78 protein-coding genes and 1 pseudogene are annotated in these 110,561 nt (G+C 51.1%); 32 read left to right on the top strand and 47 right to left on the bottom strand.

From position 1 onward, the window contains the following. Nucleotides 1-188: 188 nt before the first annotated feature. The 6 genes from IPN95_24620 to IPN95_24595 all read right to left on the bottom strand — a co-directional run bounded on the left by IPN95_24620 (nucleotide 189) and on the right by IPN95_24595 (nucleotide 3,602). The gene (locus tag IPN95_24620) at nucleotides 189-494 is read right to left on the bottom strand and encodes a hypothetical protein (protein ID MBK9452552.1); all 306 of its coding nucleotides are present in this window, start codon (nucleotides 492-494) and stop codon (nucleotides 189-191) included. A 112-nt stretch (nucleotides 495-606) separates the two neighbouring features. Next, on the bottom strand, nucleotides 607-912 hold the full coding sequence (locus IPN95_24615; GenBank protein ID MBK9452551.1) for a hypothetical protein: 306 nt from the start codon (nucleotides 910-912) through the stop codon (nucleotides 607-609). Continuing rightward, entirely contained in the window at nucleotides 866-1,159 is a 294-nt protein-coding gene (locus IPN95_24610; GenBank protein ID MBK9452550.1) for a hypothetical protein, read from the bottom strand. The genes IPN95_24615 and IPN95_24610 overlap by 47 nt, the downstream gene beginning before the upstream one ends. Nucleotides 1,160-1,396: 237 nt before the next feature. Beyond that, nucleotides 1,397-2,104 carry a hypothetical protein gene (locus tag IPN95_24605; GenBank protein ID MBK9452549.1) on the bottom strand — a complete coding sequence of 236 codons (708 nt, stop codon included), beginning with the start codon at nucleotides 2,102-2,104 and terminating at the stop codon, nucleotides 1,397-1,399. Nucleotides 2,105-2,123: 19 nt separating this feature from the next. After that, nucleotides 2,124-2,486, bottom strand: coding sequence for a hypothetical protein (locus IPN95_24600; protein ID MBK9452548.1), 363 nt, complete (start codon nucleotides 2,484-2,486; stop codon nucleotides 2,124-2,126). A gap of 621 nt (nucleotides 2,487-3,107) precedes the next feature. Further along, entirely contained in the window at nucleotides 3,108-3,602 is a 495-nt protein-coding gene (locus IPN95_24595; GenBank protein ID MBK9452547.1) for a hypothetical protein, read from the bottom strand. 239 nt (nucleotides 3,603-3,841) lie between these two features. On the opposite strand from IPN95_24595, the gene IPN95_24590 reads away from it, so the two are divergent. From IPN95_24590 to narI, 9 genes are all read left to right on the top strand, one after another. Further along, nucleotides 3,842-7,333: a hypothetical protein gene (locus IPN95_24590; protein MBK9452546.1), complete on the top strand. Its 3,492-nt coding sequence runs from the start codon at nucleotides 3,842-3,844 to the stop codon at nucleotides 7,331-7,333. A 25-nt stretch (nucleotides 7,334-7,358) separates the two neighbouring features. After that, a complete protein-coding gene (locus IPN95_24585) occupies nucleotides 7,359-8,009 on the top strand; it encodes a hypothetical protein (GenBank protein MBK9452545.1) in 651 nt (216 codons plus the stop codon). A 434-nt stretch (nucleotides 8,010-8,443) separates the two neighbouring features. Next, nucleotides 8,444-9,352, top strand: a complete 909-nt coding sequence (locus IPN95_24580) for a hypothetical protein (protein ID MBK9452544.1) — start codon at nucleotides 8,444-8,446, stop codon at nucleotides 9,350-9,352. A 912-nt stretch (nucleotides 9,353-10,264) separates the two neighbouring features. Further along, complete coding sequence (locus IPN95_24575; GenBank protein ID MBK9452543.1) at nucleotides 10,265-10,717, top strand: hypothetical protein; 453 nt, start codon at nucleotides 10,265-10,267, stop codon at nucleotides 10,715-10,717. A gap of 512 nt (nucleotides 10,718-11,229) precedes the next feature. Beyond that, entirely contained in the window at nucleotides 11,230-11,877 is a 648-nt protein-coding gene (locus tag IPN95_24570) for a hypothetical protein (protein MBK9452542.1), read from the top strand. A gap of 31 nt (nucleotides 11,878-11,908) precedes the next feature. After that, complete coding sequence (locus IPN95_24565; protein ID MBK9452541.1) at nucleotides 11,909-15,532, top strand: nitrate reductase subunit alpha; 3,624 nt, start codon at nucleotides 11,909-11,911, stop codon at nucleotides 15,530-15,532. Between the two features lie 113 nt (nucleotides 15,533-15,645). Next, nucleotides 15,646-17,139 (top strand): nitrate reductase subunit beta, encoded by a 1,494-nt coding sequence (gene narH / locus IPN95_24560; GenBank protein ID MBK9452540.1) that lies wholly within the window; start codon nucleotides 15,646-15,648, stop codon nucleotides 17,137-17,139. Between the two features lie 28 nt (nucleotides 17,140-17,167). Next, nucleotides 17,168-17,857 carry a hypothetical protein gene (locus IPN95_24555; GenBank protein ID MBK9452539.1) on the top strand — a complete coding sequence of 230 codons (690 nt, stop codon included), beginning with the start codon at nucleotides 17,168-17,170 and terminating at the stop codon, nucleotides 17,855-17,857. Then, nucleotides 17,854-19,260, top strand: a complete 1,407-nt coding sequence (narI, locus tag IPN95_24550; protein MBK9452538.1) for a respiratory nitrate reductase subunit gamma — start codon at nucleotides 17,854-17,856, stop codon at nucleotides 19,258-19,260. Before IPN95_24555 ends, narI begins: the two co-directional genes overlap by 4 nt. Before the next feature lie 448 nt (nucleotides 19,261-19,708). Here the strand turns inward: narI and IPN95_24545 are convergent, their stop codons facing one another. Next, complete coding sequence (locus tag IPN95_24545; GenBank protein MBK9452537.1) at nucleotides 19,709-20,296, bottom strand: TerD family protein; 588 nt, start codon at nucleotides 20,294-20,296, stop codon at nucleotides 19,709-19,711. A gap of 13 nt (nucleotides 20,297-20,309) precedes the next feature. Further along, the gene (locus IPN95_24540; GenBank protein MBK9452536.1) at nucleotides 20,310-20,879 is read right to left on the bottom strand and encodes a TerD family protein; all 570 of its coding nucleotides are present in this window, start codon (nucleotides 20,877-20,879) and stop codon (nucleotides 20,310-20,312) included. A 213-nt stretch (nucleotides 20,880-21,092) separates the two neighbouring features. Here IPN95_24540 and IPN95_24535 point away from each other — a divergent pair, with 213 nt between their 5' ends. Beyond that, a complete protein-coding gene (locus IPN95_24535) occupies nucleotides 21,093-22,151 on the top strand; it encodes a c-type cytochrome (GenBank protein ID MBK9452535.1) in 1,059 nt (352 codons plus the stop codon). A 217-nt stretch (nucleotides 22,152-22,368) separates the two neighbouring features. Here IPN95_24535 and IPN95_24530 read toward each other — a convergent pair whose 3' ends face one another. The 4 genes from IPN95_24530 to IPN95_24515 form a co-directional block, all read right to left on the bottom strand. After that, complete coding sequence (locus tag IPN95_24530; protein MBK9452534.1) at nucleotides 22,369-23,082, bottom strand: hypothetical protein; 714 nt, start codon at nucleotides 23,080-23,082, stop codon at nucleotides 22,369-22,371. A 115-nt stretch (nucleotides 23,083-23,197) separates the two neighbouring features. Next, nucleotides 23,198-26,134 (bottom strand): vitamin B12-dependent ribonucleotide reductase, encoded by a 2,937-nt coding sequence (locus IPN95_24525; GenBank protein MBK9452533.1) that lies wholly within the window; start codon nucleotides 26,132-26,134, stop codon nucleotides 23,198-23,200. Between the two features lie 165 nt (nucleotides 26,135-26,299). Then, nucleotides 26,300-27,622 carry a cbb3-type cytochrome c oxidase subunit I gene (locus tag IPN95_24520; GenBank protein ID MBK9452532.1) on the bottom strand — a complete coding sequence of 441 codons (1,323 nt, stop codon included), beginning with the start codon at nucleotides 27,620-27,622 and terminating at the stop codon, nucleotides 26,300-26,302. Nucleotides 27,623-27,657: 35 nt separating this feature from the next. Beyond that, on the bottom strand, nucleotides 27,658-28,110 hold the full coding sequence (locus IPN95_24515) for a cytochrome c (GenBank protein MBK9452531.1): 453 nt from the start codon (nucleotides 28,108-28,110) through the stop codon (nucleotides 27,658-27,660). A 152-nt stretch (nucleotides 28,111-28,262) separates the two neighbouring features. On the opposite strand from IPN95_24515, the gene IPN95_24510 reads away from it, so the two are divergent. Next, the gene (locus tag IPN95_24510; protein MBK9452530.1) at nucleotides 28,263-30,083 is read left to right on the top strand and encodes a hypothetical protein; all 1,821 of its coding nucleotides are present in this window, start codon (nucleotides 28,263-28,265) and stop codon (nucleotides 30,081-30,083) included. Between the two features lie 48 nt (nucleotides 30,084-30,131). Here the strand turns inward: IPN95_24510 and thiO are convergent, their stop codons facing one another. Together thiO and IPN95_24500 are read right to left on the bottom strand one after the other, a co-directional pair. Further along, a complete protein-coding gene (gene thiO / locus IPN95_24505) occupies nucleotides 30,132-31,235 on the bottom strand; it encodes a glycine oxidase ThiO (protein ID MBK9452529.1) in 1,104 nt (367 codons plus the stop codon). Next, nucleotides 31,232-32,554 (bottom strand): B12-binding domain-containing radical SAM protein, encoded by a 1,323-nt coding sequence (locus IPN95_24500; GenBank protein MBK9452528.1) that lies wholly within the window; start codon nucleotides 32,552-32,554, stop codon nucleotides 31,232-31,234. Before IPN95_24500 ends, thiO begins: the two co-directional genes overlap by 4 nt. A 182-nt stretch (nucleotides 32,555-32,736) precedes the next feature. On the opposite strand from IPN95_24500, the gene IPN95_24495 reads away from it, so the two are divergent. Next, nucleotides 32,737-34,116: a tyrosine phenol-lyase gene (locus tag IPN95_24495; protein MBK9452527.1), complete on the top strand. Its 1,380-nt coding sequence runs from the start codon at nucleotides 32,737-32,739 to the stop codon at nucleotides 34,114-34,116. 342 nt (nucleotides 34,117-34,458) lie between these two features. On the opposite strand, the gene IPN95_24490 is transcribed toward IPN95_24495, so the two are convergent. The 15 genes from IPN95_24490 to IPN95_24420 form a co-directional block, all read right to left on the bottom strand. Then, a complete protein-coding gene (locus IPN95_24490) occupies nucleotides 34,459-36,993 on the bottom strand; it encodes a TonB-dependent receptor (GenBank protein MBK9452526.1) in 2,535 nt (844 codons plus the stop codon). A gap of 146 nt (nucleotides 36,994-37,139) precedes the next feature. After that, nucleotides 37,140-37,487 carry a LysR family transcriptional regulator gene (locus tag IPN95_24485; GenBank protein MBK9452525.1) on the bottom strand — a complete coding sequence of 116 codons (348 nt, stop codon included), beginning with the start codon at nucleotides 37,485-37,487 and terminating at the stop codon, nucleotides 37,140-37,142. A gap of 55 nt (nucleotides 37,488-37,542) precedes the next feature. After that, nucleotides 37,543-38,526 carry a GTP 3',8-cyclase MoaA gene (gene moaA / locus IPN95_24480; protein ID MBK9452524.1) on the bottom strand — a complete coding sequence of 328 codons (984 nt, stop codon included), beginning with the start codon at nucleotides 38,524-38,526 and terminating at the stop codon, nucleotides 37,543-37,545. Between the two features lie 10 nt (nucleotides 38,527-38,536). Continuing rightward, nucleotides 38,537-39,247, bottom strand: a complete 711-nt coding sequence (locus tag IPN95_24475) for a hemerythrin domain-containing protein (GenBank protein ID MBK9452523.1) — start codon at nucleotides 39,245-39,247, stop codon at nucleotides 38,537-38,539. Between the two features lie 142 nt (nucleotides 39,248-39,389). Beyond that, nucleotides 39,390-39,857 (bottom strand): hypothetical protein, encoded by a 468-nt coding sequence (locus IPN95_24470; protein MBK9452522.1) that lies wholly within the window; start codon nucleotides 39,855-39,857, stop codon nucleotides 39,390-39,392. Then, nucleotides 39,854-40,606 carry an iron-sulfur cluster repair di-iron protein gene (gene ric / locus IPN95_24465; GenBank protein ID MBK9452521.1) on the bottom strand — a complete coding sequence of 251 codons (753 nt, stop codon included), beginning with the start codon at nucleotides 40,604-40,606 and terminating at the stop codon, nucleotides 39,854-39,856. Before ric ends, IPN95_24470 begins: the two co-directional genes overlap by 4 nt. Nucleotides 40,607-41,298: 692 nt before the next feature. Beyond that, complete coding sequence (locus tag IPN95_24460; protein MBK9452520.1) at nucleotides 41,299-41,910, bottom strand: methyltransferase domain-containing protein; 612 nt, start codon at nucleotides 41,908-41,910, stop codon at nucleotides 41,299-41,301. A gap of 127 nt (nucleotides 41,911-42,037) precedes the next feature. After that, nucleotides 42,038-45,148: an efflux RND transporter permease subunit gene (locus IPN95_24455; GenBank protein ID MBK9452519.1), complete on the bottom strand. Its 3,111-nt coding sequence runs from the start codon at nucleotides 45,146-45,148 to the stop codon at nucleotides 42,038-42,040. A 12-nt stretch (nucleotides 45,149-45,160) separates the two neighbouring features. After that, a complete protein-coding gene (locus tag IPN95_24450) occupies nucleotides 45,161-46,231 on the bottom strand; it encodes an efflux RND transporter periplasmic adaptor subunit (GenBank protein MBK9452518.1) in 1,071 nt (356 codons plus the stop codon). Between the two features lie 2 nt (nucleotides 46,232-46,233). Next, the gene (locus tag IPN95_24445) at nucleotides 46,234-47,565 is read right to left on the bottom strand and encodes a TolC family protein (GenBank protein MBK9452517.1); all 1,332 of its coding nucleotides are present in this window, start codon (nucleotides 47,563-47,565) and stop codon (nucleotides 46,234-46,236) included. Nucleotides 47,566-47,578: 13 nt separating this feature from the next. Continuing rightward, complete coding sequence (locus IPN95_24440; protein ID MBK9452516.1) at nucleotides 47,579-47,866, bottom strand: hypothetical protein; 288 nt, start codon at nucleotides 47,864-47,866, stop codon at nucleotides 47,579-47,581. A gap of 264 nt (nucleotides 47,867-48,130) precedes the next feature. Next, nucleotides 48,131-48,616, bottom strand: coding sequence for a hypothetical protein (locus IPN95_24435; protein ID MBK9452515.1), 486 nt, complete (start codon nucleotides 48,614-48,616; stop codon nucleotides 48,131-48,133). Nucleotides 48,617-48,621: 5 nt separating this feature from the next. Beyond that, nucleotides 48,622-49,017, bottom strand: coding sequence for a hypothetical protein (locus IPN95_24430; protein ID MBK9452514.1), 396 nt, complete (start codon nucleotides 49,015-49,017; stop codon nucleotides 48,622-48,624). Next, nucleotides 49,014-49,598, bottom strand: coding sequence for a TetR/AcrR family transcriptional regulator (locus IPN95_24425; GenBank protein MBK9452513.1), 585 nt, complete (start codon nucleotides 49,596-49,598; stop codon nucleotides 49,014-49,016). The genes IPN95_24430 and IPN95_24425 overlap by 4 nt, the downstream gene beginning before the upstream one ends. Nucleotides 49,599-49,653: 55 nt before the next feature. Further along, entirely contained in the window at nucleotides 49,654-50,064 is a 411-nt protein-coding gene (locus tag IPN95_24420; GenBank protein MBK9452512.1) for a hypothetical protein, read from the bottom strand. 437 nt (nucleotides 50,065-50,501) lie between these two features. Between IPN95_24420 and IPN95_24415 the strand changes: the two genes are divergently transcribed. The 3 genes from IPN95_24415 to IPN95_24405 all read left to right on the top strand — a co-directional run bounded on the left by IPN95_24415 (nucleotide 50,502) and on the right by IPN95_24405 (nucleotide 55,255). Beyond that, nucleotides 50,502-52,229, top strand: a complete 1,728-nt coding sequence (locus IPN95_24415; protein ID MBK9452511.1) for an MFS transporter — start codon at nucleotides 50,502-50,504, stop codon at nucleotides 52,227-52,229. 28 nt (nucleotides 52,230-52,257) lie between these two features. Next, complete coding sequence (locus tag IPN95_24410) at nucleotides 52,258-53,874, top strand: MFS transporter (protein MBK9452510.1); 1,617 nt, start codon at nucleotides 52,258-52,260, stop codon at nucleotides 53,872-53,874. A gap of 70 nt (nucleotides 53,875-53,944) precedes the next feature. Continuing rightward, complete coding sequence (locus IPN95_24405) at nucleotides 53,945-55,255, top strand: hypothetical protein (GenBank protein MBK9452509.1); 1,311 nt, start codon at nucleotides 53,945-53,947, stop codon at nucleotides 55,253-55,255. 136 nt (nucleotides 55,256-55,391) lie between these two features. Here the strand turns inward: IPN95_24405 and IPN95_24400 are convergent, their stop codons facing one another. The 9 genes from IPN95_24400 to IPN95_24360 form a co-directional block, all read right to left on the bottom strand. Next, nucleotides 55,392-57,632 (bottom strand): T9SS type A sorting domain-containing protein, encoded by a 2,241-nt coding sequence (locus IPN95_24400; GenBank protein ID MBK9452508.1) that lies wholly within the window; start codon nucleotides 57,630-57,632, stop codon nucleotides 55,392-55,394. Next, on the bottom strand, nucleotides 57,607-58,149 hold the full coding sequence (locus IPN95_24395; GenBank protein MBK9452507.1) for a hypothetical protein: 543 nt from the start codon (nucleotides 58,147-58,149) through the stop codon (nucleotides 57,607-57,609). Before IPN95_24395 ends, IPN95_24400 begins: the two co-directional genes overlap by 26 nt. 550 nt (nucleotides 58,150-58,699) lie before the next feature. Next, on the bottom strand, nucleotides 58,700-59,617 hold the full coding sequence (locus IPN95_24390) for a ribose-phosphate pyrophosphokinase (GenBank protein MBK9452506.1): 918 nt from the start codon (nucleotides 59,615-59,617) through the stop codon (nucleotides 58,700-58,702). Then, complete coding sequence (locus IPN95_24385) at nucleotides 59,614-61,122, bottom strand: thymidine phosphorylase family protein (protein ID MBK9452505.1); 1,509 nt, start codon at nucleotides 61,120-61,122, stop codon at nucleotides 59,614-59,616. Before IPN95_24385 ends, IPN95_24390 begins: the two co-directional genes overlap by 4 nt. A 33-nt stretch (nucleotides 61,123-61,155) precedes the next feature. After that, on the bottom strand, nucleotides 61,156-62,067 hold the full coding sequence (locus IPN95_24380; protein ID MBK9452504.1) for a bifunctional molybdenum cofactor biosynthesis protein MoaC/MoaB: 912 nt from the start codon (nucleotides 62,065-62,067) through the stop codon (nucleotides 61,156-61,158). Nucleotides 62,068-62,254: 187 nt separating this feature from the next. Beyond that, nucleotides 62,255-62,704: a molybdenum cofactor biosynthesis protein MoaE gene (locus tag IPN95_24375; GenBank protein MBK9452503.1), complete on the bottom strand. Its 450-nt coding sequence runs from the start codon at nucleotides 62,702-62,704 to the stop codon at nucleotides 62,255-62,257. Between the two features lie 241 nt (nucleotides 62,705-62,945). After that, on the bottom strand, nucleotides 62,946-63,185 hold the full coding sequence (locus tag IPN95_24370) for a MoaD/ThiS family protein (protein MBK9452502.1): 240 nt from the start codon (nucleotides 63,183-63,185) through the stop codon (nucleotides 62,946-62,948). Beyond that, nucleotides 63,182-63,796 (bottom strand): molybdenum cofactor guanylyltransferase, encoded by a 615-nt coding sequence (locus tag IPN95_24365; GenBank protein MBK9452501.1) that lies wholly within the window; start codon nucleotides 63,794-63,796, stop codon nucleotides 63,182-63,184. The genes IPN95_24370 and IPN95_24365 overlap by 4 nt, the downstream gene beginning before the upstream one ends. 65 nt (nucleotides 63,797-63,861) lie before the next feature. Further along, nucleotides 63,862-64,419: a hypothetical protein gene (locus tag IPN95_24360; protein MBK9452500.1), complete on the bottom strand. Its 558-nt coding sequence runs from the start codon at nucleotides 64,417-64,419 to the stop codon at nucleotides 63,862-63,864. Nucleotides 64,420-64,793: 374 nt separating this feature from the next. On the opposite strand from IPN95_24360, the gene IPN95_24355 reads away from it, so the two are divergent. The 5 genes from IPN95_24355 (at nucleotide 64,794) to IPN95_24335 (ending at nucleotide 71,521) form a co-directional block, all read left to right on the top strand. Further along, nucleotides 64,794-65,771, top strand: a complete 978-nt coding sequence (locus IPN95_24355) for a class I SAM-dependent methyltransferase (GenBank protein ID MBK9452499.1) — start codon at nucleotides 64,794-64,796, stop codon at nucleotides 65,769-65,771. Nucleotides 65,772-65,952: 181 nt separating this feature from the next. Further along, on the top strand, nucleotides 65,953-67,209 hold the full coding sequence (locus IPN95_24350) for a T9SS type A sorting domain-containing protein (GenBank protein MBK9452498.1): 1,257 nt from the start codon (nucleotides 65,953-65,955) through the stop codon (nucleotides 67,207-67,209). A gap of 221 nt (nucleotides 67,210-67,430) precedes the next feature. Next, nucleotides 67,431-69,320 (top strand): O-antigen ligase family protein, encoded by a 1,890-nt coding sequence (locus IPN95_24345; protein ID MBK9452497.1) that lies wholly within the window; start codon nucleotides 67,431-67,433, stop codon nucleotides 69,318-69,320. A gap of 183 nt (nucleotides 69,321-69,503) precedes the next feature. Continuing rightward, on the top strand, nucleotides 69,504-70,313 hold the full coding sequence (locus IPN95_24340) for a hypothetical protein (GenBank protein ID MBK9452496.1): 810 nt from the start codon (nucleotides 69,504-69,506) through the stop codon (nucleotides 70,311-70,313). 5 nt (nucleotides 70,314-70,318) lie between these two features. Continuing rightward, nucleotides 70,319-71,521, top strand: coding sequence for a PKD domain-containing protein (locus tag IPN95_24335; GenBank protein ID MBK9452495.1), 1,203 nt, complete (start codon nucleotides 70,319-70,321; stop codon nucleotides 71,519-71,521). Between the two features lie 135 nt (nucleotides 71,522-71,656). On the opposite strand, the gene IPN95_24330 is transcribed toward IPN95_24335, so the two are convergent. Next, nucleotides 71,657-73,123 carry a hypothetical protein gene (locus IPN95_24330; protein MBK9452494.1) on the bottom strand — a complete coding sequence of 489 codons (1,467 nt, stop codon included), beginning with the start codon at nucleotides 73,121-73,123 and terminating at the stop codon, nucleotides 71,657-71,659. A gap of 533 nt (nucleotides 73,124-73,656) precedes the next feature. On the opposite strand from IPN95_24330, the gene IPN95_24325 reads away from it, so the two are divergent. Then, the gene (locus IPN95_24325; protein MBK9452493.1) at nucleotides 73,657-74,427 is read left to right on the top strand and encodes a serine hydrolase; all 771 of its coding nucleotides are present in this window, start codon (nucleotides 73,657-73,659) and stop codon (nucleotides 74,425-74,427) included. Nucleotides 74,428-74,479: 52 nt separating this feature from the next. Then, a complete protein-coding gene (locus tag IPN95_24320) occupies nucleotides 74,480-77,317 on the top strand; it encodes a HEAT repeat domain-containing protein (GenBank protein ID MBK9452492.1) in 2,838 nt (945 codons plus the stop codon). 596 nt (nucleotides 77,318-77,913) lie between these two features. On the opposite strand, the gene IPN95_24315 is transcribed toward IPN95_24320, so the two are convergent. Together IPN95_24315 and IPN95_24310 are read right to left on the bottom strand one after the other, a co-directional pair. Further along, nucleotides 77,914-78,717, bottom strand: a complete 804-nt coding sequence (locus IPN95_24315) for a transposase (GenBank protein ID MBK9452491.1) — start codon at nucleotides 78,715-78,717, stop codon at nucleotides 77,914-77,916. Further along, nucleotides 78,701-78,856 carry a hypothetical protein gene (locus IPN95_24310; protein ID MBK9452490.1) on the bottom strand — a complete coding sequence of 52 codons (156 nt, stop codon included), beginning with the start codon at nucleotides 78,854-78,856 and terminating at the stop codon, nucleotides 78,701-78,703. The genes IPN95_24315 and IPN95_24310 overlap by 17 nt, the downstream gene beginning before the upstream one ends. Before the next feature lie 812 nt (nucleotides 78,857-79,668). Here IPN95_24310 and IPN95_24305 point away from each other — a divergent pair. After that, the gene (locus IPN95_24305; protein ID MBK9452489.1) at nucleotides 79,669-80,463 is read left to right on the top strand and encodes a hypothetical protein; all 795 of its coding nucleotides are present in this window, start codon (nucleotides 79,669-79,671) and stop codon (nucleotides 80,461-80,463) included. A gap of 537 nt (nucleotides 80,464-81,000) precedes the next feature. On the opposite strand, the gene IPN95_24300 is transcribed toward IPN95_24305, so the two are convergent. Together IPN95_24300 and IPN95_24295 are read right to left on the bottom strand one after the other, a co-directional pair. Then, entirely contained in the window at nucleotides 81,001-82,272 is a 1,272-nt protein-coding gene (locus IPN95_24300) for a serine hydrolase (protein MBK9452488.1), read from the bottom strand. Between the two features lies 1 nt (nucleotide 82,273). Continuing rightward, nucleotides 82,274-85,192 carry a phosphoenolpyruvate synthase gene (locus tag IPN95_24295; protein ID MBK9452487.1) on the bottom strand — a complete coding sequence of 973 codons (2,919 nt, stop codon included), beginning with the start codon at nucleotides 85,190-85,192 and terminating at the stop codon, nucleotides 82,274-82,276. A gap of 808 nt (nucleotides 85,193-86,000) precedes the next feature. Between IPN95_24295 and IPN95_24290 the strand changes: the two genes are divergently transcribed. From IPN95_24290 to IPN95_24280, 3 genes and pseudogenes are all read left to right on the top strand, one after another. Further along, entirely contained in the window at nucleotides 86,001-87,959 is a 1,959-nt protein-coding gene (locus IPN95_24290) for a tetratricopeptide repeat-containing sensor histidine kinase (GenBank protein MBK9452486.1), read from the top strand. Nucleotides 87,960-88,008: 49 nt separating this feature from the next. After that, nucleotides 88,009-88,821 (top strand): crotonase/enoyl-CoA hydratase family protein, encoded by an 813-nt coding sequence (locus tag IPN95_24285; protein MBK9452485.1) that lies wholly within the window; start codon nucleotides 88,009-88,011, stop codon nucleotides 88,819-88,821. A gap of 156 nt (nucleotides 88,822-88,977) precedes the next feature. Next, nucleotides 88,978-90,570, top strand: a pseudogene (locus tag IPN95_24280) (transferase). A 563-nt stretch (nucleotides 90,571-91,133) separates the two neighbouring features. Here the strand turns inward: IPN95_24280 and IPN95_24275 are convergent. Beyond that, the gene (locus IPN95_24275) at nucleotides 91,134-92,426 is read right to left on the bottom strand and encodes a hypothetical protein (protein ID MBK9452484.1); all 1,293 of its coding nucleotides are present in this window, start codon (nucleotides 92,424-92,426) and stop codon (nucleotides 91,134-91,136) included. Between the two features lie 368 nt (nucleotides 92,427-92,794). Here IPN95_24275 and IPN95_24270 point away from each other — a divergent pair, with 368 nt between their 5' ends. From IPN95_24270 to IPN95_24255, 4 genes are all read left to right on the top strand, one after another. Then, the gene (locus IPN95_24270) at nucleotides 92,795-93,241 is read left to right on the top strand and encodes a gliding motility-associated C-terminal domain-containing protein (GenBank protein MBK9452483.1); all 447 of its coding nucleotides are present in this window, start codon (nucleotides 92,795-92,797) and stop codon (nucleotides 93,239-93,241) included. Between the two features lie 217 nt (nucleotides 93,242-93,458). Then, on the top strand, nucleotides 93,459-100,370 hold the full coding sequence (locus IPN95_24265) for a T9SS type A sorting domain-containing protein (GenBank protein MBK9452482.1): 6,912 nt from the start codon (nucleotides 93,459-93,461) through the stop codon (nucleotides 100,368-100,370). A 616-nt stretch (nucleotides 100,371-100,986) separates the two neighbouring features. Then, complete coding sequence (locus IPN95_24260; protein MBK9452481.1) at nucleotides 100,987-101,907, top strand: dienelactone hydrolase family protein; 921 nt, start codon at nucleotides 100,987-100,989, stop codon at nucleotides 101,905-101,907. A 269-nt stretch (nucleotides 101,908-102,176) separates the two neighbouring features. Further along, nucleotides 102,177-102,833: a methyltransferase domain-containing protein gene (locus tag IPN95_24255; GenBank protein MBK9452480.1), complete on the top strand. Its 657-nt coding sequence runs from the start codon at nucleotides 102,177-102,179 to the stop codon at nucleotides 102,831-102,833. Here IPN95_24255 and IPN95_24250 read toward each other — a convergent pair. The 3 genes from IPN95_24250 to IPN95_24240 form a co-directional block, all read right to left on the bottom strand. Then, a complete protein-coding gene (locus tag IPN95_24250) occupies nucleotides 102,794-103,687 on the bottom strand; it encodes a restriction endonuclease (GenBank protein MBK9452479.1) in 894 nt (297 codons plus the stop codon). The two genes, IPN95_24255 and IPN95_24250, sit on opposite strands and share 40 nt — an antisense overlap. A 133-nt stretch (nucleotides 103,688-103,820) precedes the next feature. Then, nucleotides 103,821-105,419, bottom strand: a complete 1,599-nt coding sequence (locus tag IPN95_24245) for an NAD(P)/FAD-dependent oxidoreductase (protein MBK9452478.1) — start codon at nucleotides 105,417-105,419, stop codon at nucleotides 103,821-103,823. Nucleotides 105,420-105,622: 203 nt separating this feature from the next. After that, nucleotides 105,623-108,724 carry a choice-of-anchor L domain-containing protein gene (locus IPN95_24240; GenBank protein ID MBK9452477.1) on the bottom strand — a complete coding sequence of 1,034 codons (3,102 nt, stop codon included), beginning with the start codon at nucleotides 108,722-108,724 and terminating at the stop codon, nucleotides 105,623-105,625. Nucleotides 108,725-109,060: 336 nt separating this feature from the next. On the opposite strand from IPN95_24240, the gene IPN95_24235 reads away from it, so the two are divergent. Continuing rightward, nucleotides 109,061-109,972, top strand: a complete 912-nt coding sequence (locus tag IPN95_24235; GenBank protein ID MBK9452476.1) for a sterol desaturase family protein — start codon at nucleotides 109,061-109,063, stop codon at nucleotides 109,970-109,972. Between the two features lie 251 nt (nucleotides 109,973-110,223). After that, the coding region (locus IPN95_24230; protein MBK9452475.1) for an SDR family NAD(P)-dependent oxidoreductase at nucleotides 110,224-110,561 on the top strand (338 nt) is incomplete at its 3' end.

The following is a 110,561-nucleotide window of genomic DNA, read 5'->3' as shown; positions in this document are numbered from 1 at the left end:
CCACGGAAGAAGAATTACAATAAGTGCAAGGAAGGCCAACCCGATAACCACAAATGGCTTTCGCTTCAATATAGTTTTCGGTTCGGCAAAGTGATAGAAGACGATTATGGCAGCGAAGATCAAATAGGCGACAAGCCCGCCATATACCAATTTATTAAGATGGAAAGCCTCGCTATTCCCAAAAACATTCATCCCAAAAATCCGGTCAAGAATGAAGGAATAAGAAATCCCGCTGCGACGTAAGCCATCGTTTGTTGCAAGCGACTTTGTTTCTTATCCTCTCTACTACTTGCAAATTGGTGCAGTACATCAATCTCATGCGCAAGCTCGGCGATTTGTACATCCAGGCGCATGTGATGATACAACATTTGGTACATTTCTTGCCCTTGGATTTGAGCGGTTACTTCCTTGAAATGGTATTTGCTCAAGAACCTTAAATACTTGCGGTTGAGATCTTCAATATTTCCCAATATTTCCTCGACGTTTTCCTTCATGTCGTTGGCAATCGTAGCGATGTCATGCTGGTATTTAAGCACCGTAGCCCTTTGCACCAAAACATGCTCCACCATGCGATTATACATATGGTTGGTATTGTGTCGTGTAAACTTAAATGGATTCTCCGCCGAATTTATGCATACCAGGGAATAGGCCGTAATTCCATGGCAAGGAGCCATAACCGCTCCACCGCGATAGGCATGTCTCTCCATCTCCAGCTGAAAAGCGTCTTGTCACGGCAGGTCGCTTTTCCGCGTCCACAAATATTGCCCGGTAAATGTTTTCCTTGTCACTACAGAGATAATCTCCATTTCGGATATCGGTCGCCAACTCTTCATCCTCCATCCATGAGACGACAAACATCTTCCCATCAATTAAAGGCGCGATATTCAACGTCGCCGCAAGTTTCTTTTTCATCGAAATCAAAACCCGTAAGAAACTGAATATGCTCCCCACCGAGCAATATTTTAACGAACTCCGGAAGCCGAGCAAGGCCATACGTGCGTATCAAAGGAATCCTACTATTCACCTCTGCCATCTTCGTGGAGACATGCTTACTTTTTTGTTCATCTGAAACAATTGACGTGTTTGATTGCCCTGCATCGCCATTGCTGTCTGACTGCTTGACTGCCAAACTTGATATCTGGAAGGAGCTCCATTCCATAGTGTGTCAGACTTTTTGTTTGCCACTCCGCGAGACATTGTTCCAGAATACAGCCACCTTCCATATTCATTGATTCTCAAAACATCATCAACCGTTTTATGATCAATATTGAGCAAGTGAAACGACAAAAGGCCAACACCAGTATCATACATCCGAAGGTAAACTCCCCTGACAGGGAGCGAATATTTGCCATGATGCCATGTGAATTCATATTTTAAGGCAATTGCATCGGCACAACTATCCGGGCACCAATTGATAAACAGCTACACAACCGTCAGTTGCCATTGATCCATCGACCATGGACATGTCAAAAACTACGTCCCGAGCAAAACTGTGATAATAAACAAACTCGTTAAATTCCTGATCTTCCTGAAAAGTGACCGGATGGCGCTGCCAACGCCACCCCTCCCCAATCTTCATAAGGTCCGTGATGTTGGCCATCAATTCGTGCAAACGATCCAAGCTACAATTGGGTTCGAGATTTGCTTCCCATCGGAAGGCAAAATGAAAGATATGTGTGCTATATGCCCGCTCAAATTGTGATTTTTCGATGTCCATAACCTCGCTAATTTTCTCGATAATCAACACTAATTTCTCACGATTGGATTCGGAAAACCCCATAAAACCAGAATCTCCACCACCATGGTATGCCGTGCCATTCGCGATGCAACCGGCAAATTCCCTTGATAAGTTGTTTACTCCCCTCCCGTAAAAGGTCAGCCCTCTATCCCCAATCACGATCAAGCGATCAAATGGAAAAAGTAAATCCACGACCGCTGAAAAAGGAATAGATCCAGCTTCTACAATCTTGATTCCCGATTTTGCGACAGCACTTGTTATCTTCTCCTTGGCTTTTTCATCATCCTCCTCCGTAACCCCCTGCGCTCGCCGGTCCTCCTTACGCAAGGAAGCTATCTCCTCAATTCCCGCTCCCAGATCCTGCATCCCAGGAATCCATCGCGCATCATTCGCAGCCACGAGCAGCTGCCGTGGTGTCAACCACGCCAAGCAATTCGGCCACCTGCACAATGGCAGCGGGCAAATGGGACAATTCGTTGTGATGGTCGATGCGCAGGTAACCGTCGGGCGGGGTGATGTCCTCGCCCAATTCGATCCCCGCAAAGACACGATTGCTGAACTGCGGATCCTCCAAAACGGCAGCGTAGGCGCTGAGTTTAGCCCCCCAACCCAGGCGAAGGTCGGCAAAGTCCCTGCCCTCCTGCAAGTTGCAGGATTCGAGGAGTCGGCGAATTTCGACCATTTCGAGGTCATAGCCGCCCAATAGGAAAAAGATGTCGGAGCGCGTCATTTCAAAGGGTGATTCCATAGTAAAATCACAATTTATAACGTGATTGTCGCGCAGAAGACTTAGTTTCCCACATATACACCATTCTGCCATAGAAGGGGTGTAGCGGATGAGATATTTTGACATTCGACGCGCAAAAATCTGCGTAAATTTTGATGAATGAGGGTTTTAGGTTGCTGGCTCGGAGGAGTTGATTTTTGTCAGTCGAGGTGGAAAAGTCTAGCATTAATCACCGAAGAAAACGCACTGCGACACGATAGGCAACGCGGGCCATCCAAACCGCTGCACAGAAGCTGCTATTTATCGTGATCGTCTCATCCCCGACCGAGGACAGTGTGAGTGCGAAGCGTGAGTGGGGGCAAAAAGGGAAAAAACAGGGATCGGAGTCCTCCGACCACCCCCTTCTCCATTGTTTGGCCGCATGCGGTCAGGCAATGGAGAAGGGCCGGGGATGAGGCGACTATAAAATGGCCGCCAGCGGCCGAGTAAAAACCGGAAAACGTGGTTAGCGTTGCCAACACAAACACCGCGTGCTGAGAGGGCCGGCGTTAACAATGCGAGATTAGAGTGTGTGTGCGCGTGACAGGGCAAAGTAGCGTTGTCGACGCGGATTCGTCCAACGCAGCCGCCATCTCATCATTCTCACGCATACGACACCGCAAGGTCATACCCATCCCCTGATCGGGATTTGCTGACTTCGAAATCCACGATGATTTTGTTGTATTCTGGAAACATCTCGTCCTTTCGCTCTAGGAAGTTGACCATCAAGTCCAACATGCCGGGTATGCGTGCAAAATCTGATTCGAATTTCACCCAATCCTTTTTGAACTGATCAGGACGTACATGGCGTAAGGAAGCCATGTTCCAGGCGATCACTGCAAGCTTATAGCCATCGCGAATCTCCTTGATCGGACGCGTCAAATCCACAATCGGCTCTGCAAATTCCTCGAGGAGATCAGAGTACTTAACATCTGGGTCACCAGGACCGATTTCAAAATCATTTTCGGCAGCTCTGGAATACAACTCTTTAGTTGCCAATGATTTCATGGATTTATCTCCGGAGCTTTGTGGATTGTTCTGCGCCCGCTTGGCCACCCGCTGCCGACGCATACGCTTGATGTTTTCTGCTTTTCCCATGGGTATTCCTGGTGGACAAATTACAATTGGTGGGGCGAAAATGAGCATTGTCTTGGGAGGTGCCAATTTGGCTTTTCCACATACGTGCATTGGCCGTTGGCAATTTCGATAGTTCTCTGCAAATTCGCGTACTCGTCCCGATTCAAAACACAGGCTGGTCTTTCACTGCCAGCTGCGGAGATTCACACGGGATGCCAATTTGCCGTTCACTCATCACTAAAACTATTCACTGAATTCACATGGAGAAGGACAAAGCCCCGGAGCTGCAGAAAAAAGAGGTTCAAGGCGAGCAGGAGAACATCTGGAGCTCGGGATTTGACGGGAAAGGCAGTATGACCCTGCCGCCACCTGCCTTGGGGGGGAATGTCGGCGGACCTGTGACCACGAATTCGAACGAGACGGCGCAGCTCAAGGAGGAGGGCGAGGGCGAAACCTCCACGGAGCTCGGGCGCAAGGACGAAGACCGCGCCCGGGTGGATTTGACAAGCAATTCAGACAGTCGTGTTTACAACCGATGGACGCAAAAAGGGGCAGATTCGCATTATGCGGACACATTTCATGAGAAGTTCAAAGCGCAGTCGATTGCTTTCTTTGGAGAGGAACTGACGCAGGATCAGGTACTTGCCAAGATCGAGGCAGCCAAGGCGGAAGGCAAGACAGAGGAAGCAGAGAGCCTTCGGAAGAAGCTTTTTGCAGCCAATCAATATGCCCTGGTCGAGACGTTGGATTCTCCAGACAATGACCTTTATGCTGCTGGAGATGGGAAGACCTATTGCAATATCTACGCTTATGATATGGTCACCGCCATGGGGGCCTACCTTCCAAGGCTTTGGTGGACAGAGACTACGGAGACCCAGATCAAAAACGGCGAACTCAAAGACACGGAGATTACCCAGAAATATGGGGCCGGTGTGACACGGGAGATGAATGCCAACAGCCTCAACACTTGGATGCGCAGCAATGGGAAGGAATTTGGCTGGGTACAGGCGGCTTCGATGCAGACGGCTCAGGAATCGGCCAATTCGGGACATGTTGTGATTATTTTGGCTTCCAATGCCAATGCGAGCAAGTCGGGTCACGTCAATGTCATCCTGCCGGAGACGGAACAAATCAAGTCCAAGGAGCATACGGATGGCACGACGCTGCCGGTGCAGTCTCAAGCGGGAAGTGTCAACTTCAAGCATGACACGTATTCGCAGGCCACGACGGGTGCTTCGAATCCCAAGTGGTGGGCCAATTCGAACCACAAAGACGGTGCGGCATGGATTTGCATGGGCAACCCCAAAAGCCCCATTATGACGCCCGATCAGCTCGGCTTGGCACCAACCATCTCCAAAGACGCCCTCGCGGCCGACCAAGACGACGTGAAGTTGCCGACGGTCAATGCTCCCGCAACCACGACCACCAACACGGCAACGAACACACCCGTGACGACGGAAAACAATCAACCGGTTGTCACGAACGCAAATACGAACGCGAATACCGGGAATACGACGACCCCGACAGTGGCGCCGGTGACCACGGAGGAAAAGAAAACCGTCACACCAGTGGTCGATCCGAAGAAACCGACCACGGCTGGCACGACGGTCAACACTGGCGAGAAGCAGCAGACGAATGTCACTTCGCCCTCCGAAACCAAACCCGGTGATACCCTGCACCTGACGCATGGCATCATGATGTTGGCCACGGAAGGCGATTTCGGCGGTGGTGAAGGTGATTCGCGCAAGCCGACCCTTCCGGAGAATCTCGGGTTCTTCCGCAAGGCGACCGCAGAGGAGCTTGCGCTTTGGAAGAAGCCCAAGACCAAGGAAGAGCCGGCGCGACCCAAACGGTACGGCTTGAGTACCGAGACGCCCAATCGTGTGTTTAAGGACAAGGATGGCGCCTATGTCGAGGCCAAACGGCTTCGGCGATTCACCGCATCTGATTACGACCTGACGCCACCCTCCGGCCAAGTCATCGCAACGGGACCCAACAATTCCGGATTGACCATTGGTATGGGATTTGACATCGGGGCTAGATTTGGTACCGGGGACAAGGAGAAAGCCAAGAAGGAACTGCTGGCAGCTGGGATCAAGGCCGAGACGGCCGACAAACTGTCGAATGCCGTGGGCCTTCGTTCCATCAAGGCCGGGAAAATGGCGGCCGAACTTCGCGCTTCCGGGCTGACGATCACCGCAGATCAAGTGGTGAACCTGCTCAACAAAACGCGGGAGAAGTACATTGCCAATTACACGCCCGGCGTGGTGCATGAGGCCATCGAGGAGGTCATGGTCAAGATCAATTATTGGAAGGGTTCCGGGCAGACGAAATCGGGCGGTGGTGGCAAGCCGATCGTGACCGCCATCTTCGCGGCTGCCAAGGAAAAGCAAGGCGTGGCCCAGTTTGATGCTGCGCTCTCCGTGTTGAAAAACTATACCGAGGACTCCTTCAGATTGTTTGAGCGTTTCCTCACCGTCGTCAAGAACCAGATTGCAAGTGGCGGCAAGGTCGAATTTGACAATGGCGTCAAGTCGATCGACGAGCTTACGAATGGTAAAAATGACACCTTCAAAGTGATCAAGGAGGTGACAGGTGGCAAAAAAGGAAAGGACTTCCAGAAACAATTGACCGGCACCTCGCTTCCGGAAAGTTCGGGTCTGAACAGCAAGACGACGACCACGACTTCGCCGACGAAGACTTCGGAAACCCCTAAGACGACTACCACCACCAAGGCTTCGACAGAAACGCCCGCAGCATTCGCGATGAAGCAATACAAGGCCTATGTCGCGGAGCAAATCACGATGGTGCAACTGGCGAAATCGATGAAACCCCTTTCGGCAGGCGCCAATGGGGAGATTGTCTCGGTGCTGATGGACAACCTGGGCTGGACGGAAAAGGACAATTTTGCCTACGCGCTCGTGAGCAACAGTTCGGAAGGAGAATTGAAAGGCTTCAATGTCGCCTTGTTGGGCAAGCTCAGCGAGGCCTTGGACACCTGGGCCACATTCAGCTTCGATGCCAATGCCACGCAGAAGGCGCGTGTGGATGCCGTTCGTTCGGGGATTGCATTCGAAGCGATGAAAGCCAAGCTCCAGAAAATGGCAGAGGCCGGGCAGGATCCGAAGAAAGTAAAGAAAGACGAGAAAAAGACGCAGGCGGCGGCAGGTTATATCTATGGTCCGCTGTTGTCCACGGGCGACTGGGTCTCGCAAGCCAATCCGGCGGATTACCCGAATATCAACACACTCAAGCCCGGCGAACTGAACGCAAGTTCGTATGGCGTGGCTTGCTACGACTGCTGCGTGGCGATGTTGAAGCGCAAGGGATTCCCCACAGGCACCAACAATACGACCTTGTTGCAAGACCTCAAGGCGGATGGCAAGGCAACCGTGCCTCCTGGCGCGATGCAACTCGGGCTTTCCAAGATCGACGCAAAACTTGCTGCTGGTCAGCCGGTGATCGTCGGGGTGGACAAAGGCGAGGCCACGGCAAAGTACCATGGGCATACGCAGAGCGACACCAAAGCCAACAAGGGGCGCGCCACCGATCACTGGGTGGTCATCCATGGCAAAGGGACGGATGCGAACGGGAATACCTTTTATGTCTATTATGATCCGGCACGCTACAACACCGAGGGTGGTACGAGCCTCGCCAACAATCGCTTCATCGTAAATACCGGTACGGAGCGCATCCATGACAACAATGCCTACAGCAGTTACCAATATTCCATTTCTGATGTACGCGATTAATCAGCGCATTTTGAATTTTACAACAATGAGACATTTGATGCTTTGTCTGTTGGTGGGCCTGCTCTTCTGCGGCTGCGCACCCTCGACTTCTACTGACGCTGCGGGGTCGGTTGATTCGTCAAGTACGGCTACGCTGCCCGATGGTGCCACCGAGACACCCGCAGGTGCCACAACGGCGGCAGTTCCGGCAGACTTCGCTGCGCTGAGCAGCCTCTACCCTACCGAGAAATCGCCGTATGGCCGCTGGAAAGAAGACCTCAACGGCACATGGGAGGCTTTTCCCGAGCAACGGTTCGCCCCGGCAACGATGCAAAAGTTCTTCTACGGCACGCCCGGCTTCCCCAAATCGGGTGACGACGTGCGCTTTTGCCCCTATATCAAGCTGGACATTGGCAGTGGTCGATGGCTGCTGCTCACCTACGAATCCACGTATGGTCATACCTTGATCGGTTCGATCTTTGATCCAAACGGCAAGGTTTTGGACGGCATGGCCGTTTACCGTGAAGGCGAAGATCCCTACGAGATCAGAAAATACTTCCTGCTGGACGATCAAGGGAGCCTGAATCTCTATTTTGAGCGCCCCAAAGACGATGGATCCGGAAACGAAGACCCGGACTTCACGCGCGATACGACCACGTATGTGATCTCCGGTGCCGGGAAGTTTCAGAAGAATTGATCGGCGGTGATTCTGGACGTCCTATTTCTTAGTGTTTGTAGGTGAATTTGCAGGTGCGGGCCGCTGCGGAGCAGCTGCCCTCTAATATTATCGCCTCATCCCCTGCCCTTCTCCATTGATTTTGCTGAGGGCAAAATCATTGGAGAAGGGAGCAAAGACAGTATGAGTGCGACGTGTGAGTGCGCGCAAAAAGGGAAAAACCAGGGAACGGAACCTTCCGTCCACCCTCTTCTCCATAGCATTCGCCTCGAGCGAATGCTATGGAGAAGGGCCGGGGATGAGGCGAATACAAAATGGCCGCTTGCGGCCGAGGGAAAACCAGAAAACGTAATTTGCACAAAAACCAAATCCCGTGTGCTGATCGAGTCGCTGGTTTGATCCGGACCTGCTACAATTGCGTAGTCACCAGGCTAAGGCATAAAATCCTACATTACATGATGTCTGAACAAAGACATCTTTACGACCGGGAATTCGGGTTTGCATTGCCGGTTGGGAATCGCGAAATTGGAGCTATGGGAAGAATGAATGGGCGTTTCTTTTATTCGGCAATCGTGCGCAATGCAACCCACCAAGTATCAAAAATTGCAGTTCTATTGCTGCTTGTAGTGGTTTCCAACTTGCTTTTCGCGCAAACGATGGATGACCTCCATGAAGGTTTGGAAGGGAAAGACTTTTCAAAACTGAAATTCCTCATTGAGAATATTCAACCCAGTGACAATTGTGCTTCTCCGGATGAAATGAGATCCAGAGTTGTCCTAAAGGGCTATGATGAGGTCATCGCCAATATTGTGGAATTTGTACCAACCCCACAAGGGAAGTACGAAGGAAACTGCAACTTCTATCAGCTTAATCTGCTCGTGAAAGGCCATGAGGTGATTGGATATGCCCTTTATTCCAAATCATATAATGACCGTCCCGAAAATTATCACCTCCTTCGGCACTATTCAAATGATGATGAAATCATGAACTTTCGAAGCTTATATGAAAGGACATTTTATCGAAAACCCAGTTTGAATGAGTTTTTTGATGACACAATTGTCTATGGTTCTCGTTGTGGGATCATAGGGCAGAACCCGGAAGCCAGGGATAGTTTGGATGACTACATTCAGTCCAGAAACCGTAAAAAATTGTTTGAATGGCTGACTTCACCAAGTTATGAAAAGAAACTTTATGCCTATGAAGGGTATATGGCGATGATGAAGAAGGGCTACGTGCCAAGCAGTATTGAAAAATCGATCATCAACCGACTCGGCGAATTCAGCGGTGCAGTATTGACTTGTAGCGGATGCACTTTTTGGACGCAGGAGTATTCAGCGCTTGTGAATCAAATCAAGGACAGATGATCCGAATCCAATCTTGGACATGACATGAAGACCTCACGGCCGCCTACAGCCCCGGACAGTTTGAGTTTTGAGTTTGAGGAAGCAGTTCGTTCGTGAGGCGATGGTTTGAAGACACGGAAGTGAGTGTGCCTTTTTTTTGTCGTGGTTTGGGAATTATTTGGAATAGCGGCCCGCGAGGCGGGCCGCTCATTGTGTGTGGGGGGGGAACCTTGATCTATAAAGGTTGGACCCCGCTGCTGCGTGCCGCGAAGCGGTGGGGTCGGATTCGCCGGAGGCGGATCGAACGTCAGTCGAATCGTTGGGCCTTCGCTCTGGACATGGTTTGAAGACGAGGAAGTGGATGTGCCTTTTATTATTGTGTCGTGGTTTGGGAATCATTTGGATTAGCGGTCCGCGAGGCGGGCCGCTCATTGTGTGGGGGGGAACCTTGATCTATAAAGGGTTGGACCTGCTGGCGTGCCGCAGTGGGGTCGGATTCGCCGGAGGCGGATCGAACGTCAGTCGAATCGTTGGGCCTTCGCTCTGGACATGGTTTGAAGACGAGGAAGTGGATGTGCCTTTTATTATTGTGTCGTGGTTTGGGAATCATTTGGATTAGCGGTCCGCGAGGCGGGCCGCTAATTGTGTGTGGGGGGAACCTTGATCTATAAAGGTTGAACCCCGCTGGGGTTGTTATGCGTTGGCCAGCAATGGTTTTGATCCATTGGGACCCGCTACGGCAGGAACAAACGTTGATAGCTAAAAAAAATCCCAATGATTCAATCGCCCCCTGCGGGCCCAAATAGTCTACAGAGATGGCATGGGTATTTTAAAATCGTTGCAATAGTCTGCACAAGTACAAAAACTCAATTGTTTCATGTTAAAATATTCGTTCGGCTGCCTATTTTTGGCATTCAATAAGGCGTTGTCAGCATGAAACCCATTGTCATTCGGGTAAAAAGTCAGAGTCCAAAGTCGCCCAAAGCAATCGGGGAAACGATGATGGATGTATCACGTTGGCCAGAATTTGAAGGTTATTCTTTCCTGCCCGGGATCGAAAGTGCGGCCTTTGAAACGCGGACGACGAATTGGGTAGGCACGAGGATTCGCGTTTGCAACAAGGATGGCTCCAAGCATATCGAGGAAATTGTCGAATGGATTCCCGATCAGCGGATTGTATTACGTTTCCAAGAATTTCAATCCCCCTTGCGCCGGTTCGCCAGCCACTTTTTGGAAACGTGGGAGTTTTCGCGTGAAGGCGCTGAAACTACGATTCTGCGAAGTATGGCGATGTACCCGAAGGGGATTTTGGGTTGGCTGCTTTTGAAGCCGATATCTGGCTTGATGCGGAAGGCTTTTCAGCGACAGGCTGAGCGGGGGTTTTGAAGGGAAATTAGGTCAATTGGAGGGGCGGCTGCTGCGGCGGTGCAGCTGCCTTCCATTTTTCGCCTCATCCCCGACCCTTCTCCATTGATTTTGCTGAGGGCAAAATCAATGGAGAAGGGAGCCGAAACGTTGATTTTTCTGAGAAAAATGATTGTCTAGGCCCCCTTCTCCATCGCATTCGCTTCGAGCGAATGCGATGGAGAAGGGCCGGGGATGAGGCGACGATCAGTGGCCGCTTGCGGCCGACAGAAAACCCAACCGGCACAAAAGCATCTCCACCCAAACACTCCCGATTCCCCGCATCCGTAGCCTTCGCGTTGCGGTCAACCCTGCCCCTTTCGAAAAAGAGACCAGACGCCCAACTAAAAGATATGTATCATTATTAAAAGAACAACACCAACCAAAAACTAACCAATAACAACCATTTTTATGATATGTATCATTTTAATAACTATTGACGGGAATCAATTTTACAACCGTTAAGGGACGTGTCTATTCACGTCAACGGTAAAATGAAACTGAAAAACATACTCCTTTCCCTTGCCACAGTGGCTGCATTGGCAGGGATGAATTCTCAGGCTTGGTCGCAGGTAAAACCCGCACCCGATTCAGGTAAAGCCGCAGCCGACTCCGCTGCGATAACGGCAGCGGTGCAAGCACCCACCCCGCCTACGGATTCCGCAACGCCGCAGCTTTCCGATTCGGCCAAGGCTGATTTGCTGGCGAATTCCCCGCTTGGCAGGGCCCTGTTTACAGGTGCTACCGCGCTGATCAATGGTGGTCCAACTTGTATTTCCTGCCACAATGTCACCGCCGCCGGCCTGCCTGAAGGTGGTTTGCTGGCAAAGGACCTCACGCACGTTTATGGGAGATTGGGCGAAGCCGGACTGCCTGCCATCTTGACCTCTACCCCATTTCCGGCAATGGCTTCGGCATACAAAAGCAAGCCGCTGACCCCCGAAGAAGTCGTGCAATTGACTGCATTCTTTCAAGATGTCGAAATGACCGCACCAAAGGCCGAACCAACGCCCAAATACACCATGTTGCTCATTGGCGGTGGACTCGGATTGACTGTTTGGATGGGCCTCATTTTTGGCATCTATTTCAACCGTAAGAAGGAATCTGTCAAGAAAGCCATCTACGACCGACAAAAACATTGATCACGGTACTGAAAAACTTAATCCTCAGATTATGAGCTGGATTCAAGACCTTATCTCCCCCAAATCCCGGAAATGGGAGGAATTTTACCGCAACCGCTGGCAATACGACAAAGTGGTGCGAAGCACACACGGCGTCAACTGCACCGGGGGCTGTTCCTGGGCGATTCACGTGAAAAACGGAATCGTGGTTTGGGAAATGCAACAACTCGACTATCCCTTGTTGGAAGAGGGTTTGCCGCCCTACGAACCACGTGGCTGCCAACGGGGTATCTCGTATTCCTGGTATCTCTACAGTCCGATCCGGGTGAAATACCCCATCATGCGTGGCGCTTTGCTGGATGCCTTCCGTGAGGAAAAAAAGGCGGCCGGCGGAGATGCCATGAAGGCTTGGGAAAACCTGCAAAACAATCCGACCAAGCGCAAAGCCTACCAAACGGCCCGCGGTAAAGGTGGGTTCCGTCGCGTGCAATGGGATGAAGCCCTCGAACTGATCGCCGCCGCCAACCTTTATACGGTCAAAAAATACGGTCCAGACCGTTTGGTTGGCTTCTCCCCGATTCCAGCCATGTCCATGATGAGTTACGCTGCTGGTTCGCGTTACCTTCAATTGATGGGTGGTGTCAACCTCAGCTTCTATGACTGGTACTGCGACTTGCCCAACGCATTCCCTGAAATCTGGGGTGAACAAACCGACGTCTGCGAAAGCGCTGACTGGTTCAACAGCAAGTTTATCGTGTCTATGGGTGCCAACCTGGGCATGACACGTACCCCTGACATCCACTTTTTCTCCGAAGCTAGGCACAATGGTAGCAAAACGGTGGTGATGTCGCCTGACTTCAGCATGGTCGCCAAACATGCCGACCAATGGATTCCTGCCCACGCAGGTTCCGACGGGGCTTTCTGGATGGCTGTGACCCACGTGATTCTTCAGGAATACCACGTCAACCGACAAGTGCCTTACTTCATGGACTACGTGAAGCGCTACACCGACTGCCCCTTCCTTGTTGAATTGCATTTGGAAAATGGACATTATGTTCCAGGGAGAATGTTGCGCGCCAACCGTTTGGCCAAATTCAAGGATGTCACCAACGGCGACTGGAAATTCCTGAATGCCGACTCCACCACGGGTAAATTGGTGAGTCCAAAAGGCACGATGGGTTACCGCTGGGACGACAAAAAGGGCAATTGGAATATGCTGTACGAAGACGGCGAATCCAATGAAGCTTATGATCCAACCCTGAGCTTCCTTGAGAAAAATGATCAAGTCGTGCAGGTCGAATTCGTAGAATACGGCCTTGACAAAAAAGCCAACCGTGGGGTGCCTGTACGTTTTGTCGAATTGGCCGATGGCAGCAAAGTGCCTGTGGCAACCGTCTATGACTTGACGATGGGGCAATACGGCGTGCGTCGTGGCTTGGCTGGGGAATACCCAACGAGTTACGACGACAAAGATGCAGCCTACACCCCTGCTTGGCAGGAATTGTTTACCGGAATTGGTGACAAAACGGTTCTGCAATTCGCCAGGGAATGGGCCTCGACTGCCGAAGTCACCCAAGGTAAATGTATGGTGATCGTCGGTGCTGCCATCAACCACTGGTTCCATGGCAACCTGATGTACCGTGCAGCCATCATGGCGCAAATGTTGACAGGTTGCAACGGCCGCAATGGTGGTGGCATGAACCACTACGTCGGGCAAGAAAAGCTTGCACCGGTCGAAAGCTGGGGAGCCGTCATGTCGGGCAAGGACTGGCAGGGTCCAGTGCGCCTCCAACAAGGTCCGATTTGGCACTATATCCACAGCGATCAGTGGCGCTACGACGGCAACCAGAAGTACTACAATTCAGCACCTGACAATCACCTCGCCAATATGCACAGCGCAGACTGGACGGTGATGTCGGTCAAAAACGGATGGATGCCTTTCTACCCGCAATTCAGCAAGAGCAACCTTGACATCGTCAAAGAGGCGCAGGCTGCGGGATTCAACGACGAAGCCGGAATGAAAGGCTATATCGTGAATCAGCTGAAAAACAAGGAGCTGAAATACTGCGTAGAGCAGCCCGATCAGGAGTCGAGCTTCCCGAGGGTTTGGTTCATCTGGCGCGGCAATGCGCTCATGTCTTCGGCCAAAGGCCACGAATACATGTTGGACCACTATCTCGGCACGCACAACAACAAAATTGCCGATGAGGTTGCCGGTCCCTTGGTCAATGACATCGAATTCACCAAGGAGGCCCCCAAAGGCAAAATGGACTTGGTGATCGACATCAACTTCCGCATGGATACCTCGGCTTTGTACAGCGATATTGTGCTGCCAACCGCGTCTTGGTACGAGAAGGCAGACATCAATTCGACGGACATGCACAGCTTTATCCACCCGTTGAGCGAAGCAGTGCCTCCGGTATGGGAAAGCAAAAGCGACTGGCAGATTTTCCAATTACTTGCCAAACGCGTCAGCGAAATGGCAGGCATCCACATGCCAACCACCGTCATCGATGTCGTCGCAAGTCCGCTGAGCCACGATGCCGTGGACGAAGTGCAGCAACCACGTCTGCTCGACTGGAGCAAAGGCGAATGCGAGCCGATTCCCGGCAAGACGATGCACAAATTGGCCTTCGTGGAGCGCAATTACACCGAGATTTACAGGAAGTTCATCAGTCTTGGCCCGAATGTACCCAAGCAAGGACTTGGTGCCCACGGCAATCACTACCTCTGCGAAGACGTGTACAACGAAATGCTTGCCGACAAGCGCCACGTGCAGAAGTGGGACAACGGTGCTGAATATCCATCCCTCAAGGAAGATGTCGAAGCCATCAACGCGGTCATGTCGCTGAGTACGCTTACCAATGGCAAGCTCAATTACAGGGCTTACCAAAACATGGAAAAGAAGACGGGCTTGGTCTTGGCCGACTTGGGCGAAGGACTTCAGGATGTGCGCATCAATTACAAGGATATCCAGGCACAGCCACACCGCTACAATACGTCACCGGTCTGGTCAGGCTTGATGAACAATGGCCGCGCCTATGCCGCCTACACCTACAACGTGGACCGGCTTGTGCCTTGGCGCACGCTCACAGGAAGGCAACACTTTTACCTGGACCACGATGCCTATATTGCATTCGGCGAACACTTGGCGACCTATAAGCCATCACCAACGCCGGAAGCCTATGGCGACTTGCGCAAGACGGTCAACGACGGCAAGGCAAGAATGTTGAATGTCTTGACCCCGCACGGAAAATGGCACATTCACTCCACCTACGGTGATACATTGCGCATGCTCACTCTGAGCCGCGGAACGGAGCCTTGCTGGATGAGTGAGAAGGACGCAGCTGAATTGGGAATTCATGACAACGATTACGTCGAAGTTTACAACGACCACGGCGTATATGTGACCCGTGCCTGCGTGAGCGCACGTATTCCAAAGGGGGTATGTATCGTGTACCACTCACCTGAACGTACGTACAACGTGCCGTTGAGCCAGGAACGTGGACGCCGCCGTGGCGGTGGTCACAACAGCTTCACCCGCGTGCACTTGAAACCCAACCTGATGTGTGGCGGCTATGGCCAATTCAGCTACCACTTCAACTATTGGGGACCCGTCGGCGTGAACCGCGATACACACGTACTCGTGCGGAAAATGGAAATCGTGGAATTTTAAATCAAGGAAAAATGGAGAGCGAAGTTCTGGCAGCTAAATGCTGAAATAAAAATAGCCGATGCTATGAATTTCTCTCTCCATTCCCAATTCTCAATTCTCAATTGAACAAAGCAATGAATATCAGATCGCAAATATCAATGGTCTTTCACTTGGACAAGTGTATAGGCTGTCATACCTGCTCCGTCGCATGTAAAAATATCTGGACCGACCGCAGAGGCGCAGAATACATGTGGTGGAACAACGTGGAGACCAAACCCGGCACGGGTTATCCCACGAAATGGGAAGATCAGGACATCTACAAAGGTGGCTGGGTCAAGAATGGCAATTCGGTGTCGCTCAAGGGCGCCGGAAAGCTCAAGGGCCTTAAAAATATCTTCCACAATCCGCATATGCCGGTTTTGGAGGACTATTATATCCCTTGGGCCTATAAGTATGAAGATCTTTTTGAGGCACCAGCTGGGAATGATCAGCCGACTGCACGCGCCGTATCGCTGATCACTGGCAAGCCCATCGAGATTCAGTCGGGTCCGAACTGGGACGACGACTTGGGTGGTTCGCCTGACTATGCCCGTCACGACGTCAACTTCAATGCATTGACCGACGCAGAGCAGGAAAGCATGTTCCAACTGGAGCAAATGACGATGCACTACCTGCCACGTATTTGCAACCACTGCTTGAATCCGGCTTGTGTAGGTTCCTGCCCTTCTGGTGCGCTCTACAAGCGTGGCGAAGACGGCGTCGTCTTGATCAATCAGGAGCGCTGCCGCGCCTGGAGAATGTGTGTGACGGCTTGCCCTTACAAAAAGAGCTACTACAACTGGCATACCGGCAAAAGCGAAAAATGCATTCTCTGCTATCCTCGCCTCGAATCTGGTCAGGCACCTGCATGTATGCACAGCTGCGTGGGCCGTATCCGCTACCTGGGTGTGTTGTTGTATGATGCCGACCGCATTGAGCAAGTCGCAAGTTGCGACGAGAAGGACTTGGTGGATACCCAATTGGGAATCTATTTGGATCCGTTCGATCCTGAAGTGATCCGCGAGGCACGCAAAAACGGCATTGCAGACAGCACCATCATCGCTGCACAAAAGTCGCCGGTGTACAAATTCGTCAAAGTCTGGAAAATTGCCCTGCCTTTGCACCCTGAGTTCCGCACGCTGCCGAACCTCTTTTACGTGCCACCGATGTTGCCTGCCATGGCTAGCGTCGATGCGGACGGTGTTTATGAGACCGTTTCGGATTCGCTCTTCGCAGGGATTGACAAAAGCCGCCTTCCGATGAATTATCTGGCCTCGCTGTTTACCGCAGGCGATGCCGAAAAGGTGCGTGGCGTGATGCGCAAGCTGCTCGCAGTGAAGATTCACCGCCGCGACGTGACGGTCGGCGACCTGCCCAAGCAGGAGGTCGAAGTTGCGCTCAAGCAGGTCCACATGGAAGGTGCCGAAGCGGACGAAATCTTCCGTCTCACCTCCTTGGCTACCTTCGAAGAGCGTTTTGTGATTCCGCCTGCACACCGCGAAGAAGCAATCGAAATGATTGAAAGCACTGCGGATGCCAAGGGCGAACAAGGATTCGGCTTCACCGAACGCGGACAAAGAGGGGCATAATATGGATGTCAGAACACAATATCGGGCAATGGCGAAGGTATTTGCCTACCCGGCTGAAGGTTACCATTACGATGTCGAATTTTGCCAAAATCTATTGGAGGCACAATATCCCGATGCTGCAGCCGATTTCCGCCGCTTCTCCGAATTCGTTCACAACCATTCGGAGTCGGAATGCGAGCTGATCTTCACCAAAACATTTCATATTCAGGCGATTTGCTACTTGGACTTGGGCTATGTCATCTTCGGTGAAGACTACAAGCGCGGCGAATTCCTGGTCAATATGAAGGAAGAGCAGGCCAAGGTGGACAACGATTGCGGTTCGGAGCTGCCCGACAACCTCGCCAATGTCCTCGAACTGATGGCCCGCACACAAGACCAGGAATTTCTCGAGGAACTTGCAGTCGGCGTAATGCAACCTGCCTTGACGAGTATGATTGCCGAATTTGACGATGCCAGGGTGCAGCTCAAGGAGAAAGTGCTGAAGAAAATGCACAAAGCCCTGCTGCAACAAGACCTCGAAGGTGGCAATATCTACCGCGATGCATTGGCAGCCCTTCAAAAAGTACTCGCCAAGGACTTTGCAGGCATTCATTATGACAATGCAAGCTTGCAACCCATGATTGGCGGGGCCTTTCTTCAAAATTGCGGTACCGGCGGATGCAATACCAATCCGTTACAAGCACCTGTGAAACAAGACTTATCAGTAGGAATGCTATGAAAAAGCTTCGAATATTATTCCCCAAATATCTGCGTCTTGGCCTCGTTTTGGCATTCGCAGCAATGTTCCTCCCATCGATGCAGGTTACTGCACAATCGGGCGAGGAGAATTTCAAAACACTTTGTGCAAGCTGCCACCGCACCGACTATACCAAGGCCGTCGGGCCGGGGTTGGCTGGCGTGAAGGAAAAACGCGGAGAAGAATGGCTGCGCAAATGGATCGTGAATTCGAAGGCTTTGATCGCCACAGGAGATGCAGCTGCCAACGAAGTTTATGCACAATTCAACAAAATCGACATGCCGGGATTCCCCCAATTGGACGATGCACAATTGACGGACTTGATTGCCTATATCGACGCCGAGGGCGCAAAGGCCGGTCCACCTCCCGTAGCGGCGGCCGCACCTGCGGGCGGAGGTGGTGCTGCCCCGGCCGGGCCCAATGTCGCGGATCCGTTGCGCGCCATGCTCGGCGATATTACAACGTGGGCGATCTTTGCCTTGATCTTGCTCAGCTTTATTGCCTACAAATTGAGCAAATACGGCAAGGAACAGCGTGAAGGGCGCGGACAGCACGACTTGCCTCATGGGCCAAAATATCTCGGCTTGCATTTCACATTCCTGTTGGTTGTCGCAAGTTGCATCGTATGGTTGCTGGTGAATGCCTTCTCCACGGGTTCGCCGATGCTCAACAATATTATGTTCAGCGCATTCCCCTATCTTGCCTTGGTGACCTTCCTCATTGGAACCATTCGCCGGTACAACAAGCGCGGATTTACGGTGAGTTCGTTGTCTTCCCAATTCCTGGAGGGAAAACAATTGTTCTGGGGTAGTCAACCGTTTCACTGGGGCCTCATGTTCCTGTTTTTCGGCCACTTGATTGCGTTTCTGTTCCCACGTGCCTTGATGGCGTGGAATGGCATGCCGATCAGGTTGCTGATCTTGGAAGTATCGAGTTTCGTCTTCGGATTGAGTGCCTTGGTCGGAATTTGCACACTGGTTTACCGTCGATTTGCCTCCGGAAAACTGATCGTGGTGGGCAGCAAAGCTGATATGCTGGTGTATGTGACGCTCTTGACGCAGATCATTTCCGGCTTGGGAGTCGCTTTCTTCGTGCGCTGGGGATCCACCTGGTTTGCGGCAGTCTTGACGCCTTATCTGCGGTCATTGTTCATGCTCAATCCAGATATTGAGGCCGTGAGTGCGATGCCTTGGGTGGTCAAAATTCACATCATCAGTGCATTTTTCATCATCGCGATCATCCCCTACACCCGTTTTATGCACTTCCTGGTCGCCCCCGTTGCTTACCTCTGGCGCAGCTACCAAGTTGTCGTCTGGAACTATAGCCACAAGGATATTCGCAATTCCTCCCGCCACACATTTGGGAAGAAGTCGCGGAATCATTGAAAGAGATTATGTTTGCGTGAATTCAATATTGTGCAACCGCCTCAGCAATTGGGCGGTTGCTTTTTTTGATTGGGTGGCGAAGGGCGATGGAAGTTTGAGTTTGAGTTCGGGAAAAGGCAGGTGAAACAGTGCGCGTCTGAGCAGGGGCAAGAGCGGAATCGGTGTGACAATGGAACAAAGGAGCCTTGCCAACCCTTCCAATCCCAATTCTCGGGACTGATAGGGATGGGTTTACAGTGCGAGTGCGCGTGACAGAACAAATAAGCGTTGCCAACCCTTAAAATCCCGATTCTCGGGACTGATAGGGTTGGGTTTACAGTGCGAGATGCGAGTGCGAGTGCGCGTGACAGAACAAATAGGCGTTGCCAACCCTTAAAATCCCGATTCTCGGGACTCATGGGGTTGGCAACGTGGAAAACCAATAGTGGGGTTGGCAACGCGGAATATCCTACAACATCGTCGTGCGAATCGTCGCTATCGCAGCAGTGTAGGAACTATCCTTGGTCGGCATTCCCAATGCGTTAAATTTCCATTCGCCGTTGTGTTTGTAAAACATGCCCATCACCATGACAATGCTGCCGGCGAAGCTCGGTTCGGTACTGACACGATAGGAAGCCACCACGTTATGCACGACGCCAGGCATGCCTTCGTAGATGCGCACATCCGCATGGGGAACCGCCGCGAAATCGTCCTTGGAAAAGCTGCAGAGGAAGACGGCGACCTTGGCACAATTCGCCGGCAGCCGGTCGAGGTGGAAGGTCAAGGTTTCATTGTCTTGCCCGTCGTCGCCGCCGACATCGCCCTTGGTGTCGTCCCCACTGAGGTACACAGCATTGGTGGCCGAGGCCAAACGGGCAAAATAGACGTGCTCGATGAGCTGCTTGTCTTCGGAGAACAAAGCTGCATGTAGATCGAGGTCGATCGAGCGTCCGCTTGCGTGGGCGCCCCAGTTGGCACCTGCGCAAAACTGCGTGATTGCCGCTCCAGATTCTTTTTTCAGGCTGATTTTTTGGCCTTTAACGAGACTGATTGCCATTCGAATGGGGATTTTAACCGACGCTGACGCCGTAAAGTGTACAAAATTTCAAGAGTCCGCCGGCATAGCCAGAGCCCACTGCGCGGAATTTCCAAGCGTCGTTGCGTTTGTAGAGGTTGCCGAATTCGATAGCGGTCTCGACCGAGAAGTCCTCGGCGAGGTCGTATTTGACGATTTCCTCGTTGTTGGCGGCGTCAAAAATGCGCACATAGGCATTGCGAACCTGTCCGAAGTTCTGCCGGCGCGCTTCAGCATCATGAATGGTCACGACAAAGGAAATGGTTTCACAGTTCGCCGGAACATTGGTCAGATCGACCTTGATGGTTTCGTCGTCTCCGTCGCCTGCACCTGTAAGGTTGTCGCCCGCGGCTTCGAGCACGCCTTCGGGCGAACGCTTGTTGTTGAAGAAAACAAAATGCGCATTCGAAAGGACTTTGCCACTTGCATCCAACATAAATGCTGAAGCATCAAGGTCATAGCCCTGTCCAGAATCGCTGTTGTTGGTATCCCAACCGAGGCCCACGACAAATTTCTGAATGTTTCCGATGGCGGTATTGCCGCCTTTGGTCAAGTTTACTCCCATTTTGAGTTTTAAAATTAGACCAGCAAGTTAGCCAAAAGGTAGGTGATTGGGGTGTGGTTGTGGATAATTTCAAAAATCTTGACCGAATAATGATTCAAATCATTTTCGATACTGAAGGATATCCCCACATTGGTGGAGAACCCGAATTCCGGATTGAACCGCACGGGCCAGGCATTTTATCCAAAATTGGCGTTCTCCTTAATCGGTAAAAATATGAAAAACGTCCACATTCTTTTCTTGATATCCGTCCTTTTGCTTTCCTTTTCAGCTTGTCGAAAGGAAACGGTTGAGGTTGACTATATCCCCACACCTTACACTTTGAAGATTCCGTCCGATTTTCCTGCGATGGCCATTCCTGCTGACAATCCGATGACGGTGGAGGGTGTGCAATTGGGGCGGAGGCTGTATTATGACGATCTTCTTTCGACGAATGGGCGCTCCTGTTCGTCTTGTCACTTACAGGAGCTTGGATTCAGTCATCCGATGGCTGGACCGGGGGGATTTGGTATCATGGCGCACATCAACATTGGGTGGAATACCGCATTTGGTTGGCATGGCGGCGAAAGTTTGCTGGACCACGTTCCCTTGGCGGATTTGGCAGAAGGCAATGCCTTTTTGGAGGCCAACAATGACTCGATTCGGGTAAGATTTGCACGGAATGCGGATTACAAAACTCGCTTCAAGCAGGCGTTTGGGGTTGATATCGTGGCACTTGATGTTGCACAACGGCAAGAATACATCGCCAAGGCATTGGGACAATTCATTCGGACGCAAATCTCGGGAAATTCGAGGTTTGATCAATTTATGCGGAGCGATCCGAATAGCAATTTTTCGGCTGCGGAATTCCGTGGGTACCAATTGTTTTTCACGGAAAAAGGCGACTGTTTTCATTGCCATCCCTATCCTATGATGACGGATGGCAATTTGTACAACAATGGCCTTGATGGGAGCCACAATGGGATCAATATCGGGCAATTTAATGTAACGAATGACTCCAATGACATCGGTAAATTTCGTGTGCCCACCCTGCGAAACATTGGACTTTCAGCACCTTATATGCACGACAATCGATTTGCGACGTTGGAGGAAGTTGTAGGCTATTACAACGCGGGTGTACAGCATTCAGCAACGCTTGCGCCGATTATGACCAAGCCAGGCGGCCATTTGGATTTGCAATTGACGCCTGACGAAGTCGCGGATTTGGTGGCATTTCTTCATTCCTTGACGGATACTTCGTTTACGAACAATCCAGAGCTGAGGTCGCCGTTTTGAGGTTAAGGATTTGTCCCGAAATCACTCAGAGCGGAGCGAAGAGTCTACCATCATAGAAACAAGTTACACTGAGCAGTGTTAGGTGTTTCTAACTGGTAGATGCATCGCTTCGCTCTGCATGACAAAGGACGCTACAGCTGCTCCAATGCACGAAGTCGGTTTTGTGCTGTAATTTAGCCCCTAAGCGTAACACTGATCACTTTTCACTTTTCACTTTTCACTTTTCACTCATCACATCTACGCCATTGGCTGCAATTTTCTGAAGTGCCACTGTGTCTGCCATGATAGAGGAGCCATCAATGTTGAAGTCGAAGATTTGGGGATGTTCAAACCATTCGTTGAGGTTCATTTTCAGGCTCAGGTCAGCACCTTCACCATCCACAACGAGACTAATCGGGAAGGTACAATTCACATGATTTCCAGTTTTTCCGAGGTGAACGGCAAATCCTTGTTGTACCTGAAGATTATCCCTGAAATACCCTTCGAATTTCATAAAATGGTAGCCCCCTCCCATCATGTCCGGCCAAGCCATGGCATTGTTTTCCAGGGTGTTGGGCAAACTCCCAGATGTGTTGTGCGCATTGTCAAGCCCAAGCGTCAGCGACACCGAATTGTAGGTTCCAATCGGGACATCCAACAGATTCAGTGTCGTATTTTTTTCAATGTCCATCAAGACAATATCCTGCAACAGGAACGATTCCAAATCGGCACTGTGCAAGGTAAAATTGCTGATATAATATTGAAGGTGGGTGACGCTGTAAGGATTTCCTGCAGCATTTTCATACATGATCGTGTCCATGGAAACAGCCTGTTGATCAGACCAATAATCCACCGAAACCGTCACATCGCCTAGGGTATCCTTTTCTTTGCAGCTCGCAAAAAAGAGTCCTCCCGAAAGCATCAAAAGCATCGCAAATTTCGTCGTTTTCATCTTTTAGCTCTTTAAAGTACACGAACAAGACCGACCTGCAACAGCAAACCGGTCTTGTACGAAATTACGTCGACTCTGAGTCCACTAAAATGATTTGAATCACATTCCAAGACAATTAACTGCATCCCTGACTTGTGCCACAGTTCACGCATTTGTAGCAGGTTCCTGAGCGCAGGGTAATGTGCCCACAAACGGTGCAGGGCGGGGCATCAGACGAGGACATCCGCACCACATCCGAGGAGGGTTTCAAGGCGCCCCCTTCGTAGGGCTCATTTTGGCCGATGTGCGCCACCATTTCATTGCTTTCGTCGGCAACATGGGCCAAATCCGTCCGCTGTAGGTATTCCAGTGCCAACATCCGGAAGACATAATCCACCACGGAGGTTGCCATCTTGATATTGGGATGCTCGACCATGCCGGCCGGCTCGAATCGCGTGAACGTGAATTTCTCGACAAATTCCTCCAACGGCACACCGTATTGCAGCCCGATCGAAGTCGCAATGGCAAAACAGTTGAGCAATGACCGGAAGGAAGCACCTTCCTTGTGCATGTCGATGAAAATTTCGCCAAGGGTGCCGTCGTTGTATTCTCCGGTTCGAACAAATACGGTATGCCCAGCGATTTTGGCCTTTTGCGTGAAGCCCGCACGTCGCGCAGGAAGGCGCTTGCGTTCGACAATGCGCGACAACTCCCGCTTAAAGGACGTGTCGGTGCTCGCAGCCATGATCTGTCTCGCAGCTTCCAAAATGGCCTGCGGATCGAGTTCGGAGACTGCCTTTCCTTCTTGTTTTTGGGCGCTGGTATTCAGCGGTTGTGACATTTTGCATCCGTCACGGTAGATGGCGCAGGCTTTCAGACCAAGGCTCCATGCAAGTTCATAACAGTCCTTGATCTGCGCGACGGTCGATTGATTGGGCATATTGACCGTCTTGGAAATCGCGCCTGAAAGGAAGGGTTGGGCCGCCGCCATCATTTTGAGGTGGCTTTGAGCTGACAAAAACCTTTGGCCTTGCGGGCCACACTGATTGGCACAGTCAAAAATCGCGATGTGCTCAGGCTTCAATTCCTTTGCATGTTCGATATTGCCTGTGGCCGCAATATGCGCCTCAATTGCCTGGATGGATTCCAAAGGATAACCCAACTGCCCCAAAGCCGTACGAACGCTCTGGTTGACCATCGTCATATAGCCGCCGCCGGCGAGTTTCTTGTACTTTACCAAGGCAAATTCCGGTTCGATACCCGTCGTATCGCAATCCATCAGCAGTCCAATGGTGCCCGTCGGTGCCAAAACGGTGGTTTGCGCGTTGCGGAAGCCAAATTTTTCGCCCAATTGAATGGCGCCGTCCCAGGCATTGCAGGCGGCTTCGAGCAAATATTCAGGGCATTTTGCAGGGTCAATTCCTTGGGGCAAAACGGTCAATCCCTCACAAGCCTCGGTCGCATTGTAAGCGGCGAACCGATGGTTGCGCAATACCCTCAGCATGGAGGCTTGATTACGAGGGTAGGCGGCAAAAGGTCCAAGAATCTGCGCCATTTCGGCGGAAGTTTTGTAGGAAACTCCTGTCAAGAGTGCGGTGATGGCGGCGGTGATGGTACGCGCTTCGTCGCTGTCGTAGCCCAATCCTGCGCTCATCAACAAGCCGCCAAGATTGGCGTAGCCAAGGCCAAGCGTGCGATAGTCGAATGATCTTTGTGCAATTTCCTTCGAAGGAAACTGTGCCATCGTCACCGAAATTTCCAACACGATGGTCCAAAGTCGCACCGCATGGGCAAACTTGACTGTATCCAACGTTTGGTCCTTTGCGTTCCAGAACGGTTTGAGATTCAGCGAAGCCAAGTTGCAGGCTGTGTCGTCCAGAAACATGTATTCGGAGCAGGGATTGGAAGCGCGAATCGGTCCGTCGGCAGGGCAAGTATGCCATTCATTGATCCGCGAATCAAATTGCAAGCCCGGGTCTGCCGAAGTCCAAGCGGCAGCGCCAATTTCTTCCCATAGTTTCGCTGCGGGAATCTTGGACAGGGTAGCGCCATTGGTGCGGGCCTTCAATTCCCAATCCCCGCCTGCTTGAAGTTTCTTGAAAAATGCATCCGGAATCCGAACACTGTTGTTTGAATTTTGCCCAGAAACGGTGTTGTAAGCCTCTCCTTCGTAGTCTGCCGAATAACCCGCAGCAATCAACGCAGCAACTTTCTTCTCCTCTTCCGACTTCCACTTGATAAATTCCATGATTTCGGGATGGTCCAAATCGAGGCAGACCATTTTCGCAGCCCGTCTTGTGGTTCCGCCGGATTTGATGGCTGCTGCAGCGCGGTCACCGACCTTCAAAAACGACATCAGACCCGAGGAAGTGCCGCCACCTTCAAGCGATTCGCCTTTTCCGCGAATCTGACTGTAGTTGGAACCCGCCCCGGCACCGTATTTAAAGATGCGCGCCTCCCGCACAAAGAGGTCCATGATGCCGCCCTCGTTCACCAAATCGTCCTTGACAGAAAGGATAAAACAGGCATGCGGTTGCGGCCGCGCATAGGAAGACTGCGATTTGGACAGTTTGCCAGTCTTTTCGTCCACATAATAATGCCCCTGAGATTTGCCTTCGATCCCGTAAGAATGAAAAAGCCCCGTGTTGAACCATTGCGGCGAATTGGGTGCTGCAAATTGTCCTAGCAACATAAATGTCACCTCGTCATAGAATGCCTGCGCATCGGCCTTCGTGGAAAAATAGCCATTCTCCTCGCCCCAAAACCGCCAACAATTCGCCAAGCGATCCACGACCTGCTTTACCGAATGTTCGGAACCAGTTTCTCCATTTTGTTGCGGAACACCTGCCCTGCGCAGGTATTTTTGCGCGAGGATGTCGGCTGCCAATTGTGACCAATGAATGGGGACTTCCACCAAAATCGGTTCGCCAAGGGCTTGTCCAGTGGCATCTCGCACGGTAGAATTAACGGTCTGATACTGAAACAAATCGAATGGGTTTGTACCGGCCTGCGTAAAATGCCGCGGAATTTCCAAACCAGTTTTGGGGTTTTCGGATGAACTTGTTTTTTTCATAATTAACTGACTATCAAACTATTTTAGCAAATCTAATTTCCAGCACTTTGCAGAAATATGATTGGCGTCAGCGTTGGGGAGATGTTAATAACAAGCCAAATGCAAATGCCCAAAATTCAAGACGGACACTTTTAGGTGGGGAAGGTTTGCATTCGTTTGATGCCATTATCTTTTGATTCGAACGATCACCTCTCTCCACAATGGCCAAAGCATCAATGCCAAGCCTGTGGTGATGCCAAGCCCAGAAACGAGGGTCATCAAAAAGCCAGGGAGTGAGGCTTGATGCATTTCTTGGAACATTTCTCCTGTGGCGGAATTCATCCATCGGCTGCGGATCAGTCCGGCGAGGAGGAGGCCAAGGAAGAAGAGTCCAAGGCTACCATGAAAAATCAAGAACCCCCATTTGCTCAAGGCCAATTGCGTCGTTTTCAGCTTTTGACCAAGAATGAGAAACAGCGAAGCCAACAACAACGGGGTATTGATGCCAATTGTGGTTCCCATGGCATGCGCAACGGTAATCTGCGTGCCGTGGGTATAATAATTGATTGCAGGGATGGAAATCAACAAGGCGATGGCGAGGTTAATGAATACCCAGACATTCGCGGAATACAGCAACTTGTAGGTCATCAAGTGCAAAAGTTTGGTCTCGGGAAGGAGGCTTTTTTTCCAGGTAAAAATGACCCGTGCGAGTAGCAGCCATTCGGTCATGCTGATGAGGTAGGAAACATGGCGCACCCAAGGCGCAGCGGGCACAATGTAGGTGTGATGGGCCCAACCAAACATCAGATTGGTGAGTCCAACGAAAAAAAGCGCAAAAGGAAGCGTGCCACGGACGGATTTGGAATCGGGCTTGATCTTGTTCATGACATAAATGCTAGTGCCATAAATGAGCATATTCCATGAACCGACAAGTGCGCCATTCGCCTTCCATTGCACCGTAATGTCGCGTACTATATGGTTGCGGAAATAGGGAAAAAGCCAAAGAAAACTTTCGCTGAATGTGAAGATGAAAAACACCACCCCTGTTGCCCACATCCAAAAATACACCGGCCATGGTTTGGTCCATTGGGCTACAGCGGTGAAATAATTGTAGGCAAACAGCAGCCAACCCAACAAAATTGGTGCTGAAAGCGGATAAACGAATTCCATGTATTCGCGTCCACCAAATATTCCGGCGATGTACAAACCCGCCGCAGTCAGACCGCAGCCGACAAACAATTCGAAGTGAAGCCATGGTCGCCAACGCACTGCTTTGATTGGCAATCCTTCTTGATGCAAATAAAAATAAATACCGCCAATGGCTGCGAGCAGGATCCAACTCGTGGCGAGTAGCGTATGCATGGGTCGAATTTTCTCAAATGAAAGCAAGGATTTGAACAACGCTGGAAATACATATTGAAATGCCCCTGTTAGCCCCATCAGCACGCATGCAAGCAGGCAAATCATGGATAAACCAATAAAATAGTAGGGATATTTGGGAGCTTTCATCGACAGGCAGATTTCTGGACAACTATTTCGTCGGCTTATAAGTCAAATGAGCCCCACCAATTCACTTTGGCCTGTGGTTCGGGGAAATTGCCGCTTTCATCCACCGTAGCGAGGAAGGCGATCAGGGCATCGAATTCGGATTCAGAGAGCTGGAAACGCGGCATGGTGCGTGGACCAGATTGCAACATGGCCTTCACCCATGGGGCACCCTTGCCTGGAATAGACATAAAATCAGTGAGATCCGGCCCCAAATACCCTCCCAAACCGTAAATCTGATGGCAAGCCTGACAATTGTGCTCCTGCCAAATCATTTTCCCACGTTGCGCCTCCTGGGTGACGAGTTTCCCCTTGGTCCCCTCCCCGGCCCCGGCCACGTAAACTGCCAAGCTGTAGCCAAAATAGAGGATTGCCAGCGTAAAGAAGGTGGCCCTACGCAGCCATTTCAGCTTTTGTTGAACTTCTGGGACATGCTTCATTCCATTCGACATTCGTTTCCTAGATAATGGCTGCAATCTTGGCAAGCCAACCTTTAGATTAAATGATTCACATCATATTTCATGCTAAAATCAAAAACAAAGACTTAGACTTGAAAATTAAAAAGCCAGCTCGGTTGGTGAGCAGGTGGATGAAACATAAAATGATGGCGCAACAAGGGTTATTTCCTTCACAACATACGTTCCACATCCCCGTAATGGGATTGGCATTTACAATTGATTCCCCCGTGAAAGTCGCGCGATTTGGCATTTCATCTGTGGTTTCGATTGTCGGCGACGGTTTGGTCGAAGACATGCGCAAGCATTATTCGGCGATGTATGACATTCGATTCGATCCCATCCTCGAAAAGGAGGTGGATTTCCGCGCAAGACGCATTACTGCCTACCTCAATTTGCTGCAACAGATCGTGCAATCACAAATAAAGATTTTGGCCCATGAAGCCTTCGACGAGGGCAACGAGATCTGCAAATACTTCGAATTGTTGCCTGAATCTGCGGAAGCTTCTCCGTTGTACCGCCGAATGAAAGGGCTTCCTGATGGGGTTGAAAAGTCCGAACTGCAGGCAGTTTTGCAACAATATTTGGTTCCCGGCGCGATTGACGTGAACATCATGACCAAAGTGGACAAGACCAATTACGCCGCATCCGGCGAGGTTTTGCCTGCGGAGGATGCAGACGCCATGGCAGCTTTGCGCGGTTTTGCATTAAGTACATTGCAATCTTCCGTCGTGTTTTCGGCGGGGATGAATCCAAGGTTGTATTCCTACTGCGAATCCTTTGCTGATTTTTTCCCGAATGCGGATGGACAATTGTCCAAAAAAATCATTCTCAAGGTCAGTGACTTTCGTTCGGCCATGATCCAAGGCAAATTCCTCGCCAAAAAGGGACTCTGGGTCTCCGAATTTCGCATAGAATCAGGTCTGAATTGCGGTGGCCATGCCTTCGCTAGCGAAGGATTCTTGCTTGCACCCATTCTTGAAGAATTTCATCAAAAGAAGGACGCGCTGACCGCAGAATTGTTGGAAATTTGCAACAATGCCTTGGTTTTGAAGCACCTGCATCCATTTCTGGTAAGTCCTGAGATCAAGCTTTCGGTGCAAGGCGGTATTGGCACCCACAACGAACACGAATTTCTTCGCGAGAATTTTGCCGTGGACAGCTGCGGATGGGGAAGCCCCTTCCTGCTTGTTCCCGAGGCGACTACGGTGGATGCTGATACGCTGCATCAACTTGAAACGGCCAAGCCACAAGACTATTATCTCAGCAATGCTTCGCCGCTCGGGGTTCCCTTCAACAATTTGCGCAACAGTTCGGCGGAAATGGAGCGCATTCAAAGGATCGACAAGGGTCGGCCCGGTAGTCCCTGCTACAACAAATACCTCAGTTTTGACACAGAATTCACCGAAAAGCCTATTTGTTTGGCCTCGCGCGAATACCAAAACCTCAAAATCAAACAGATTCTAGCGCTCGACATACCTTCTGAGGAAGCGAAGGCAAAAATTGAAGCTGTGACAGAAAAGGAATGTATCTGCAATGGCTTGGCGACACCTGCCTATCTGAACCATGAATTAAAACCACCGCATAAGCTAAAGTCCGTGAGTATTTGCCCGGGCCCCAACTTGGCGTACTTTTCCAAGACTTTTTCGCTACGCGAAATGGTTGATCATATTTATGGTCGCGAAAACCATCTCAATGAATTGCCTCGCCCCAATTTTTTTGTCAACGAGGCGGTGTTGTACCTAGATTACTTCAAGAAGGAGATCACAAAGAGTATTGGAAACCTGACCACCAAGCAGGCCAATTACCTGAAGAAGTTCAAGGAAAACCTGCTTGCAGGGATGGTTTATTGCAAAACCTTGGAGGAAAAAATGGTGCGTGAATCAAACGAATACCGGGCGGCGTTTCTCGCTGAAATCGCGCGGCTTGAGCAGCAGCTGACGGCGATTTCCTTGCCAGAACCTTTGTGAGTTTTGCGCCGAAGGCAAACGCGGGAATTTACACCGCCAACACTCCAATTATCTGATTCCGGAGGCGGCAAAGTCCGGCGACAATTTTCTATTCTGAACCAAGTCTGCCATTGCTTTTCCCATCAGAGGACTCAGTAAAATGCCGTGGCGGTACAAGCCATTGAGGTGATAGACTTCACGACCTTGTTCCTTGCCGATCATAGGAAGTCGATCCAAAGTCGCAGGACGCAATCCTGCACCGATCTCCAAAATATCTAAATCATACAATCCTGGCACGGCTGCATAACATTTCCGCGCGATGTTCAGGATCCCGCCAAAAGTATTCCGCGGTGCAAAACCCTTTTCATCCGAAGTTGTGCCGACGATGATACAATCCGGCTTGGGAACCACGTAGGCATTTCCATAAATTCGACTGCGAATGCGAATGGTGGTTCTCAGAAATGGCGACAAAGGCGGCGCAAGGCTGATCACTTCTCCCCGTATAGGATAAATCGGCATTGGTAACGGTATTGCCTCCCCTCCAAATGCACCCACGGTCATGACCACGCGGTCAAATTTCCACTCCCCAAACGTTGCAAGCAGCCTCAACTTACCTTTGGGTGCCTCAGAAAGGGCCAACATCGCATTGTGTTCGCAAATTTCAACGCCCATTTTGGGAAGGCGATCGAGCAGGATTTGGATCAACAGAAAATGATCGATTTGAATGTCGTCTGCCGAATAAATTCCAAAAGGAATGTTGGCAGCGACGAAAGGGTCAATTTCTTGAATCGCCTTGGCATCAACCCATTTGACGTTTAAACCTTGTTGTTGCTGGAATTCAAAGGAACGTCGCAAATAGGCCTCATCGTCTGCCTCCAAACCCACCTCAAGGGTTCCTGCACGAATCAATCCAATATCGCCTAAGTCCCATTCCAATTCATTGTACAATTCCCTACTTTCCATCCCGATGCGCAGCAAGCTCAATTCGGTAAATTCGAGTTCAGAAACTGGCGCAAGCATGCCTGCTGCAAACTTTGTGGTGCCGGATCCACAGGTATTTTTTTCGAAGAGGGTCACAGAAAACCCTGCTTTCGCCAAAAAATAAGCTGACATCAGGCCGGCCATTCCACCGCCGACAACGGCAACGGTCTCTAGTGTGGGTTGCTTTTTCATCTGAATTCGGAGTTTTGGGTAAACAAAATGGGACGCAGGCGGGCAATGCGCTGCTCCTCCACACGGACCTGCCGGCGGTGCGCAAAGTTTGTTGCCAAATAAATTGCAGCGCCAAATAGATTCCCGCGCAACCGCTTCAAAATGGAAACGCGGCTGTAAAACCGTTTTCGGGCATTGATTTTGCCCATTTGCAATTCGTAAGGCGACATATTGGTCGGCTGAAAAACGACGGTATTGTGGTCATAGTACCGCCAATCGGTGGTAATCAACCTTCCAGCCTTCTTCAAATCGAGATAGGTTTTGGTACCTGGATAAGGGGTCAAAATGTTGAAGGAAGCGGTACTCACTTGGTTGCGAATGAGAAAATCAACCGTTTCATCAAAGACTTTGTGGGTGTCGCTGTCAAACCCAAACACCATCGAGGCATGAATCAAGATTCCTGATTTTCGAATTTTAAAAAGTGCATTTTCGAGGTTCTCGATGTCTTTGATGGCCTTTTTCATCGTGCCCAATTGCGATTCGGAGACGCTTTCCAAACCAAAAAATAGTCCCTTGCATCCGCTTTCGGCCGCGAGTTGCATGAGTTCGTCGTCTCTCACAAGCAAAGAAACCGACGCTTGCCCGACCCAGTTGATTTTCAGAGGCTTGATGGCACGAAACAACTCCTTGGCATACTTGGCATGTCCAATGATATTGTCGTCCAAGAACATAAAATTGCGCGCTTTGGATTCATGGATGTCTCGCAAGACATTCTCAATCGAAGTATGGCGAATTTTAGTGCCATACAAATCTGAAACGCAGCAGAAATCGCATTTGTAGGGACAGCCGCGTGTGGTCATAATGGGCACGAGCTGAAAAAGGCGCTTCCCGATGATTTTCGTAAAATCCTTGCGCACATATTGATCCATATCGGGCTGCGGATCGTGGTAGGTAGGCTGCAGTCGTCCCTGCTGAAAATCGTCCAACAATAATCCCCACACGCCTTCTGCTTCACCAATCACCACTGAATCAGCATATTGCGCGGCTTCCTCTGGCAGAATGGTTGGATGCACTCCACCCATCACCACCGTTTTTCCTCGTCGCCGAAATTCGGTGGCAAGTTCGTAAGCCCGCGGCGCATTCGCAGTCATACAACTGAGCCCGACCAAGTCGCATTCAAATTCAAAATCAACATCTTGCACCTCCTCCTCAATCAGCGTTACCTGATGTTCCGCCGGCGTGAGTCCAGCCAAAATATGCAAGGACAACTGCGGCATCATTAATCCCTTGTTGGTTCGTTTGTCAGCATCAATCGTTGGCGAAATCAACAATATTCTCATCAGCATACCCACCTGAAACTTGATTCAAGCTCCGCCAATTAAGGCAGCATTGTCATCTAAATCCATGAGTATTGTCATGGTCAGCTTTGGTGTAAGCAGCAAGACTTAGTACCAGCCAAAACATGATTCACATCATACCTTTCTAAATACAAGGCTAGCACCTTTGCGAAAATTTGAACAACATGGACAAGAAACGGTCTTGGGCAGAGCCCTACAAAATCAAAATGGTAGAACCACTTACCATGACGACATCCGCCTACCGCAAAAAAGCGCTTGAGGAAGCAGGATTCAATACATTTTTGCTGAAGTCGGAGGATGTTTACATCGACTTGCTGACTGACAGTGGCACGTCGGCCATGAGTGATCGACAATGGGCAGGGATGATGATGGGCGATGAGGCGTATGCAGGCAGCCGAAATTATTATCACCTTGAAAAGACCATTCAAGACCGCTACTCCTACAAATATGTTGTGCCCACGCATCAGGGCCGCGCAGCCGAACATATCCTCTCCAAGTTGCTAATCAAGCCCGGAGATTTTGTGCCTGGGAACATGTATTTTACGACAACAAGATTGCATCAAGAACTGGCAGGCGGCACATTTGTAGATGTAATCGTCGATGCAGCGCATGATCCCGAAGATCCATTTCTGTTCAAAGGAAACATCGATTTGGAAAAACTCAGCCGCCTCATTGCTGAAAAAGGCGCAAATAAGATTCCTTATATCTGTGTCGCCACGACGGTAAACATGGCAGGCGGGCAACCGATTTCGATGGGAAATTTGAAAGCCCTGCGTCAACTTTGTTCGCAGCATGGCATACGCATTGTGCATGACATGACGCGTGTGGCTGAGAATGCGTACTTGATTCAGCAATTGGAAGAAGGATATGCCCAAAAATCCGTTGCTGCGATCGTCCATGAAATTTGTTCGCTGACAGACGCTGCGACGATGAGTGCCAAGAAGGATGCCTTGGTCAACATTGGCGGCTTTCTTGCGATGAATGATTACGAAATTTTTGAGGAAGCGCGCAACATGGTGGTCGTTTATGAGGGGCTGCATACCTACGGTGGTTTAGCGGGGCGTGACATGGAGGCGATGGCGATTGGCATCGAAGAATCCTTGCAAGACGACCACATCCGCGCGCGCGTGGGGCAGGTCTTTTACCTTGGACAAAAGTTACTTGATGCCGGCATTCCGATTGTGCGCCCCATTGGCACGCATGGCGTCTTTCTGAATGCGCGCAAATTCCTGCCGCATATTCCGCAGGACCAATTCCCGGCGCAGCGCCTTGCTGCCGAAATTTACCTGGATGCTGGCATCCGGTCGATGGAGCGTGGCATCGTGAGTGCCGGCCGCAATGCGCAAGGGGAAAACAATTTCCCAAAACTCGAATTGGTACGCCTGACCATCCCGCGGCGCGTTTACACGCAGGCACATATGGATGTGGTGGCGGAGTCCGTGCAAGCAGTCTATGAAAACCGTGACGCCATTGGTGGATTAAAAATGGTGTATGAACCAAAGTATTTGCGGTTTTTTCAGGCAAGGTTTGAGCCGGCGGATTGATTGGAGATATTGGTTCCTGGTGGAGATCGCGCAGGAAAGTACCTTTGTTTACGCAATATTTGTGTACCCACCAAATATGGGGCAATACCAATGTAGCACAAGAAGCGTCGCTGGCGCTCACACCGCGTTTTGGGTAGCGCCAACGATGCGGCCAATTTAGCCGCCAATTTTGATCATGCTCCGATTGCTGTGCATCGCACCTTCCAATTCGAAGGAAGTCATGCCTCCGCGTGCGGCTTTGCAATCTGCATTGGAATTTCATGGCCATTCGCCCATGCAAAATCGAGTTCATATTCGGAGATACAATAGGCGTTCTCAAGGATGGAAAGGAATAGCCCAGTATTATTCCCTGATCTCCCAGGTCAACGAGAGGTAATAAAATCCGCCGATTCTTGGACCGCCCAGCAGCGAGGAATACCCGCGATTGAGGAAGTTGGTGCCGCCCAATTTGGCTGTGATTCCCTGATTCGCAAAAACATAATTGACTTGCGCATCCAAGGTCCAGAAGGCGGGAACGGTCCCGCTGACGAGAAAGGAAACGTAGTCAAATGCAGTTTGGTAGCGGCCTGTGACACTTGCGCCGAGGTTTTTCCAGAGCTTTTCGCCGATGATTGTCGCATTTACCATCACGGCAGGCGTATTGAATCCATCCTCCAAGCCATCTTGATCGTCTGTCTTTTGGAGCTTGCAATAGCTAAAGTTGGCCAACGTGGAGAGATGGTCATTGATGCGGTAGCGCAATCCTAGGCCAGCACCATAATTGTAAATTTTGGACTTCGAATTTGTCCAAAGTCGGTAACGCGTCTGTTTGGATTTGACATTGAGGTAGGTGGGAATGGAATCAGGATCAGCGGTATTGGGCATGCTTGCCTCGACCTGCGCGATAAAATTGTCGTAGGTATTGTAATAAAAGTCCGCATCCATCAGCAACCGGTTTTGTACTGCAAATCCTTTGACACCAAATTCCAGCGAACGTACAAATTCGGGCTCCAAGTAGGTATAAGGATTGCGCTTCAACAATCCCTTGTTGGCCTCAATGGCCTGCGCCTGTGTCATTCCTTGCGCGTTCACATCTGCAATGACCTTTGCTTGGAAGAGATCAATGGAGGCTTTGGTCCAAGAATTTTCGAAGATCCCCTGGGACATCACGGGCAAGCCACCGACCCGCTTCACGCCACCGCTCACGACATTGGAAAAGCCTTCAAAAATGCTCGGAAACCGATAGCCACTTTGGTAGGATCCTCGGAAATTCAAGGCCGGAAACGGAGAATAAACAGCGGTAAACCTGGGATTTAACTTCCAAGAGAAATAATCTGCTTTGTCGGTGCGTAAGGTAGCGCCTAGTCGGAGTTTCGTCTTGAGGAGGTCTTTGTTGAGCTGCAGAAATCCACCCGATTTGCTGTACAGAAGGTTGCGGCTGCTGTCTTCGGGGTTGATAAAATAGTTGCCATCGGGCACAATTGCGTAGGTGCGGTGGTCAAATCCCATCATGGCTTGCGCACCCAAACTTTCAAACAACTGCGGAAACAAGACGTCCCAATTCAGCAATCCTTCGGCATGTATCAAGCGCGACTTCACACGCAGCGCTGCGCCCACATCCCAATTGTTAATGTTCACGAGTTCGGCCTTTTTGGTGTCGTAGGCATCCGTCCCGGGTTGATACCTGCCTGCGTCTGCGCCCACACGTGCCGCCTGATGGGCATCCGCCTCTGTGCTCCCGCCCAAACGCGCTATTTCAAAAGCAGTTGTATAATCCGCAAACCATTGATCATCTGTTTTGTAGGCGCGGTCCATATTTTCTGCCAAGGACCGCATATTGAAGGACTTTCCGGTATTCTCTGTAGTTAGATACGACCGAATTTGGACCACTTTGCCTTTGTATTCTGCAGCGAATTGTTGCAATCCATAATTTTGCAGGCGAAAGCGATTGGACCGTTGATAGACATTGTTGAGCAGGGCGCCTTTGTAGGTCAATGCTAGCTGATGTCCCTGTTTTGGACGCCAAAACAGGCCGGCGTCGCCTTTCAAGTTTTGCAGGTTATAATCGGCGATGTCCACCTCGCGGTATCCCGTTCTCGCGACCACGTACTTCTTGCCATCGAGGTTCAGCGTCCGGCGGTTGGAGGATTCGTTCCCATAGCCATTGACCTCGTCCCTCGCCGGATTGTCTGCGCCGATGAGGCCGGTAGAGGCATTGAGTGCTGCGGCCAAATCTCGTCGATCGTCTGCCACCCAGTCGTTTCCATTGGTAAAAGAGCCAGAAATCTTGAATGCCCACTTCGGATGAATCACCTGGGCATAGCGGAAATTGGTCTGCGCATAGCCCCTCGGTCCCACATTGTCCAATCCTCCGAGGTGATTGAGACCCGTCAATTGCTGAACACTCAGCCCTTGAAATTCGAAGGGGTTTTTGGTTTGGATGTTTGCGAGGCCGTTGATGGCATTCAAACCGTACAGGGCGGAGGCAGTGCCGGGAATGATTTCGATTTTGTCAATGTCAAGGTCATTGGCGCCGAGGGCGTTGGCGATCGGCGCGCCGATATGGGGAGCCTGATTGTCCAAACCATCGATCAGCTGACTGAACCTCACATTGGTTGTATTGGCGAATCCACGGGTATTGATCACTTTGAATCCTAGGCTCGGCGTAATCATTTGCACGCCTTTCAAGTTTTCAACGGCATCAAAACATGTGGGTGCCCCCATCAGGTGGGCGTCTTTTGCATCCAAGCGCTCGATGCTCACGGGCGAGCGCAAAAATGACTCGGAAGTCCTGGAGGCCGTGATCACGAGGCCATTCAGGTTGAAATTTTTGGTGCTGTCGCCAAGGACTGCGAGGCTGTCGTGCTGCACTTGTGCAAGAACGACTCCCCCATACATCTGCAACACGCAGAATAGAATGGCAACATGGTTCCACCTAGTTCCTGCAATTTTGATTGGCTTCCGTTTCATTGCTTCAATCTTTTCATCGTATCAAATGGTGCCACCGCTATTCCCGTGAATGAATAGCGATGAACAAAAAAATATCAAAAATCAAGGTATTTGGCCTCCTTGGCGATGAAGGCCCTGACTTTGTCCTCCAATTTATGAAAGGAATCAATCGCTTTCAAGCCAGCTTCGGTCACGATGGCCCCTCCCCCGCTTCTGCCGCCGATCTTCTTCTCGACCAATGGCGAATTGGAACGGGCATTCATCTCCTCCACCATTTGCCAGGCTTGGCGATAGGCCATTTTCATTTCCTTGGCTGCACTGGAAATGGAACCCGTCTTTCGGATCCGTTCGAGCAATTCCACCCGGCCGATGCCCAAAAGCTTGTCGCCGCCGGTGTAAAACCAGATCCGAAACGATACTTCGTATTTCTTTTGAGTCTCCATCGCTATTCATTCATGAACATAGCAATTAACAAAACAGTTTTCAAGAAACCATCACTCATCCGCCAATTTTGATCATGCTCCGATTAGTATGCATTGCCCCTTCCAATTCGAAGGAAGTCATGCCACCACGGGCAGCTTTTTTATCCCAAATCGAGGTTTGGATGAGGGAAACGATGTCTTCTCCCCTTCTCAGGGCGCCGAGCAGGTCGGTTTCCGTTTGCGAAAACAGGCAGTTCTTCAATTTGCCATCCGCCGTCAATCGAATGCGGTTGCAGCTGTCACAAAACGGATTCGTAACCGGACTGATCATGCCAAAAGTGCCCTGATAGCCAGCAATGCGGTAGTTGCGGGCGGTGTCATTGGGGCGGTCTGCAATGCGTTCCAATTGGTCAGCGTCAAATCGGGCTTGGATCGCCGCCATCATCTCCGCGGACGAAACCTTTTTGGCCCAGTTCCATTGGTTTCCGTCGAAGGGCATGAACTCGATGAAACGCACGTGCAAGGGAAAATCCTTGGTCCATTCGACGAAATCTACCACCTCCTGCTCATTGACCCCTTGCATGATCACCGCATTGACCTTGACATGGAAATCATTTTTGAGCAGGAGGTGAATATTGTCCATAATCTGTGGAAAGTAGTCCCTCCGCGATATTTTGGCTTGTTTTTCAGCATCGAGCGAGTCCAAACTCACGTTGATGGACTTCATTCCCGAAGCCAAAAAGTCCTCCAAATATTGGTGAACCAAAATTCCGTTAGTGGTAATCCCGAGATCCACGGGATGCGCACTAAGTGCCCGCAAAATCGTTCCTGCATCTTTGCGGACCAATGGTTCGCCACCCGTCAACCGAATTTTTTTCACGCCGAGCTGCACAAAGGTATCCGCAATATGTAGCAATTCTTCCGTGGTCATAAACTCATCGCGGGGCCGCTTCTCGATTCCCTCCTCTGGCATGCAATAAAAGCAGCGCAGGTTGCAGCGCTCCGTCAAAGAAATGCGGAGGTAATCGTGGACGCGGCCAAATTGGTCTCGGAGTTCCATGACAAGTGAATTAGAGTTTGGCCTCGATGGCAGCGAGTTCCTCAAGCGAAAGGAGGCGTTGCGCGAGCGGGAAAAGCGTGTGGTCTTCGCGGAAAATGTGGAGTTTGATCAATTCGACCAATTCCAGGCCATTGTTGACCGCGACATCCATCACCAACAACTGCGAACGCGGGTCACGCAGACGAACGCCGAGTCCTAAGAAGTTAAAGCAGAGGGCAGCCAACTGAATAAATTTCACATGGTCGTCTTCGAACAAATCCACTGCCGTAGTTTTGGGCTCACCTTTGCTATGCTCACCAGAAGCAATCAGGCGCTCATGCATGATCGGGAAAAGATATTTCTCTTCGCGGCGATTGTGGGCAAGGAATTCGTCTTCAAAATAGCTGAAGAAGGTCGTAAAGGCATCGTTGAGACCTTCATTGAGCTGGAATTGGTTGTCCCGGAAAGCGATCATGGCCGCTTCGAATGCCGTCACCATTTTCATGCCTTCCTCATGTTCGTGCACCAACGCCTGAAGCGGCGTGGAGAGGTCTTCCATTTTAAAATCCTTGAGGTCGCCCGTCAATTCGTAGGCTTCCGGCGGATCCATCGGTGAATATTCCTCGTCTTCCAAGCCCTTTTCCACGTTGCGTTTGACGGGATCGGACTTGGCCAATTGCGCCTGCGTCTTCTTGTCGAGACCGTCGAGGCGTTTTCCTGTTACTGTGTCTATAATTTTCATTGCTTTGAATTGAGTTCAGAGTTGTTTTTGAATGGATCAGCATCGTGCCGAATTCGAGGAGAGTTGAAAGTGGAGAGTTGAGAGTTGATTTTCTTTATCATTCTCCACTTTCCACTCTCCACCACAGCCGTAGCAAGTGACATCACGCAGGCAATTCCATTTTGGTTTCCCAAGTTTTGTCGGATGCATCTTCCTGCATGCTCAGCTGAAGATATTTATTGTCTCCTTCGGATACAAGCTTGCGTGCCTTTACATGAGAGGGCAGATGGGCCGGGCCTTCGACCTGCGAAGAAACCGGGTCGCCGATCCTCGGCAGAAATGGATACAGCAGCGTAATCCGCTCATCCTCCTCCTCTACCAGTTCCAATGCGGCCTCAAACAGGCATTCTTCAAATTTCTCCGCGAGGATTTCATCGTTGACGTCGTCCTTGGCTTTTTCGGTGAGGTGGTCAAGCCATTCCCCAAATTTTTTGACCGATTGCCGTTGCGTTTCCACTTGGATATATTGCGGAAATGGCGAACGGATGTGGTCGTTGTCAGCGAACCAGAACCTGAGCGCTTGGCGTACAAGTTCACTTTTTGCGAGGTCGATGTTGGCCTTGGCAATCATACGTGTTGCATTTGCGTCAATTTGGATTCCAGGATAATCGCCTTGGGGAAAAGGATATTGTTTTCCAAGTGAACGTGTACGTGAAGGTCTTTTTCGTAGGCGTCGAGCAATTGATAGACCTGCCAATAACTCATGCAGGCACCTTCAGGCAAAGTGAAATTGTTGGCAAGCGTTCTAATCTGATCCAAGCCACCGCCGGCAGATTCGTGCTCCATTTCCATCATGTTGATGGGATTGGCGACGGAACCAAAGGGTGGTGTTTGATAGACAGCCTCTCCGCGATCTACCAAGGCAAGGCGCTTGATCGCAGGAAAAAGGATCAGCTCCTCTTTCTTCATGTGTTGCGCCAATTCGCCAGCGACTGCCTGGAAAATCGAATTCATCTCGTACAATTCAGGGTGCTCAGGGCCATGCCTTTTGCTCACTTTGTCGAGCAATCGCAAAATTTCGGGCGTTTGTTCGGCAACGAAAGCATGATGCTTGCCCACGATATGGTCAGCAAGGCGATCCAAGGCCCAATTTTGCGGATCTTCAAGGGTGTCGGGGGCTTCGGCGGCAATGGCAGCTTCGACCAAAGCCTGTTCCACATCAGACAATTGCAATTTGCGCTTGTTGCATGCGACTTCAAGCGTCAGCTTGCCACCGCAACAAAAATCGATACCAAACTTCGTGAAGACACGCATTGCATTCGGGTTGGCAAGCACGATTTCGCCTACTTTTTGCTGTGAGAGTTCTTGGGGATTTTTCATTTTGTATTTGCTTTTAGCGCTTCATTTTTCCGGACCTCCGTCATACAATACGTTTGACATTGTCCTTCGGAAACAAAACTAGCGGCAATAGAATCTATTTTATATGATACACATCATTTTTACGAACAATATCTATCAGAAATTTCGGTGAGACAATTTCAAAAGATGCATATCGGGTACTTCACCATTTCAAAATGCTCGACCCGCCTGCGGCGGGTCGTTACGATGTTGGAAACCTTTTTCTAATCGGGTAGGAGGAAGCAAAGGCGTATGCCCTTGCTCCCGCCCCCCCACACCACCTGGCATACGTTTTCTCGTACCAAGGCGGTTTCCATCCGCTTTTCGCTTTCACACGGTATTCGAGGGAGTGCAAACCTTGTGCAAGGAACGATTTGGTGTTCAATCACTTTTGCAATGCTTCAAGGTTGATCACCATCCAATCACACAGTTCGGCTACTTCCATGCCGTCCACCACACCACTCCCCATCTTGCGCTCCACTTGGGGCATTGCCTAGTTCGGGTTTGCAACATCTGCGATCCGTTCTGTGATGCCTGCGGCAAGGGCGTGCTGTTCATTCAATCGCGAAGACAATGCATCCCTGCTCGGTTGGCGATAGCCGATTGAGCCTGCCGGTTTCCAGGCTTAGGTTTGCATCGGCCAGAAAGGAGCCGATCATTAAATCTCCCAAGTTCTATGCCGCCTTCCCGAAATTGCAGAATAGGAAATTCTGAATGGTATTAAACGGCGTGAAATGGTCCTCATGTGTGCATCGAATCTTCCTGAACCCCGAGGCTAGGACTAGGGCAAGCTCGTCTTCGGAGTATTGCTTGACAGGCAATCCACTGCATCGCTCAGGCCCATTTTCGCTGAACGTACCAATCGTGAGGTAGCCACTGACGGCAATCGCCGCCTTTGCCACGTATGCTTCGACTTGTTGCGGAGTGGTGAGGAAATGGAAGGTAGCGCGGTCATGCCAAAGGTCGTAGCTCCTTTCCGGCACGAAATCCTCGATGTCGGCGACGACCCATGTCACGCCGTTGGCGCGGGCCCCAAGCCTAGATTTTGCTCTTGCAATCGCCGACTCGGATATGTCCAGTACAGTCAAGTCGGTGAATCCCATTTCAAGCAGGCAATCGACCAAGCGACTGTCCCCACCCCCAATGTCAATAATGCTTGCTGTGGTCGGCAGTCCCACCTCGCTGATGAACCGTAGGGAGGTCTCAGGTCGCTCCTGTGTCCAACTCACCTCGTGGAGCTGCTTTTTAGCGTACACCTCTTCCCAGTGTGCATGACGATCTTCCATAAGTTCTATTTTCGTTTCAGTTCTTTGCAAAGCAATAGATTTCAGTTCGAATTTATTGAAACAAACATCAGGCAAGCAAAATACTGCGCATATTCACGCATCTTATTAAAAACATTTTCCACAATGGCTACATCAAGCCCGCTTCGCCCTTCCTCGAATTGAATTTTTCCTTGATCCTATCGACGACGTAATAGGCCATTGGAACTAAAAAAACCGTCAAAATCAAAGATGAAAGCAAGCCGCCAATGATGACCCACGCAAGGCCATTTTTCCATTCGCTTGCTGTGCCTGACCCTAGTGCAATCGGTAGCATGCCAATCACCATGGAGAGCGTCGTCATTAAAATCGGACGCATGCGACCTTTGCCAGCGATGATCAGCGCCTCTTTGTAATGCTTGCCTTGTGCCTTGAGCTGATTGGTAAAATCGACAATGAGGATTGCGTTCTTTACAACCAACCCCATGAGCATGATCAAGCCAAGCAAGGCAAACAAACTCAAGTTGCTCATCGACAGGTTCAATGCAAAGAATGCGCCGATTGCTGCCACGGGAATCGAGAATAAGACGACAAAAGGATAGATGAAACTATCGTACAATGCCACCATGATCAGGTAGATCAAAACAAACGAGAGCAGCAAAACCATGCCCAGTGCGCCAAAACTGTCATTTTGCCGTTTGATGTCGCTGCCCCATGTCATCTCTATTCCGGCAGGCAATGGATTACTTTTGAGATAGGTAACTACCTCCCCTGCAACGGTTCCCGAGGGCCTACCCAAGGCATCCGCCGTGAGTGTGACTGCGGCTTGCCGATCTTTGCGTTCCAACAGCGATGGGCTGTTGCTTTGCTCGACGACTGCAAATTGACCAACCTCCACTGCCAAGCCCATTGGGTTGATGATGGTAAATTGCTGCACATCGTCATAATTTTGCCGATCAAAACCATTGAGCCATATCCGCACGGGAAACTCAGTCCCGTTTTCAGTCAACGAAGCGTCGTCGTTTCCGGTAAATGCGCTACGCAAATTGAGGCCCACATAAGCGGTCGAAAGGCCTAAGCGCTGCATTTTATCCTTGTCGGGAATGACCTTGTATTCGGGACTCCCCTCCTCGACCGATAGTCGCACATTGTCTGCTCCTTTGATCTTTTCCAAGGCGTCTTTGAGTTTCGCCCCTGTTTGCATCACCAAGTCCAGGTCGCTACCACTAAGGGTCAGCTCGATTGGGGCGGTGCGCGGAATCAGCCCAAGCGTGGCCATCGAATAATTGATCCCTGGAAAGCCATTTCGCAAGTCGTCACGCAGTTTTTTCATGAACTCTTCCGTGGGCTGCTTCTTGCGCTTGTCCACAGGCTTGAGTTGAATGGTAAACTCGGTCTTGTTGGGTGAACCAACCCCGAGGCTTCCGATCCCCGTGCTTGGACCGCCCACGTTGCTGAATACTGTGGCGATCTCGGGCTGTTGTAACAAGTAACTTTCAATCTTTTGGGCTACGCGGTCATTTTGCTGAATCGAAGTCGATTTGTCAAACTCGAGATTCAATCGAAATTTTCCTTGGTCACCCGTTGAGATCAGCTCTTGACCGATGATGCCTTGCTTCATGATGCCCAATGTCATCGCAAAGAGCAGCAGGACAATCCCCGTGAAGACCAATTTATGCCGGAGGACCCATTCCAAACGTCTTCCATACCATTCGATAAAACTTTCCAATAAATGCTCAAAACCAAGCAAAAACCGGTTGAAGATATTGATGGGCTTCAAGTCCTCCTTCTTGCCAATTCTTGAGGCCATCCAAGGCGTGAGCGTAAAACCCACCAACAAACTTGTGAGGGTGGATGTCACCACAACCACACTGAATTGTTTGAGCATATCGGCCACAAATACCTGCAAAAACAAGATGGGAATGAATACCACGACGTCCACCAAGGTGATCGACAAGGCAGAAAAGCCAATTTCCTGCCTGCCGTCCGCAGCCGCCAACCGCTTTTCCTTTCCCATGTCCAAGTGCCTTTGAATGTTTTCCAGCACCACCGTGGCATCGTCCACCAAAATCCCGATGATCAATGACATCGCCAGCAAAGTCATTAAGTTGAGCGTGTAGCCCAACAACCACATGACTGCGAATGCCGTGACCAATGAGGTCGGAATCGCCACCAACACAATCAAGGAGTTTCTGAAACTGCGCAAAAAGAGGAGCATGACCAGCGAAACCAACAACACCGCCAATATGAGGTCAAAAATGACGGAATCGACGGCCGCAATCGTATTGTCGGTGCTGTCATCGGCGATGATAAAGTTGACCCCTGCGCTGGCATTCTCACGAGAAATGGCAAGGAATTTCTCTCGAATCAAGGTAGAAACAGCAACGGCGTTGGCATCTCCTTGCTTTTTGATCATGAGACCAATGCCGTTTTTCCCGTTGTACCTGCTGATGGAACTGGTCTCTTTAGTGCCATCTACGACCGTTGCGACATCCTTTACATAGATGGGGCTACCCTGCAAGGGCATCGCAATCTGAACATTTTCAATGGCGGCAAGTGTTAAAAATTTCCCCGTGAGCCGCACCGAATTGCTTTCCTCGGCCGATTGCACCTTCCCTGCGGGGAGGTCAAGTCCGGAACGGTTGATGGATTCGATGACCTGCGTCAAGGACACTTTGTAGAGCTTCAGTTTCTCTTGATCGACGCGCACCTGAATTTCACGTTCTTCCCCACCGAGGATGGTGATTTCGGCAACGCCTTTGAGTTGCTGAATCTGTGGAAGGTACTCGTCTTGCATTTTTTGGTAAAACTCCTTGCCCGGCAAATTGCTACTGGCGCTTACCGACATGATCGGCAAGTCGTTGGGCGAAACCTTGCTCATGACGGGACTCAAAATATCCTGCGGCAAGTCCTTCCTGATGTTGTCGATGTACCGCTGGGCGTCCTGCATTGCCTTGTCCAGGTCAGTCCCATATTTCAAGTTTGCAATGATCACGGAAGCATTGGGGAGTGATTTGGTGACGAGGTAGTCCACGCCTTCGAGGTTGGAAAGTGCATCCTCGATCTTGCGCGAAACAGATGTTTCGACTTCTCCGGGCTCTGCCCCTGGATAGACCGTCTTGATGACCACCACAGGCTGGTTGAAGTCTGGCATCAACTCGTATCCCAAGTTGCTGTAGCCAATGAATCCCAACAATGTCAGCACGCTGAAAAGCACGATGATCAAAGAGGGCCGCTTGATAGAAATTTCGGTGATATTCATAGCAAAGTGGTTTTATTTGACGATCACATTGGCGCTGTCAAAAAGATTGATCAATCCATTGGTGACGAAAACATCGCCTATCTTGAGACCACCGTCGATGATTGCCTTGTTTTCATTCCTTCTCCCGACTGTGATAGGCTGCAGGAAAACCTTCCCGTTTTTGACGATGTAAACCTTGCGGTTGCCTTCGGTACCCAACATGGCCGAAGTCGGAATTGCAATCACTTCCTCCGTATTTGGCGTGGTTGCTGCTACTTTTCCAAACATCCCCGCTTTGATTTTCAGGTCAGGTGTATTCTGAAGGGTGAATTGTACGGGGAAACTGCTTCCAACATTGGCCTTGCTTCCGATCATGGTGGCTTTGGCGCGCAACTCCAAGGTCGGGTAAGCATCGGCAACGATGGAATATGGGTTGCCAACGGTGAATTGTCCCAAATCCCCTTCGGGAACGTTGACTGTAAATCTCAGCGTAGCAATTTCCGTGATTTGCAAGAGTGGCTGCCCGGGCGCGGCAAAACCGCCCACTTCATTCAGCTTGGCGGTGACCACGCCGGCAAACGGAGCTTTCACCGTTGTTTTGCTGATTTGCTCGATTAAACTTGCCCGTTGCACCTTTGCGGTTGAAAGTCCAAGTTGCGCCTTTTCAAGCTGCACACCTTGAATTGCATCGGCCTCTGCCAGGATTGCAAATCGCGCAACATCCACTTCCAGACCTTTGATTTGAAGTTCTACTGTTTGCAATTGGTACTGCAGCAAAGCATTGTCCAATTGCACCAATGATTGACCCTTGTGCACTAGACTGCCTACGTCTACAAGTATGTTGTTGATTTTCCCTTGGACATCAGCACTGAGTTTGGTCTCCTTGTTGGCTTCGAAAGTGCCTGTGAAGGACAGTTCATCGTCGATTGCGCCCAAGCGTACAGTATCTGCCGAGACATTGAGGGCTTGGCTTTTGTCAAATTGGTAGACCTTTTCTTCCGTTTTGGCTTTGTTGCTCTTCAACTTGACCACCACGACGATGATGAGTGCCAAGGGCAACACGATGTAGAGGATTTTCTTGAGGATGGAGGTGCGCTTTTTCATTTTCAATTCGCTTTTTGAGTGGAGATGTTCCCTGTCAATTTTTTCAATTCCAAGTCTGCCTTGAGGTATTCAACCACAGCGGCCAGGTAACCTTGCTGTGATTCCCGCAAGGCATTGTCAGCCAACAAGATTTCTGTCAGCGTTGCCAACCCTTGCTTTTGTTGCAGGACCGTTTGCGCATAAATGGTTTGGCTCAATTGGATTTGTAAGGCAAAAGTCTCGATGGATCGTTGTGTGGCCTGTCTTTGCGCTTTTGCATTGGCGATCTGCATCGCATTTTGATCCATCAAGTAGGCGACTTGTAGATCCGCATTTTCCAGCTCGATTCTTTTTTGATCGATTTTGCGCTGTGTCACAGTTCCATTGAACAGAGGATAGGACGCCTGGATCCCTACAAAACCAATCGGATAAAGTTTGAAAAAGGCATTTGGCTGCTTGTCATATCCATATCCCGTTGTTCCAAGGGTCCCAAAAAAGGACAGAGACGGTAGCTTGGAGTTGCGCAACGTCACCAGGTCTCTGGTAAGCATCCGATACTGCATCTCAGCCAACTGAATATCGATGGTTGAACTTTTATTGTATTCCGCATTGTTGGTGTAAACGATGCGGTGGTCAATTTCAATTGTGTGGTCGGGCGGTAGCCCCATTACAAACTTAAGGGCATTGAGTATTTGTAGGTATTTGCTCTCAAGCAAGGCCCTTTGCGTTGCCAATTGGGCGGCTTGCAATTGAAGTTTGCTCACGTCTGTACCTTTGGCCATCAGCTGATCTTGAAGCAGTTGCAGGTTCTTTGCGAGTTTTTGTACATTGACCAAGTTGCTGTCTGCAAAGACCATTTGATGGTGCAAAATCACGGCATTATAGTACAGATTGGATACTTCGAAAACGATCTGCTCCTCTGACTTCCGGTATTGCAGGGTCGTGAAATCCGCAGCGACCTTGCTTGTCTCGATTGCACCGTACAATTGCGGATTGTAGATCGGGAGAGTCAATTGCAAGTTTGCATTGGCGTTGTGCGGCACACCAAATTGAGCCTCCTTAAATTGGCCTTCTGGCCCACCAAATATTGACAATGGCAATAGTTGGTAAGGGATATTGGTGAAGTATTTGTAGTCTGCGTTGGCGGTCAATTTGGGAATGAGATTGGCCTTGGCTTCTCGCTGCTTCGCAGTGACCATTTCCAAATTGTTCCTCCCCATTTGAAGATTTTTGTTGGCCACAAGTGCTGTGTCGATGCACTGCTCCATTGACCACATCTGCGCACTTGCCACTTGGAAGGCAAGCAAGCTCAACAGAAGCGCCAGTACATGTTTGTGAATACTTACTAACTTCATGGCATAAATTTTTTTATTGAATAAGGAGGAGCTGACTGCGTTCGAGTCCCTTGACCCAATGCTTTACATTGGCTTCGATCTCTACATAATCTCCCGGTAGCAGTGTTACATGCATCCCGTTTTCATTTTCAAAGACGACCTTGCCTGTGATCAACACAAGTAGGGCAAGCGCAGGCGTTTGATGTGATTTCAAATGGCCCTCTGCCAATATTTGCATGGCGATGACCTTGCCGGAAGTCGCGGCAAACAACATTTTGGTACTGACTTCCTTATCTGGTGAATGGAGTTCTTGGACGTTCATTGTTTTCAATTTTGAATTCTTTTGCCCCAAGGATGGTTATGGGCATTTTCGGTGCAAACAAGTATCGAAATTGATACATTTAGAGACAGCAGAAGCATTTTCATCTTGCCATCCTATTCTACCCAAACTACGACATTTTGAATGTCTCATTGTGGTACCCAAGTCACTGTATTCGATGATTGTGATCATGTTCCTACGTTTTGGACTGCACCCAAGGACCTTAGCCTATAACCTTAACAATCAATTGTTTGTGCCCAACTGGTCTCATTCAAAATACTCATCAAATTCTTTAATCGAATTTTGGACCAACTGGAACGTATAGTTGGCGGTTTCCTGATCGGTCGCATTCGAGAATTGTCCTACCAAATCGATGAAGGGCAATAGCCATTTGTGCAATTCTTCGTGTGCCGCGCCCTGCATTGTGCAGCTTGCAATTAATTGGTCGTTGCCTTTCGTAAGCTTGTCCGCGAGCAATTTGTAATCGCCCGCTGTTTCCGTAGCAAATTTGGCAATGTCGGTTTTCATCTGCTGCACATGGACCATCATTTCAGGATTGACCTTCCATTTTACCCCATTGTCCAAGGACAATTTGTTGGTTGATTCCGTGTGTGCATGTTGGCCATCCTCATGCGTTGCATCGGTTTCTGTCTGGGTGGCTCCTGCCTCCGTTTTAGCGTTTTCACTGGGTTGCTTTTCACAACTGTAAATCAGCACGCTCATCAGCATTAATAACACAAGTGAATTTTTCATATTTTTCATTCAACTTTACGTGTACGAGAAATAAGGAAATAGGAACTCAAAGTAAAAAGCAAGGTCAAGGAAGTCCTGAATATCATCGCGCCGATCGTTTTGGTCTCATACAGACCACCGGCATTCACATGAAACATCAATGCTAGGAAAGCTACCAAAAGGATGGCCGTGGCATATGCAAGCAATTTCGTCGCCCATTGCCGGGATTTGATGATCCCCACTGCCGCGATCAAGTAGCCTAGGCTCGCGAGAAAATTTGCAGCTACGACAAACAAAACATAGTTTCCTTCCTTGGCTCTGATCCCAAACAGGTCAAAGATTACTGAGGTACTGAGAAACAACGTCAGCAGTCCAAATACTGAAAGCACAGCCACAAGGATGTATTTGAGGACATTTTTCATTTTCTATTGGCATGTATCAATACGAGGATGGATTCTACCAAGGCATCACCCGTCGTGACGATATCAAATTGAAATTGGGATGTACGCCATTTGAACATGTGGAGCCGGAACGCCCCCATGACTATATGCCTAATGTGATCGGCTTCCACGGTAGTGGTGAAGACTCCCTCCTTCTGACCGGTGACGATGAGGGGCAAAAGGTGCTTGGTTTTCATCTGCATGATATTCAAAATGGATTCATTGATGGCATGGCTTTGCTCCAAAAGGCCATCTGAAAATACAGCGACGAGAAAATGGGGAGCATCCTTGAAAAACTGAAATTGGTCATGAAACAAAGCCGTCAACTTGGCTTCTGCACCTTCCACACCTTCAAGGACACTTCTAAGCCGGTCATCCATCGTCTGTGCAAGGTAATCGAGCATTGCGATGATAATGGCCTCCTTGCTTTTAAAATGGCGGTAGATGGCACTTTCCGTAAACTTCATTTCGGAAGCCAGATTTTTGATTGTCAAGCCAGCAACCCCCGACCTTGTCAACAATCGGCCCGCAGCAGTGATAATTTCAAATTGCCTTTCGTTCATGATTTTCGTTGTTTTTTAACTTCCTCCGCTTCCTTCCTTATGGTCAACCCTCCGGTTACGCCGTCTGCACCTTCATTCTCCAAAAGGAGATTCCAAGCCAAATCACGGAGGCTGTCATCGTGATCGCGCCGACCAACACCAAAATCGGGGGCAATCCAAAATAGACCTCCGACAAGATTCCCAATGGCATCAACAAACCAGACAAGGCGAGCCAAGAGATCACCTTTATGTTGTGTAACTTGTCCTTGAAATGTAGCAGCAAGTAACCCATCAGGATATTCAAAAAGGCAAAAAGGTTGCCGTGGACGTGTGCAAGCCGTGTTTCAAAATGCTTGCCGATCGAATAACTGTTCACCCACTCCTCTTTTCCTGGCGCAAAATCGCGAAGATAAATCAGTAAAAAGCCATACGCCATGAAAAATCCCATGGTCAAGAACCCGATTGCAATGTTGTTTTTACCGTTCATCAGTGTTCAAATAAGAGTAAGTGAATAATCACTTACAAAACAAAGACACTTCTGGAAACAAAGCAAGCCCAAGCATCAGATAGGTTTGTGACTTTTGTCACACAGGTCATGGTGCGTGTCGGGAGATTTTGCGAGCATCTGATTTGAACATTCGAAAAAAGTGGCGCGTGGTCGATGTCAAAAAAGTTGGGTGAACGAGGATATTTTTCGAGATGAATTGCTGCCAATGAACCGCTGAACGATTCAACCACTACATTATCCTAAAAGTCGAGGGAAGTCAGTTTGAGCACGATGGATGACTGAGTGTATGAAATCTGCGAAATCTTCCATTCATCTAGGATTTGCGTGACAAAGGTTGTTACATTTAGTGATTCATGTCATATTTCACACTCGTAACACCCTCTAATTTGGCCGTCGAATCAATAACCAATTGATGTATGTCAAGTTTTAGGACATTTCTCAAGTCAGGTCACCCAGGAACGCTTTTCGCATCGTTTCTGTATTTTGACTTTTGCTTTGCGATCTGGGTGCTGAACGGTGCCATGGCACCTTTCATTAGCGAATCATTCGGACTCACGCCTCAACAGAAGGGCTTTATGATCTCCGTTCCGATCATGGCGGGCGCGATCATGCGGTTTCCATTGGGGGTTTTGTCCCAATACATTGGCCGAAAAAATGCGGCACTTACCGAAATGGGGCTGATCATGTTGGCGATGTTGTATGGCTATTTGATGGTGGACACATTTACGGATGTGATCGCCATGGGCGTACTGCTCGGGATCGCGGGTGCAAGCTTCGGGGTCGCGCTTTCATTGGGTTCGGGTTGGTTTCCGGCCAAAAACAAAGGCTTGGCGATGGGAATCGCGGGGGCAGGGAACTCTGGAACCGTTTTGGCAGTTTTGTTTGCACCGCCGCTCGCTACCAATTATGGCTGGAGCACGGTGTATGGATTCGCTGCCCTTGCGATGTTGTTGCCGTTTGTGGTGATGGTCATCTTCGCAAAGGAACCACCGGATCGTGAAAAACAGACCTTTAGAGAGCATATCTCTTGCCTCTTTGAAAAGGACGGATGGGTTTTTAACCTGATCTATATCGTGACCTTTGGCGGATTTATTGGATTGAGCAGCTTTTTGCCGACGTACTTCCACGACGAATTTGGAGTGAGCAAGATCGAAGCCGGCCAATTGACGATGTTGGCGGCAATTATGGGTTCGGGCATCCGCATCTTGGGTGGCTATATTTCGGATCGCTGGGGCGGCATCAACATGCTTACGTTGGTTTTTGCCTTGGTCATGGTGAGCATGATTGCCTTGGGCTTTGCGCCGTTACTTTGGCTCACAACCATCGTCTTTATGTTCTGTTTTGCAGCCTTAGGCGCAGGAAACGGGGCTTTGTTTCAGATGGTACCGCTTCGGTGGCCATTGACAACAGTGGTTGCAAGCAGCATGATCGGCGAAGTCGGCGCTTTGGGAGGCAGCTTTATTCCCAACGCTATGGGCATATCCAAGCAACACACCGGCAGCTTTACGTGGGGATTTTTGGCATTCGGCGTACTTGCTTTGATTGTATTCGTGGTGCTGAGCATTTCCCAGAAAAAATGGACGCAAAAATGGATTGACAAAGGCGGCAAGGCAAGGACCGGGCAACCTGTCATCACAGACGTCCCTTTGATGGTGCCCAAACTCGCGGAAGTGGCAGCTCCCGGATATGCAGCAGTGTCCAAACGGGCTGGCTACCGCACGATTTTGTATCCATTTGGCCAATCCGAACTCACGGACAAGGCCAATCAGGAGGCCGCCTATCTCGCAAAAATCTCTGGCGCAAAGCTCATTTTGGTGCATGTCGAAGACAGATTCCACGATACGCTTGTCCACACCACTTCCTCGCAGTGGAAAGCCATTCGGGAGGATTGGCTGAAGGAAACCGAAATCAGCATGCAAGAAGAAACCACCAAATTGCGTGCTTTGGGTGTCGAGGATTTGGAGAGCATTGTGGCGGAAGGTGATGTGGCAGAGACGATTGCCTTTCTGGCGAATGACCGCAAAGCAGATTTGATTTTGCTGGCAAGCCACAAAACATCCCCCCTCGGGCAGTTGCTCATGGGTGAACGTACATTTAAGATTTTCAAATCAGCTCCTTGTCCCATCTTGCGTGTTGTGAGGTAGGTGGAGGGCATTCAAAAAAATATCGATTATGGCTACTTGGCAAGAAAAATGGCTCCCGGAAGACAAGGAATTTTGGGAAAAGACCGGCAAGAAAATTGCCTGGCGCACCCTTTGGATCACCACCCTGTCGCTGATCCTGTCCTTCGCTTCCTGGTTCATGATGAGTGCGATTGTCGTGAAACTCCCGGGAATCGGCTTCAAATTCACCGAGAATCAACTCTTCTGGCTGGCAGCCATGCCTGGCCTTGCAGGTGGATTGCTCCGCATTCTGCATACCTTTCTCCTTCCGAAATTCGGCACCCGCCATGTGATTACGCTGTCCACCTTTGCCAAGTTGCTCCCGGTGATCGGCATCGGCTTGGCAGTGATGAATACCACGACGCCCTTCTGGGTTTTTATGATGCTCGCATTCACGGCAGGCTTTGGCGGTGGGGATTTCAGTTCCTTTATGCCGAGCACCTCGGTGCACTTTCCGAAACGCCTTCAAGGTACTGCGCTTGGGATTCAGGCCGGTATCGGCAATTTCGGGGTAAGCCTGGCGCAATTTATGACGCCTGTGATGCTAGGATTGGCCATTTACGGTTCGGCGGAGGTTTTCACAAGCTTTGATGCGAAGGAAGTGACCGCAAGCATTCAAGCAACGGATTCGACAAGTCTGGCGCATCATTCCGCGATTTTTTCTGCTCAAGATCCTGCAATACAGGAGAAATTGATCAAGGCTGCGGATGCCAAAAAGGTGGATTCGCTCAAAACGGCCGGATTTGCTGACAATGCCGCGATTTTTGCGCATTTGCCCGCGAAGATGAAAACGAAGGCGATCACAAGCCTCAATCCCAAAGTCGCCGAAAAGGTCATCAAAGGCATCAATCCAGCTGCAAAGGGCGTCAAAAACAAGGAAATTCATGTCCAATCTGCTGCTTTTTGGTATGCGCCATTGCTGCTGATCATGGGCATTGTGGCTTGGATTTGGCTGCGCAGTGTACCGATGAAGGCGTCTTTCAAAGAGCAATTGGACATCTTCAAAGACAAGCATACTTGGTTTTGCACGATCACTTATGTGATGACTTTCGGTTCGTTTGCGGGATTGGCAGCGGTGTTTCCGATGATGATCAAGTCGCTGTATGGCGGATTTGAAGGCGCACCTGAACCGTTGGTCTATGCCTTCTATGGTCCGCTGATCGGTTCGGCAAGCCGGGTTCTGTTTGGATTTGTCGCTGATAAAGTGGGCGGCGCCATTCTCACCACGTTGTCGGGCATTGGTTTGATTGTTGGCTGCGTGTTGTTGGTAGCTTTGGGATTGGTCGCACCAACGAATGTTGGGCAGTTTGACATGTTCCTTTGGGTCATGTTGGGCATGTTTTTCTTCACCGGGATTGGCAATGCCGCTACTTTCCGGCAGTACCCGATTGTTTTTGGACACAATCCAAGGCAAGCTGCGGGCGTGATCGGATGGACGGCCGCAGTCGCAGCATTCGGTCCATTCCTATTCAACCTCGCCATCGGCAATATCATCAAAGCTTCGGGAACGGTTCCCGGCGAAAAAAGTGCCGCGCCGTTTTTCTATGGCCTGATTGCTTTTGCGATCTTGGCGACGGTCATTAACTGGTACTACTATCAGCGCAAAGGCGCTGAACGTCCTTGCTAAAAGGGCAAAATCGTCGATTCATCTAGCTTTCGACGAATTCAATTTGCTTTCAAAATAATTTCTAAAAGTTATGAAAACGCATTCGCTTATTGTCACAGCGCTGCTACTGCTTTGCCTCGGAACGACGGCTTTTGGGCAGGTTACTTGGACGGCGCAGTACATGGGTCGTGGTGAATACCGCCACGGATTCCAAACCCCCGCTGCAACCAACGCCAATCCGGCATTTTTTGTCGGACAACGCGCAAGGATGGGAATGAAATACACTCATGAAAAATTCCGCCTCAATATCTCGGCACAGGACGTGCGAACTTGGGGTCAAACCGCCAACGGTTCTGCCGATGTTTCGGGGCTTTTTTCCATCCACGAAGCCAATGCCGAATTGCTGCTCAACAAAAATATGACCGTGAAGGCTGGCCGTCAGGAGATTGCCTACGATGAGGACCGCATTTTCGGTTCGTTGGATTGGGCCTTGTTTGCCCGAAGACATGATGCCGCCATCTTCAAATACGAAGACAGCACTTGGAAGGCGCATGCCGGATTCGCCTACAACCAAGACCGCGAACAGAGCAATTCGACGATTTATACGGTCGCCAACAACTACAAAACCTTCCAATATGCCTATGTCTCGAAGCAGCTCAAGGACTTGAACCTGAGTTTCTTGTTCTTGAACAATGGCCTGCAATGGACGCATTTGGATACCAATAATGTGATCGATGATTCGGGCGTACGTTTCAGCCAAACGGCCGGATTGCGCGGTGCCTATTCCAAAAACAAATTGGGGGCGAATGCGACTTTCTATTACCAAATGGGCAAGGATGTCGCGAACAAGGACATTTCGGCGTATGAAGCCTCCGCGGAAGTTTCGTTCAAACCGATCGACAAGCTGAAATTGATCGCAGGATTTGAAATGCTGAGCGGCACAAGCCAAACGGATACGGCGAACAAGGCCAACCATTCGTTTATGCCATTTTACGGGACCAATCACCGCTTCAACGGCTATATGGACTTGTTTTATGTCGGCAACTTCGCCAACAGCGTAGGACTGACTGATCCTTATTTCAAAGTCGTCTTCAATACGAAAAAGATCATTGCTGCGGCTGAAGGTCACTTTTTCATGGCCGGAGCTGACATTCGCGACCTGTCCAACCTCACTGAAATCAAGGCAATGCCGGCGTATATTGGCACGGAGGTGGACGTGACCTTCCTCTACAACATTGCCGATTACGTGAGTGTACAAGCGGGCTATTCCCACTTATTACCGACAGCATCGTTTGCCGCCGTTCGTGGTGGCGACATCAACGAAACCCAGAATTGGGCCTATTTGATGTTGTTGGTAAGACCGGGAATGATCAAGTTTCCGAAGAGTGGGTTGAAGATGTAGGACAAGCGTCCGATTGATGGTCGGCGAATCTCCTCAAAAAACGATGCCCAATGAAGGTCCACTTTATTGGGCATCGCCTTTTTTTTTGGTCAGAAGGCAAACCCATTGCAGCAACCACATGGTTCCCTTCCGAAGCCTATTGCACCAAAATCCGCCGGACTTTCCCTTGGGCATGCAGCAAGTAAATTCCCTTAGGCCAAACAGCGACGCCGATCTGCAATTCTTGAGCATCGACAAATTGGGATAACAAAACGGACTGCCCCATCAGGTTGTACACGGTGACCTCTCCGATTGGTGCCGTCGAACGCAACGTCAACTGCACCGAGGCCGGATTGGGAAAAATGCTGAGCTCATCCGGTTCATTTTCAGCGACTCCGACGGCGCAGGCCGGTATGACATCGACAATGGTATTAGAGGTAATATTGGTCCAAACGGGGGCATTCAAATCGAAATAAATGGCCGCTTGGTTGCTGACCACGGTGCCAGACGAAATGCTGCTTACTGCCAGGATGTCAAAAATCACATAGCCATGGCTTGCAGGTTCATTGGTGTTGCTGTCGGGCAAATGGATGTTGTGAAACATGAACTTGAGCACATTCCCCGGACCGACCTCCAAAATCATGGGATGCGAGGCAGCGCGGAAGGTCATCGTGGAAAAATTGATATTCGCTTCAATGGAATCGACGATCATCACTTCCAAAGCCTCAGCGGTTCCGGTATTTTGAAACTGAACGGTGTACGTCAGGGGCGTCCCGCGCTGCACGTAGTGTTCTTCGCAGTGGCCGGGCGGATAAACGCTGATTTGATTGGGGTCGTAGGAATTGACGACGGGAAATTCATAATCCAGTCGAAAATTGTCCAAGGGTTGCTGATCGCCAAGGGACGGCGTGACGATGGCCGCAAACTGCAATGTGTCAAAATTATTAGCGGTGGTGTCCGTGATCACTGTAATGTTGGCAGTAAAGTGTGCGCTGTCGAAGTTCATCATGGGAAAATTCCAGATGAGCGTGTCGCCGATGATGGATGCGGGCAATGGGGTTGCCGTTTGATAGGTGACCTGTGAATCCAAGGCGAGCTTGACTATACCGGAGATGGGAACGCAGCCGGCATTGTAGGCATCCAAAACCAAGTTGGTGGCTATTCCGGGTCTGAAAACGCCGGCGACAAGGTTCACTTGCAAGTCAAAACCGCTGGGGAAGTTGGACCCGATCACGGCCACGGAGCGTTGGGCCAAACAACCCAATTGATCCGTCACGTCCAAGGTATAGATTCCGGGAATCGCGGTGGTGGCCGCCATGCTTTGGGTCGGTGGAATGGTATTCCATTGGTACGAATACGGTGGATGACCATTGGTCCCCTGACCTGCCATATAACCTTGTTGCCCTGCACAGGTGACATGCGCGACACTGTCTATTTGAACGCCCAGATCGGTGCAACTGTCTTGGATGTAATGCAGGAAAAAGCCATCCATGTAGCCCAATACAGTCAAAGGAAAGGAATCCACTGGCGATGGATTAAAATCCACAGTTTGCTGAAAACTGCCAACGGCATGAATATTCCCTTGGTTATCAACCGTCACGTCTGCAAAGGTTTCAGTGCCGTTGCCACTCAACTCGGCGACCCATACAAAATTACCCATCGCATCGAGTTTGAGCAGGGCAGCATCCGGGATGTTCGGCCCTACCACTGTCAATTGAACGGTCCCCGGTCCGGGATCCATGTCAATCGTATCATAAAACGAGGTGGAGATGTAGACCGCTCCAACAGCATCCACGGTCACGTTGTTCGCGGCATCGCCATCCAATCCACCCACATGTTTCACCCAGAGGAATTGACCGTTTCGATCGACCCGTACGGCAAAAATATCATCTCCAAGTAAATTCGAAATCATGCTGACACCCGCCATAGGGTCCATATCACAAGCACCGTTGTAGACACCCACTAAGACGACATCACCACCACGGTCCAAGTCAATTCCAAAGGGGTTGAGGTTGCTCGAGCTCGAAGTCAACTCCCCCGCCCAGATCAATTGCCCACCCAGGCCATACTTGATGATAAATCCTGAAGTGCCGGCTGTATTGTTCAAAAAAAAGGTTCCGGGTCCCGGATCCACATCGGTTTGACCAGTGAAGCTACCGGTTACATATACGCCTGTGGTATCTGATGCGATGGAATATCCAAGCTCTTGACCGCTACTGCTCAGGGGTAAAGACCATCTCAAGGCAAAGCTTGAGTCGTAACTCACAACAAAACAATCTTGCATTCCCACTGCGTTGTATTGCTGTACACCCGCTCCTAAGTCTACATCGACACTCGCGTGATTTACACCAACAAGGTAAACGTTTGCTGCATCATCTAATGCCAAAACCGAACCCATATCTGAAGAAGGTAGGCATTCTCCATTCCTCTTGCCCCGAGGTATTGGCCCCTTGCGGATACCCTAGGAGATAGATTCCATTCGCAGCGGTCAATGAATCGATCCTGGCACCGATGTCAAAGTCGGCTGTTCCATGGATATAACCTGCGATGGTAAGATTGCCAGCAGCGTCGATCTGCAAGTCGCGGGTAGAATTGAATGATGTACTGCTGGCGACGGTAGCGCCCCAGACGAAATTGCCATTGCTGTCCAATTTTTGGATAAAAGTGTTGGAGATCCATGCCGGAGCGGTAATCATAAACGTCCCCTGTCCCGGATCGAGATCAATCGTGTTGAAGAAGCTGCCCACAGTGATGACATTTCCCATTTGGTCCGTCGCAACTGCCTTCGGATAGGTCTCCCAATTCCCCATCACTTGCTTGGCCCATTCCAAATGCTGGGAAAGTACGGTTTGGGCATTTGCAGACCAGAGTAGTAGCAAAAGGGCATATCGGAAAATTCTATAATTACTTCGCATGATCTATTTCCTGGAATTGTCACCCGTTTCCTTATTCCAAGATGCATAAAAATACCATTGATTCCAAGGAACTTGCCGCAAGGGTAAATCAGAGCATCGAATCCGTTCGGATGGGATTACGGGTACTTCTGCGCGTCTTTGCAGGTGAGCAGGTCGAATGGAAATTTTCAAGTAGTGACGTTAGACAAGGAACTTACATCGATATAATCCGTGAAAATTTGGTGTGAGGCATTGCCGGATAAGTCCGAAGGACTTGAACAACGATAGCCACGGACGAAGTCCGTGGTTGGCGTCACAAACGAAGTTTCAAGGCCGAAGGTCTTGATCCAGCTAATTATTCCAAACGGCCTGGACAAATTCAAGGCCTTTCAGCCTTTGATCGAACTCAATTCTCAGCATGGACTTTACCAGGATTCGCGGCACGGCGTCCACGGCTATTGTTGTTTAGGCCCTCCGGGCCATCCAAAGCGCCAATCTGATTGCTACTGCCAAAGGTCTGGACAAGCATTAAGCACAATACCAATCCATGAATGAAACCCACAAAATTTGGCTAAGTCATTGATTTTTGTTCGTCTTTACCGACGGTTTTCTCCTTCCCCAACGCCCCAATCACCAACCCCGAAATGTCAATCCCATTACTCGGATGCGGAATGGTATTGCAGGTAATGACTTGGTGGACACCTGACGCAAGCAGGTTTTCATAGGCATTCCCCGCAAAAACCGCGTGCACCCCGATGCAAACCGGCGGACGCATGCCTGCTTTGAGAATGTGCTGCACGGTTTCGATCATGGTACGTGCCGTGGAAATGATGTCGTCCACCAACACGGGGGTATGCTGTTGGTACAATTCGACTTGGGGAACGGTCACCCGCACATCTTCGTCGCCGAATCGGGTTTTTTCGAGCACAATAAAAGGGGCGCCGGCTTGTGCCGCAACGGCGCTAACCCATTGCTCGCTTTCGGAATCGGGGCCGACGATCAAGGGATTCACAATATTTTCGCGGATATATGCCGAAATCAATTCCGCCGCATGCAAAGCCGCCGCGGGCACCGTGTACAATTCGCTCATGGCATGTTTGCGGTGCAGGTGCGGATCAATGGTCACCAAACGGTCGACAAACGACGACAGCAACTGCGCAAAATAATCCGACGTGACTGCTTCGCCGGGATGGAATCGTTTGTCTTGCCGCATATAAGACAGGTAGGGTGCGACCAAAGTCACCTTGGCTGCTCCGAGATCCTTCAACAAGCGGCAAAGAAAGAGCAAGGGAAGGAGCTTTTCATTCGGCAAATGCAAGGTGCAAACAACGATGGCTTCAGCGTCCCTGACATCATCGGTCACTTGGACCAAGGCCTCGCCGTCGGGAAAACGGTGGTCTTTGAATTGACCGAGGGTTGCTGCGCAGCCTGCTGCAATGTTTGCACCCAAGGCCTCATTGCCGGGCATGGAATAGACGAATCGTTTCATGGTTCAATCGTAATGATTTCTTGAATCCGGTTGAGAAAATCGACCGCGTAACTCAATTCGCCAACGGATGCGGCGTGGATGGTAAACAAGAGATCGCCTTGCACCACCCGCCGCCCGATGGGCGCCTCGTAGTAGATTCCTGCCGTCGGAGACTTCGGGGCACCGGCAAGCTTGGCAAGCCGGGACAGGTTGCGGTTGTCGACGGCACGAACAATGCCCTCCTTTGCGGCTAGGAATTCGTATTTGAATTCCGCTTTGCCGGGCTCGCTGAAACCGCCTTGAGCGATGCAAATCGCCTGGAACTTCGACCATGCGCGACCGTCATTCAGGATTTGGTTGGCAAGGGCTTCGACATCTTGATCGGGAAATTGGCCGCAAAGCTTCAGCAAACGCGCAGCAAGCAAAACAGCACGTTCACGGAGGTCCCGTGGTGCATCCTGCTCATTGCGCAGCACTTTCAAGACATCCACAGCTTCCAATGCCGGACCAATTCCGCGGCCGACCGGCTGACTGCCATCGGTGATCACGACTTCAACTTCCAAGCCAATGGTAGCGGCCACAGCCTTGAAATAGTATTCGAGCTTCAAAGCCTCTTCTTGGCTTCTCACCTTGGCTGTCGGTCCGACGGGGATGTCCAAAATCACGTGTGTCGAACCCGCTGCGGCCTTTTTGGAAAGCACCGAGGCGATCATCTGCCCTTCGCTGTCGATGTCCAAGGCCTTTTCGATGCGAATCAGAATATCATCCGCCGGACTCAGCCGCACAGCTCCACCCCATACCATGCAGCCGCCCTCCTTGCCGACCACCTCGCGGATTTGCTCCACGGAAAGATCGACCTTGGTCATCGTTTCCATCGTATCTGCGGTCCCGGCAGGGGAAGTAATGGCCTTCGAAGAGGTTTTGGGAATCATCAGTCCGGCCGCTGCAACAATGCTCACAACAATCGGCGTGGTGCGGTTGCCGGGCAATCCGCCGACGCAATGTTTGTCGGCCACGATTTGCTTTCCCCAATCGATGCGTGAGCCGGAATGAATCATCGATTTACTCAAAGCGACGATCTCTGGCAAGGTCATATTCGTCCCGGCACAGGCCGTCACAAAGGCCGCGACTTCGATGTTGGCGTAGCGCTCGGCAATCACGTCGCTCAGGATTTGGTCAAAATCTGTTTCGGTCAGTTCTGCTCCATACATTTTCGCGCGCACCCTGGCAAAGGACTGCACGGGCTGCGGGTGCAAAATCGTCACGGTATCCTTGTCCTGCACATGCAGGTTGCGCAATGCCGAAAGGGAGAGCCCGACTTCGCCATCCCCAACAAGGTCGCTTTTCACCACGTTGAGTGTCGCAATGATCGAATTGCCATTGGCCTTGATCAGAATCCGCGCAAGGGCGGTGAACCCTTCGGATTTGCAGACATAGCTGTCGGCAGACATGAAGGCGATGTTTTCGTGGAAGGTATCGATTCCGATATCCTTGACGATCAGGCGATGTGAATTCGGGTGATTCATCGGGGGATGCATTAAAAATCCGGTGCAAAGCTATCAATCGTGCCTTGCCGCCTGAAAGATGCGAAAAACATGCAAGACTGCTGGAAAAAGTGCATCCATTGTTTCCGTTGCGCCGCCGGTCGAACCCGGAAGGGTGAGTACGAGCATGTCGCCGATCGTGCCCGCGAGCCCGCGTGAGAGCATGCTCCAAGGTGTGCGGTCCTGCCCATAGGCGCGCGCAGCCTCGGTGATACCCGGAATTTCGCGTTCGAGGAGGGGGCGGATGGCTTCGGGGGTGATGTCGCGGGGCGAAAGGCCTGTTCCGCCGCAGAAGATCAGCAAGTCGATGCCGTCGGCGGCGTATTGTTTGACGCTTGCCTGGATTTCAGCCACTTCGTCGGGAATGATGATGTAGTCGGCGATGGCGACTTCGCAGCTTTCGAGTTTGGAGATGATGGATTTTCCAGCACTGTCTTGCTTTTTCCCTGCCGAAACCGAGTCGCTGCATACGACCACCGCAGCCCGCAAGTCCTGCCGGAATTTGTCTTTGAAGTCGCTTTTCCCGCCCTTTTTCTTCACAAGTCGAATGTTCCGGATCTCGATTCCCTTGTCGATGGGTTTGAGCATGTCATACATCGTGAGCGCGATCACGGAGGCGCCGTGCATGGCTTCGACCTCGACGCCGGTCCGGTAAATGGCCTTCACTTCGATCTCGATGCGCACCTCCAATCCGCTGGTTTCGTAGCGTACTGCGGTGTATTCGACGGGCAGCGGATGGCAATCGGGGATCATGTCGGAGGTCTTTTTGACTGCGAATAATCCGGCGGTTTTGGCCATTTCGAAGACATTGCCCTTGGGAACAGTGCCTTCGAGCAAGGCTGTCATCGCAGCAGGTTCGCTCAAAACGACCGTCGCCTCCGCGATCGCGGAGCGGAGTGTGGTGGGCTTATGGGTGATGTCGACCATTTTAAGTGAAAAGTGATAAGTGAATAGTGAAAAGTTGGCAGGTAGCAGTTAGTAGTTAGCAGTTGGCAGTTGGCAGTTGGCAGTTGGCAGTTGGCAGTTGGCAGTTTTGAATGCTCCTTTGCGCCTTTGAGAAACTGCTAACTGCTACTTTCTAACTGCTAACTTTCTAACTGCTACTTTCTAACTACTAACTATTCGTCTTCCATTGATGACTTTCGTCTTCAAAGATTTCTTTGCCGAAGATGGGGACTTTGGCTTTGATTTCCTCGACGATTTCGCGGCAGGCATCAAAGGCCATCTTGCGGTGCTTGGAACTGACGAAAACGAAGAGGCAGATTTCGCCGGCCTTGACGACACCGAGGCTGTGGTAAATGTGCATGCAGCTCAGGGTGTATTTGGCAAAGGCAGCCTCACGGATTTCGTGAAAGGCTTTGTCGGCCATTTCGGTATAGGCGCTGTAGTCGATGGCGACGACCTTTTTACCGTCGATTTCATCTGCCCGGACTTGCCCGAGGAAGATGTCGTGGGCGCCGATGTCGGTCTTGGATTGGTGCTTCGTGATGCTGTCGCCGATGAATGCACCGCTGATCGGGCCTTCGACGAAGACCTTTTTGTGTTTATGTTCTTTTGAATCCATCTTATTTCAATGAGAAATTAGAAATTAGGAATGAGAATTGCGAAGCAGATCAGCGAAGCTAAATGAAGAATGCGCATCCTGAGGCCGATCCATTCGCAAGGGCTTGAAATAAAACCCGCATAGAAATTGAAGATGCCTGGTGCCCGCCACGGGCACGGCCCACCAAATTAGCCCTTGCAGGCCGCCAAATGCCCGTGTAACTTTTCACTTTTCACTAATAACTTTTCACTTTTCACTTCCCTCATCCTCCGGCGAACGGTGGCAAAACTACGATTTCGGATGATGCGCGAAGAAAACACGTTCCATCGACGATTTCTTGGTCCACGGCGACTTTCCAGGACATCTCTGCGAGGACGGGATGCAGTGCGAGCAACCATGCACGTGGGTCGATCGGGTTTGGACTTCCCTCCCACTCGACCTCCTCGGCGGTTTTGCCCAATCGTTCGGCGATCATCCCAAAGTATCGGAGTCTGATTTTCATTTTCCTTGTAAATAAAGGTTGATTTCCGCCTTCGAATTGAAATTGCGCATCCAATCGGGATGAAATCCGGCGAGGCTGCGTTGCGGATCGAGGACGGCTGCCTGCAATTCTTCGAGGGCAATGCGCATTTTGAGTTGGTTGCGGGCGAGCAGCCGCTCCAAGGTCGGCAGACATTTGCGGTGATACATGCCGACAAGGGGCTGCAAGTGATCTTCGAAGGTACATACAGCCGCGGCCTCCTCGTCATAGGTTTCCAGCATCCATTCGAGCAAGCGATTATCCATCAGCGGCATATCACAAGGCAACAAAAAATTCAAATCCGTCTTGGCATGTCGGATGCCCGAAACCAATCCCGAGAGCGGCCCGTCGCCTTTGGCTTCGTCTTCCTGTAATGGATAGCCAAATTGCCCGTAGGCGGCATCATTGGCGACAATCAGGATCTCGTCGGTCAGCGGGCGAATGCATTCGATGGCCCATTGAATCATCGGCTTGCCGTTGAATTCGACCAAGCCTTTTTCGGAACCCATGCGGCTGCTTTTCCCGCCGGAAAGGATGATGGCGCCGATGGCGGATTGCGCAATTTCGTGCGGTTGATCGTTGAGCGGAATCACACGTCTAGTTTTGCATTTGAGCTCTTAAAGCTTCGATTTCAGCATCTTCAAGTCCCGTCAGGCGCTTAATGTAGGCATTGTCTGCTCCGTCCTGAATCAATAGCCTTGCGACGGTTTCTTTTACCTTGCCTTCTCCTGCTGCAATTCCAATAATTCCTTCTTCGCCCCTCTTCTCTTTCCAACTGCAACACTTCCCGTTTGCCAACTTCAATTTTTGCCAATCTCCATTCTTCGGGGCTGATATTGTCAAATTGAATGATGTCTGCAACACGCCTCACACCTGCATTTTCAGTGTTAATATGCGGATTTTCAGGATGATGGATACTTTCATAAACCAAATCGAGCCAATCTCGATAGTTTGCCGGGGTATCGTAGCCACGGTAATTCGGATTGAGGTAGATCAGTTCGTGGTTGAAAATTTTACGCTCCAATCCCTTGAGGTTTCTCGGGTTCAAGGAAGACACCAATACTTCATCGGCATAAAACTCCCTCGTCTTCTTGTCAATTTTATAGGGGGCCGTCATCAAAACGATCGTGTAAACGGTCCTATCGACAGAATAGTTGGCCGAGGACCTTTGTTGCTCCGTGATTGCTTGAAGGTGATAATGGAGGAAGCTTAACAAAGGCCTTGAGGACAATTTTGTCAGTAAACGCCTTTTTGAAAAATACTTCGTTGTCGAGCCTTGCGAGGTGCATGGTAAAAATTTCAGTTGAGACAAAGTTAGCGATCCGAAGCGGACTATGAAAGCTAGATATATCATGATTCAAATCACGTTTACCAGCCTCACATAGACATAGGAAGTTTAAAAGATCCCCAAAACAGCCATTCAACTCATTTTTTTGCGCTTTATTTTGGGCTTAAATCGGCCACCGTTCGGACAATTATTCCACAGGTTTTCCGTCAAAGGCAATTTTTGCCTAACTTCGCGGCGAAATCACGCTGCTTTGGGCGTGAAGAAGTAGAAGAGAAGAAGGTAGTATCAACCCACAAAAGTCTATGGCTGAAACAGAAACAGTGCTTAAACCAACAACCGACACTAAAAAAAGTCCCGGCGTTCACTACGTGAAGACCAAGCAGGAGGAGTTGGATTTCTGCTACACGATGCCCGACAAAATTTTCCAGTTGAGCTTGGGCAAAAACGCACACTTCAGCAATGCCCGTTTTATGGGTGACTTCTCCATGACATTGGAGGAAGGCCAAAACGCTAAGTGTGACTACATTGCAAAAATGTGCAACATCCACGAAGGCAGCAAAGTGCTCGACCTTGGCTGCGGATGGGGTGGCATTTTGCAATACCTCAAAACCAAATACAAAATCAAGGAAACCGGTGTCGTCTTGGCCGAAGGTCAATACAAACACTGCAAGGAAACGGGTTTGAACGTCTTCTTGCGCGACATGCGCGAAGTGAAGCCTGAGGATTTCGGCACGTTTGATGCCGTCACAGCCTCCGGAAGCTTTGACCACGTCTTGAGCTACGAGGAATTCCTCGAAGGCAAGCAGGAAGAAGTCTACACCAAATGGTTTGACATGGTGGCTGACCTGTTGCCCATCGGCGGCCGTCACTACATGCAGACCATGACCTTCGGACGCAAGATCATCCCACGCGAAACTTGGGACATCAATGCACCGACCGACTCCGACGAATTCACGATGGCGCTGATGGTGAAGCAATTCCCATTGTCATGGTTGCCTTACATGGACGAGGACATCATCCGCTATGCGTCCAAGCGCTTCAAATTGATCGAACACAGCAGCGGCCGCCTCGACTACGTCGAAACCAACCGTCGCTGGACCGAAGCCTACAAGAAATTCGGCGTCAAGAAATACTGGTTCTATCTCCGGATGTTGCCCAAGTACCTCTTTGACAAGGAGTTCCGCTATGTCGCTTCCTTCCTGAAGTATGCACCGAACCGCCGTTGCTTTGAGCGCGAGCTGTTTGATCACTTCCGCTTCGTGTTTGAGCGCGTGAACTAAGAAATTCTGTTTAGACCGCACGCATCAGCGTCGGGCAAATAGCAATTTGAAAAATCCGAAGGCAGTGATGCTTTCGGATTTTTTTTTCGTGGATAACGTTGACGTACAATTCCTGCGGGATTGCTGGAGAAACGCAAAAATTCACTAAATTGTGGCCTCGGTAGTTTTCAATCAACGTAGTATGAAGCGAATTTGGATCCTTTCACTTTGGATGGCCTTTGCTGGTTTGATCGCAGCACAAAATCTAATGCCTAACCCAAGTTTTGAATTGGCGACCGGCTGCGTCACAGGCAATGGCTGGGGAAGTGTCAACAGTTGGCGGGTTCCCACGAGCCATTCTGGTTCGCCTGACAGGTTTCATACATGTGCGCCTGGAACGTTTGGCGTGACGGCAAATGTATTTGGTGACCAAGCGGCAAGGACGGGAATCTCCTACATCGGCTACGTTTCTCATTTTGGAAGCAACGGATTATTTCGCGAATACATCCAAGCACCTTTGACGAGCGCATTGATTCCCGGGCAAACCTATACGGCAAGTGGTTATTTTTCACTGAGCGATGGATCAGGCTGGGCCACAGATGGGTATGGATTTCATTTTGCTACTTCGGCGATTACGGGTACAGGCGGCAGTGGTCCACTCCCGTTCACGCCCCAAGTCTCCTGCCCGACCAATACCTTCATGAACAACAAAATCGGATGGCAGCTGTTGAGCGGCAACTTTGTGGCGACCGCTGCCTTTACCTACGTGACGATTGGCAACTACAAGACTGACGCTGCGACCAATATCCAGGTTCAGGCAAGTGGCTGGACGTGGAACTATACCTACATGGATGATGTTTCCTTGATTCCTGCGGTTGTGTTGACCGCCGAGATGGGAGAATTTGACGGTGAAATGCACGAGAACGTGGCTTCCTTAACTTGGGATACCCGCTCGGAAAATGGCACACAAGAATTTGTCGTTGAACGCAGTATCGGAGATGTTGCTCATTTTGAAGTGATTGGAAAGGTTGCAGCCAAGGGTTCGGCAACAAACCCAGCCGATTATCAATTCGCGGATGAAAATGCATCCCCGACACAGTTGAATTATTACCGCATTCAGGAAGTGGATCAAAACGGTGCCGGCGGTTATTCCAGCACCATCGAATTGCATTCGGAGAAGTTGGCCCATGAATTACGCGCTGCTGTCCATCCCAATCCCGTCACCGCGGGCGAAGACCTCGTTTTGTCCATTTACAGCACCAAAGTGCAGCCACTCAAAGTGGAATTGATCGATTTGAGCGGTCGTTTGGTATTTGAATCGCAATTGGAAGTGAATGTCGGAGATAGCTTCCAAACCTTGCCGATTGGATTGCAGCCGACCGGATGGTACATCTTGCGCGTTACAGGAGCGGGTGTGCACACGAACCAAAAGGTGATGATTGCCCGATCTGGGAATTGAGTTTGGTAATCCATGCTGGCTGTTTCTCAGCAACTTTCACATCATCCGTCCTTGGAACGCCTGTGCTGAAGCAACGGACCTCCAAGTTCGCATTGATCTGAGGTGTAAGTGAACTCACATCCGGCGGGGCTGTTGCTTGTTTCGGCGTCATCGATCCGGCAGTGGCAGGTGATGCAATGCTTGGGTGCTGCGTATTTACGATTCTTCCTTAATTTGCCACGATGCTCAACAAGAAATTCGGCCGGTGGCTACCTTGGATCCTGCTTGTCGGGATGCCGCTCCTGTTCCTGACGGATGCGGCGGATCCGTATAAGACGATCCGGTGGACGGTGATGAGCGGTTTGGGCGTTTTGGTTTGGGCTTGGATTCCTGGAGGCGCCGGAACGTTGGGTGAGCGGGCTTGGCGGCATTGGGGCAAGCTGATGCAAGGTGTGGACCGGCGTGTGCTTGCAGGAATGTTGGTTTTCAACGGGATGGGGCTGGTAAGCATGCTGAATGCCCTGCATCCGATGGAGGCGCTCTGGGATGTATTGCGCTGGCTGATGGTGACGGGTTTGGTGATCGGGTTGGCCGGGGCCTTGCGGGAAAATCCCGAGGCAAAATCGGCGGTCTGGCGCGCGGGGACCGTCGCTGGACTGGTATTGGGTGGAATTTGGCTGCTTCAACGGGCCAATGTATTGGGCGAAATTCCGGAGGGAGGTGATTCGCAGGCAGCGACATTGGGCAATACCAACTTTTTCTCAGGGGCGATGGTGTTGCTTGCTTGTTGCGGCATCGGGGCCTTTTTGACTGAAAAAACGATCTGGCGTTGGTTGGGATTGGGTACAGCGCTGCTCTGCGCGGTTTTGAGCTGGCTGGGCAATACTTCCGGGGCCAATCTGGCTATGGGTGCGGCCTTGCTGGTATTGGCAGAGGGGTGGATGGTTTGGCGGTGGCCCGGCATGGTCTATGCACGCTCCCGGTGGTTGCGTGGAGCCGCCTTGGCGGCGGCCGTGATTTTTGTGGTAATCGGGTTTGTCTGGGTCATGGAACGTGCTCCCTTGGAGATTCAATTGGGAGCAGACAGCCAATTGGAGCGGGTGCTGATATGGCGGAAGTCCCTGGCGATGATTGGGGAGGCGCCAATCTTGGGGGTCGGTCCCGGACATTGGCATTATCACATCCTCCGTCACGGCGCTGTGAGCAATTTCCAAGGTTTCGCGACGCGGTACTTTATGGAAGCGCACAATGATTATCTGCAGCTTTTGGCGGAGCGTGGCGTGATCGGAGGTCTCGGATTTTTGGCCATGCTCGGAATGGCGTTGATGGGAAGTGCGAGCGGGAGTGCGAGCGGGAGTGCGAGCGGGAGTGCGAGTGCGAGTTTGGGAGCACTTGGCGCCCGCGCGGGGCTTGTGGCCTGGATGGTTTTTGCGTTGACGAATATGCCGGGTGAGCAACCTTATTTGACGGTCTTTTGGGTGATATTTGGCGGGATGCTGCTGGCAGAAAGCGTGCCCGTACCTTCATCAGCGGCCATCGCGACATCGAATGCGAATTGGGGGCAGCGTGCAAAATGGGCCTTGGCGGGTGTTTTTCTGCTGGCATCCTTGGGGAGCCTCGTTTTTCAGGGCCTTTCCATGCAAGCCGATCGTGCAAATTACAAGTTGTTGATGGCCAAAGGGCGTCAAGATTGGCCCAAAACGCAAAAATTGGCCCAGGCGGCGACTTCTTGGTACAATCCCGATGACCGCGTTTCAGGAACGCCATTGGTTTGGTACGAGGGCATTTCCTATTTGAGCATGGGTCGGGTAAAGGATGCGCTTCGGCAATTGCAGCTGGCGAAGCAGCAACATCCCTGGCATCCGCAAGTGAGCTCCAATCTCGGGGCAGCCTATTTCATGAACGGCCAAAACGACCTTGCCATTGCGGAATTGGAGGACCTTGTGGACCGCTTCCCGGCTTTTGACGAGGCACGGATGAACCTTTCAGAGATCTATCTTACGGTTGGCAAACGGGCAAAAGCGGGGGAATTGATCGATTATTGGCGGACACATACAGGAAATCCACAATTTGACGGGTACTATGCCAAGACCATAGCGTTACTGAAAGGCGGATCGATGGTAGCGCCCTGAGCAGGGTTCCGAATTGCTTGCAAGCAGGCGATCAAGGCGCTTGGAAATCCGGGATCTTTGCCTAACTTCGTTCCGACGAATCGGTAAGTGGCCATTTTCATGGTCAATCGCGCATTTTTCTTCAGTACAGCTCGGTTGTGGTAGGATTGATTTGAACGTAGATGTTCTTGATCGTATTACGCTATGAGAAAAATTGCATTCGTTTTGATGATGATTTTGGGGACTTCCGTGGCAATGCAAGCCCAAGGTCTACTCGTTTCTGCCAACCCCAATCCGATCCAACAAGGATACAACGGGAATCTGGTGATCACCGGTTCGGGCACCAATTTCAGCCGTGCCACCTGCGGCATCAACCTCAAGCTCACCCATGTGGGCAGCGGACAACAATACAACTTTGGAACTGCACCTTCAGGTGCGGGCTGGATGCCTGGATTCCCATGGCCCACTGATCTTTTGGCACAGGGCAACATTCTTATTCCTTCCAATGCCCCCGCTGGCTACTATGACGTGCAGTTGATGGGCTACGAAGGCGACTACTGCATCGGTCTGGTTACCAATGTCACTGCTCCATCCTTCATCTACATTGGTTCGGCTGGCCTTGTTCGGGGCCAAGTGGTGCACGACCTGGATAGTAACTGTACCAAAAACGGTGCTGACCAAGGGCTTGCCAACCAAATTGTTACGATTACCCCCGGTCCTTTTTACGCTGTCACCGATCCCAATGGCCAATTTTCCGTGCCGTTGGTGCCCGGCACCTATACCCTATCCACCCCCGCCCCTTCAGGCAGCATCATGGTATGCCCGGCCTCGCCTTATACGCGCACTGTTACGGTGAATACCGTAACCGACACCATCAACGGGATGGACTTCTTCGTGAAGGGAGACCATGTCGCCAATGTCAGTGTCACGGTCACGGCACCACCCATCGACCCGGATTCAGCAACTGTGCAGCCAATCTGTCTGTTGCCAATCCTACTTTCAATGACGCCCTGAATGTCGTGGCCAAGTTGGTAAAACCCTCCACATTTGTTTACAACAGCTTCAATGTGCCCCCGACAACCGTGAATGGCGACACTGCCATCTGGAATATCGGCACGCTTGCCTCCCAAGCCACCCGCTTGCTCAGTGCAACGGTCACCGTTCCTCCCAATACGCCCTTGCAATCGCCATTCACCTACGAAGGATATGTGACCACGAGCAGCCCTGAAAACAACGGCTACGACAATATCGGCAACTACAACGGCATCGTTGTTGGATCCTATGACCCCAACGACAAGCAGGTGTGGACCGCACAGGGCCTGAATGCGGATGGTTTCATCCTCGCGACCGACACGCTGCTGCGCTACCTCATCCGCTTCCAAAACACAGGCACCGACACGGCGTTCAATATCTCCGTTGCCGACCAAATCGATACCGAACTGGACATCTCATCCCTCAAAGTGGAGGCGGCAAGCAACAATTATCAAATCCAATTTCTCGACAGTTCCGGGCATGATTTGAAATTCCTTTTCCCCAACATCCTGTTGCCCGATAGCAACACCAACGAGGTTGCAAGCCACGGCTTCATCCAATATTCGGTGAAACTCAATGCCGGATTGCCGGAGGGAACCTTGATCAGCAACCGTGCAGACATCTATTTTGACTTCAATCAGCCCGTGCTGACCAATACCGTGCATTCCCGGATTTGTGCGATGTTGGGAACGGCATTCACGACTTCTGCGAATGGCTTGCAGATGAGTTTCACCGCCCCTGCGGCCGGCAATCCCACGACCTGGCAATGGGATTTTGGCGACGGCGGCACGAGTACCATAGCACAGCCTTCGCATACATTCAGCGCCAACGGGGTGTATCCGGTCTGCCTCACGATCGGCAATGCCTGCGGACGTAGCGAGACCATCTGTATGAATCTTTACCTTGGCGTCACGGCGACTTCTCAAAGCCAGGATGCCCTGCAGCGCTTTTCGGTTTCGCCCAATCCGGCGGCCGAAAATGTCCAAATAGAAGTGCTTGCAGACCGCCTCCGCGAGGCAGTGTTCACCCTGCGCGACGTGCAAGGCAAGCTGGTGGACCAATGGAATGTCAACGCAATTTTCGGGAAATATGTAAAACAGCTTTCGGTGGGCAACCTCGCTCCGGGACTGTACTTTTTGAATCTCCATTCACTGGAAACGCAATACACAGTGAAGCTGATGGTGGAATGAGCGTTTGGGAAACGCAGTTCCACCGAGGCCGGGCACAGTTGATGCCCGGCCTCTATTTTTTGGTTTGGGTGCGAGGCTTGGGTGCGAGGCTTGGGAGTGGGTACGACTTTTGGGTGTGGAATGGGAACATGAACCTCAGCGCGTCAAGACCAACTTTCCGCCGGAGACCATGAATTTCTGCTTTCCAATCTTGATCGTTTTGCCCTCTGCCAATTCGGCGAGGCCGGTGATTTCTTGTTCGATGGTAAACAGGGTGCCTCGGGTGAGCCGCACGAGTTCGATGTAATCTTTGTTGTAATAGCCTGAAAATGATCCGCAGAGGATGACATCGACCGGCAGGCCCAGATCCAAGACCTTTTTGATCAGCGACTTGTCGCGAATCGGCGCAAGATTGTCGGCAATCATGATCACCCGTTCGGGCTTTTGCTTGAGGGCTGCCACTCCTTTGAGAACGGCTTCGAGGTTGTTTTCGGGAAGATTTCCGCCGCCGCCCTTGCCCATCGCGAGCGTTGCTTTCGCCTCAATCTCTTCAATCTTTCCCGATTGGATGGGATAAACACCACCGGAATTGCCTATCGGCCCGTCTGGGCGGGCATCCCCATCGTTGAAAAAGGCATAGTTGTCGACCTTGGACACCGCATCGTTGAGTTTTCGCCAGAGAATCGTTTGGGTGGTGTAGGGATACATGCTCCCGGTGACATCCTCGACCACGATGACATTTTGCCATTCCCGGTGCCGGTTGAAGGTCGCCGTCACCACTGAATCCCGAAACGAACTTGTCGTCCAAGCATCCCAACTGCCCATGCGGTAATCAAATTTTGCACCAAACAGCTTGCCGCCACAATCCACCACCGTCTTGGGAATCAACAAGGTATCATACGCCACCGCCTTTTCTTTGCGCCGGTGCCAAAATCCTGCGGTATCAAACCGAATGCCTTTTTTCCGCTTGTATTTCAGCCGCGGCAGGTATTTTCCGGTATAGTAGGTATGCGGTTTGCGTTGGGTAATCGTATCCAAAATGGTGTCACAAACCGACAACAGCGGGATCGGAAGGTTGGAAACATAGGTTTTGGGCAAGGTATCGCCCAACCAACTGTGCATGGCATCGGCTTCGGAAGAACTGCGCATGGGAAACATTTTGCCAGCCTCCGTTTCAAATGCGGATTCCCGAAAATGGAACACAAAACCATGGAAAAGTGCCTGCGCCTGTGGTTTGTTCCGGTCTTGGACTTGCTCGATCAAGTGCCATTCGATGGCGGTATTGTCAAAGAGATTGGGCAACGCGAGTTTCAATGCCTCCAATCGCCTGCGATTCAATTCCACCTGCGAAAAAGACTTCGAATCCTTGTAGGAGGAATACACCAGATCAATGCGATAGATCGGCTTGGCTTTCAACAACTTGACAAGTTCGGGATTGTCGATTCCGGCATCGTCGAATCCCATCGACAAGGAACGCTGAAAGAAGGCCAATTGCCCCACATCGACACGGTCGGTCTTGGTAATTTCCCCGGTGAGGACATAGTCAATCGACACCATCTGGGCAGCCAACAGGGTTGGGACTGTCAACAAAATGGAGAGCAACAGAGTTTTTAGGGTAGCCATCAATTGCATTCTTGTTTGAATGAAAACGGAAATCCAGTCGAATTATTTCGCGGCTGTCGATATTCAGGAAAATTCCCTTCACGTACGATCCAAGAGACAGCCGGAAAATCGAAGGGTTGCGTCAGGATGAAATTTCTACGAATCGGATGGCTACAGGCTGAGAAACATCATTAGCGGTTTGCGATAAACCGCGCAGATCCAAGGGCGAAAACCGGGACCAAGATTCTCCGTTCCCTACCTCCGATTTTTCCCTTCAAATCCGGCACAAAATCCTTATTTTCGCCTAGATGATTTGGAATGTAAACCTTTGGCGTCGCGCTGTGGCAGCAAGAGGCTATCTATCAAGCCATTCGACTGCATCTCGCACCGATCGGAGAAATGGATGGCAAGGCTTGTTGGGCCTCCTTCTCTGCATTGTTTTGTTGAATCCGCAGGTCGTTTCCGCGCAGACGAAGATCAATTGGGATATCCCCTTCACGACTCCCCTTCCAGGCGACTCACTCGTTCCCCTGCAAACCTTGGTCGATCCGGCGATGCAGGCCGAACTCGTCAAAAACCTCAACCGCAACCCGCATTGGCGGCAGTTGATCGCCGAGAAGAAGATGGCTGTGGGCCTCGTGGACCTGCGCGACCGTGCCCACCTGCGCTTCGCACGCGTGAACGGCGACGAAATGATGTATGCGGCAAGCCTTCCCAAAATTGCCATCCTGCTGGCATCGATGGATGCGCTCGAAAAAAAGCAAATCCCTGAATCCAAGGAAGTTCTGGAAGATCTCCGGCTCATGATCAGCCATAGCGACAACGAAGCAAGTACGCGCATGATCGACCGCTTGACCTACGAGCGTATCGAAAAGGTGCTTTGCGACCCGCGGTACAAACTCTACGACCATGCTTGTGGCGGTGGTTTGTGGGTGGGCAAACGTTACGCCTCCGATGGCCGGCGGTATCCTGATCCGCTCAAAGGGCTGACCCATGCGGCAAGCGCAACACAGGTTTGCCGCTTCTACTACATGCTCATCAACGGTAAACTGGTCAACTACAAACGCTCCAAACAAATGCTGGACATCATGGTCGATCCGGCATTGCACCACAAGTTTGTCAATACTTTAGATCAAAAAACGCCGCAGGCCAAGCTTTTTCGCAAGTCCGGATCCTGGGAAAACTTTCATTCGGATTCGATCCTGGTTTGGGGCCCGCGAAGGCGCTACATCTTGGTCGGCTTGATCGAGGACCCTGACGGTGAACAGATTCTGCGCGACTTGGTCAATGTCATCGAGTTTGTACTTCATATCCCCGGCGCCTGATGATCCCTCCCAAACATATCCAAAACCCCATTCTGCCGGCATAGCCTACACCATGACCATTTACCAAGAGGCACTCCGCTATTTCCTGCGAAAAACCTTCGACTTGCGCGAAGGGGAAATGAAGCGTGCCTTGCTGATGCAGCTGAACATTTTCTTGATCATCTCGACCTTGCTCATCGTGAAGTCCACGGTACAGGCTTTGTTCGTGACGACCTACGGGAAGGAGAGTCTGCCCTTGGCATTTGTGATTGCGGCCATTCCGGCGGCGATCATCTCGACCGTGTATTCAAGGGTTTTGGCAAGATTGGCATTCAACAAGATCATCGTTGCGACCTTGGTCGGTTCCGTTGTCATGATGGCGATCCTTGCTACGTTCCTGATTTTTGACGTCTGGACGAGTTGGGCGGTGTACGTTTTCTACATCTGGATGACGATTTTTGCCCTGCTCTGCACCTCGCAATTCTGGATTCTGGCGAATATCGTTTTCAATGCGCGGGAGGCAAAACGCCTCTTTGGGTTTATCGGTGCAGGCGCAATTGCCGGCGGCATCTTTGGGGGCTACCTCGCTTCGGCCTTGGCAACTTTTATGACGAGCGAATCCCTGCTTTTTGTGGCTGCAGGTTTGCTTGCACTCTGCATTCCGATCACACGCCATATCTGGGCCGAATCGGTCGCGCCGATGCAGCAGCATATCCAGCAAAAGAAACGCATGGGCGGCATTCAGGAACATCCGATTTTGCTGATCCTCCATTCGCGGCACCTCACCTACCTGGCCATCATCATCGGCGTGAGCGTAATCGTCGCCAAACTCGTTGAATACCAATATACAGCAGTAGCTTCCGAACATTTTACCGACTCCGAGGAGTTGACCTCCTTCTTCGGATTTTGGCTTTCCACGCTGAGCATCATCTCGTTGCTCGTGCAGTTGTTTATCACGCACCGCGTGGTGGGCGTTTTTGGGGTGGGCACATCGCTTTTCCTGCTGCCCGCGGGCATTTTGGTGGGTGCCATTCTGCTGCTGATGTTTCCGGCGCTTTGGGCCGCAATTCTGATCCGTATCGCCGATGGCAGCCTCAAACAATCCATCAACAAGTCCGCCACCGAATTGCTCGCCTTGCCCATTCCGACGGACATCAAAAACCGCACAAAGTCGTTTATCGACGTTTTCATCGACTGTTTTGCATCCGGCATCGCGGGTTTGATTTTGATTTTCATCGTGATCGGCCTTGATCTGGATACGAGGGCCATCTGCCTGATTATCATCGCCTTGATTGCCGTTTGGATGTACTTTGCCTATTTGATTCGCAGAGAATACATCCGGTCCTTTAAACTCCGGATGGGCGAAAGTCAGGAAACCGCCACGCCGGCCACCCCCGATCCGGGACATGAATCGGTCTTGGGCGGTTTGATGCGTGTGTTGGAATCCGGCGACGAAGGTCAAATTGTATTTGTGTTGCGCAAGGTCGGTGAATTGCAGGACAAACGCTTCTTTGGGCATATTCGCAGCCTCTTGCACCATCCGTCACCGCGCATCCGTTCGGAAGCACTTCGGGCATTGTACTTCTATAAAAATGACCCCGTGATTGAGGAGGTCGAACCGTTGATTCAGGACGACGATGAAAGCGTCAAAATCAGCGCCTTTGAATATTTGCTGGAACATAGCCGGGATGACCGCTATCAGCGCATGGAGCGCTACTTGCGGGATGAAGACTACCGCGTCAGTGGGGCTGCCTTGGTCGGATTGGCCAAGGAAACCCGCGACAACCCAGGCTTGAAGCAGCGTTTTGCGTTGGAGCAACGCCTCAATGAAAGGCTGGAGGAAATCGTAGAGGAAGACGATCCCGAAAAGTTCAACCTGATGCGCAGCGACTTGCTCAAGGCGATCGGTCAGGCGAGCTGCATGCGGCTGTTTTTTGTGATCGAAAGTGCCTTTCACGATCCGGATCCGATGATTGTCAACACAGCGATTGAGGCAGCGGGCAAAACCTTGCACCTGTCATTTGTGCCTCCGTTGCTGGAAATGTTGGCCGATGAACGGTACTTTTCCAATGCACGGACGGCATTGCTGCACTATGGACATGGTATCGTCGAACCGATTTCGCAGCTGATCAAAGAGCCGGGCACCCGCCCCGATGTTGTGCGTTTGGTTCCTTCCGTTTTGGAGCGCATTGATTCCCAAGCCTCCGTGGATTGCGTATTGGATTTGCTTGACCACGAAGACCCGACAGTGCATATTGAGGCATTGCGGTCGTTGAATAACATGCGGATCAACCATCCGCACTTGCGCTTCCAGAAAAAGGCGATCATGCAACGGATTTTGGAGGAAGTCAAACTCTACCAAAGCACCTTGTCCGTGCTGTATTCGCAGAAAAAATTGCGGGCGGAGTCGCTGATGCATGTGCTCACACCTGAGGAAACCGCAGAAGACGTGGCGCGCGAAGCCCTGCTTAAGCTACTTGAAGCAAGGATGGACGGCAATTTGGAGCGCATTTTCCGCCTCCTCGGCCTCAAATATCCTACAGAAGACATCCTGCCGATCTACGAAGGCCTGCAAAGCAACAAACCCGACCTCCGCATCAATGCCGTCGAATTTCTGGAGAATCTGCTTGACGGAAGCCTGAAAAAAATGCTGATTCCGGTGCTGGAAACCGCCTTGCTCGATGGCATTACCGAGGAAGCCATTCAAAATCTCGACATCCGCATCCCCGACGAATATGCCTGTTACGAAACCTTGCTCCTCGGAAAGGACGTCAAGCTCAAGATGGCCGTACTCTATTTGATCGGCCATACCCATGATCAGAAATTCATGCCGCTGCTCAAGGACTACTCCTCTTCGCACGATCAGATGCAGATTCATGCTTATGCGAGTGAATTGAGAATTGAGAATTGAGAATTGAGAATTGAGAATTGAGAATTGAGAATTGAGAATTGAGAATTGAGAATTGAGAATTGAGAATTGAGAATTGAGAATGGAGAGTTGAGAGTTGAGAGTTGAGAAATCCGAAGGGTTCAGCGAAGCTAATTGAGAATTATGCTTATCGGGAACTTTACCAGTATGTACCAAACCATGTTTTCCATTTGTACCTGGCCCGGAGGGCCTGAATTTCGATAGCCCCGGATGAAGTCCGGGGTTGGATGCACCAATGATTTGATCCTCCGCCAGCCCCGCCTTGGGCGGGGCTGGCGGAGGAACCAGGTGGTGGGGCCATCAACCATGGACTTCACCGCTTCGCGGCACACGGCGTCCACGGCTATTGTTGTTTAGTTCTACTTTGTGACATTAGGTTCTCAGCCTTCGCCGTCGGTCGATATCCTTTTGTCTTTGTTTGTGCCTTTGCTCCATCTGCTCGTACCGACGTTCGAATAATCCATGATTATCATCGAGCAATGCTTGCATCAGCAGCCTGAGGTCGCGCATGCTCAGCAGTGGGTGTTCGCGCTGGAAAAAGATGCGCTCCTTGAGCAAGAAGAGCATGCCCATCACGACTAAGGCCATGTGGTGGTACCATGCCTGCCACTTGCGGACCTGGTAATCGGCCAACCCCATCTCGCTTTTGGCGTCTTGGAAACACCGCTCGATCCAATAGCGCTGGGCTTGCATGAAGACCATTCGCTGGAGTGTGAGCGTGCCCTCCGGAGCATTTGTGAGGGCATATTTGATGGCGTCCTCGCCCGGCGTATTGCGCAATATGAGTGTCCATTGGAATGGCTCCACGGCGTCTGGAGGCCATATCCAAGCGGTCGTGGCATGCGCCCACGCCCTGAGCGGCCCCTTGGCGGTGTCACGCACGAACACCTCGATCCATTGCCCTGGGCGAGCGAAGCCGCATACGCGTCAACCCGCATGGCCCCTGCCTGGCGGGACTCAGGGCGCGCAAGCCAAATGAGCTGGTCGGAGTGCACGTCGAACAGGAAGGTCTCCCCGATCTCTGCAATTGCCATGCAAAGCTCCGAATTGTCCCCGTAGAGGCCGTCCCCGCCGATGCACCCGAACTCTACGCCCGCGCCTTGGCCTCGCAAATCATCTCCAGCGCCAACTGCGGCTTGGTCATGCACATCCGGTGCCACCCGGGGATTCCTGCCTGGATGCACCGCTTCGTCGTCTGCCCAAACCTTGGGCAGATAAAGCCGCGTGTCGATCAGGCAGGCTTCGCCGAGGGCATTGACAAGCGATGCAAAGACAGCGACCTGACAGTTGTCCACCTTGCCCGCAGTACCCGAATATTGGCGGGAAACACCCACCGATGCGTCACCCTTCTTCAGGAAGCCCGTCTCATCGATCAGCAGCATCGTGTCTTCCCGCCATCTCGTTCAGGATTTGCGATGCCTGCTGGCCGATCAGCTTGAACACCGCAAAGGAATCCCATGGCGAGTCGGTGACGAATTGCTGGGTCGCCTGATAATTTGGGTTGGGTAATTCCTCGGCCATCCTCTCCATGTTTCGCTTGCCGCGTTCGGCCTTGATCAGGCCCTCGATATAATCGGCGGCCAGTCGGACGTGTCATGCGTACGAGCAAAGGCTCTCGCGGAACGGTTCAGGTGCCCATCCAAACCGGCCTTGAGGGGCCGAAAGTGTTTTCTCCTGTACTCATAGTCGTTTTGACATTTTAACCCCTTGACTGAGAGTGTTTTAAAATTTTACAACACTCTCGCTTCGGGTACTATCCTGAGGAACAAGTTCGTGAAATTGGCTACCATTCGCAAGCAAATCAGGCGTTCACTTATGCACATAGATACTCACAATCTGCTCACTCTCAGATACTTTAGTGCACACAAATTGGTCATTATGGAACTTAACAAAGTAGAATTAGGCCCTCCGGGCCATCCAAAGCACAAATCAGATTGCTACTGGCAAAGTTCCCGACAAGCATTTAGAATAATCCAATCCCCGGTAAAGTATAGTGTGGGGCATGCCCGTAGGGCTTGAATTTGTTGTCATCCTCCAATCCCTTCGATCGATTCCAACGCTTCACAGGTTGCAAGCGCGAAGCAATTTAGACTTCGTGACGCTCACAATTCGGCAAAGAAGGCAAGCATAGGCTTGGAAATGATTGTAAACGCATTCCATCACCATGATGCCGAGCCTACCGAATCGCTTGCCTATCAATTCGGCAATGGTACAGGCCGTTGCTGTGAAGTGAATGCTGTGAGATATGCAACGGGAAGGCGTATTTCTGTAATGCGATTCTTGTCTGGAAAAGTCAGATTTGAAAAAGTTAAAACAGAAATTCGGAGTCAAGAATGGAAACGATTAAAACAGAAGCTACCAATGAAAAAGTGTTGTCGACAATCAACAACGTGGGGAATATTCATCAGAATCCCGAACTGAAGGCAATTTTGTCGCTGCGCAATTTTAATTCGATTTTAGAACAGCATTACTCCGAAATCATTGAGATCGAAAGCGAAACTGACAAGCTGAACGTCCAATCCTTGGTATTGGGGGAAGCCAATTGCGATGCAACGCAGTTGTGGAAATGGCAGGATGCCTTGAAGGATTTTAATGCAGCCGTCGTAGCCGTCAACGTCGTTTTGACAACGCTGAAGCAAAAAACCGCGCAACGAGAACGCTCAGATTCTTCCGCCTTGTGGCAGACATTTGAACTGCAATTGAACAATCTCAGAGCCGCCTACGCGCGTTTGGAGGCAATGGGACAAGAAATTTTGCCTCCCGATTCCCAATTGAATTGGAAGCAAAACATCTGCAATTTTGAAGCAAAGGTTCTTCCCCTGATCGTTGCTTATGGACATGCCTGTCGTATTGAGCTAAAAATGATCGAACGGTTTTCGCCTGAGGAACTCGATCAAGTGACGCAAATTATGGTCGAGCATATTCCGGAGAACTTCAGTTTGGCCGAAGCGGATCAATATGAAAAAGACTACCTCGCAGCACTGCGCAATTTCAAGAAGGAATTCAGCAAGAAGAAAAATCTCTGGGACAGGTTTTTGGACGTGTTGGCAGGTGGCGATCATCAATCCCCTTCAGAACACGTGATGATGTCGCGTTGGCTTGACGGAGAAAAAGGAGACGAATTGTAAGGAAATCCGAAGCAGGGAATGCAATCAATTGACTAGGCTGCATTTAACGCAATTGAAAAGTTCGCTTTCAGCATCACGAGCATCCATCTTGTGGCGCGGCTTGGCGTTGAAAGTGATGGGTTAGGCGCAAAAACGGGAAGAACTTAAAACCCACTCACATCCAACTTCGGAACTTCAGGTTATTGCCTCGTCAGCGTTACGCTTCCGCTTCCGTTCAACACTCCATTTGAATCAAGGGTGTTCATCGAGAGGTTGATGGCATTGTCTTCCGTACCAAAAATCGTTGCAAGCCCAACAGGCCAAGTAGAGGAGCACAAATGCTTTTAATAATAAAATATGCCTGTCTGAACCTTTACCAATAGCAGTCTCATTTTTGCTTTGGATGGCCCTCCGGGCCATTACAAATCGAAAACATGGTCACGGATTCACTTGCCAAGTTCCCGTTATGCATCTAAGGAAATTCATGCCCTTCGTGCCATTTTGGAATCGAAAACGTGGTAACGGGCTTGCTGGCAATCATCCCGATAAGCATTTTCCTCAAAGCCCCCGGATCACCTTTTCAATCCTCCCAGCCAGGATCATGTGATCAGTACCGGAGTTTTTACGCAGGACGTTGGACATGAGCGCGACCATGTACACCAAGCTGTCGCCATGCTCGACGATGGCGACGGAGTTCATGTAATTGTCGACGTTGCCTTTGTATTTTCCGCAGGAGAATCCCTCCTCGGGTTTGCATTTATAAAGGCTGCCCGACTTGAAATAGACCGCCGCATTGGCAAGATCCTTGGAGGAGGCGTAGCGAATGCGACGATCCGTGCTGTACATGAGCCGCTTGATTTCCAGACTCGATTCCGGATCGACGATTTTGCCGCGTTCCATGGCGACGAGGTATTTCATCAGACCGAATGGGGTACCTGTACTTCCGCCCCGCGCAGGAACGTAGCTGCCTGCACCGCGCGTGAAGAGGGTCCCCAAACGCCATTCATCGCGGCTGATGCCCAAACTTTGCAGCGGATCGTTGACGACGCCGATGGCGATATCCGTCAGTTGACTTTTAGGGGTCTTGCTGAAATACTCCGTGGCCTGTGCCTCCGTCAAGGTCGGATAATCCTTACCAAAAACCCGCATCAACATCGCTTCACGCCATACCACGGCAGCAGCACCATTGTTGCTTACCGAAATCATATGGTCGGCCCATTCCAACACGGAAAAGGTGTCGCTTGGAATGACGGTGCGCTTCAGGAATTTTTTGGTCGTCGGATTGTAAATGGGCACGGTATGCTCATCTGACATGGCCCATTGGCCACCGCGGACCACTTTGGTTTTGATCAATTCGAGGCGCTTTTCATAAGATTCCGGATAAATCTCCTTCAATTCGCAGAAAAGACCGGCAATCACCGCCAACTTGCCTACGGAACCCGGCTGATAGCCTGCCAATTCCTTGCGCTGCGCGTAGCGGATCGGGCGGCCCGGTGAAATATCCAACACCGCAATCGAGTACGCCGAAGAAAGGCCACCAAACAAGGCATTGATCGCTTTTTGCAGGGCAGAATCAACAGGTGGCAGGGCCACCAAACTGTCGCCTTTTGGGCCGAGCAGATTGAGTTTGATGTCGTTGATCGACTTCATCTGCCCTTTCAGCAGGGCTTTTTCCTTGGGAAGCAATCCGTCAACGATGTCTTGCACGCGCGCAAGCCGCCTGATGCCAGAATACTTGTAGCCATCGATCGGGTAGGCCGACGAAGTCTGGATAAAACCAGTGACCAATGTGAAGGCCAAGAAAAACAGTAGGGTTTTGGTCGCTTTCATCTTAAAAGGTCGCATTGAGGGGAATCAATTTGGAATCGGGCATCACCGGGGTGATGCTGCGGAGGTAGTCGTTGGCCAAGGCATTTTTGTTCTCCACGAAGGGTCGAACCTGGAACAGCCATATTTTGTCTTCCTTGAAGCCGAGTTCGATGTCCCAAGGACCTTTGCTTTCGACGTTTTCAGCGGTGGCCATTTTGGCTTTGATCTGTGCTGCCATTTCGCGCAAGGCCTTCAGATTTTTGGTCTTCAACACAGGGCGCTCGAAGGTCAGCATCTGCTTTCCCGTACCGCCGGTGACGGGCAAGGTATTGCAATAGGGCTCTCTTGCCGGCGAAATCAAGGTCGTGCCACCATTGGCGCGCAGCAAAAACGATTCGGCAGCCTGACCATCCACTGCGCCACCTGCTCCGCGACTGAATGCGATGGTGATGTCCTCCGGATTGTCGTTTTGAATGCCCTTGGTCACCATCACCCCTGAATATTCGACATCAACACTTGGAATTACCAAAATTGACGGGAATACATTCTCAGGGTCATTCAGGTATTTTTGGCGCCATTTGTAGCTGCGCTCGGTATAGGGCGATGCCCAAACTTCGCGGATTCCCATCAAAATCTTGTCGACCTCGACAGCATTAAAAATCGTTTTGTTCAAACCCGCACCCGTGAAGTCCTTGAGGTCTTCCATATTGGTGTCGCTGCGTAAAAAGACCGGAATTTTGCCCATTTCAGCATGGAGGACTTCCTTGAAACAATCCTTCATGTCCTGGACAAACTCAGGTAGCAGCGGCATTTGCATGATTTGCTCCCGCAATTTGGCCAAACCATCCAAGGTATAGGTTTCGATTTCTCCTTCCGACTTTCCGGTGTCCCGCATGGCGCTCGCCGTATCAAAGATGCGGTTGACAAATTCCCAGTAAGTTTCCGTTTTGCCGTTCATTTTCTGATCCAAGTGGGCCCTGAAAATGCCGAATGGAATCACAAAACCATCGACAACATGATCCGGGAACATGTTTTTGAGCTGCCCAAGATTGGCTGCTTTTGGACCACAAAGTTTGCCTGAATCGCCTGCACGCAGTTCGCTGAGATTGACCACTTTGGTTTGAAGCAAGTTGATGCGCTCCACAGGAACAGTGATTCGCTCTTCTTTGCGTTTCTTGACTTCGAATAGCTTTTTCTCCTCTTCGGTCATTTTGTCCACATGCTTCATGATCACCGTGCCTTCGTTGGAAACAGCGAAAAACACCATTTGACCGTCGTATTTCTGCAATGCTTCCAGATTTTGAAGGCTCAACACGGCGTTGGGAATCCCAAGGTTGCGGGCGAGCAATTGCACGTGGGAAACGATATTGCCTTCGGTCACGGTCATGATTCCTGCCAATGGCTTCAAATCAGCTGGCGGACGGTTGAATGCATAAATTTTATCGTTGGTCACGACGACTTCGTTTTCATCGCCCATGGCGACGACCAACTGTCCCTTGGCATAGCCCGGATTCACGCCACGCATGCGGCTCTGTTCGGGGATATCCATCACCTGATTGCTGAATTTCGCTTCGCGGGCAACAAAATCACCCAATTTACCGACACTCATTCCCAAATGCAGCAGCACCGAGCCCCGGATGCGGTCGTCCAAAAATCCAAAGGCGAGTGGCTCAAATCCGCCCACCAAATTCATCGTTTCATTGTACACACCGCGTCCCATGCCCGTCGCCCATTCAACATGGCTGCGGGAGACGTCTGCGTAGCGGTTCAATTCGCCGAGGGAAATCCCCTCTTTTTTGGGCGGACGGATCAAAAATTCGGTTCCCTCCCACTCCCACCGTTCGAGGAAGCCGCCCGCTGCAGCTGCCCAACTGAGTGCATAGACCTTTTCAAGTTCCTCGCGCACGGTTTTGGTTTCCCAAGCTGCGGCTTCGCGGAAGAGGATGCTTTCAAGTTGGTTGGAGAGGTCGAGCAGGGCCAAGCGTGCCCGTGGTTTGGTCTCGTTGAGCAGTTCGATGCGGATTTTCCACATCATTTCGGAGAATGCGGTGGCGCGCGCTGCGCCGGCTTCGGTCTTGCCTTGGGCTACTATGAAGTCCGCAATGGTCTTGCGCAAAGGGGATTCGGCGGGCATTTTTGCCAGATACTTTTCCAAGGAAGTCAATTGAACCGGGGCAAACACGGTTTCCATGTCCTTGAGCAATGTGGCGAACTGTGCATTTTGGCCTGCGCTCAATTTGGCGCGGTGCTTGGCTTGGAAATCGCGCACCAAGGCGATGTCGGTGGCCTCGGGCTGATTGTGAATCTTGATGCGAATGTCCATGAAGGGGCCGTATTCGTCGCCCAAAACGCGGGAAACGGCCCGGATGTTCTGGGTTTTGCTGTCGTCACCTTGGTGGGGAATGTCTTTTGCTGCCTGACGAAGGAGGAAAAAATTCTGCTTCACCACATCGTCCTTGGCGAGCAACCATTCGAAGAATGCGATCCCCCAGGCTTCTTCGTCCTCGGCTTGGGTTGCACCTCTATAGTATTGTCCGCGGCGGTTGACCCAGCCATCGTCGGCATTCATCAAAAAGCGCTCAATTTGATATTGTTTGAGGCGGGATTGTCTGAAATCGGCATCCCAGAACTCTACCTTGCCGGTTTTGGCGAGGATTTGCCCGAGGTACACGTGGTTGGTTTTGGCCAAGGCCTCTACCTCATCTTTGTACCGTGCCCGCTGCAGGTTGTTTTTGTTTTGCTCGGCGCATCCTACTTTGGGTTCGGCATAACTCCCGTCGGCACAGTACCAACGGATGTCCTTGTAAGGCCCGCGCATGTCCAGCTTGTAGGCTGCGATCATCTTTTTGATGGCCTCATTGTCCTTGGGTTGTGCGGAAACCGTGGCAAATGCGACAAAAAGGAACAAAAAGAGAAAATAGAATCTGGTGCTTTTGATCATCTAAAATTCGGCATTCAATACGGTTGCGAAAGTACAAAAAAGCATGGGAATTTGCGGGAAACAGGTGAATGGTTTTTTGGCCCCATTTCAATGTCTTGAGCGCATCTCGCTATCGATGAACCATGTTTCCAGACATAGGCGGTGGAATCTTGGAATATGCTTGTCGGGATGCTTGCAAGTGATGCTTTGATGGCCCGGAGGGCCTAACCGTCAACACGAATGACTGCCACGCTTTCGAATCAGCTTTTAAACAACCAGGAAAAAAAAAACAAAGGGCCGAAACCGGGGGGGGGGGCAACCCCCCCCCCCGGGGCCCCGCCGGCCCCCCCCCCCGGGGCCCCGGCCGGGGCGGGGCCCCCCGCCCCTCCCCGCCGGGGGCCCGGGGGGGCGGGGTCCCTTTGGGTCCTTTTTTTTCTTCTTTTTTTTCTTGGGTTCTCGGCCGGGGGGGGGGTTTTGGGGGGGGGTTTGGGGTGTTTGTTTTCTTCGGGGGGGGGGGGGGGTTTTCCCTTCCCTGGGTCGGGGTTGGGGGGGGGGGGGGGGTTCCCCTTTTTTTGGGGGGGGGGTTTGCCCGGGCCCCGCCTCCTGGGGGGTTGCCCCCTTAAATAAAGGGGACTTTTTTTTTTTGTGAAAATTTTCACTGGTAGGTCCGAATAAGCATATTCAAAAACCACATTGTCATTCAGCTGATTCAATCAAGAAAATGCTCTGATGCGACAATAGGGCCCCCTGTTTTTTTGTGAAGATTTCCCACCTTTGGCATCCAAGTCAGGAGAAACTCTCGTTTGACGGTTGCAACCCGAATGTTTGTATGAAGTCAAGGTTCACATTTTTCTTCCTTTTTTCGCTGCTGGTGAACGTTTTGCAAGCCCAAGATCCGCGCGTGGTGGACAGTCTCACGCAGGCACTTGCCACAGCCCAGCTCAGGGACACTTCCTATTTTGACACCGAATACAAGTTAGCAGCGAATTTTGTCTACACGGACCCGGGCGGCGAAGGACTGAAACATTCGAAAGCGTGCATCCAACTCGCTGATTCATTGCAGGATACGGTGCGCGCAGCAAAAGCAAACAACCTGCTGGCCAATTGCTACAAAAATTCCGGTTTGAACGACAAGGCGATGATTCACTACCTGAAGGCGCTGAAACTATTTGAGCAAGCCAAGGATGAGAAATGGATTTCCAACATGCACAGTAACATTGCCATCATTTACCTCAACAAGGGTGACTATGTGCAATCCCGCAAAGAACAGGAAATGGCATTGGCGATTCGGCAACGAATCGGCTATTTCAAGGGGATTTCGGGAATTTACAACGGTCTTGGCAACCTGTATGATGCTCTCAACAATCCCAAGGAGTCCTTGCGCTATTATCAACTTGCCTTGGACAGCCTGGCCAATGGCGGCACTCCTTACGATCAGGCCATCTACCTCGGAAATTTGGGGAATGCCTACGGACGCTTGAAACAATATGATCTGGCTCGGAGCATCAACATGGAGGCGCTGGTTTTGCACCGGCAAATGGGACTCAAACAGGAAATGAGCCGCGACATGCACAACATTGGGGAGACCTTTCTGCTTCAAGGCAAGCCCGACAGTGCCGAATATTATCTCCTGCTCGCCTTTGCTACGGCCGATTCCGCCAAATACCACTATGTCAAATCGATCTCGGCAGATAACCTGCGTAGCCATTTCAAAAAACAAGGCCAATTTGAAAAGGCCGTCAAATGGGGCGAAATCGCTTTTGCAGAATACGATACGCTTCATAAACAACAGCTTGTCGGGGAAAGTGCGGCCATGGAACTTGCCTACCGTGTGGAACAGCAGGAACGGGAGGATGCATTCGAACAGGAAACAACCATCCTCCAAAAGGACGCCCAACTGAAACGGCAGCGCATCGTGAATTGGTCGATGGGCTTGGGAATCTTGCTTTTGGGCGGATTCGGATTCGTCGTTTCCAGAAGGTACCGCGAAAAAAAGCAGGTGAATGCCATCCTCGAACAAAAAGTCGCCCAACGTACCACCGAATTGCAGGCGACCAATGAAAAGCTCAAAGCTGAAGTCGCGGAGAAAGAACGTGCAAGCAAAACGCTGAGCACCTTTATTTACCGAAGCTCGCACGACTTGAAGGGTCCGCTGACAAGCATCCACGGCTTGGTCAATGTGGCGCAATCCGCTGAAGAACAGAAATCCTACGTCGGATTGATCGGGGACAAAGCAAGACAGCTCGATGGCGTTTTGCAGCAACTGATCGACAAGGTCGAAGTCGATGACCGGGCTCCACAACCGCAAATCATTGACTGGCAAAAGCTTTGGGACGAAGTCCTGACGCAAGTGTCGCAAAGGCCTGGCTTTGACCAAATCACCCTTTCCACGGATTTTGATCAAGCGAATGGCATTCAGGCGGATCCGATTTTGCTTAAAACAGCCTTGCGGCAGCTGGTGCAGAATGCCATTGATTTTCGGAGGAAGGATGCAAAAGGGACTGTTGTGGTCTCCGCAAAAAAAGACGGACCCAAATGGATCTTGAAAGTTGAAGATGACGGCATTGGCATCGCGGCCGATCAACAGGCCAAGGTTTGGGAGATGTTTTACCGGGGCAACAATGCGTCCAAAGGCGCCGGTTTGGGCCTGTATCTTGTCAAGGAAATTGCCACCAAAATGAATGCCGTAGCCGAATTAAAAAGCGATTCGAATGCCCAAGCCGGCGTAATCTCCCTCGACAAGTCCGGTGCGAAGATGGTCACCGAAATTGTCCTGACTTTCCGTTGATTTTTTCAGGAGTCGGAAGCTGCTTATCTTGGAGGCTGATCCTAAAAGAATGCAGTACGAATTCCTCCAAATCACCATCGCCGACCATGTCGCCGAGGTCACGCTCAACCGTCCCGACAAGGCCAATGCCTTTACGGAGACGGGCTTCCGCGAAATACAGACGGCATTTGCCGAACTGGACCGCAACGATGCGGTGCGCGTGATCATCCTTTCGGGCAATGGCAAACACTTCAGCGCCGGCATTGACCTCGAGCTGTTGCTCAGCATCGGCGACAAAACCGCCGAAAGCTGCGACGGCCGCAAACGTGAGAAGATTATCGACCTCGTGAAGCAGTTGCAGGCTCCGATGAATGCCGTCGAAGAATGCCGCAAGCCGGTTTTGGCGGCCATCCACGGCGGATGTATCGGGGGCGCGCTCGACCTCGCGGTTGCTTGCGACATGCGCTACTGCGCGGCCGACGCATACTTCTGCATCAAGGAAATCGATTTGGGCATGGTCGCCGACCTCGGCACGCTGCAGCGTCTCCCCAAACTGATTTCGCCGGGACTCGTCAATGAACTCGCTTACACGGGACGCAATGTTGGTGCTACAGAGGCAGAAAAGATCGGGCTCGTCAACCGCAGCTTCGAAACGAAGGAGGCCATGCTCGAAACCGTTCGGCAAATCGCTGCGCAGATTGCCAGCAAATCCCCGCTGTCGATTCGCGGTACCAAGCAGGTGTTGCTCCATGCCCGCGACCACAGCGTCACGGAAGGCCTCAACCACATCGCGCTCTGGAACGCTGCCATGATCCTCTCCGAGGACCTCAGCGCCGCCGGAATGGCCGCGGTGATGAAGAAGACGCCGAGCTTTCGCAGTTAGCAGTTAGCAGTTAGCAGTTAGCAGTTAGCAGTTAGCAGTTAGCAGTTAGCAGTTAGCAGTTAGCAGTTTTTGAATGTCGCTTTCAGCGCCAATCGCACTGCTAACTGCTACTTTCTCACTGCTAACTATTTTTTCACTTTTTCACTTTTCACTTAGATGTTCCTTCTCATTCCCGGCCGCCATCATTGTTTGACCAAATATCAATTCAACTATTTGAATCGCATTGCGGTGAATGGCCTTGTGGGCGAACCGGACGCGGATGGCAACATTCTATCTGTCAGGGAGCCGGTTACGGGCGTGGTTTGGGCGGTGACTTCGGCGAATCACAGCAATACCCGCCGCAATCCGACCCCGTTTTACTTGCGGGCCATGGCCTTGCTGGATTTTTCGCAGGAATTGCCGGTGCCTTCCTTCGTTTTTGGGATTGACGACGTCGGCAACCTCGCCAACTTCGCTGAATACACCCTTAAAAAGATCAAACACGAAAGCGAAGGCCAACTCAACTTGACGCCCCAAAACTGTATCGTCGCCTGCTCCTCCCCTGTTCGCCACAGCTATGCCGCCCTCGGATTCAAGATCTTGCCCATCGAATTGGTTCCGGGCACCGTGCAGGATTTGAGGGCGTTATCCCCTTGGCAAATCGTCGAAGCTGTGGCGGCCGACAAGGGCGATTGGCGCGTAAACTTGAAATAGTCGATCCGATGCACGAGTTCGTTCCTGATCTGGAAAACCTACGGCATCGGCGAAAAGGTGAAGCGTCTCTATTCTGACGACATGATCGGCGGCGACGGCGACCTGACCGAAACGCGCGATTATGGCAGTTACGTTCGGCAAATGGATGAAATTGCGGACTTGAAATTCAAGGAAACCGCGCCGCATATCCGACCGGGCAGGATCGGCGACATCGGCTGCGCCGTGGGTTCGTGGATTTTGCTGGGCTGCAAGGACGAGCGCTTGCGCGAATCCGACTTTGTCGGCATCGAAATCGCCCGGGCCTTGTACCAAATCTGCCTTCAGCGCAAGGAAAACAAGGAATTCGCCAATCCCTTCGTGTTTTTTGCCCAGAAGAATGCCGTGGAAGGCCTTTGCTTCGAAGCGAATTCCATGAATACCGTCCATACCGGTTCGCTCACCCACGAAATCGAATCCTACGGTGGCCGCGAAGACCTCCTGCGCTTCATCCAAAACCGCTATGCCGAATTGGTACCCGGCGGCGTATGGATCAATCGCGATGTGGTCGGTCCGGCGGACAAGGACAAACTCGTCTTGCTGTGGCTGCACGACCAAGATGGCCAACCCGACACCGGCGAAAACCTGCTTGGCCACCCACAGAGCAAGGAAATCCTTCGCGCCACGTCGACTTACGGTAGATTTTTGCGCTTCGTCAGGGAATTCAGAGCAACGGAAGGAGACGGCATCCACTTCGAATGGGAAGAAAAGGACGGGAAACGTCTCGCCAAAATGACCTTGGGCGATGCCATGGAATTCATCTCCAAAAAAGACTATGCCGACAATTGGCACAGCGAAATGCACGAGCGGTTTTGCTACTGGAACTTCGCAGAATGGCGCCAAGAACTGGAAAATGCCGGCTTCCAAATCGATCCGGCCTCACATGCCTACCCCAATCAATGGCTGATCAACAACCGCTACAAAGGAACGGTCGCTTTGTACGAGGAAACGGGCGAGGGATTGGTGGAAATGGCATTTCCGGAGACGCATATGTTGATGGTGGCGGTTCGGCGGGACTGAGTTTTTGAGGGCAGAGAGCAGAGTTTTCATGGTCATGCTGAGCGTAGCCCCCTCGTCATGCTGAGCGAAGCGAAGCATCTGTAAGTTCGTAGCAATCCACTTTGATCAGCGTTGTGCTGAGTTGTGGAGCGTGGAGAGTGTAAAAATCGGTTTTTCTTTCGTATTGCTGAGTTGTTGGAGTAATTAACCTCAGTTCCGGATTAGCTGATTCCAAAGACATTGATAATCAATGCAATTAGATGTCATCGCCAATCATTCTGATGAATTTGCGTGGTAGCCAGCGTTTTGTTGCCCTGTGTAGGGACAGGTCGCGACCTGTCCCTACACAGGGCCGTTGAATATCAATTATGTATGATTTTTTCCTTGATAAAATGTGCAGAATGTCAATCTAGAACTGAGGTTAATTAGAATTTTGAATTGCTCTATGTTCTTGCTGATTAGTCGGATATTCTACTTTGCTGCCTCCGCAATGGCATATGGCACGATGAGAGACGGATTGATTCGAGTCGTTTGTTTTGCCCTAACGCGATAATGTCTCGCTGCCCATCCAAAACGGCGATTCTCTACAGGCCCGCCATCGCCTTCATCAAGTCTTCCTCCGAAATCGTTTGGAGGCTCAACTTGCCAGCATTGCCAGCCTCGGTCGTGATTGGAAGAATGCCTAGCTGTATACCCCCCGTGGACTTGTCATAGGAAATGGATACGATTTTCGCTTTGAGGCCGGGAGGGATTTTGGAAAAGCCCATGGTTCCATTGGTGAGGAGATCGCCCGGCATGACGGCGTTCATCGTTTCAAACACCAGGAAAGCATGCGTATTGTGCGGGAAATTACCTTGTGCTGATTCCACGGAGACATCCACGACTTGCGTAGCATTGTAAAATCGGTCACAATTGATCCAGCCAAGTTGTGTCGTGGCAAATGCTTCTCGTGCGAAACTTTGCGCCCTTTGTGCTTCCATTTGCACCCTTTGGGTTTCTTTCATGGCGCGGTAGGCTGCCTTGGTTTCAGCATCGAGTTGCACATTTGGATTGTCCACGATCGAAACGAATACATTCCCATAGATGCTTCCTGTCGCCCGAATGATCGGCTTCACTTCGAAATAAATGGTCTTGCTTCTTATGATTCGCTGATTTGTTTCCCATCTCACAGTTGCCAGGATTTCCACGATCGCTTGCTTGAAACAATTGTTTTTGCCCGTCAAATGCTTGATCGAAAGCGGCCTGCCTTGCTCATCAAACTGCACCTCCACATACACCGCATCATTGCCAAAGCAAGGGTAATATTGCTCCAATGTCTTGTAAATGTAGCCATGTACCGTATGCTTTTTGTCCTCAAACGTAAATGTCTTCCAATCTGCAAGCCCATATTCCATGAATGGTTTCACGTTGTAGAGCGGGGTCAAACTTGCGTTCGGCGCCATGTCGGCCGCCTTCATCACTTCACCGATGGTAGTTTTTGCATTTTGATCCTCTTTCATAGGTTCCCAATTCATATTGCCCTGGGCATCGGGTACACCGCTGAAAAGTTCCATTCCATCCTCATAGCCCCGCGGAAACTGGATAAAAACAGCCTTCCCCGGGCCCATTCTCAATGCTTTCCCTTCCGAATATGCCTCGATGTTGACGACGCCACCTGATACGAGCATCTTGCCATTGGAAATGGTGGGTAGATGCCCAAGGAGCAGGTCCTGTTTGCGTGTCACCTCGGTCATCTTGATTTCCACGGTGCCGGTTACCGGGGATCCATCCTCAAAAACAAAGGCATCGGCGGGGATCAAGGCAGTCGTTCCTGCAGGCCCTTCTACGAATTTGGCTTGGTCCGACCGGGTCACTATCGAAACTGCCTTGGCTGACATCTCCGGCAGTGGCAAAGACCCGTTTTGTGACGTGGTTTTCGCGGAGCCTCCCTCCCCTTCCACTTCTATCCGCTGCACGCCCTGCCCCCATCCGCTGATAGAAAGACCAATAGCATCAGTCCGATGCCTAGCGGAAGGAAGGTGGATGGTATTTTCATAGGGCAGTGCATATTTTTTCCGGATGAAAGACCAATGCCCCGTGCGAGGGTTGCGTTTCATTGTAAATAATTTTGCGGAACAATGGGTGGGTGCGCGTGGAGATTCCCTTCGTGGAGCAGAATTTACAGCATCCTTAGATCAACGAAGCTAATTGGCAGAATTCCCAAACGTTTTGCCCCGACGAGATTCTCACAGTGGGAGTTGGCAATGTGAGCGAGTACAGCTACGCTTGGTCGCCTGTGACGGGTCTGCAGAACCCCTACGTTTCCGCCACCACCGTCGCGCCGCTGACACCCATTGTGTACACACTCGCGGTGACATCCGACACCCTGATCTCTGAAAATTGTCGGACGCAATATTTCCCTGTCGCCCTGACCACCGACGGCTGCGTCCAACAAAATATCGTGACACCCAATGGGGACGGGATCAATGATTTCTTGGATTTGGGCAGCTTCAATGGGCCGGTTTCGGTTTCGATTTATGACCGTTGGGGGGCGTTGGTATTTGCTTCGGATGGGTATGGGAATGATTGGCCGGAGAACGGGTCGGCTTTGCCGGAGACGGTGTATTGGTATGTGGTGAAGGTGCAAAAAGGCACAGGTCCCTCGGCTCCGCTCGGGATGACGTTTGTTGGGGAGGTGATGGTGGTGCGGTAGTTTCTATTTTGAGCAGAAGATGATCGGCTTCGAGGAATCAGTTCGCGCATTGGATGGATCAGTAGTCGCGGGCACTAAAAGGCCATTAGGAGTGGGAGTCCTGAGCCGTTTACCATGCTCGTGCAATCTAGGGATGCATGGAAGAGATTTTGTATTTCCAGTTGGAAAGTTCAACCCTTCTTTCTAGCTTGGTATTCAAATCAAAACATCCATTAGAATGAACTTTTCCCTTCGTGTATTTCTAATTTTTTTGGTTGCTTGGGGCATTTCCAGCGAGGCATTGGGCCAATGCACAACGGACATTTCGGGAAACTTCCAGCCCTGCAATTATACGAATACCTCGTTTTCCGATGCGACCTATACCCTCACGAACTATCAGGTCGGATGGACTGTGAATTGGACATTGCCTTGGGGGGGCGGCACCATTATTTCCGGACAGGGGACAAGGACCATCGTCGTGCGTTGGACGGGCTGTCCAAGTGGTACCAATCCTTGTCAATTTCGGATCAGCGTTACGGTGAGCAACGGTCAAGGATGCACATTTGACCTCCAAACGATGTTCCCTGGCGGGAGGCCGGTGTGGGTCGATCCAGCAGTTTGGATATCACATGGGGTCACAGGGCCTGATACCGCATGTGCTGGAGGTTGCCCACAACGCTATCAGTCGTTGGAAAACTGCGTCGGTATTACGCCATACATCGTCCATTGGGTGCACAATGGAGCTATTGTGGCCCCCGGACCCACCTGCCTGACCAACCAAAACGATCGTTGGTTGGTTTGGCCAAATCCGGGGACTTACACCATTCAGGTTGGGTATGAAATGGCCGCTTGCGGCACAATGACCACCAAGACCGTAATTGTGCTTCCAAACCCCAATGCCAATGTGCAGATTCAGGGCCCCTCATTCTCCTGTATGGGACGGACGTCAACCTACTCTGCTTTCCCTGTGCCAGGTACCACCATGGCTTGGGGAGTCACCAATGGTACAATTTTATCGGGACAAGGTACAAACGCCGTTGCTGTCGTGGCCAATAGTCATCTGCCTGTCACGGTACAGCTTGCGATGACCCGCGGCTTGTGTTGCGTGAATTTACAAAAGACAACACAGATCGCCAATGTCATGATCACGGGGCCTGCGGTCATTTGTCCGGGAGATACTGCGACATTTTCATCCAATGCGCTGTCTGGCTTTGTGAAGAATTGGAGCGTTTCAGGGGGAACCATGGTGTCCCCGAATGGAAGCGATTCGGTGAGAATAGTGCCGGGAGGCCAAACCTCGTTGTCAGTCTTTCTTTCCTGCAGCGATGGAGTCTGTACGGTGCAAGATACCGCCGTAGCCCTTACGCCATCTTCGAATGTAAATGGCATCACGATCAGTGGCAATCCCATACTTTGTGCCCCAGTCGCCGACCAAGACGTCCTTTGGAACCTAGGATACGCGGTGATGGCCAACGGCGGAACATTGCAATCGACCTCCTTTGGTGGTTGCGCCACCTCCCAGAATGTCATTGGCAACAGTGGCTTTGCAAAGGCCTATCTCTTGGAAACCAATAAACGGCGGACTTTTGGCATCTCGCACAATCCGCAGAATTGTCCGATTGTGATGAATTATTCAATCGTTTTGCGTAACAATGCGACCCTTTATGTTTCTCAAAACAATAGTCTTAACCTCACCGGCTTTCTTCCTTATGCCGTGGGGGACAGCATCATGATTGCGGTTGTCGGGGGACAGGTCAAATATTACCACAATACCACGTTGATCTATTCGAGTGCCGTTGCACCTACCCTTCCACTCAAGGTCTGCGCTTATTTCGACGATCCCAACGGAACTTTGAACAATGTAGAAACGGGAACCTATCCTGAATTCTCGGCGAACCTACCCGCTCCGATTTCCTCGGGTAGCCTTCATTGGGAATACAATGGGCAAACTTTTCCCTACACTGGCCCGACGTTCACACGACTACAGCCGATCGTGAATGGCGATTCAATTCGACTGGTTCATACCCCGAATTGCAGTCCCAGCTTTAGCCTCTATTCCAATACACTTTACCCAACGACCAATACAACAACATCCTCAAGTGTTTCCATCACAGCCGTATCCAATCCCTTCTGTGAAGGTTCTGTTTTGCTGCCGATTTGGCAACGGGCGACGTTGGTCTCGCTCTCTGGCAATCAGGTAACACATGCCACATATAACAATTATGACGCAGGGGTTTCATCGTATCAAAAGCTGCCGGATGGATACCGCGTAGAATCCACGGTTGCTGAAACCAATACGCGTAGAATATTGGGGTTGAGCGAGGTGGATGCCAATGCGCAATGGTCGAGTATCAAGTATGGAATTCTCCTGACACAGCTTGGAAATTTGGAAATCAGGCAATCAGGGTCTGGCAATTTGATCGGGACGCGGACCTACGCGACTGGAGATGTAATCGCGATTGCGCACGAAGGAACGCAGGTGAAGTATTACCACAATGGTGTTTTGATTTATACCAGCTTGGTTCCCGCGCCGCAACCTTTGCTGATAGATATTTGGACGACTTCGGTGAATGCGACGCTGCAAAATGTTGTCATCCGGCGCGGAATGGGGGTTGACGTTGGTCCAATTCGCAGCTTTCAAGCAACGGCGGTCAATGGCGGTTCCAACCCGCTTTTTTCTTGGAGCCTCAATGGAATTCCTCTGCCTTCAACTTCGAATGCGCTTTCGCTCCAAGGTTTGAAGAATGGAGACGAGATTCGCTGCAATTTGATTCCTTTCGAACCTTGTATCTTGGGTTCGCAATCGGCTCCAATCACATTGGCCCTGGGAAGTCCTGCCAATATTGCGTTGGCCGCGATCCCTACGATTTGCGAAGGGGATACGGCTTTGTTGCAAATATTGCCTGGAGCCGATTCAATTGTTTGGCCGGTTCAAACTGGGATCTTGCCCTTTTCTACCGATTCAGCATGGCTTTTCGCTGATACCAACACCACCTTCCCCATTCTAGCCATCAGCCCAAATGGTTGTGCCACGACAGTCCAAGCGGTCCATACAGTGAACCCAAGCCTTACTCCGAATGGACTTTCTATTTCCCCATCTATACCCCATTGGTGTACTTATCCGCAGCAACAATCGGTGACATGGACAACCTTGTCGGGGTGGAGCCAAAATGCCGCCCAAATCACCAGTACAGGCGTCGGCACACAATTTCGCTGCGCCTTTGCCCACCAAGGCATCCGGTCCGGAAATTACGTCAAAACCACCATTTTAGAGACCAATAAAGTGCGAAGTATCGGCATTTCTGACCATTGGGTTCCCTGTACCAATGAAACGATGGCCTACGAATTTGCGCTTTTGGCCAATGGAACTTGTCAAATCAAGGAAAAAGGGATCAATCAAGGAGCCGCATTTGGTTATTTGACGGGTGATGTGCTGGAATTGAAGCTATTTGCGAATCAATTGCAGTACTTACGCAATGGAATTGTATTGCGTGCAGCTCCCTTGACGGCGAACAAATTGTGGTATATCGCTGGAAAAACCCAGGTTGCATCCGCCACATTGAATCAAGTTGTTACGGGACAGTTTGTTGTGTTGAATGGCAGTATCGCCCAACAAGGACAACTTTTGCAGATGTCTTGGCTGCACAATGGGGACAGCCTAGGCATCCACACTCAAAGCATTGAATACTACGACACACTCAACAACCAGGACAGCATTCAGTTCCTTGGAGAAGGATGTGGTACCGCATTGTCTCCTCCATTCGTGATTCAGACATCAGACACTTCTCATACACAGGTTGGGATCACGACGATCGCGGCTTACAACTGCAACCCCAAATTTTTTCATTTGGATTATCGGAATTTGGTCGCTGTAACACAGCAGGGTGATGACCTCTATGGCACTTCGTATTATTCTTGGGGAACGAGCGGCTTCTCTTCGGTACAGGCCATCGGAGATGGATATGGGCTCCAATTTACCGCCGGGGCCGTTCAAGGTACTAGGCTCTTGGGACTCAGCCAGGTCGATGCAGATCAAAATTGGACGACGATTCAATATGCTTGGTTCCTGCAGTCGAATGGCACGCTCGGTATCATGGAATCAGGAGTCACCATGCCCTACGGCTCGACCTACAACGGCGTGGATACGTTGCGCATTCTCTACCAAGGTGGTCAGATGAAATACTACAAAAATAGTACGTTGGCATATTCGCATGCGGTTCCCACGGGGATGCGCCTCCATGCAGATGCCGCCTTCAGTTCATACGGCAGATTTTACGATGTCGTCTTTTATCGTCCATCCGGGGCTGGCTACCAAGGAAGTACACGGCTTGTAGCTAGCTATTCACCTGCGCATGTTGATTCATCGTTTCAGTGGTACTGCAACGGACTTCAGGTTCCGAATGAATTGGACGATACCCTGACCCTTCACAGTTTCCTTGAAGGGGATTACGTGTTTGTGCTCGCAAGACCAACGGATCAATGTGGCATTCAGGCACAATCCGCAACGGTCATCGGGCATGTTCCCAATGCCAACCCTTCTATTTCGGCCTCCCCTCCCTCTGCTTGTGGCAACGATCCCATCATGCTCAACGGTGTCGGATCAGCCTATTTTATTTGGAATGGTGGCTCATTGGTCGGGGTGCAAGGTCCCTCTGTCACCACTACAATTGGTTCTTCAACATACTTTACCGGTTCCTTATCAGGCAATGCAGGCTGCAATTGGTCGGGGAATGTGTACGTCACCTTCCGCCCTCCAGCTGTACCTAACCTTGGTCCAGACAGAACAATTTGCAGCAACAGCCAACTCCTTAATCCTGGGCCTGGATTTCAATCCTACCTTTGGCAAAATGGAAGCACTACCTCTACTTTACTTGCAACGAGTCCTGGGGTGTATTCCGTACGGGTGACGAATGGATTTGGATGTGTTGGCCGAGATACGGTCACCTTGGGGTTTGCATCGTTGAACCTGGGTCCCAATCGGACAGTTTGTGCTGGGCAATCTGTCACCCTGCAACCGACGAATCCGTGGGCAAGTTATGCTTGGAGCAATGGCGCCAACACAGCCAGCATTACGGTGAGCAATCCGGGAACTTACATCCTTGCTGCAACACACGCAAGTGGCTGCGTTTCAAGAGATACTGTTGTCGTGACGCATCATCCGAGCCCAGCTCCACCAATCATTTCGGCCAGCGGACCCATTGCCTTCTGCCAAGGAGGCTCCGTAACCCTGACTTCCAGTCCGGCAAGCAGTTACGTTTGGAGCAATGGGTCTACTTCCCAGAGCATTTCGGTCAGCAATTCGGGCAATTATACTGTCACGATAACCGATGTCAATGGGTGTGAGGCAAATTCCAATGCCTTTGCTGTGACGGTGAATCCGTTGCCTATCTCCCCAACGATTGTCGCGAACGGCTCACCCACGATTTGTTCCGGTGACTCCGTAACCCTGACTTCCAGTCCGGCAAACAGTTACGCTTGGAGCAATGGGGCTACTTCCCAGAGCATTTCGGTGAGCAATTCAGGCAATTACAGTGTCACGATTTCCGATGTCAATGGGTGTATGGCGGCGTCCACTGGTTTTGCGGTCTCTGCTCATCCAGCACCGTCACCACCAATTATTTCGGCCAGCGGACCCATTGCCTTTTGCCAAGGTGACTCCGTAACCCTGACTTCCAGTCAGGCAAACAGTTACGTTTGGAGTAATGGGGCTACTTCCCAAAGCATTTCGGTGAGCAATTCGGGTAATTACAGTGTCACGATATCCGATGCCAATGGGTGTGAGGCCAATTCCAATGCCTTTGCAGTGACGGTGAATCCGTTGCCCATCTCCCCAACAATTGTCGCTAACGGATCACCCGTGATTTGTACAGGTGACTCCGTAACCCTGACATCCAGTCATGCCGCGAGTTATTCCTGGAGTAATGGGGCCACTTCCCAGAGCATTTCGGTGAGTAATTCGGGCAATTATTCGGTCACGATATCCGATGTCAATGGGTGTGAGGCCAATTCCAATGCCTTTGCAGTGACGGTGAATCCGTTGCCCATCTCCCCAACGATTGCCGCTAACGGCTCTCCATCGATTTGTCCCGGTGACTCGGTAACCCTGACTTCCAGTCCGGCAAGCAGTTACGTTTGGAGCAATGGGGCTACCTCGCAGAGCATTTCGGTTTTCTCTGCAGGCACATTTGCCGTGACGATCACGGATGCGAATGGTTGTTTGGCGAACTCCAATGGGTTTGTGGTGACCGTGAGCTCCGGACCAGCTCAACCCAGCATTACTCCGAATGGATCTCAAAATCTTTGCCAAGGAGACACGGTTACCCTGATTTCAAGTCCAGCGGCGGCCTACCTTTGGAGCAATGGCGCGGTCACACAGAGCATCAACGTCATTGCTGCAGGAACCTATTCGGTGACAACCTCCGCGATGAATGGCTGTTCTGCGGTATCGCTCGGCTTTGTGGTGTCCGTCAACGCATTGCCACCTTCACCGACGATCACTCCCAATGGACCCACGACGTTTTGTCAAGGCGATTCCGTCATTCTGAACGCTAGCCCAGCCACCTCCTACCTTTGGAGCAACGGCGCTACTTCGCAGGCGATCGCCGTTTTCAGCGGCGGCGTTTATACGGTGACGATTTTCGATGCCAACGGTTGCGCATCAAGTTCGATCGGTGTGACCGTAAATGTTTCCCCATTGCCCTTCCCTCCTATTGTCGTGTTTGATGGGCTGACGCTCAGTACGCAAGCGGCGACAACCTACCAATGGTACTTAAATGGGCTACCCATTTCGGGGGCCAATGACTCCACCTTTGTGCCTACCCAATCGGGGTCCTATTTTGTCGTCGTCACGGACTCAAATGGTTGTTCCATACAATCCAATGTTGAATTCGTCAACCTTCTGGGAAGCCAATCGCATTGGATCGCCGGGCATCGGGTGGTGCCCAATCCGTCCGCAGGAAAGTTCAAAGTTCTCATGGAACAGGTGCCGTTGGATGCAGAATTGCGGATTTACGATGTCCTTGGCCAAATGGTCTACCGTTCGGACAATGTAACTGCCCAATTCGACCTTTCCCACCTATCCAAAGGCTCCTATTTCCTGCAATTGATTGCCCCTGATGTGCGTTGGGGGACTGTTTTGCTGTTGCAGTAGGTTCATTCTTGGCGGTTTTCAGCGATTTCTCGTGCAGGTTCAAATGTCAGGGTTTTGGGGTTTTCGGACGGCGTTGAATTGTCGTTTTTGGGTCCAGTCTTGGTGTTCATCGGCTGATGTCTGTGTTTAGGACTGTCCTTCGAATTCCGATTTTGGGGTTTGGGCTGCTGTTTTCATTGGTTGTGGATGGCCAAGGCTGTGTCTTGCCGGTGGTGATGGATGGGCAAGGGTGTTTGATTGATTTACAGGGGAATGTGGTGATTCCTTCAAATATCTCATGGAAGGGGATTTGGCAACTGATTATTTGCTTTTGAAGAAGCGACAAGTGAGCCTGCCGTGCCATTGGCCGGGAAAACACAGGTGCCATTCCGATGGAAACCGGCGAATCGGAACCGGCATTTGCTGGACACGCTACGCTTGGATGACGTGGCTGATCTGGTGGTTACGGGCTTGTTGGCAGTAAGGCTTTTGTCGGGGAGGTGATGGTGTTGCAGTAGATTGTCTGGATCAGAATCTTTAGATCAGCGAAGCCAAACTCCAAAATCCTTAGATTTGCCCATCTAATTTTCAGAATTACAGGAATCAGAAAGCACCCGTCAAAAGCACCCCAAAACCCATGTCAACGAAAAGAATTCACCTCTACCTCTTGCTCCTCCTGGTACTCGGCATTGGACAACCCCTGCAAGCCCAAGTCACCGATGGCATCCTCTCATCCGGAGGAATTGCCCGGACCTACCACGCTTACCTCCCCAAAGGCTATGATCCGCAGCAAAAATACCCGCTGGTCTTGCTGCTGCATGGACGGCTCGGGACCGGCAGCAAGTTCCTCGGATACACTGGAATCAGAAGGCTTGCCGACCGTGAAGGCTTCGTGGTCGTTGCGCCGGATGGGTACCGCAAATCCTGGAATGACGGTCGCCTCCGCACACCCGCCCACGAGGCCGAGGTGGACGATGTGAAATTCCTTGGAAGTTTGCTGGATCGGATGTGCAGCGCTTACCGCATCGATCCGGCAAAAATCTACTGTGTCGGCATGAGCAACGGCGGATTCATGACCTTGACCTTGGCCACCCAAATGCCGAACCGCCTTGCCGCAATCGGCGTGATCGTGGCTTCGGCGACGGAGGGCCATGCCGACCGTTCGATTCCCAAAACGATCCTGCCGATGATCGTGATGAATGGGACGGAAGATCCCTTGATCAAGTGGAACGGCGGTCCGATTTCGGTGCGGGATCAGGAAAAGGTGATGGCGACTCCCGAATTTCTGAGGTTGTACACGCAGCAAGGCGACTGTGACGTCGTGATGACGCTGCCAATGGCAGACACGGTGGATGACGGCACAGCGACCATCCTACACTTTTGGCAAGATTGCAGCAACGCCGCCGAAGTACAACTTTGGGAAGTCAAAGGCGGCGGGCATACCCTACCGGGTAAAAAACAATACCTCGGGGAAAAACTGATTGGCCGCACAAGCCGTGACTACGACGGCATGGAGGCGATTTGGAGCTTTCTGAAGCGGTTTTCGGCACAGAATTGAGCAGGAATTTCTCATTTTCATTTCAACTTTGCGACCTGAGCGAACCTATGCGCTCTGTGCTATCGGCGCCAGTCCCGCGAGCGGGGCGGTTACATGGGGGGCTTCTGTCAGTTAAAACCGCAAAGGTTCGCAAAGTCAACGAAAACGTTGGAATCAAGCTTAAATTCGCGACATTGATTAGCTTCGCAGTCTTCAATTAGCTTCACGATTCGCACTCTGTATCTCCATTTTCCATTCTCCATTCTCCATTCTAAATTCCCCATTTTCCATTGAATAAAATTGCCAACCTCGACTGCGAAATTGTCACCATACCCATCGGAAATGGTCACATTCAGCTTTGGCGGCCCCTCAGGGCGGAATCCTATATCCTGAACACCGCCGAAGAGGACTTTGGCGGTGACGAACGGCTGCCTTATTGGGCGATGTTGTGGCCGGCTTCCATTGCTTTGGCGAATTATTTCTCAGAATTGCCCGAATTGGCCGGGAAATCCGTTTTGGAGCTCGGTGCCGGACTAGCCTTGCCCGGATTGGCGGCAGCGCAGGCAGGTGCGCGCGTGACCTTGACCGATTGGTACGAGGAAGCATTGGAATATGCCCGGGAAAGTGCAGCTTCGAATGGGTTTTCGCTCGAAACAAGGTTTTTGGATTGGCGCTATCCTCCGACCGAACCGAAATTCGACTACATCGCCTGTGCCGATTTGCTCTACGAACGCCGCAACCATGCGCCGATTTTAGACACGCTCTCGAAATTGTTGGCGCCCAACGGTGTCGCGGTTTTCAGCGATCCGGAACGCCATATGAGTCCGGCATTTTTCGAAATGGCGGCGCAACAAGGCTGGATCGCTCAAAGCAACACACAAACTGTTGCCTGGGAAGGTGCTGAATTTCAGATCTCCTGCTGGGAATTGCGGCGATCAGGCGAATGATGGTTTCCATTGATTTTAGCCACGATCGTAGACGCCTCCTCCAAGACCCTTTCAATCCTGCCCTGCGTGAGCCCGGCTCGTTCGAGTTCGTGGACGTGATGCGCCAAGTCCTGACACAATACAATGTTGCGGTTCATCAATTCGTCCTTTTCGCTCGGTGCCAAGGTTCCCAAACAGGTGATCGGAAACAGGCCGGAGGTCTCGATCATATCTTTCAAATTGCCCGTTTCAGGATAGTCCCAGGCGACAAGGTGCAAGCCTGCGCATCGCCCGTAGGCAATGGCATCGTCGCTGAACCGGGTATTGGTGAATAGCCAACCCTCAAAATGCGGCGTCAACTGCGGATGGTGGGACTGAAATTGCGATTCCAAGTCCTGAAACCGCGCGTGGATGTACAGGGAAACCTTGACGTCGGTCTTTTGGCCGCGTTGTTGGTGGTATTTGCATTCAACCATGCGGGTGAGGCTGTCCTTTTTGGCGACGACGTCGAGTTCATGCTGCACACATCTGCCCGGGAGAATCAAATCGAATTCGACGGAAAAGCCCAAATGCTGCAACAAGGCCCCGACATACCGTTCGAAGGGAAAACCTGAAGGGCCGAGTTCGAGCAAGGCTTGTTTCAGTTTGTAGCGTCCGGCATGGCGGTCACCGTGCTCGCGCAGCAATTCGTAGGCGCGGCGGTAAATCTCCTCGGTCGGAATCTCGGGATACAACATGCCCTTGATGCGCTTGGCGATCTCTTCGCTCAGTTCCTTGCTCGCACCTGCCCGTAAGAGCGATGCTTTGAGTTTGGAAGCCTCGTAGGGCACGATGGCGCCGCTGGATTTTGTAATTTGTGGATGTCGATTCCCCATGGGGAGCGAAAGTAAAGGGAATTCTTGAACATTATCAGGATTATCCCATCGGCAATTCAATGACCTGTTTGCCATGTCAAATGGCCCCCCTATTGCCCCGTGGCATGTGACAAAAGTTTTCACATTTCGCGCATCAAGAAAGGATGCACCACGCACCCCCCGCAATCACATTCCGCATCAAGATGGCCGAGGCACAAAGCACCCCTCCAAACATCCCGCCTGCCACGCCACAGCTCACCGCATCCTGCCCTGCCATCCACAAGCCTTTCAGGGGCGTGCGCACCCCTAACTTCCGCTGTCGGAAACGGGCAGGGGTATGCGAAAGTCCGTACAATTCGCCTGCGGGATAATTGCTGAAGTGCTTGGTAGACAAGGGCGTGCTCAGCTCATAATAATCGACATGACCTTGCGTGGAAGGCATGTGTTTGTACAATTCGGCGAGCAGTCGTTGGGAAATGGCCTCCTTTTTGGCTTCGTATTCTTCGCCGCGTTTCTTCCATTTTCCGTCTTCCCATTCGCTGTACCAATCCCAAGGGGCGACCGTGATGATCTCGATGGTCGATTTTCCGGGGAATCGGTTCAGGAAGTCGGGATCCTTGGCCGAAGGGAACGAGATATAGGTCAACGGCAGCGGTCCATCCGGATTTTTGAGGTAATTGGCCAACTGCGCATCGTAATCGTAGCCGGGATAAATCCACAGGTTGGTTTTGGGAAGGGCCAATTCGGATGCTGTCTTTTTCAGGCCGATGTAGAGGCAGACGTGACCCACCGAGGCCTCCAAACCCATGTCTGCGATCTGCTTGGGGTTCAAACGCAGCTTTTCGGGCAGCAATTTGGTCATCGTGTTGACGAATCCGGCGTTGGAGATGACATTCAGGGCGAAAAAGCAGCGGCCATCGGCCATCCGAACACCTTTTGCGCGGCCATTTTCCTCCAAAACTTCGGCCACCTCGGCACGGAGCAATACTTTTCCGCCGAGGCGTTCGAGTTCGGCGATAATGGTGTTGGCGAATTGCGCCGAACCACCGACGGGGTAGCAGGCGCCGTGCCGGTAGTGGCTTGCCACCATCGCTTGGATGCCGAAGCTGCTTTGTTTGGGCGGCAATCCGTAATCGCCCCATTGACCGGTCAAGACCGCCCGCAACTTTGGATCTTGCGTCAGCCCATCCAAGACCTCCGCCGTCGTTTTCCCCGAATATTTCAGCCAAGGTCGGCGCATCATTCCACCCAAAACAGCGGAAATCGGCTTGGGAAGTGCTTTTTCTGCAAAATACAACTTCGAACGCCAGCCCGTCATCCGTGGCAACAATTCGTAGTAGGCATCAATCGCAGCTGTCTCCGTTGGAAACCATGCCTTCAATTGCGCCTTCATCTTGTCCTTGCCCGCCAACAAATCATAACTGCGGTCGGGATAAATCAGGCGGTCGTAAGCTTCCTCCATAGGTGCCCATTGCAACTTGCCGCCGCTGATCAGGTTGAAAATCCGGGCAGTTTCGGAGGTCGGCTTCACCATGTCGCCGAGGTAATGCACTCCCACATCCCATTCGTAGTCACGCCGTGAAAAAACATGGGTGAAGCCCCCGAATTCGTAGTGTTTCTCCAAGACCAGCACCTTGCGGCCCGCCCTCGCCAAAAACACCGCCGCCGTCAATCCGCCCATTCCCGAACCGATCACGATGGCATCAAAGGAATCTGCTCCTTTATAATCTTTAAGTGCCTTTCCAGACTGCATTTTGTAAGTTAAAAGTTAATAGTGAAAAGTGAAAAGAACCGATCAGAGTTAGCAGTTAGAAAGTAGCAGTTAGCAGTGGGATCGGTGCTGTTGGAGAAATTCAATGAAGTGAAAAGTGAAAAGTACCTCACGCTAAATGTGACGACAAACGATCAGCACCAACGCGACTTTTCACTTTTCACTTTTCACTTTTCACTTTTCACTTACCTCAGGATGGTGACTGATCCTTGCCGCTGAACCGGGCCGGTATTGAGCACGGCGTTGACTCTGTAGACATAGACACCTTCGGGGGCATATTCGCCGCCCACTTTTCCGTCCCAGCTATTGTTGATGTCATCGGATCTGAACGTGAGCCTGCCCCAGCGGTCATAAACGTCGATGTTGAAGGTTTTGACCTGCATGCCCACGATGGTAAATCGGTCGTTCAGCCCATCGCCATTCGGTGTAAATGCCGTCGGAATCCACAGCCCTGGATCGTCGAGAATCAACAGCGTCTGCGTCGTATCGTCGTGACAGCCGTAAATGTTGTAGGCCGTCATGGTGATATCGTACAATCCTGCCGCCGGATAGGTATAGGTCACCTGACCGACATCGGCGCTGTCGCCATTGCCAAAGGACCAATTGACGGCCGAGGCATACCACGGTGAGGTATTGTTGAAGGTAATCGTGGCCTCCGAAAGCAGCAGATAATCGACCAACAAGATCTGCGGATCGGAGACAAAAGAGGCGACCGGCGTCGGCACGATGTTGACCAAGGCTGGCGAATTCAACGAATTCACACATCCTTCCGGAGAGGTCACGGTCAATTGGGCACCCCAAACCCCGTTTCCAAACCAGTGAACCGCATTGGGCGCGATCGAGGTGGCCCCGTCATAAAATTCCCAGAGGTAGCTGGAATTGGCGGGAAGGGATGTGTTGATAAAGGTGACCGTGGCCGAATCGCAAGCACCGGTGATGTCGGGACGAAATTCGACGAAGGGCCGGGGAATGGCGTCTACGAAGTAGGTGGCTTGGCCCGGGCAGCCTTGTGCATCGGTGATGTTGAGGATAAACATGCGGTCTTGGTCGGCATCCACGGTGATGACTGCGGTCGTGTCACTGACGCCAATCGGCATCGACGACCATTGGTATTGGTAAGGCGGCACGCCGCCGCCCAAAAGCGCCGTCAAAGTCACTTGTTCGTAGTCGCAGGCGATGGAATCACCGCCAATCGCGAGGGAAACCATCGGTGGTTCGTCGAGCACCGCCGTTTCCGTCACGGTACAGCCTTTGGAATCCGTCACAGTGACCGAATAAGTGCCCGTCGTCGGCGTGATGCCCGCGGTCGTGGCTCCATTGGACCATAGATAGGCATAGGGTGGCGTGCCGCCTGCCGGCGTGATCGTCGCCGTCCCCGTGCCGCCATTGCAGATAATGGAATCGACTGCGAACTGATAGGTTAATTGCGTAGGCTGCGTAAGGGTGATACTCCCAATATCCACACAGCCGTTGGCATCCGTTGCCACCACCGAATAGGTTCCTGCCGGAATATTCTGCAAGCTCGAAGTCACTGCACCATTGCTCCACAGAAAGCTAAAGGGGGGATTTGCATTTAGGATGGAGACGGTAACCGACCCATCCGATTGTCCAAAGCAGTCAGGATTGATGGGATTCATCGTAATAACGGGGCGCCAATTCACAAAAAGCCCGTGTGAAACGGGAAGCGAGGTACAACTCCCGACGCCCACGGTCAGCGAAATGTTGCGCGGACCCTGCGTTGTAAACTGAATCAAATATGGCCCTTGTCCAGTTCCAGAAATGACCGTTCCGCCTCCGAAATTCCAATTGTAGGTGGCATTACCCGGCGCATTTCCGGTATAGGTAACCAAAACGGTGTCACCCTGGCACAACAATGAATCGACGGTAAAGGAGGCGGTCGGACTCAACAACACGGTGACCGTCATCGTATCCCCGCCTTGACAGCCCGCAGTATCCGTTCCCAGCATGGTATAGACATAGGTTCCGACGTTGGGATTCTGGAAGACAGGATTGGAGATATTGCCAGCACTCAAATTCGTCGAAGGCAACCAAGAATAGGTCACGCCATTCACGGGGGGCAACCCGATTTGCACCGAATTTCCCTGACAGACGACCTGACTTGGACCGGCATCCACCGAAATTTGATCGGAAATCCAAAGGGTGGCCGTGTCGGAGAATACCGTTCCACAGACGGAGTCCGATAAAATGACAAAGACCGATTCATTGCCTTCGGGAAGGCCGTCTGCGGTCGCAACAATGTTGAGCGTGACGCTGCTCACCATGGCTGGGAATGTCACAGATCCCGGCAGCGGCGGATAGTCAAACAAGGGTGTTGCAGTGCCGCCAACGGTGTAATTCACCGTTTGTGCCTGTGTGGTATCGCCTGAGCGGGTGAAGGTAAAACGGCCATTGACACAGCCCTCGACGGCATTGACATAGCCGGGATTGTTGATCGAGGAGCTCACGGAAAGCTGCGTGGACGTACAACGAATGCCGCCTTGTTCGAGAAAAACCCCCGAATCCAGGGCATCATCTCCTGCATCCGCGATTGCGAGTTTGATATGGTAGGTGCTGCACGGAATGACAGCCGACTTGGCAATCAAGGGGACCGTAAATCCATCGTATTCAACGGTTGTGCCGGTATTGTTGGTTGTGAAGAACGCCGAATTGGTCGTATTGCAATTTCCCGGAAGCGGAAAGGTGGAAAACATCCCCGGTGCCCCGATATTGACGGTATTGATCGAAATCGGCGTAGCCGAACCGGGAATCACGGCGATATTTTGCGTGCCCACGATGCCCGGACCCGAAATGAAAAAGCCGAAGACATCGGTGAAGTCAGAACAGACATATTCGTCGTATTCATCCGAACCGAAGACGTAGGAAATCTGGATCGTGTCGCAGATTGCAACGATGTCAAATTCGAGAATGCAGGCATCCTCGGTCATGAATGGGGACGAAAGCGCATTCAATTGCGCGTCGCCGGGTGCTCCGTGGCTGGTGGAAATACCCGTGTTGAGATTCGGACCGATTGCATTGCCCACCTCACCCGAAGTGAGTAAAACACCTCCGGGCAAGCCGATATTGGAACCATTGCTTACAAAAGTTCCCGCCGCATTGGGTTGCGTATTGATTGTTGCATTGCTCACGGAGATGCCGGGACCGATGAGCTGATTGACCAACATCGTCGCATTGTTGCTGGAGGTTGTTTGCAACTGCGCATGGATCCGGCCAAAAAATCCAACAACGAGCAGCAGAAACAAGGTGAAAGCGGTATGGCGAGGCATCATGCGTTCGAGGAAATTCAATGAGGGAAACAGTATCAGGCAATCAATTTAGCGCATATCCGATTGTAGTCCAATGGAAAGCGGCACAATTGCTTGAATTCGTCGCCGAATGACATTTCACACGGGTTCAATGGGATCTCTGAATGGTTGGAAATGGACAAATGACAAGCCATTCGACTTGCAATTGTGGAAAAAACACTGTCAGTCAGGCGACGTTTTTATAGGCCCAAGAATTGGATTTGCCCGAAAATCATTACCTTCACGGAGTCGTATCGGTTGATCTGGACCCGATTGGATTCCTTCAACCCTACCTATTATTGTTTCGTCACGCTTGGATTTATGCCTCAAACGTTTGTTACACTGCCACCTCCCAACATCCCCAAGGAGCAAAAAGGGAATGTGATTTACGGGATTTTTGGCCATTTGGGCTCTCCCTTTACCTATATCCTTTTCCTCGCGATCTTCGGGGTGACACTTTTGACTGCAGCGATCGGATTTCTCATCGTCTCTGCAATCTTCATGACCTTTACCTTGATCGAAGAAAAGAAAAATGCTTCGATGGAGCTCCCCAAATACACCACCAAGGAGTTCATTGACGGACTCACCATGGTGTTTTACAAAGGTATCCTCGTTGGCGGCGGTTTTATTACCATCGGATGGTTTGCACTTTCGTTCATCCCGTTGTACGGCAAACATTTCAACAATTGGTGGCTGATCATCGGCGCTACCTTTTTGCTGGATTTGGCCTATTATTGGATCCACCGCTTGATGAGCCATAGCCGCGGCAACAATCCGATTCTGAAATATTACCGCAAAAAGCATGCTGCCCACCACAGCGTCTCCGAATTGGACTTTCTTCGTGGCAATCAAAGTTCGCTCGTCGATACCGCCATCAGTCAGTTCCAGCCCTCGCTGATTTTCATCTCCTACTTCATGGGAATGGACCTCGCCTCGACTTGGGTGGCTTATGCCTTGATTTTGATGCTGCAAGCCACCGACCATACTTCGGTGACGTACAACATCGGCTGGTTGAAATACATCTTCATGGACAACCACGCCCACAAGCTCCACCACTGCAAACGCGGCAACTTGATCAACCACGCGGCTGCTTTCAGCATCTACGACCGTCTTTGGGGCACCTACTACGAAGATTGGAACCTCTGCTCCAACTATCTCCATCATCACCGCATCGCCCTCCCGATCAAACGCATTGAAAAGGAAAGCACGGGGCAGTTGGTAATGGAGAATTGAGAATTCAGAATGGAGAATTGAGAAACGACGTTCAGCGAAGCTAATTCAGAATGAAGAATGATATGGTTCTGAATCGCTACGAATTTCCCAGTTTGCATTCGCATTCAAAACTTTTCGCCTAATCCAAATTCATTCTCATTCCGCCTTCCGCTGATCTACATTCGTCTCGCTGATAGCCATCGAGACTCAGCTTCGCCCCCACTGATCCCCATTCCATTTTTCATTCCCCATTCTCCATTCTCCATTCAATCATGTCCCCTCAAAAAAACTACGCTTTGGTCACCGGTGCAAGCAGCGGCATCGGTTTGGAATTTGCCCGTCAATTGGCGGCAAAGGGCTATCCTTTGGTGATCGTAGCGCGGCGAATTGACCGATTGGAGGCCTTGCGAGTGGAGATTTTGGCCGCGTACAAGGTGGATGTACAGATTTTGGCGCAGGACTTGACGGCACCTGATGCGGCTTTGCAGGTGATGGCGGCGCTCAAGACAAAGGGCATCGTGCTTGATATCCTCGTCAACAATGCGGGTTACGGCATGGGCGGACGGTTTTTGGAAATGGAAATGTCAGCCATTGAGCGGATGTTTCAGCT

The organism is Bacteroidota bacterium, from assembly GCA_016718825.1.
Classification (GTDB): domain Bacteria; phylum Bacteroidota; class Bacteroidia; order J057; family JADKCL01; genus JADKCL01.
The sequence above is the reverse complement of the archived record's forward strand: the minus strand, read 5'-3'. Positions and strand labels throughout refer to the sequence as shown.

Excerpts from the sequence above, each read along its gene's own strand:
- IPN95_24620 (MBK9452552.1), bottom strand. The coding sequence starts at position 494 with ATGAAGGAAAACGTCGAGGAAATATTGGGAAATATTGAAGATCTCAAC.
- IPN95_24615 (MBK9452551.1), bottom strand. The coding sequence starts at position 912 with ATGAAAAAGAAACTTGCGGCGACGTTGAATATCGCGCCTTTAATTGAT.
- IPN95_24610 (MBK9452550.1), bottom strand. The coding sequence starts at position 1,159 with ATGGAATGGAGCTCCTTCCAGATATCAAGTTTGGCAGTCAAGCAGTCA.
- IPN95_24605 (MBK9452549.1), bottom strand. The coding sequence starts at position 2,104 with ATGCAGGATCTGGGAGCGGGAATTGAGGAGATAGCTTCCTTGCGTAAG.
- IPN95_24600 (MBK9452548.1), bottom strand. The coding sequence starts at position 2,486 with ATGGAATCACCCTTTGAAATGACGCGCTCCGACATCTTTTTCCTATTG.
- IPN95_24595 (MBK9452547.1), bottom strand. The coding sequence starts at position 3,602 with ATGGGAAAAGCAGAAAACATCAAGCGTATGCGTCGGCAGCGGGTGGCC.
- IPN95_24590 (MBK9452546.1), top strand. The coding sequence starts at position 3,842 with ATGGAGAAGGACAAAGCCCCGGAGCTGCAGAAAAAAGAGGTTCAAGGC.
- IPN95_24585 (MBK9452545.1), top strand. The coding sequence starts at position 7,359 with ATGAGACATTTGATGCTTTGTCTGTTGGTGGGCCTGCTCTTCTGCGGC.
- IPN95_24580 (MBK9452544.1), top strand. The coding sequence starts at position 8,444 with ATGATGTCTGAACAAAGACATCTTTACGACCGGGAATTCGGGTTTGCA.
- IPN95_24575 (MBK9452543.1), top strand. The coding sequence starts at position 10,265 with ATGAAACCCATTGTCATTCGGGTAAAAAGTCAGAGTCCAAAGTCGCCC.
- IPN95_24570 (MBK9452542.1), top strand. The coding sequence starts at position 11,230 with ATGAAACTGAAAAACATACTCCTTTCCCTTGCCACAGTGGCTGCATTG.
- IPN95_24565 (MBK9452541.1), top strand. The coding sequence starts at position 11,909 with ATGAGCTGGATTCAAGACCTTATCTCCCCCAAATCCCGGAAATGGGAG.
- narH (MBK9452540.1), top strand. The coding sequence starts at position 15,646 with ATGAATATCAGATCGCAAATATCAATGGTCTTTCACTTGGACAAGTGT.
- IPN95_24555 (MBK9452539.1), top strand. The coding sequence starts at position 17,168 with ATGGCGAAGGTATTTGCCTACCCGGCTGAAGGTTACCATTACGATGTC.
- narI (MBK9452538.1), top strand. The coding sequence starts at position 17,854 with ATGAAAAAGCTTCGAATATTATTCCCCAAATATCTGCGTCTTGGCCTC.
- IPN95_24545 (MBK9452537.1), bottom strand. The coding sequence starts at position 20,296 with ATGGCAATCAGTCTCGTTAAAGGCCAAAAAATCAGCCTGAAAAAAGAA.
- IPN95_24540 (MBK9452536.1), bottom strand. The coding sequence starts at position 20,879 with ATGGGAGTAAACTTGACCAAAGGCGGCAATACCGCCATCGGAAACATT.
- IPN95_24535 (MBK9452535.1), top strand. The coding sequence starts at position 21,093 with ATGAAAAACGTCCACATTCTTTTCTTGATATCCGTCCTTTTGCTTTCC.
- IPN95_24530 (MBK9452534.1), bottom strand. The coding sequence starts at position 23,082 with ATGAAAACGACGAAATTTGCGATGCTTTTGATGCTTTCGGGAGGACTC.
- IPN95_24525 (MBK9452533.1), bottom strand. The coding sequence starts at position 26,134 with ATGAAAAAAACAAGTTCATCCGAAAACCCCAAAACTGGTTTGGAAATT.
- IPN95_24520 (MBK9452532.1), bottom strand. The coding sequence starts at position 27,622 with ATGAAAGCTCCCAAATATCCCTACTATTTTATTGGTTTATCCATGATT.
- IPN95_24515 (MBK9452531.1), bottom strand. The coding sequence starts at position 28,110 with ATGTCGAATGGAATGAAGCATGTCCCAGAAGTTCAACAAAAGCTGAAA.
- IPN95_24510 (MBK9452530.1), top strand. The coding sequence starts at position 28,263 with ATGGCGCAACAAGGGTTATTTCCTTCACAACATACGTTCCACATCCCC.
- thiO (MBK9452529.1), bottom strand. The coding sequence starts at position 31,235 with ATGAAAAAGCAACCCACACTAGAGACCGTTGCCGTTGTCGGCGGTGGA.
- IPN95_24500 (MBK9452528.1), bottom strand. The coding sequence starts at position 32,554 with ATGAGAATATTGTTGATTTCGCCAACGATTGATGCTGACAAACGAACC.
- IPN95_24495 (MBK9452527.1), top strand. The coding sequence starts at position 32,737 with ATGGACAAGAAACGGTCTTGGGCAGAGCCCTACAAAATCAAAATGGTA.
- IPN95_24490 (MBK9452526.1), bottom strand. The coding sequence starts at position 36,993 with ATGTATGGGGGAGTCGTTCTTGCACAAGTGCAGCACGACAGCCTCGCA.
- IPN95_24485 (MBK9452525.1), bottom strand. The coding sequence starts at position 37,487 with ATGGAGACTCAAAAGAAATACGAAGTATCGTTTCGGATCTGGTTTTAC.
- moaA (MBK9452524.1), bottom strand. The coding sequence starts at position 38,526 with ATGGAACTCCGAGACCAATTTGGCCGCGTCCACGATTACCTCCGCATT.
- IPN95_24475 (MBK9452523.1), bottom strand. The coding sequence starts at position 39,247 with ATGAAAATTATAGACACAGTAACAGGAAAACGCCTCGACGGTCTCGAC.
- IPN95_24470 (MBK9452522.1), bottom strand. The coding sequence starts at position 39,857 with ATGATTGCCAAGGCCAACATCGACCTCGCAAAAAGTGAACTTGTACGC.
- ric (MBK9452521.1), bottom strand. The coding sequence starts at position 40,606 with ATGAAAAATCCCCAAGAACTCTCACAGCAAAAAGTAGGCGAAATCGTG.
- IPN95_24460 (MBK9452520.1), bottom strand. The coding sequence starts at position 41,910 with ATGGAAGATCGTCATGCACACTGGGAAGAGGTGTACGCTAAAAAGCAG.
- IPN95_24455 (MBK9452519.1), bottom strand. The coding sequence starts at position 45,148 with ATGAATATCACCGAAATTTCTATCAAGCGGCCCTCTTTGATCATCGTG.
- IPN95_24450 (MBK9452518.1), bottom strand. The coding sequence starts at position 46,231 with ATGAAAAAGCGCACCTCCATCCTCAAGAAAATCCTCTACATCGTGTTG.
- IPN95_24445 (MBK9452517.1), bottom strand. The coding sequence starts at position 47,565 with ATGAAGTTAGTAAGTATTCACAAACATGTACTGGCGCTTCTGTTGAGC.
- IPN95_24440 (MBK9452516.1), bottom strand. The coding sequence starts at position 47,866 with ATGAACGTCCAAGAACTCCATTCACCAGATAAGGAAGTCAGTACCAAA.
- IPN95_24435 (MBK9452515.1), bottom strand. The coding sequence starts at position 48,616 with ATGAAAAATTCACTTGTGTTATTAATGCTGATGAGCGTGCTGATTTAC.
- IPN95_24430 (MBK9452514.1), bottom strand. The coding sequence starts at position 49,017 with ATGAAAAATGTCCTCAAATACATCCTTGTGGCTGTGCTTTCAGTATTT.
- IPN95_24425 (MBK9452513.1), bottom strand. The coding sequence starts at position 49,598 with ATGAACGAAAGGCAATTTGAAATTATCACTGCTGCGGGCCGATTGTTG.
- IPN95_24420 (MBK9452512.1), bottom strand. The coding sequence starts at position 50,064 with ATGAACGGTAAAAACAACATTGCAATCGGGTTCTTGACCATGGGATTT.
- IPN95_24415 (MBK9452511.1), top strand. The coding sequence starts at position 50,502 with ATGTCAAGTTTTAGGACATTTCTCAAGTCAGGTCACCCAGGAACGCTT.
- IPN95_24410 (MBK9452510.1), top strand. The coding sequence starts at position 52,258 with ATGGCTACTTGGCAAGAAAAATGGCTCCCGGAAGACAAGGAATTTTGG.
- IPN95_24405 (MBK9452509.1), top strand. The coding sequence starts at position 53,945 with ATGAAAACGCATTCGCTTATTGTCACAGCGCTGCTACTGCTTTGCCTC.
- IPN95_24400 (MBK9452508.1), bottom strand. The coding sequence starts at position 57,632 with ATGGGTTCGGTTTTGGCATTAGATGATGCAGCAAACGTTTACCTTGTT.
- IPN95_24395 (MBK9452507.1), bottom strand. The coding sequence starts at position 58,149 with ATGCGAAGTAATTATAGAATTTTCCGATATGCCCTTTTGCTACTACTC.
- IPN95_24390 (MBK9452506.1), bottom strand. The coding sequence starts at position 59,617 with ATGAAACGATTCGTCTATTCCATGCCCGGCAATGAGGCCTTGGGTGCA.
- IPN95_24385 (MBK9452505.1), bottom strand. The coding sequence starts at position 61,122 with ATGAATCACCCGAATTCACATCGCCTGATCGTCAAGGATATCGGAATC.
- IPN95_24380 (MBK9452504.1), bottom strand. The coding sequence starts at position 62,067 with ATGGTCGACATCACCCATAAGCCCACCACACTCCGCTCCGCGATCGCG.
- IPN95_24375 (MBK9452503.1), bottom strand. The coding sequence starts at position 62,704 with ATGGATTCAAAAGAACATAAACACAAAAAGGTCTTCGTCGAAGGCCCG.
- IPN95_24370 (MBK9452502.1), bottom strand. The coding sequence starts at position 63,185 with ATGAAAATCAGACTCCGATACTTTGGGATGATCGCCGAACGATTGGGC.
- IPN95_24355 (MBK9452499.1), top strand. The coding sequence starts at position 64,794 with ATGGCTGAAACAGAAACAGTGCTTAAACCAACAACCGACACTAAAAAA.
- IPN95_24350 (MBK9452498.1), top strand. The coding sequence starts at position 65,953 with ATGAAGCGAATTTGGATCCTTTCACTTTGGATGGCCTTTGCTGGTTTG.
- IPN95_24345 (MBK9452497.1), top strand. The coding sequence starts at position 67,431 with ATGCTCAACAAGAAATTCGGCCGGTGGCTACCTTGGATCCTGCTTGTC.
- IPN95_24340 (MBK9452496.1), top strand. The coding sequence starts at position 69,504 with ATGAGAAAAATTGCATTCGTTTTGATGATGATTTTGGGGACTTCCGTG.
- IPN95_24330 (MBK9452494.1), bottom strand. The coding sequence starts at position 73,123 with ATGGCTACCCTAAAAACTCTGTTGCTCTCCATTTTGTTGACAGTCCCA.
- IPN95_24325 (MBK9452493.1), top strand. The coding sequence starts at position 73,657 with ATGCAGGCCGAACTCGTCAAAAACCTCAACCGCAACCCGCATTGGCGG.
- IPN95_24320 (MBK9452492.1), top strand. The coding sequence starts at position 74,480 with ATGACCATTTACCAAGAGGCACTCCGCTATTTCCTGCGAAAAACCTTC.
- IPN95_24315 (MBK9452491.1), bottom strand. The coding sequence starts at position 78,717 with ATGCTGCTGATCGATGAGACGGGCTTCCTGAAGAAGGGTGACGCATCG.
- IPN95_24310 (MBK9452490.1), bottom strand. The coding sequence starts at position 78,856 with ATGGCCGAGGAATTACCCAACCCAAATTATCAGGCGACCCAGCAATTC.
- IPN95_24305 (MBK9452489.1), top strand. The coding sequence starts at position 79,669 with ATGGAAACGATTAAAACAGAAGCTACCAATGAAAAAGTGTTGTCGACA.
- IPN95_24300 (MBK9452488.1), bottom strand. The coding sequence starts at position 82,272 with ATGAAAGCGACCAAAACCCTACTGTTTTTCTTGGCCTTCACATTGGTC.
- IPN95_24295 (MBK9452487.1), bottom strand. The coding sequence starts at position 85,192 with ATGATCAAAAGCACCAGATTCTATTTTCTCTTTTTGTTCCTTTTTGTC.
- IPN95_24290 (MBK9452486.1), top strand. The coding sequence starts at position 86,001 with ATGAAGTCAAGGTTCACATTTTTCTTCCTTTTTTCGCTGCTGGTGAAC.
- IPN95_24285 (MBK9452485.1), top strand. The coding sequence starts at position 88,009 with ATGCAGTACGAATTCCTCCAAATCACCATCGCCGACCATGTCGCCGAG.
- IPN95_24275 (MBK9452484.1), bottom strand. The coding sequence starts at position 92,426 with ATGTCAGCCAAGGCAGTTTCGATAGTGACCCGGTCGGACCAAGCCAAA.
- IPN95_24265 (MBK9452482.1), top strand. The coding sequence starts at position 93,459 with ATGAACTTTTCCCTTCGTGTATTTCTAATTTTTTTGGTTGCTTGGGGC.
- IPN95_24260 (MBK9452481.1), top strand. The coding sequence starts at position 100,987 with ATGTCAACGAAAAGAATTCACCTCTACCTCTTGCTCCTCCTGGTACTC.
- IPN95_24250 (MBK9452479.1), bottom strand. The coding sequence starts at position 103,687 with ATGGGGAATCGACATCCACAAATTACAAAATCCAGCGGCGCCATCGTG.
- IPN95_24245 (MBK9452478.1), bottom strand. The coding sequence starts at position 105,419 with ATGCAGTCTGGAAAGGCACTTAAAGATTATAAAGGAGCAGATTCCTTT.
- IPN95_24240 (MBK9452477.1), bottom strand. The coding sequence starts at position 108,724 with ATGATGCCTCGCCATACCGCTTTCACCTTGTTTCTGCTGCTCGTTGTT.
- IPN95_24235 (MBK9452476.1), top strand. The coding sequence starts at position 109,061 with ATGCCTCAAACGTTTGTTACACTGCCACCTCCCAACATCCCCAAGGAG.